We start from the raw sequence: 113,234 nt of genomic DNA on the forward strand, positions 1-113,234 counted from the left end.
GGGCTGGGTCACCGACAAGGATCCGGTCATGAACCCGGAAAATCACGACAACAACCGCATGCGCCTCATGCATCTCTTGCGTCTGAAGCCGGTCCAATAAGACCTAAGCAAGGGAAGCAGACATGCGTATTTCCAGCCGACGCCTGGGCGTCTATGCGGTGGCTTTGGCCTTCGCGATCGTCGTGAACTTCATTCTTCCCCGGCTCATGCCGGGGAGTCCCGTCGACGCCATGGTGGCCCAGCTCGGGCCGCGGGCAACGCCCGCCGCCGTCGAGGCAATCAAGGCGCGCTTCGGCGAGATCGATCAGCCGATCATGATGCAGTTCGTCGATTATCTCAAAGGCCTCGCGACGCTCGATCTTGGCGTTTCGGTCAAATACTATCCGCAGACCGTGGTGCAGGTGTTGAGCCGTGCCACGCTCTGGACGATCTTCCTGGTGGTGACGGCGATCATCTTTTCGCTGTGCGTCGGCGTCGTGCTCGGGGCGATCTCGGCCTGGCGCCGCGGCGGGCGGTTCGACACTGTCGTATCGCCTCTCGCCGTGATCATGTTCTCGATACCGCCCGTGATCATCGCCCTGACGATCCTCTTCGTCTTTGCGGTATCGCTGCGCTGGTTCCCCGTGGGGTACGCCTATGATCCCAATCTCGATCCGGGCTTCAACTTCACATTCGCCGGCAGCGTCTTCATGCATGCCATCCTGCCGGTCCTGACGCTCTCGCCATTCCTCATCGGCGAATTCCAGACGACCATGCGCTCCTCCATGATCGTTATACTGGGGGAGGACTATGTGACCATGGGGCGGGCGAAAGGGCTCAGCAATCTCGCAGTCATGTTCAGCTATGGCGCCCGCAACGCCCTTCTGCCCGTATTGACCAACCTGGCGCTGATGCTCGGTGCGGTCTTTGGCGGCTCGATCGTCACGGAGATCGTTTTCAATTATCCGGGCCTTGGCCTGACGCTGTTCACCGCCAGCGTGGCCCGCGATTATCCCGTCATTCAGGGCCAGTTGCTTCTGATGACAATGGCGACCCTCGCAGCGAACTTCCTGGTCGACATCATCTACGGCCTGGTCGATCCGAGATTGAGGGAGGGGACGTAATGGGCTTCGCGTTGAAATCAATCTTCAGCCAGAAGAAGGCCCTCTTTGGCTTCGTCATCATTGCCGTCTTGTGCCTGATGGCCATTTTTGCGCCGGTCATCGCGCCGGGCGAGCCTGGTGCACGCGTCGGCCGTTCGCATCAGGCGCCATCGGTCGAGCATGTCTTCGGCACCACCAAGATGGGTCGCGACGTCTACCGGCAGTTCGTCTGGGGTGCCAGGAGCTCGCTTTCGGTGGGCTTTGCGACCGGCATCGCCATTACCGTGATCGGGACTGCCATCGGGCTTATCGCCGGCTACGCCGGCGGCAAGACGGACGCGGTGCTCGATCTCGCGACCAACGCCGTGCTCGTCATACCCAATATGCCGTTGCTCATCCTGCTTGCCTCCTTTGCAGGCACGGTCGGGCCGATGACGATCATGACGATCATCGCCTTGACCTCATGGCCCTGGGGTGCGCGCATGACGAGGTCGCAGACGATGGCGCTGCGCAATCGCGATTTCGTCACTGCCGCCAAGATGATCGGCGAGCCGGCCTGGCGCATTATCTTCGTTGAAATCCTGCCCAATCTGACGCCGCTGATCGGCATCAACCTCGTCGGCAGCATCATCTATGCCATCGTTGCGCAGACGACGCTCGAATATCTCGGCTTCGGCGATCCGCTGAAGGTCACGTGGGGCACTATGCTCTACAATGCCCAGAATGCCTCGGCGATCATGGTTGGCGCATGGTGGGATATCGCCGTTCCCGCCGCCGGTATTGCGCTCACGGGCCTCGGCTTAGCGCTGATCAACTTCACCTTCGACGAAATCGCCAATCCGCAATTGCGCTCAGGCCCGGCATTGACCCGGTGGTTCCGCCTGACCCGAGCCCGCAACCGCATGATGAGGGCTGGCCAATGAGCGACAATCTGCTGGAAATTGAAAACCTCAATATCGACTATCTGGTCGACAAGGGTGACTTCCGGGCGGTGAAGAATGTTTCCTTCAACATCGGCCGCGGCGAGATTTTCGGTCTCGCAGGCGAATCCGGTTGCGGCAAGAGCACCATCGCCTATGCCATAACCAGGCTTTCCAAGGCGCCGGCCTGGGTCAGCGGTGGAAGTATCCGCCTGGATGGGCAGGATCTGCTGCGGATGCCGGAGATCGACCTGCAGAAGATCCGCTGGAAGCGGATCGGCATGGTCTTCCAGAGCGCCATGAACTCGCTCAACCCGCTGATGCGGGTAGAAGCACAGTTTCATGATGTCCTGCACCGCCATACTGGCTGCTCCCGTCAGGAATCCCGCGCCCGCGCCGAGGAAATGTTCAAGCTGGTCGGCATTCCCGCGCATCGCGTCGGCGATTATCCACATCAGTTTTCCGGAGGCATGCGCCAGCGCATCGTCATCGCCATATGCCTGGCGCTCAGACCCGAACTCATCATCATGGACGAGCCGACGACCGCACTCGATGTCGTCGTTCAGCGCGAAATTCTCGAGCAGGTCCTCGACCTCCAGCAGACCTATGGTTTCTCGGTGCTGTTCATCACCCACGATCTGCATCTGATGGCCCAGCTTTGCGGGCGCATCGGCGTCATGCTGAAGGGTGAGCTCGTCGAGGTCGGTGACGTCACGCAGGTCAGCCAGGCGCCCGCTCATGACTACACGCGCAAGCTCTGGAACGCCATTCCGCAGCTTCCAGGCAACGTCCACCTTTCGGGAGCTTTGGTATGAAACCGCAGACACAGGCATCGATTGCCGAACCCGTCATCCAGCTCGAGAACATTCAGCGCGATTTCGGTCCCGTGCAGGCGCTCAAGAGCGTATCCTTCTCGTTGTTTGCGGGGCGTGCATTGGCTCTGGTCGGTGAATCCGGTTGCGGCAAGACTACCTGCGCCCGGATCATCGCGCGGCTCGACAGGCCGACCGGCGGCAAGCTTTTCTTTCGGGGACAGGATCGCACCGCGCGCGGCTCCGGCAACGACGAGCGGCTGTACCGCAAGGATGTCCAGATGGTCTTCCAGGACCCGTTCTCCTCGCTCAACCCGGCCTTTACCGTCAATCATCATCTGTCGCGGCCGCTGCAACTGCACGGGCAGGACAAGCCGAAAGCCGGGCGCGGCGAAGACATAATGCGGCTTCTGGAAAGTGTCGGCCTCGATCCGGCGCTGACGCGACAGAAGTTTCCGCATGAGCTATCGGGTGGTCAGCGCCAGCGCGTCAATATCGCCCGCGCGCTGGCTGTTTCGCCGAGCATTCTGGTGGCCGATGAGCCGACTTCGATGCTTGACGTCTCGATCCGCAAGGACATCCTGGAACTGCTCGCGCGTGTGAAGCGGGAGAACGACCTCGCCATGCTCTACATTACCCACGACATCGCCACGGCCGCCCATGTCGCCGAGGAGATCGTCGTGATGTTTGCCGGTCAGATGGTGGAGTGGGGCGACACCGCTACGGTGCTCGCCGCTCCGAAGCATCCCTATACGCAGCTGCTGCTATCCGCGGTTCCGGACGGTGGCCGCCGGTTCGTGACCGGCGGCAGCGCCCGCTTCCTCGAGCAAGCGGAGAAAGTCCGCGCACTCAGCCGGCCGATCTCGACCGTGGTCGAGCAGGTCGGCACCAATCATTTCATGCGTGCGCTAGCCGCATCGAACTAGGGGGATTTCACCTTGGATTATCTGGTCAATCTATCGACCTTGCCGCCGGATACGCAGTCACCCGAGCGGATGGCGCAAGCCGGCATCACCATCCGGCGTGCCCTGCCGCCGGAACTGCGGCTGATCACCAGCTGGGTCGGCGACCATTTCAGTCAGGGTTGGGCGAGCGAGACGACCGTGGCGATGACGCGTCAGCCGCCGACCTGCTTCATTGCCACGCGCAATCAGGAGCTTGTCGGCTTTGCCTGCCACGAGGCGACGGCGCGCGGTTTCTTCGGCCCGACCGGTGTTGCGGAGGAGGTGCGGGGTCTCGGCATCGGCCGGGCGCTGCTGTTTGCCTCCCTCACCGACATGAAGGCCATGGGTTATGCCTATGCTGTTATCGGCGATGTCGGTCCATCGGAGTTCTACGAGAAAGCGGTCGGCGCGATGCCGATCCCCAACTCCGCGCCCGGCATTTATGCCGGCATGCTCAAGCTTTGAACGATTTTAGATAAAGAGAGAATGTTCATGTCGATACCGCGATCCCTGGCTCTGCGGCTGGAAACAACCTGGAACCCGCCGGCCGACGGCAAGGAATTTTCCTATGTTTTGCGGCTCAAGAACCTTTCATCCGAGCAGCTTTCGGGCTTCTCGCTCTGCGTCAGCGGCCCCGGCCGCGTCGATCCGGCTGGTATCGTCGAAGGTGCCACGGTCTCCAAGCGGCTGTCCAACTTCACCGAGTTCCAGCCGCCTGATGGTTTCGTGCTGGCCGCCGGCGATACATGGACCATCACGGTCCGTGCGCTGAGCTGGCAGTTTCGCCACTGGAACGATGGGGCCAATAGCGCCTATCTCGCATTGCCCGATGGCACCACGGTTTCACTTGGCACGGAGCCGACGCGAACATCGTCAAGCAATGCGCCGTTGAAGCGCGGTGCTGAAATCTACCCGGTGCCGGCCAATCCGCCGGTGCCGCTGTCGATCATTCCCTGGCCGAACCGCGTTGCCGTTTCCTCCCGCCGCCCGCTGCCGGCAGGCTTTGCCTTGAAGGCTATCGCTCCGGAAGCGCAGGCTGCCGCTGCAAGTTTCACAGCCCTTGTCGAGCATCTCTTCTCGGCCGAAGGTCTCATCCGCTCCGAGGCGGAGGGGGCAGTGCCGGTGGACCTGCACCAGGTTGAAGGTCTCGGCGCCGAGGGCTACAGGCTGGCGTTCTCGCCTGAGAGCATCACGGTCGAAGCGAGTACACAGACCGGCTTCGTCTATGGTCTGGTCACCATCGGCCAGATCTGGCGCGGTGCGCGTCTGCATCCACAGGCATTTTATTTCCCGGCGGGTGGCGAAATCGTCGACGAGCCGGCCATGGGATGGCGCGGGCTGCATCTGGATGTCGCACGCCAATTCTATGGCACCGCCGAGATCAAGAAGCTGATGGTGGTGCTTGCCTGGAACAAGCTCAATCGCTTCCATTGGCATTTGTCGGATGACGAATCCTGGCGTGTCGAAATCGATGCCTATCCGGCATTGACCGAGATCGGAGCGTGGCGTGGTCACGGCCTGCCGCTGCCGCCACTTCTCGGCTCCAGCCCGGCTCGCACCGGCGGTTACTATACCAAGGCAGCCGTGCGTGACATCGTCAGCTATGCCAAGGGTTTTGGCATCGAGGTCTTGCCCGAGATCGATATACCGGGCCATTGCTACGCCATGCTGCAGGCAATTCCCGAGCTTCGCGATCCCAATGAGGCTGGCAGCTATTATTCGGTTCAAGGTTTTCCGGATAACTGCATCAACCCGGCGCGCGAAAAGACCTATGAGGTGATCGAGACGATCCTCTCCGAACTGATCGAGCTCTTCCCGTTCAAGACGATCCATATCGGTGCCGACGAAGTGCCGCTGGGCGCCTGGTCCGGCTCGCCGGAGGCGCTGGCGCGGCTGCGCGAACTCGCTGGTGATGAAATTGCACAAGCACATGCCAAGCGATTGAACGTCATCACCAATACGCATGGAGCCGACGATATTCACGGCTCCGGCGCGGCCTTCCTGCAGGCGGAGTTCCTGGAGCGCATCCAGGCATTTCTGGCCTCAAAGGGCTGCGTGACGGGTGGTTGGGAAGAAGCTGCCCATGGCGACAGGATCGACAAGGACAAGAGCTATCTCTGCAGCTGGCGCAATGTCGAAGTCGCGGCCGAGCTTGCCGGTCGCGGATACGAGATCGTGGTTTGCCCGGGGCAGGTCTATTATCTCGACATGGCGATGCGCCCGGATTGGGACGAGCCCGGCGCAAGCTGGGCGGGCCATTCGGACCCGGAGAAACTCTACACCTTCGATCCCGTCGGTGGCTGGACGGACGCCCAGAAAGAAAAGCTTCGAGGCATTCAGGCCTGCATCTGGTCGGAGTCGATGACGGACCGAGCCATCTTCGACCGGTTGGTCTTCCCGCGTCTCTCGGCGCTTGCCGAAACAGGCTGGACAAAGCCATCGGCAAAATCCTGGGAGCGGTTCAAGGCGCTTGTCGGCACGATGCCGCTGCTATACGGCCTGCATCAATTCTGACAGCTTGATGCATGGCCCTCGGGCGCGGCACTTGTGCCGCGCCCGATTGCGTTTCAGTGATCTGCAAGCTCAACGGCCCTGACCGTTCGTCACAGTTGCTGGACAGTGCGGTGGATGATCGGCTTCTGCAGAACATCGAATTGCGGGTTCGTTTCCGAAAAGATCGGCAGGGCGGCGGCGCCGAGAATGGCGGTATCCTTGCCGGTCGCGCCGACCATCAGGCGAGGGATCGTGCGCTCTTCCTCGGGGTTCACGGGGATGTGCAGCGGTTCCAGACGCGCCGCAAGCCGTGTCATCAGGGTTGTCGGCGCACTGCCGCCAAGCACGATGGTCTGCGGATCGAAGGCAAGCTCGAGAAAATCGATCGTCTGGCGCAGCGGCCGCACCGCTTGTTCCAGCCAGACCTCGAGCCCTCGGCTATTGGCCGCGATCATCGCATCGAGATCGTCAGGCGAAAGCTCCTGGGGGTTTTCGATGCCAAGACATTCGTAGGCGACGGATGGCGATACATAGCGATCGAGGCAGCCGCGCTTGCCGCAGCTGCACAGCCTGCCGTGCGGCTCGACGATGATATGGCCGATTTCACCGGCATTGGCGCGGCTGCCCTTGTAGAGATGGCCGTCAAGGAACATGCCGGCGCCGATGCCGCCATCGCCTGCCAGAAAGAGATAGACGAAGCTCCCAAGGCCACGCGCAACACCATAAAGCCGTTCGCCGATCGCTGCGGCGGTCGCATCATTCTCGACAATGACAGGCACTTTGATATACCGCTGCAGTTCACGAGCGACCGGGAAATCCTGCCAACCCGGCAGGTTGAGCGGGCTGAGCGATGTAACGCCGCCATCCGCATAGCGTCCGGGCAAGGCAATGCCAGCGCCGAGCAATCGGTCACGATCAAAGGAAAAGGCGTCCAGCAGATCTCTAACGATGTCGGCAAGCACCGGCATTGCCTCGGTCGGGCCTGGTTTGTCGACATGGCGCTCGATGCGGGCGCGAACCGAGCCGGAAAGATCCGTCAGTACGCCGGCGGCCCGTTGGCGGCCGAGTTCAAGGCCGATGGAATAGGCCCCATTCGGGTTGATGGTATAGGGAATGATCGGCTGGCCGCGGGCAATTCTTTGCGCTTCCATCGGGATCAGCAGATGCGAACGCGCGAGTTCCTCGACGATGTTGGATACGGTTTGTGTCGTCAGCGCCGTGATGCGAGCAATGGCGGCGCGTGACATCGGCCCATTGGTGCGAATGGCCTCGATCACGACACGCCGGTTATGCGATTTGGCCTGTTCGAGATTCGTGCCTGAAATTGTCTTCATGAGATGATCGGGAATTTCTGGATCAGCGTTCGGATAGCGTTGTTGCTTGTCACGGGCTGCTGTTGCGTGACGGGGAGGGCGGGGCGTAATTTGCCGTTGCTCGCCCGGTATATAACCACTTTCCATTCTTTTATCGATTGGTTCAATACGAGATGGATCAATGGGCGAAAGGTTGGCTCCCACAGGAGGTTTTTTTGCTCCATCGGCGATCGGAGAAGCCTTTACTACAGCCGCCGTTAGGTTAGAGTCGGGTTACCTCAGCGTTCTGCAGAGGGTTGCCCCGGAGGACTTCGATGATCAGGCTGCTCGGACTTGCGATTTTTTCAACCTGCCTTGCCACCGGAGCGATGGCCGCCGATGCCACTTGCAAGGCACAGGCAGCCGACAAGAAGCTGGCGGGAGCAGCCTTGACCAGTTTCAGCAACAAGTGCGCGAAGGATGCGGCAAGTTCTTGCGATGCCCAAGCGGCTACCAAGAAACTAGCCGGCGCCGCCAAGACGAGCTTTGTCAAGAAGTGCACCGCCGATGCCGTCGGCGGTTGATCGCTGACATCAAGCTCTTGATCAGAGGTCCCCGGCCCGGTTGTTCTCTGGGCCGAGAGTGGATTGATGTTTGTGCACGACGATCTGATTGGTCACCCTTTCGACAGATGGCGGACCTGTTCTCCAGGTTCCGGCTGCCCCACCCTCCAAGAATGGATGGCTACAATCGTCCGGCTCGATATTGATCGACGAGGTTTCTGCAGGCCCGAATGGTCAATGCCATGACGGTCAGCGTGGTGCCGGCAATGCCGCTGCCCGGGAAGGCGGAGGCATCCGTCACGATCAGGTTGGGAACGTCCCAGCTTTGATTATGGGCATTGAGGACGGAATCCTTGCTTGAGGCACCCATACGCGCGCCGCCGGTCTCGTGGATGGCGGCTCCCATGCACATGGTCTTCCGGAACCATTGTCGGAACATGAAACGGCTGAACGGATCGGCATTGGGAAAGGCGCCGCGGCCCATTTCCCTAAGGCCGGTGGGCGAACCGATGAATTCCAGCTCGCCGCCGGCGCCGCGCACCATCTCGATCAGCACTTCTTCCTGCCGGCGCAGCAACGCATGCTCCTCCTCGCCCATGACGCAACGGATATGGGGAACCGGAATGCCCCAGGCATCCTTGCGCCTTGTATCGAGCGTGATGCGATTGTCGGCATAGGGCAGCATGCGGCCGAAGCCGAAGAAGGCGAGCCGTGCAGGCTCGTTATTCGGCGTCGGTGCCCGGCCGATGCTGCCCTGATAGTCGAAATCATCGCGGCCTGCATCGCCTTCCCCGAAGCGCGGCACGAAGATGCCGCCGGAGGGATTGTAGAATGGGTCCGTTGGGGCGGAGTCGTCGACTGCCCAGCCTTTTGCTTTCGAGAAGGAGCCGAAGGCCAGGCACGGCAGCTGGTCCATGAAAAAGCGTCCGAGCGTGCCCGAGCTATTCCCCAGTCCCTGGGGATGGCTGGCGGTCGCCGAATTGAGAAGCAGCCGCACGCTTTCGATCGGCGATGCCGAAAGCACCACGAGGGCCGCGCGCGCGGTCTCGACTTTGCCGGTGACACGATCGATGAATTCCGCACCCGTTGCCCGCTTGCCGCGATCATCGGTCGTGATGCGGCGCACGATGGCGTCGTGGCGGATGGTCAGCCGACCGGTTGCCAATGCCTCGCGCAGCGGCTTCGGCGTGCGCTCGGCATCAGGAGCAATATAGCGCCAGGAAACGACATGCCGCTTGGGCCAACGTCCCTCGACTTCCGTCTTGAAGGTCTCCTCGGCCGGTGTCAGCTTTGCCGGATGCGCGTAGACGCCGTCGGGCAGTGTCTTGACGCCGTCCGGATTGCCATAAAGCCCGAGGCTGGATTCGACCTCGGCATAATAGGGCGCGAGTTCTTCGTACGAAACCGGCCAGTCCTCACCCTTGCCGGTTTTTGAGCGGATCTTGAAGTCATCGTCCGTCCAGCGCAACAGCACGCGGCCGAAGCTGTGCAGGCGGCCGCCGCCCTGACGGCCACGTATCCACAGGAATGGCGCATCCTTCGGCGTCGTATAGGGGTTCTTGCGATCGTTGACGAAGAAATGGCTGAAGCGCTCGGTAAAGAAGGCTGCGCGCGCCTGAATGGGCTGGCCCTTGATCGTGGCGCGGGCTCGCTCCCAGATATTGATGCTGCTTGCGGGCGCCTTCTTGCGATTGGGATCGAAATCCTTCTGCGTCACGGCAGGACCGGCCTCCAGCAGCAATACCGACAGCCCTTGGGCGGTCAATTCCTTGGCGGCAAAGGAGCCGGCTGCGCCGGATCCGATCACCAGCGCGTCATAGACAGTCTGAGACATGAGTCATTTCCGTATGCTGTGAAAGCGGGTTCAGAGGCGGGCGCCATCGGCGTCGAAAAGGGAGGCTTTGGCGATATCGAGCCCGGGTGCGATCGCCGTGCCCGGCTGGAGCGCGGCATCGCCCATGATGCGATAGGAGAGGCTTTGGCCTGCCCAGTCGAACCACAGCACGGTGTCCGCTCCCATCGGTTCGACGACGGAGACGATGCCCGGAATGGTGGGCCAGCCGCTTGCCACATTATCCGGCGCGATATGTTCCGGCCGGATGCCGAGCGTGGCGGGACCCGCCTTGACGGCAGTCGAAAAGGGATAGCTGGCCAGATCAATGGTGAGGTCGTTGCTTTCGAAGACCGGCGTGCCTGACCCCAGAACAATCTCGCCCTTGATGAAGTTCATTGCCGGTGCGCCGATGAAGCCAGCGACGAAGAGGTTGACAGGGCGATGGTAGATTTCGGATGGGCTGGCAAGCTGCTGGATCACGCCATCCTTCATGATGGCGATACGGTCGGCGAGCGTGAGCGCTTCCACTTGATCATGCGTCACATAGATCATCGTGTTGCCCAGGCTCTGGTGCAGCTTCTTGATCTCGACGCGCAATTCGTTGCGTAGCTTGGCGTCGAGATTGGAAAGCGGCTCATCGAACAGGAAGACGTTCACTTCGCGCACCAGGGCACGGCCGATCGCGACGCGCTGGCGCTGGCCGCCCGACAGTTCCGAGGGTCGGCGGTCGAGCAATTTGTCGAGATGCAGAATCGAAGCCGTGCGGGCGATGCGCGCCTCGATCTCGGCCTTGGGAAGACCGGCCACACGCAAGCCGAAGGACAGGTTCTTGCGTACCGACATGCGGGGTTAGAGCGCATAGGACTGGAACACCATGCCGATGCCGCGATCCTTCGGTTCGGCCCAGGTGACGTTCTTGTCCGATATCCAGACCTCGCCATCGCTGATGTCCTGCAGCCCGGCGATGGAGTTGAGCAGGGTCGACTTTCCGCAGCCGGACGGCCCCAGCAGCACGAGAAATTCGCGCGGAGCGATGTCGATCGACAGTTTTTCGATGACGGTGTGATCGCCATAGGCGATTTTGAGGTCCTTGACTGACACGGCAGGCTGCATGGCGTTACCCCTTCACAGCTCCGGCGGCGACACCACGCAGAAACCAGCGGCCGGAGAAGAAATAGATGGCGAGCGGAACGACGGCGGTCAGGATGGTGGCAGCCATGTTCACGTTGTAGGCGCGCTCGCCCATGGTGGTGTTGACGATGTTGTTCAGCTGCACCGTCATCGGCAGATTGTCGCGCCCGGCAAAGACCAGGCCGATCAGGAAGTCGTTCCAAATGCCGGTGAACTGGAAGATGGAAGCGACGACGACCATCGGCACGGACATGGGCAGCATGATCTCGAAGAAGATTCGCCAGAAGCCGGCGCCATCGACGCGCGCGGCCTTGCAGAGCTCTTCGGGGATGGCGACGAAATAATTGCGGAACAACAGCGTCACCAGCGGCAGGCCGAAGATGACATGGACCAGAACGACGCCGGCCACTGAATTATAGAGGCTCAGATTGGCGAGCAGCCGAACCAGCGGATAAAGGAAGATCTGGTATGGGATGAGGCCGCCGGCCATCAGCACGCCGAACAGAAGGTTCGCCCCCCTCGGCCGCCAGAAGGAGAGGGCATAGCCGTTGATCGCGCCGATGAAGACGGAAATCGCCACGGCCGGCACGGTGATCTTCACCGAGTTCCAGAAGCCGATGCGCACGCCCAGACACTGCGTGCCCATGCAGGCTCCCGACCAGGCCGTCTTCCACGCATTGAAATCGACGGTATCCGGCAAGGCGAAGATGCGGCCCTGGCGGATCTCCTCCATCGTCTTCAACGAGGTGACGAGCATCGTATAGAGCGGCAGCAGGAAGAACAGCGCTGCCAGGATCAGGAAGGCATAGAGCCCGATCTGGCCGGACGACAGTCGCGAAGGCTTCGGACCGCGGGGATGAAGAGCTGCCATCAGTGTGCTCCCCTTCTTCTGGCACGCATGTAAAGCGCGTATCGAAACGGTGCGACGGCCATGACGACCGAGAGCACAAGCACGGTGGCGCCGGCGCTGGCGAGGCCGAGGTTCTGGCGCTCGAATAGATTGTCCATGATGAATTTCGCCGGCACCTCGGTCGAATAGCCGGGGCCGCCGCCGGTCTGCGCCACGATGAGGTCGTAGGTCTTGATGACGCCCATGGAGAGCAGCATGCCCGACGCGGCAAGCGCTGGCCCAAGTTGCGGCAGGATGATCGAGAGATAGATGCGCCAGACTGGAATGCCGTCGATCTGGGCTGCCTTCCATTGCTCTTCGCCGATGCCGCGCATGCCGGAGAGCGCGATAACCATGACAAGGCCCGCCCCTTGCCAGACGCCGGCGAAAACGACCGTGTAGATCGCCATGTCGCGATTGACGATCCAGTCGAAGACGAAGCTCTGCCAGCCGAGCGCCCTGACCGTCGCCTGGATGCCGAAGGTCGGGTTCAGCATCCATTGCCAGATCAGGCCGGTGACCACGAAGGACATGGCATAGGGATACAGGAAGATAGTGCGGAACACGCTTTCGAAGCGGACCTTACGGTCAAGTGCTGCCGCCAGCACGAAGCCGAGGGCGAGGCAACCTCCGACATAGAGCACGCCGAAAATCAGCACGTTTTCCAGGGACGCGAGCCATCTCGACGTCCGGAACAGCCTGGCATACTGGGCAAACCCGACATAGTTGGATGACGGAAAGATGGTCGAATCCGTAAAGGACAGGCGCACCGACCAGACCATCGTGCCGATGTAGATGAAGATCGCGGCTATCCACGTCGGCAGGAGGGCATAGGTCGCAGCAAGGGGACGTCTGCGCTTGGCTTGCATCAGCAAACCCTTTCAAAAGGAATGAGCAGAGCCGATCGGAGGGAAGCCTCCGATCGGCCCGTTGCGAGGCCCTATTCGAAGATCGCGAAGAACTTCTCGGCGCCGGAGGCGCTGTCCTCGGAAGGGTTGGTCCAGAACTCGTCGACGAAGTCGTTGAGCGCACCAGCCTGCTGCGGCGAGAGGATCAGGGCCTGGTCCGGCACGATCTTGCCCGCGCTCATCAGTTCCAGCCCCTTTTGCGCGCATATGTCGAGCTTCGACTTGTCGACATCGGTGCGCATCGGCACCGAGCCTTTCCTCAGGGAGAATTCGACCTGCACGGCCGGATCCATGGCGACCTCCGCGAGCAGCGTCTGGCCCTTCTGGGATGCCGCATCGGCGATCTTCGGGAAGGAGAAGGAGTCGGCGACATAGACCATCCCCGGCGATTGCGGGGCGAGCATGCAGCCATAGTCCTTGCCTGGCTGCTTGCCGGCCACAACGAATTCGCCCTTGGCCCAATCGCCCATAAATTGCACGCCGGCCTTGCCGGTGATGACCATGGCGGTCGCGTCGTTCCAGTTGCGTCCTGCAGCCCCTTCATCGACATAGGCGCGCAGCTTGCCGAGAATATCGAGCGTCTTCTTCACGCCTTCGACGGATGCATCGCCCTTTTCCTTGTCGACATAGATCTTGAGGAAGCCGTCGATGCCGACCTGGGTCAGCAGGATCATATTGAAAACCTTGGATTCCTGCCAGGATTGGCCACCCCAGGCGACCGGCAGCACACCGGCAGCCTTGAGCTTGTCGAGAGCGGCGAAGAATTCGTCCCAGCTCTTCGGCTCCTCGGTCACGCCGGCCTTGGCGAAGGCATCCTTGGAATAAAACACCCAGCTTTCGCCATGGGCATCGCTCGGCGAGAGATAGACCTTGCCGTTATAGGAGATGAGATCAAAAATCGATTTCGGCAGGACCTCTGCCCATTTGCCGGCTTTCGCCACGTCGTCGATGGAGTTCAGAAGGCCCTGATTGACGAAATCGGTATTGGCAAGGCCGATCACGGCCTGCTTGGCAGCCGGCGGATCGCCCGCGACCAGACGGTTCTGGAAGGCGGCGTCCGCCGCTCCGAAACCGGCAATGGAGGAATCCTTCCAGACACCGCCGCGCTTTTCGAATTCTTGGCTGATGACACTGAGGGCGGCGGCTTCGCTGCCGGAGGTCCATGAGGTCATCACCTCGGCCTTCGGCTTGTCTTCGGCATAGGTCGGGGTGGATGCCGCGACGAGGGCGGCTCCCACCAATAGCAGTTTCATTCTGTTTTTCATTGTTCCACCTCTTCAAGAAAGCCCTCTTGGCGGGGCCGTTTGGTCTTCAGATCATTGGCATCATCGATAGATCGGCAGAAGCGCCTGCTGTACGAGCGTCAACCCGTTTGCGATGTCGGCGACCGGATCGGGCGCAGCGTCGAGCTCGAGAATGGCCCAGCCTTGATATCCACGGTCGCGCAGGAGCCTGGCCCAGCCTGGCCAGTCGACGCGGCCAAGGCCGAAGCCGCAGAAATAGGGGCGATGGCGATCGTGGATATGCTCGTCGATCGGCGTGTCGGCGGGCATCGGCCCGAGCGCGTCCTTCCAGTGGGCGATGATGACGCGCTCATGGTGGCGGTCGACAAGCTGCAGCGGATCGGAGCCGGCAACGATGATATGCGCCGTGTCCGGGCAGATATGCACGTAGGCCGGATCCGTCAGCAGCATCAGCAGATCGACATCGCGCGCGGCTGCAAAGATCGAGTGCGCCTCGGTGTGGAGGGCCAGCCGCACGCCCTTGGTGTAAAGGGTGGCGCCGAGGCGGTTGAGGAAATCGGCAATCTTGCGCGCCTGCTCGAAATCGAAGAATCGTGTCGGCTGGGCGCCAAGCGTCTGGCGAAGCGGCGCGCCGATGACCATGATGTCGCTGCCGCAGGCCTTGAGGAACTCGGCGTATTTCTCGGCCTTGTCGATGATGGCGGCTTGCGCGGATGCTTCGGTAAAATCGCCTGCGGCCTCGAGCTCGGCGAAAAAACCGCTCGCCAGTGTCAGCCCACGCTTGGAAAGCTCGGCGGCGAAGGCTTCGACCGAGCCATAGGTCTTTGTCGCATCCTGCCAGTTGAACGGCGAGAAGGTAAGCTCCACGCCGGTGACGCCGGAGGCTTGCACGGCATCGAGAATCTTGTCCCAAAACGCGCGCGGCTCGCTGCGTGACAGGGCGATGATGCCGTCATAATCTCCAACGCCCCAAAATCCGGGGTGGAAGAAAGTGACAAGATCGACGCCAAAGCGAAGCCGTTCCGTTGAGGTCATGATGCTATCCGTTCCTAAGGCATGGAAGATCGTTCGCGGAGCTTTGCTCCACGGCAAATAATCCATAATGATTTCAATGCACTACAACTGGCAATCGTTTGCCGTGCCTAGATAGTAGACAAGTCGTTTTTATATGCAAGCAGTTTTTGGCAATCGTTTGCTAAACCTCTGGGATTGCCGTAGCATCCCGCGAAGCAGGCATCGGGAAGGACGTAAAAAAGTGAAAAATAACAAGGATCTGCCCGTGGAGGAGCATTCGGGACCTTTGATGGCGGATGTCGCCCGGCTGGCGGGGGTCGCCATCTCGACGGTCAGTCGGGCGCTGGCCAATCCGGGTCGTGTGAACGAGAAGACGCGCGCCAAGATCGATGCCGCTGCCAAGCAGCTCGGCTATACACCGAATGCCATGGCCCGAGGCCTTCGCGTCGGCAAATCCAACGTCGTCATGATTGTCCTGCCGGGTTCGCTCTACTATGGCGTCTCGCAGGTCATTCCGCAGGTCCTGCAGGGCATCAACCGGTCCCTGAGCCAGAATGGCTACCATCTGATGATCGCGAACCTCGATCGCGACGAGACCTCGGAGCGTCACATCCTCGATCTGGCCTTCGGCGGCACGGTTCGCGGCGCCATCATTCTCTCCTCCGATCTGCCCGTCGATGGCGGCCGGTCGCTCAAGGATTCGGCCCTGCCGATCGTCTCGCTCCTGTTCGACATGAGCCGCGCGGCCCTGCCGAGCGTGGTCACCAATGATCGGCAGTCCGTTCGGGATGCGACGAGCGAACTGATCGCTCTCGGCCATAGGCGGTTTCTTTATCTTGCCGGGCCGGTGGGCAACTATCACGACAACGAGCGTTATCTTGGCGTTCTCGAAGCGCTCGCCGAGGCAGGACTGTCCGAAAAGGCGGTCATCAGGTCCGGAGGCACCCTCGATTATCAGCACGGTTTCCAGATCGGCGTCGCTGCGGCCGCCGAATTTGCCGATCTCAAGCAGAAGCCGACCGCCGTCATTGCCACGAGCGACGACATGGCTATTTCATTCATGAGCTGCGTCCAACGAATGGGCTGGAAAATTCCGGCGGATCTTTCCATCGTGTCGTTCGATGGCGCACCGGTATGCGAATATTCCTCTCCTCCGCTTTCGACGATCGAGCAGCCGGTCGAGGAGATGGGGCAGCTGGCTGTGAGCTTGCTGATGGAACGGATCGATGCGCCGGAAAGGGGAGCGGCGACACGTCACGTCATCTCGAGTAAGCTCATTCGGCGCGAAAGCTTCGGTCCGGTGCGGCCGAGTACCTGACGGCCGCATCTCGCTCCCCACGGGTAAATCGCCGATATTTGAGGGGCGAGATATCGGAATCCAGCTTAGGACATTCTTTTACCATCAGGTCTTACAATCAGGTATAGATGCTAACTTCGAAAGGCCTGTACTGGATAAGATGCTGGGCGCGGAAATCGTCGCATTCCTTGAAGCCTGTCCGATGGCGGCACTTGTGATCGACACCACAGGTGCCATCGTCTCGGCGAATGCCGAAGCTCGTGATTTCTTTGGCCTTGGAGACCAGCCTTTCGCCGCCGTCATCTCGGATCTGCTGCCTGACTGGCCGTTGGCCGCCGCCCCAGCACAGCCGCTTGTCGTGGCCGGCAATCGCCATCGGCGAGACTGTCATGTCAAAGTCATCACCTGGCAATCGGCCTCTGACGTAATGACTGCGGTTCTTGTCGAACCGGAGAGCGAAGAGCGGCAGGCGGCTTTCGCGGCACGCGAGGCGAACCTGCGTCTTCGATACGTCATCGAGATGCTGCCGGAGGCTGTTTGCGTTTTCGACGCAAACGACCGTTACGTTCTCTGGAATGAGAGATATGCGGAACTCTACCCGGACATCGCGGATCATCTGAAACCCGGCGTCGCTTTCGAGGACATATTGAAGGTGAGCCTTGCGAGCAACCGAATGCGGGAGGTTGTCGAAGACAAGGATGCCTGGCTGCGACAGCGCATGCGGAAATTTCACCAGCCCGTTTCACAGGAAGAGCAGCAACTGCGCGACGGACGGTGGCTGCGGCATGACGATCGACGTACCCCCGATGGCGGCGCCATCGGCACGCGGGTAGACATCACCGATTTGAAACAGCGTGAGGAATGGCTGCGCCAGCTGTTCGACGCCAATCCGATGCCCATGCTCCTGTGCGACGGCAGCAGCCTTCAAATTCTGCAGGCGAACCGGGCCGCGCTGGATTTCTACGGCTTCGGGAAAGAGGCATTGCTTTCCTGGAAAGCATCCAACATGCATGTCGAAAGCGAGGCCGATCGATTTGCAAGAGCGCTTCTCGAACTCGGAGGCGACTGCGAGGCCAGAACGGTCTGGCGGCAGAGAATAGCTGATGGCACCGAGCGTCACGTGCTCATCTATGTTCGCGTGCTGCACGAAGGCAAGGAACGCCGTCTTCTGCTGACCATTGCCGATGTCAGCGACCGGATTCTCGCTGAAGCGGAAGCCAACCGTCTCGCCGCGCACGATATGCTGACTGGATTGCCAAACCGGATGTGCTTCTACAAGGCCCTTGGCGAAGCGTTGAGAGCGAATAATGGAAAGCGTGTCGCCGTTTTCTGCCTCGATCTCGATGGCTTCAAGCCGGTCAACGACACCTTCGGGCACGCCGCGGGTGACGATGTGCTCAAGATGGTCGCCGAGCGCCTGCGAGGGGCCGCGAGGGGTCATATGGTGGCGCGGCTGGGTGGCGACGAATTCGCCATCCTGATGGAGGCTGACGAGGGAGATGTAGCCGAGCTGGCACAGGGCTGCATAGCTGCCTTCAAGTCATCCTTCCTCATCGAAGGTGTCCCGGTGGATATCGGCATCAGTGTCGGTGTTTCGGCGGCACCTGCGGAGGGTCAGGATGGGCAAGCCCTCGTTCTGGAGGCCGACCACGCCCTCTACAGGGCGAAAGCCAATGGGCGGAATACCTGGCAGATGGCGTCCGACAGCTATCGACATCGCAATGTTCCGAGACGTCGAAGGTGAGGCTGGCGGCGCTTGCGCGCGGCTCTTGAACTTGGCCCGGCGACCCCTCATCTGATTATCAACTGTTTCAATCTGTCGAACTGACAGCCTCTCGCTTTTTCACAGTTGCTGCCGGTCCTCGTAGCGACGCGCGTCCGCGTCGCAGGAGTTTTTTATGGGATTCATTGATCGCGACATCCAGCCGTCATCTGATGCCGGGCTGCTGGATGCTTATTCTCAATCGGTATCGAGCGCCGTCGATGTCGTCGGACCGGCTGTCAGCCGGATCGAGCGGTTGGGCGGCCGCGCCGGGCATGGTTCCGGCTTCGCCATCTCGCCGGATGGTCTCGTCGTCACCAACAACCATGTCGTCGACGACGCGAAAGCCGTGCGCATCAAGACGCCCGAGGGCGCGACCATCGAGGGCAGGGTGCTTGGCCGCGATCCGGACACCGACCTTGCGCTGATCCGCGCCAATGACTGGCCCGGTGCATGGGCAAGGCTCGGCGATTCCAAGACGCTGAAGCGCGGTCATATCGCGATTGCCATCGGCAATCCGCTCGGCTTCGAATGGACCGTCACGGCCGGTATCGTGTCGGCGCTCGGCAGGTCGATGCGCGCGGCCAGTGGCCGGCTGATGGAAGACATCATCCAGACGGATGCAGCGCTCAATCCGGGTAATTCGGGCGGGCCGCTGGTGTCCTCGGCGGGCGAGGTGATCGGCGTCAACACCGCTGTCATCCAGGGCGCCCAGAGTATCGCCTTTTCGGTCGCCTCGAATACGGCGAAGCATGTCGTGTCCGAGATCCTGCGGTTCGGTCATGTCAGGCGCGCCTATATTGGCATTGCTGCCGACACGGTGGAACTGCATCGCCGTATTGCCCTGGAAGCCGGCGTCACGCACTCGACCGCCGTGCGCCTGCGCCGCGTCGAAAAGGACAGCCCGGCCGAAAAGGGTGGCTTGCAGGAGGGCGACTATCTGCTCGCCATCGATGACTATGCCGTGTCAGGCATAGATGATGTCGTCAGGCTGCTTGATGGCGATAAGATCGATACCGAGATCGAGGTTTTGATCTTCAGCGTCGGCGGCCAGATCGAGCGACGGCAAGTGAAGCCGTCGGCTCGCCCGGCAACGTAGTGTCGCCGATTGCTACCCTCTGCCGAGCAATGGCATTTTCGTCGCCATGACGGTCATCGAAAGCACGTTGGCATCCAGCGGCAAGGTGGCCATGTAGACAACGGCGCGCGCCACGTGCTCGGCCGAAATCGTCGGCTCTGCGGCGATTTCCCCATTCGCCTGCAGCACGCCGGCGCTCATTCGTGCCGTCATGTCGGTTGCGGCATTGCCGATATCGATCTGGCCGCAGGCGATGTCGAAAGGCCGGCCATCGAGCGCCGTCGATTTCGTCAGGCCGGTGATGGCGTGCTTCGTGGCCGTATAGGGTGCTGAAAGCGGGCGCGGCGTCGTCGCCGAAATCGAACCGTTGTTGATGATGCGGCCGCCGTGCGGCACCTGGTTCTTCATCAGCCGGAAGGCCTGCTGCGTGCAGAGGAATGCGCCGGTCAAATTCGCTCCGACGATGGCGTTCCACTGTTCGAAGGTCAGTTCCTCCATCGGAACTGCGGGCAGGCCCATGCCGGCATTGTTGACCAGAAGATCGAGGCGGCCGTATCGGCTGGAAATGGCATCGAAAAGGGCGCGGACGGATACCGGATCGCTGACATCGGCAGCAACCGCGAAAAATTCCGCGCCGGTCTCCTCCGTAAGCTCCTTGGCGGATTTTTCAAGAACATCCGTCCGCCGCCCGGAGATCACGACCTTGTAGCCGGCTGCACCGAGCGCTTTCGCCATGGCGCGCCCGAGACCCGTGCCGCCGCCGGTCACCAATGCTATTCCATTGTGTGTGCTGGATGAAACCTCGCTCATGCAAGCCTCCCGCCCAGTTCATCCTCGATATGCACCTGCAAGATCTCGTCGAAGCTCTGTTCCGCCTTGAAGCCGAGATCGCGAGCCCTTTGCGCATCGAACTGCGTTGCCCAGCCGGCGACGATCCGCTCGATCACCGGATCGGGTTCCCGCCGGATGAGGGCGACAGCCTTGTCGCCGGCCACCCGACGCAGCGCGTCGATTTCATCGGAAACGAGCGCCGATAACCCCGGCATGGTGAGATTGCGTCGCGGCCCGATCTTCGCAGTATCGAGCGTTGCGGCATGTACAAAGAAGCCGACTGCAGAGCGTGGGCTGGCAAACCAATGCCGCACCGTATCGCTAACCGGCAGAATGGCCTCCTTGCCGACCAGCGGCTCGCGCAGGATGTTCGAGAAGAAGCCTGAGGCGGCCTTGTTCGGGGCGCCGGGGCGGACACAGATGGTGGGCAGCCTGATGCCAATGCCGTCGAAAATGCCGCGCCTGGAATAGTCGGCGAGCAGCAGCTCGGCGATCGCCTTCTGCGTGCCGTAGCTTGTAAGCGGTGCCGTCAGGAATTCATCGCCGATAATTTCGGGGAAAGGCGTGCCGAATACGGCGATGGACGACGCAAAGATCACGCGCGGTGTGTACGCAGTCTTCAGTCCCTGCTGCCGGATGGCCTCGAACAGTGCCCGTGTGCCATCAAGGTTGACGGTGTAGCCCTTATCGAAGTCCGCTTCCGCTTCGCCCGAGACGATGGCGGCAAGATGGAAAATGACATCGGGACGGTCTTCGATGAGCTTGTCTGCGATGCCGGCATTCGCGAGATCCACCGTGACAGCCTTCGAAACGTCCTTGAGAGCCTCCGGCACCGGCGGCTGCACCGCATCCGCGAGCGTCAAGCGATCGATCGACTGTCCGAGAGTCTTCGGCTCGGCTGCGATCCTGTCGACAAGCTTGCGGCCGATCATGCCCGCAGCGCCCAATATCAATACATGCATTTCGGCTCTTCCTCCCAAGGACTGGCGTCGGTCTTCAAAGATAGTTGCCGCCTTCTCCTCGCCAATCCCCTTGCTTCGGCCCAATCGACGGCGGTCAAAACGGTTCAGATATGAATTGCTGCTCTCATCGATACGCCTGTAGCCAGGCTAGGCCAGCTTCCGTAGTGGTTGCCGGCCGATATTCGGCCCCGATGGGCCTGTCATAACCGAGCTTTTCGATAAAGCGCAGGATATAGCGGTAGTCGATTTCTCCGTGATCCGGTTCACGCCGGTCCGGGACGGCCGCGATCTGAATGTGGCCGATGGCGTCCAGATGCGCTTGCAGCCTATGCGTCAAGTCGCCCTGCATGATCTGGATATGATAGCAATCGAACATCAGCTTGATGTTCTGCGCTCCGACCGCGGAGATGATGCCGAGCGCCTGCTCCATCGTCTGCAGGAAGTATCCCGGTGCATCGCGGTGGTTCAGCGGCTCAATCAGCACGTTCGCTCCTACCTTGCCTGCACACTCGCAGGCATAGCGCAGATTGGCGATGAAGATGCTGCGCGCCTTTTCGCCATTGCTCTTTCCGGCCATCACATGCACGTTTCGCGTGCCGATGGCGGCGGCGTAGTCGAATGCCTGATCGATCGCCCGGCGTGCCTCCTCCTCACGCCCCGGCAAGGCCGCCAGCCCATTGTCGCCGTCCTCGACGCGTCCGCGTGTCGTGTTGAGACCAAGCATGGGAAGACCGGTTTCGGTGAGCGCCTGACGCACGGCTTCGGCCGAAACGTCATAGGGATAATGGCATTCCACAGCATCGAAGCCGGCTGCCTTGGCGGCTCGGATCGCGTCGGGAAGCGAAAGCTCCTGCCAAAGGAAGCCGAGATTGGCGGAAAAGCGCAGCATGTTCAGTCCCACTCCACATCATAGGTGCGAACCAGATCGGCAATTTGTGCGTCGGTCAGCAGGGAGGGATTGGCCCCTCGCGTCAGGATGGCAAGTTTTGCCGTCTCTTCCAACTCCTCGATGGCATAGATCGCCGCTTCCAGATCCTTTGCCGAGACGACCGGTCCGTGTGCCGCCAGCATCACGGCGCTGCGTTTGCCGGCAAGGCCACGGATCGCATCGCCCATGGCGGGATCACCCGGCATGAAATAAGGCAGGAGTTTCACCTTGCCGAGCTTCATGATCGAATAGGCCGTGAGTGGCGGCAGCATATTGTCGCCATCGATATCGGGCAGAACAGACAGCGCGACCGAATGGCTGGAATGGAGATGCACGACGGCACCTGTCTTCTCCGGTCTTGTCTCGTAGAAGGCGGCATGCAACGGCATTTCCTTCGTCGGCTTGTCTCCGCCGATCAGGCGTCCATTGGCGTCGAACAGAGACAAGCGTGAAGGATCCAAGCGGCCGAAGGAACTGCCTGTCGGCGTCACCAGCAGGCGCCCATCGCTGAGACGTGCGGAGATATTTCCGGACGAGCCCGCGGTCAGGCCCCTGTCGTAGAGCGATTTGGCCATCTGGCATATCTGCTCGCGCAGCTTGGCTTCCTCGCTCATGCCGTCTCCAGCCGGGTAAAGGCATCCGCAAAGAAGGTCTCGCCGCCGAAATTGCCCGATTTCAGCGCAAGTGCAATCGTCTCGCCCTCCACCTCCGCGAAGGTCCAGGGAACGCCGGGTGCTATTTCCGGGCCGATCGTCAGATGGGTAACTCCGAGCGCCTGGGTGATCGCACCTGATGTCTCACCGCCGGCAACGACGAAGCGGCGTGTGCCGAGGCGGAAGGCTTTTTGCGCGAGCTCTGAAAGCGCTTGTTCGACCACTTGGCCCGCCTTGTCTCGCCCCAATCGCTCCTGCGCCCGGCGCACGTCGTCGGGTTCGGCGGTGGCGTAGATGATTTTCGCAGCGTCAGCGGGTTGCTTCTGCAGCCACCGGCAGGCTGCCGCCGCACCTTGTTCCGCAAGGGCGAGAGGGTCAAGCCTCAGGCTGATACTGCGCCCCGCATAGTGGGCGACCTGTTTGCGTGTCATGGCAGAGCAGCTTCCCGACAGGACGATCTGGCCGCCCGCGACGTTTGGCAATGTTTGGCGGACCTTGGGTGGCGCCGCAAGGCCTTGCTCCATGTACAGCCGAGGAAGCTGGCCGGCGATCGCGCTGCCGCCCGTCAACAGGAGAAAATCGACCGTGGCGGTGGCGATCGTGCGCAGGTCATCGTCGCAAACGGCATCGACGATCACATGCTGTACACCGTCTTCCGTGAGCTTTTGCAGTCTCGCTTTCAGCGCCGCCGGCCCTTCGGAAACCGCGATGCGGTTGGCAAGACCGACCGTGCCGCGCACCTGTGGCGCCAGAAGCCGCACTAGGCTCGAATCGCGCATCGGCGTCAACGGATGGTCCTTCATTGAGCTTTCCGAAAGAAGCTGCTCGCCGACGAACAGATGGCCCATGAATATGCTGCGGCCGTTTTCGGGAAAGGCCGGGCAGTAGATCGTTTGCCGGGCGCCGATCTCTGCCATCAGCATTTCCGCGATCGGACCGATATTGCCCTCCGGGGTGCTGTCGAAGGTTGAGCAGTATTTCCAGAAGAATCGGGTCGCGCCCGCGTCTTTCAGCCATTCCAGCGCCTGTCGCGCTTGCTCCACGGCAGTCTGGACCGGCGCTGTCCGGCATTTCAGGGCGATGACTTCGATGACGGCTGCATCGGTGTCGTCGCGTTTCCTCTGCGGCACGCCGATCCGCAGCGACACCGGCAGCCCGCTGCGTGAGAGCAGCGCGGCAAGGTCCGTCGCCCCGGTAAAATCATCGGCGATGCAGCCGAGCAGGAGTGCCATCCTCTAGCCCTCCATGCCCGGCAGGATGGCGCCGCTCTTGCGGGCGAGGATCTTTGCGACGGCAGCGTCATCCTCGAGGCCGAGACCTGCTTCGGAAGCCTCAACGAAGAGGCTGAGTGCGGTTGCTGTAAGCGGCGTGAGGGCTCCCGCCCTTTCGGCTTCGGAGGCGACGATGCCAAGGTCCTTGACGAAGATGTTGACCGCCGAGCGTGGGGTGTAATCACCCGAAACGATGTGTTCGCCCCGGTTCTCGAACATCCATGACGAGCCCGCCGAAACGCGGATCACCTCATAAAGCGTCTTCAGGTCGATGCCCGCCTTGGCGGCAAGCGTCATGGCTTCGGCGGTTGCCGCAATGTGCACGCCTGCGAGAAGCTGATTGATCATTTTCACCTGGGAACCGGCGCCGGGCCGATCCCCCAGGCGGAACACCTTTGCCGAAATGGCGTCGAGGACGGCGGATGCCCGGTCGAAGGCCTCTTGCGGGCCGGAAGCCATGACGGTGATCTCGCCCGCCAGCGCGCGAACATGGCCTCCGGAAACCGGTGCATCGATGACCTGCATGCCGGCTGCTTCCAATCTTTCGGCAATGGCCGTCGTGGCGCTCGGTGCCATGGTCGTGCAAAGCAGAAAGACAGTCGAGGGGCGCGCGGTCTCCAGCGCACCGTTCTGCCCGAAGAGAACGTCTTCGACCTGCTTGCTGTTGATGACGTAGATGAGGACGACATCGACCGTGTCCACCGCCGAGGCCGGCGTGGTGCAGGCGTCCCCGCCCGCTTCCGTGAAGCGCGTGAGGACATCGCTGCGAACATCGCATCCATGGACAGCAAAACCTGCTTTGAGAAGCGATATCGCTGCGCCCCAACCCATCGATCCCAGCCCGATGACGGCTGTCTTCATTGCGTCCCGCACGGCGCTACCTCTGCAAATATCAATGATGTTACCGATACCGGTATCGATACCATGGCCAATTTCCTCTGTAATTGTCAATAGACGGCAGTTTGCATTTTGGTGGAAACATCCTATGAAGAAGAGCGGCGCCAGCCAAGGTGCGGCTTGTCATCGAGGGCTGCTTGGGAATGCGCAAACCTACTCTGGAAGAAGTCGCGATCGAGGCAGGCGTCAGCAAAATGACGGCGTCGCGCGCCCTTCGCGGTTCCGCCGATGTCTCCAAGGAAACCCGTGAGAGGGTCATCGAGGCGGCGACGCGGATGAGCTATGTGGGCAACCGGCTGGCGCTCTCGCTTTCCTCTCAGCGTACCAATCTGGTCGCCGTCGTCGTGCCCAGCATGTCGAACATCGTTTTTCCCGAAGTTCTGGCCGGCATTTCCGCCGGGCTGGATGGCTCCGGCATGCAGGCCGTGTTTGGCATATCCGACTATGACGTCGCCAAGGAGCGCGACATCATCCGCGACATGCTCTCCTGGCAGCCTTGCGCCATCATCGTGACCGGTCTGGATCAGCCGGAGGAGACGGTGAAATTGCTACAGCACGCGAATATTCCGGTCATCCAGCTCATGGATCTAGATGGCACGCCCATCGATCTCAATGTCGGGCTATCGCATGGCGGGGCGGGTGAGGACATGGCAAGGGCGCTCGTTGGGGCCGGCCGCAGACGGTTCGGCTATGTCGGCAGCGCACTCGAGAAGGATCTGCGCGCGGGCAAGCGCAAGGCCGGCTTCGAGCGGGTGTTGCATTCGTACGGCCTGCACTTCGTAAACCAGTCGGTCGATGACGCCTTTTCCTCGATCTCCTTGGGGAAGCGGCTGACGATCGCCATGCTCGCGGCCGTTCCCGATCTGGATTGCATTTATTATTCCAACGACGATATGGCGAGCGGCGGATTGTTCGCCTGCATGGAGCTGGGGGTTGCCGTACCCGAAAAGATCCTTATTGCAGGCTTCAACGGGCTGGATCTCGTCAACTCCCTGCCGGCGCCGATCGCGACCTCTCGTTCGCCAAGGCGCGCCATGGGTGAGATTGCGGCGCAGTTGGTCCGTCAGGCGGTGGCGGGCGCTCAGGATGCCCGCCAGAAAACGGTTGTGTTCAAGCCGGTGATTACAGGAATTGACGGCTACGATGATGCGCCGGACGAGCCGGAGACCGCGCGCTTGCGTTCATGACCAGCATCATGTGGGTCCGGCGCGGTTGTTGCTTCAGCCTTTGTTAGATCGATGGTGATATTGGCACTACGTGATCTTCTCAAACGGGGGATATTTGAGAATGCATCGCCCCCAACAATTGCTTTTTGCCCTTACCTTCACTGCCATGACAGCCGTTTCATCAAGCATATGGGCCGCCGGATTTGAGAACATTATCGTCTCGACGGAGAAAGATGCCGACACGACCCAGGATAGCTTTGCCCCGGATACACCGAAAATCTTTGTTTCGGCTGAACTCACCGAGGACGTCCCCGCCGGAAGCACGGTGAATATCGCCTGGATCTCCGTCGATTCCGCGTTGACCAAGCCGAACAGTGGCTGGCCGGTCGGGACATACAAGATCGAATTCTCTGTCGACGGCAAGCCGATGGAGTCGGTCGGTTTCGCCGTCAAATAGGGCCTGGGGTGTTTACGCCTGCAGTATATGCCTGCGCGTCAGCTCCTTGAGCATGTCCACGTCGCGTTTCTCTATCGCGTCGACCATCAGCTGATGTTCGTGGCCCGACTGCTCGATGCGGGCGCGGGTGCGCCATTGCGATACGGGCGCCGATGACGTCCGCTGCCGGATCTCCGTGATCAGCTCGACGAGTTCCTGATTGCCGGCGAGCGCCAGCAAATGCCGGTGAAAGGCAAGATTGGCTTCGTAGAGCTCAAGCATGGTGCCTGTCAGCACCAGCTCGTCGAAGCGCGAGGCGAGCGCCCGCAAATTCGCGACATCGTCCTCGCCGGCGTTTGCGACGATGCGGTCGCTGACCGCCGTTTCGAGGATGACGCGGATGTCGCTGACTTCCTGAGCGCGGCGCCCGTCCTGCTCGTGCACATGATAGCCGCGATTGGGAACATGCTCCACCAGCCGCTTCTGCACCAGCCTGTCGAGCGCGCGGCGCACTTCCGGCCGCGTACAGTTGTATCGTCGTTCGAGATCGATCTGCTTCAGCCATGTTCCGGGCGGAAGCCTGCCGGCGAGGATATCCTGGAGAATGAGCTCGGTCACATCCGGCGTCTCCGCCTCTTTTGCTCGCGCTGTCGCTTCAGCTTCCAGCGAATTCATGTAGCTCTCCCAAGCCTCCAGATTTCCGCGATGACTATCATAGGTTCCGGCTCATCAACAACGACGTGCCCGTTGTCCCTGCCGAAAAAATATTCATGCACATCTCTTGCGCACCCATTTCAATTGGCACATAAATTGGTGCCAATTTGATATCCATTACACGAGGCGGATGCAAGTCCATGCAAAATTCTGATGCGGTCTGGGAAATCGTCGAGAGAAAACGCGCGGCGTTCTTTGCGCTCAGCGATCGGATTTGGGATATCCCAGAGACGAACTATCTCGAATATCAATCCGCCGAAGAACATGCTCGCATGCTTGAGAGCGAGGGCTTCCGGGTGGAGCGCGGACTTGCCGGCTTGCCGACAGCAGTTATGGGAGAGGCAGGCGAGGGTGGACCTGTCATCGCGATATTGGGTGAATTCGACGCGCTGCCGGGATTGAGCCAGGAGGCCGGAATCGCCGAAGAGCGCCCCTTGATCAGCGGCGGCAATGGCCATGGTTGCGGTCATAACATGCTCGGCTCCGGATCGATGCTGGCGGCTGCCGCCGTCAAGGATTTTCTTGCCGAAAACGGTCTGAAGGGCCGGGTGCGCTATTACGGTTGCCCCGCGGAAGAGGGCGGTTCTTCCAAGGGCTTCATGGTGCGGGCCGGCGTCTTCGATGACGTAGATATCGCGATTTCCTGGCATCCGGCAGCCTTTGCCGGCGTCAACAATCCGATCTCGCTCGCCTGCAATGAAATCAATTTCCACTTCTCCGGCCGCGCCTCGCATGCCTCGGCCACACCTCATCTCGGTCGCAGCGCGCTCGATGCCGTCGAATTGATGAATGTCGGCGTCAACTACATGCGTGAGCACATGCCCTCGACGGCGCGTATTCATTACGCCATCACCGATGCGGGCGGTGCGGCGCCGAATGTCGTGCAGGCGCGGGCGACAGTCCGCTATCTGGTTCGCGCGCGGACCTTGCCGGAGCTTCTGGTGCTGGTCGCGCGGGTCAAGAAAGTAGCGGAGGGCGCCGCGCTGATGACCGAGACGACCGTTCGTAGCGAGATCATCAGCGGCGATGCCAATCTGGTCGGGAACACGCCGCTCGAGGAGTGCATGTTCTCTCACCTCGAACGTCTTGGGCCGCCGGTGTTTGATGACGAGGACCGGGAGACGGCGCGCAAATTCCAGCAGACCTTCAGTGCTGAGGATATCGCAGCCTCCTATGGTCGTTTCGCGCTGAAGCCGAAGAAGGGCCAAGCGCTTTGCGAGGAGATTTTTCCGCTGAATGCCGGTGATGGCACGCTGGTCGGCTCCACGGATGTCGGAACCGTCAGCTGGGTCGTCCCGACCGTCCAGATGCGCGGCGCCACTTATGCGATCGGCACGCCGGGGCATTCCTGGCAGCTTGTCGCCCAGGGTAAGTTGCCTGTGGCGCACAAGGGAACCGAGCATGCAGCCAAGGTGATGGCGAGCACGGCTACCGATCTCATCCGCAATCCGCAGCTCATCGAGGCCGCCAAGGCCGACCACAAGGCGCGGCTCGAGGGCACGCCTTTCGTCAATCCGATCCCGGACGACGTCAAGCCGCCGCTCCCGGAGACGGCCAATGGCTGAGCTGGCCCTGAAGCCCGATCGCGAGCGCCTGATGGCGCATATCACAGAGTTTGCCCGCCGGGTGAAGCTCTCGGGGACGCCTGAGGAGCTCGAAAGCTTCCGCTATCTTCAGGCGCAGATGGATAGCTATGGCTATCGCACGCAGCTCTTGTCGCACGACGCCTACATCAGTCTGCCTGGCGCGGCGAAAGTGGAGATCGACGGCAAGAGCCTCCGTTGCATCACGCATTCCATGTCGGTGCCGACATCCGCGGCCGGAGTAACCGGCGTTCTCGTCTATGTCGGCGAAGGTAGTAAGGCGGATTTCGCGGGCAAGGACGTCGCCGGGAAAATTCTTCTGGTGGATGGGATCGCGACCGAGGAAGTGGCAGCACTTGCAAGTGCTGCCGGTGCTCTCGGCCAGCTTCATGTCAGTCCGAACGAGCATCTCTACGAAATGTGCGTGTCGCCGGTCTGGGGCAGCCCGTCGCAGCATACACTGGTCAATCTGCCGACCACGGTCATCTGCACCATAGCCAAGGAAGACGGCGATCGCTTGCGCATGCGGCTTGCGAACGGCGAAAAAGTGCAGGCGACGCTGACGGCGGAGGTGGATACCGGGTGGCGCAAGACGCCGCTGCTGGTGGCCGAACTTCAGCCGACCGGCGAGGATGCGCCATTCGTCCTCTTTTCTGGGCATCACGACACCTGGCATTTCGGCGTCATGGACAATGGCGGCGCCAATGCGACGATGTTGGAAGCTGCCCGCCTGCTTGCCCTTCACGCGGCTGATTGGCGGCGAGGGCTGCGCATATGCTTCTGGTCCGGCCATTCGCATGGCCGTTATTCCGGCTCGGCCTGGTATGCGGACGAATATTTCGACGATCTCGATCGTCGTTGCGCGGTGCATGTAAATGTCGACTCCACCGGCGGCAAGGGGGCAACAGTGCTCACCAATTCCGGCGTGATCGACGAGTTGCGGCCCCTCGCTTCGGACGTGATCGAACGTGTCGCGGGGCAGAAGCATGCCGGCAGGAGGCATGGACGGGCTGCGGACCAATCCTTCTGGGGTGTCGGCATCCCCTCGATGTTCGGCAGCCTCAGCCATCAGTCGCCTGGTCCGGTCAAGATGCTGACGGCGCTCGGATGGTGGTGGCATACGCCGCATGACACGGCCGCACATATCGACCCCGATAATCTGATCCGCGACACACAAATCGTCCTCGAGGTCCTGTGGCGGCTCTTGGCGTCGCCCGTCCTGCCGCTGGATTACACCGTCTATGCCGCAGCGCTCGGTGAACAGATCGCGCGCCTGCAGACAGGGCTTGATGGCCGCATCGACATTTCCGTTTTGGTAAAGGCGGTTGATGAGCTGAACGCCAATGCGAAGGCCATTCTTGAGGCGGGCCATGTCTCCGTCGACAGGGCGGAGCACATCAATGCTTCGATGATGCGCGCCGCGCGCCATCTGGTGCCGCTGAATTATACGAGCGGCGAGCGCTTTCACCACGATTCCGCCCTGCCGCACCCTGCCTGGCCTTCACTGGAGGGGCTGCGTGCGCTGACCTCGTTGCCGAAGGGGGCGCCGGAGACGGCCTTCTATGCCGTTCATGCGCGCCAGGTCAGAAATCGTGTTGCTCACGCGCTGAGAGAGGCCAATGCGGCGCTCGGATCGGCGCTGAACGACTGATCGCGACAGGCCGCCAAATCTAACAACCGGCTGCGCAAAGTGGCTGTAAAAAAAGGGAACTGAAAATGAAGAACAAAAGCCTGCTTGCCGCCGTGTTCGGGGCTATTGTCGTTCTGGCTCCGCTTGCCGCCGGCGCCAAGGATTGGACGCATGTCAAAGTCGGCATCGAGGGCGCTTTTCCGCCCTGGAACCTGATGGACTCCAGCGGCAAGCTCGCCGGTTTCGATGTCGATCTGATCAACAATCTCTGCAGCCGCGCCAAGGTCGACTGCGAGCTGATCGCCGGCGAATGGAATGCGATGATCCCGAGCCTTAATGCTGGCAAGTTCGATCTTGTCATGACGCTCGGCATCAACGAGAAGCGCAAGCAGGTGGTCGATTTCACCGTTCCCTATGCCAGCGGCGTCGCGAGCTTTTTCCTCTTGAAGGATGGCCCGGTTTCCCCGCTGCCGATGACGGGCGAACGGCTGAACCTGAACGACAAGGCCAAGGCCGATCCGGTAATGGCTGAAATCGGCAAGTCCTTGAAGGGCAAGACGATCGGCGTGGTTCAGTCGACCAGCCAGGAACAGTTGATCACCGCCTATTTCGGTTCCGATGTCACCGTGCGTGCCTATAAGAGCTCCGGCGAGCGCGATCTCGACTTGAAGGCAGGACGTGTCGATGCCGGTTTTGACAGCGGCGTCTATGAGACCTCCGTTCTGGGCAAGCCGGGCAACGAGGACCTGATGATGTCGGGGCCGATGGTCAAGGGCGCGATGCTTGCGACGGAAGTGGCGCTCGGCATGCGCAAGGGCGAAACGGATCTGAAGGCCAAATTCGATGAGGCCATCAAGCAAGCCGCTAAGGATGGGACGATCAAGCAGCTCTCGGAAAAATGGAGCAAGATCGACCTTACGCCGACGTTCGACGCCAATTGAATGCCCTCGCGAGACATCGTCCCTAGCTGAGGCTTAGACAATGATACGATTTGCCAGAATCTGCTCCACTCGGGCAGCACCATGAACCAGCCAGGCATATTCGAACTTGCCGGCTTCGGCCCGGACGGCTGGGGGCATGCCCTTCTCGCCGGGGCGTGGATGACCATCCTTGTCGCGATTGCCGGCTATGCGGTCGGCGCCTTCATCGGGACCTTCGGTGCCTGGGCGAAGATTGCCGGCAATCGCTTTGCGCGCACGGTGGCCGATGCCTACACAACCGTATTGCGCGGCATTCCCGATCTGCTGGTCATTTACCTCTTCTATTTCGGCGGAAGCGCCGTCGTCACGGCGATCGGCAAGCTTTTCGGGGCGGAAGGCTTTCTTGGTTTTCCCGGATTTCTTGCCGGCGCGCTTGCCGTGGGCGTCACCTCGGGAGCCCAGTTCACGGAGGTGCTGCGGGGCGGGTTCAAGGCGGTGCATCCCGGTGAAATCGAGGCGGCTATTGCCTGCGGCATGTCGCGCGGCTTGCGCCTGCGCCGCATCATTGCGCCGCTGACGCTGCGGCATGCGCTTCCCGGCCTCGGGAATGTCTGGCAGGTCGTCCTGAAGGAATCGGCGCTGGTGTCGATCACCGGCGTCGCCGAATTGTTGCGCCAGGCCCAGGTCGGTGCCGGCTCGACCGGGCTTCCATTCGATTTCTACTTGATTGCCGGCGTCATCTACCTGATGATCTCGACCCTTTCGAGCCTCATCCTTCAACAGGCCGAGCGGCGTTTGTCGCGCGGTGTGAGGAGGCGCTGATGGATTGGCAATTCCTTGAAGAGACCTTCGTAAGTCTCATCGGCGCGCTCCCTCTGACGATCGAGCTTGCCGTGACATCGATCTGCCTCGGCGCCATCCTGGCGCTGCTGCTGGCGCTTGCGCGCCTTTCCGGCATCGCCGTCCTCGATTGGTTCGCGCGCCTCTATGTCTTCGTCTTCCGCGGTACGCCGCTGCTGGTTCAGATCTTCCTGATCTACTATGGCCTCGGCCAGTTTCCCGCCATACGCCATAGTATCTTCTGGCCATTCCTGCGCGAGCCCTATTGGTGCGCCGTCCTGGCCTTGACCTTGAACACCGCTGCCTATGCCAGTGAGATCATTCGCGGCGGCCTGCTCTCGGTACCGCACGGGCAGGTCGAGGCCGCTCGTGCCTGCGGCATGCATCGCATCATGCTGTTTCGCCGCATCGTGCTGCCGCTCGCCGTTCGTCAGGCCTTGCCGGGCTATGGCAACGAGATGATCTCGATGGTCAAGGCGACCTCGCTTGCCTCGATCATCACCCTGATGGAGGTGACCGGTGTTGCCGCCAAGATCATCTCGGAGACCTATCGCGCGATCGAAGTCTTCGTCGTCTCCGGCGCCATCTATCTTCTGATCAATTTCTTGCTGACGCGTCTCATCCAGCTTGCCGAATACAGGTTGAGCCCGCATCTGCGTCCCCCTCCCTCCAGTACCCGCTCCACCACCGAGGCAGTTGCCGCAGGAGATCCGCAATGATCGCCATACCAGTCGCACTCAGCGTGCGCGACATGCACAAGAGCTTCGGGCCGGTCGAAGTCCTGAAAGGCATTTCACTCGATGCTCTCGAGGGTGACGTCGTCTCCATTCTCGGCTCTTCCGGTTCGGGCAAATCCACCTTCCTGCGCTGCATCAACCTTCTGGAGACGCCCGATTCCGGCGAAGTGAGGGTGGCTGGCGAAACGATCCGCATGCAGCGCAACGCCCGCGGTGCGCATCGTCCGGCGGATGGCCGGCAGGTCGATCGCATTCGCTCCCAGCTTGGAATGGTGTTCCAGAGCTTCAATCTCTGGTCTCACAAGACCATCCTCGAAAATGTCATCGAGGCGCCGATTCACGTTCAGCGGCGCTCGCGGGCGGAGTGCGTCGAGGAAGCGGAAGCCTTGCTTGCCAAGGTCGGCATTGCCGACAAGCGCGACTTCTATCCGGCGCATCTTTCGGGTGGTCAGCAGCAGCGCGCCGCCATTGCGCGGGCGCTCGCCATGCGGCCGAAGGTCATGCTCTTTGACGAACCGACCTCTGCTCTCGATCCGGAGCTCGTCGGGGAAGTCCTGCGCGTGATGCGAGCGCTGGCCGAAGAGGGGCGCACCATGCTCGTCGTCACGCATGAGATGGGCTTTGCGCGTGATGTCTCCAGCCGCGTCATCTTCCTGCATAAGGGCGTCGTCGAGGAAGACGGCAGGCCACAGGATGTCTTTGCCGGCCCGTGCTCCGAGCGCTTCCGCCAGTTCATCAGCAAATGACCAGTCAAGCTCAATCAGAAAAGGGGAACTCGATAATGAAATACCTTACCGGAATTCTCGCGGCCGTGATGATGGTCGCCACACTTGCCGTCTCGACGGTCGTGCGCGCGGAGGAAAAGAAATGGACGCATGTGACGATTGCGACCGAAGGCGCTTTCCGGCCATGGAACTTCACCAAGGCCGACGGAAGCCTGGATGGCTATGAAATCGAGCTGATCAAATATTTCTGCGACCATATGAAGGTCGAATGCACGACCGTCATCCAGCCCTTCGACGGCATGATTCCCGCGCTCAATGCCGGCAAGTTCGATGCCATCATTTCGGGCATGTCGGCAACCGCCAAGCGCGAGGAAGTCATCGCCTTCAGCGATTCCTACGGCACGACCGGCCAGACTTTTGCGACGCTGAAAGATTCCCCGCTTGTCGGCCTGCCGCTGAAGGGCGAAGTCTTTTCACTGGCGACGGACGAGGCCGGAGCGGCTGCGGCGGTAAAGCAGCTCGAGCCGATGCTCAAGGGCAAGACGATCGGTGTGCAGACGGCATCGATCGCAGCGACCTTTCTCGACAAATACCTCAAGGGCGTGGCCGATATCCGCGAATACAAGACCACCGAGCAGCACGATCTCGATCTGAAGGCCGGTCGCGTCGATATCATCATGGCGTCGATGGCCTATCTCTCGACGGCGGCGGCAAAGCCGGGCAACGAGGACATGATCGTTGCCGGGCCGCGCTTCCAGGGCGGTCTTCTCGGCCGTGGCAGCTCCGTCGGCTTGCGCAAGGAGGATACGCAGCTGAAAGCGATGTTCAATGATGCGATCGCGGCTGCCAAGGCCGATGGCACGATCGCCAAGCTGTCGGCGAAATGGTTCGGCTTCGACGTCACGCCGAAGTGAGGCTTTCCATGGTGGGGTGAATGTGATGGACCTGACGGCCGGTTACCGCCGTCGGGCCGTTACTCCGGTGACCTTTTCAGCGATGTACCGGTTGCTCCGCCCTACATTCTGCAACAAGATTTCCCATAAATTTCACCGGTTAGAAACATTCGGAAACAATCGGAGCCAAATGATCGGATAATTACCCAGGCAGAGAAATCACCTTTGTTGCGGAGTCCGATCGCCGATGCTTCTTCTAAATCCATGGCGGCGAGAAAAGCTGAGCCATATCGTTGTGACGACCTTTCACGAGGAGGGTTATCGCGATTACGGCAAAAAATGCATAGAGACATTCCTCACTCACTGGCCGAAGGACATCTCCCTCGTTGTCTATGCCGAGAATGTCGTGATCGAGGAGAAGGATCGCCGCCTTCTGGTGTTCGACCACAATGAAACCTTGCCGCGGCTGCGTGATTTTCGCAAAGCCTACGGTGAAAATCCGCAAGCCAACGGACTGCGCCCCTCGGCCAATGGCTTGAAACGCGATTTTCGCTGGGACGCCGTTCGGTTTTCCAACAAGGTTTTTGCGGTCGCCGATGCCATCAGGCGCTATCATACCATGGTCGATCAACTGATATGGCTCGATGCCGATACGATCACCCATAGGGACATTCCAAGAAACTTCGTCGACAAGATCGCGCCGCGTGGAAACCAGCTTGCCGCCTATTTGAACCGGAGAATATATCCGGAGTGCGGATGGGTGGGGTACAATTTGCGCCATCGCGAGATATTGACCTTCGTCGAACGTTTCGAAGGCGCCTACACGTTGGGCTATTTTCTGACCCTGAAGGAAAGCCACGACAGCTTCGTCTTCTGGAAGGTGCTCCAGCAGATGGAGGGCGATGGGGAAGCTCGTTTCAAGCGGCTCGGCTCGAACCTGACGAAGACCCATGTCTTCATCAATAGCGTTCTGGGCAGCTATATGGATCACCTCAAGGGAGACAGGAAGCAGGCCGGAAAGAGCCGCAGGAGCGATCTGAAATGGAACCGGCGCGAGGCCTGGTGGCGATAATGACGGATAATCGCGCTAGCGACGGACTCCGCATCCGCATTTTGTAGGTAGCTACTGCATATAGGCGAGTTGTCATTATCTCGCGCAAGCGGCTAATCTGGATGGGACAAAGAATTCGGAGATTCATGTACGCCAATTCGATTCTGCCTGCAGATGTCGCCGTGGTGCTGGGGTTGATGTGGAACATCATCGCCTCGCTCGCCGCCTTTTGGGCCACGGGAAAATATCCACGCATGCGTTTGGTTTTTCATGGGCTCGCCTGCTTCGTTATCCTGCTCTCCCCCTTGACGGCGATGATCCTCGGTTTGCCCGGTCTGCTTCCCGAGGAGGAAGAAAGCCCAGGAGCGCGTTTTGTGTTTTTGCCGCTTATCTTTGAGGCGGCAATCGTCCTGCTGCTATATTGTTTGGCTGGAGCAATGCTGCTTCAAAATCGGTTCATTCGGCGATGGCGGACTGGCGCCGTAGCGATCAATCCCGTTAAGCCACCGCGGAAGTCATCGCGCGCATCTTCAAGCCCCGTCGCATGGTCGCGCCACCGGGGCAAGGGTCTCGGATAAAGCGAGTGCCTATTCTCGATGTGATTTGGGTTGGATCGGTTCTCTTGCCGCTCCGTCCGTTGTGTTGGCATGAGGGATCGTCAGAAAGGCCTCCAGCGTCTGTACGATGCTGGTCGACCTGTAAGATATCGAGTCGACCTCGGAGCTTTGCAGGATCAGCGAGCGGATACGATCCATGAGAGCGGCATCCGGTGGTTGGCCGTCACCCACCATTTCGACCTTGATATAGACTGAAGACATAGACCCCCCGTCGCTGTCTCATTGTTTATTTCCAGCCACTCGCAACGTGTCCATCAGGCGTGGACCGTTACCATATCAGCAATTTATCATATTGCGAATAGACCCCAGTATGCCATGGTACGGTGCGGCGATTAAGCGACGCTGAATTGCTACTCATGCCGGCGGCAATTCTGTCGAGATCGGTTGATGTGACGCTGGGGCCATGATGCGCCCCGTTTAAAACTCTGCACAGCCGCGATCGCGTTCAGGCAGAGTTCAGGCGAACCGTCGTATTGCTACCTGTGTCCAATAGATAGGAAATGGGGGTAAGGGAATGTTTGAACGTTTGGTACGACTCTCTCGCGTCGCCTTGGTAGGGCTGGCCGCGATGCAATTGATGACCTCGGTCGCAATGGCGCAATACTACGGCGGCGACGATGATTACGGACCGCCGCGATGGCAGCGTGACCAGGGCCGGGATTGGAATCGCCCGCCAAGAGGCTGGGATCGCGATCGCGAGCGGGGCGGCTGTGACCGCGGCGAACTCATGCGGGCCGCGCGTGCGGAAGGTTTTCGGCGCATCGATTCGGTCCAAAGCGACGGCCGACGCATAGTCGTTCGCGGCTGGAATGATGGCGGCCCCGACCGCATGGTCTTCGCCAATCGGCGCGGTTGCCCGTCTCTCAACTGATGCTCAAAGTGTGTTGTAAGCTGGAGCCGATGGTAAATCGGCTTCCGCTTACCTCCGCACATACACCCCTTCCATTGGCTGGAAGGATGGGCTTGGCCCTAGCTCTTCAGTTATGGTTGTTCGTGGCGCGGGCAAAGCTTAGGCAATGGCGAATTTTGTTTTCGCAGGGTCCGTGCTGGGGTCATGCCGGGATTTGACCGGCACGTCGATGCCGTCGGCCTGCCACTTGATCATGAAATGCCAAGAGACACCCCAGGCATCCCGCACCCGGCCGTATGGCTCCGTCGAACGGCCTTTGCTGAGCGCATCCCGTAGTCGGTCTGCTTCAGCCTGCGCCTCGCATTCGACGGTAATCTGGGAGTTGTGGTCGAAGCAATCGAATGGCCCCGCCTCTAAGCCCACATATGCTCGATCGCCGAGCGTAAAGCCTGCGAACTTGACGCTAAGGGCCGGTCCGTTTGGATCGCTGTCCAGAATGTTCGACACCCACCCGATCGATGAGCCAGGGATCAGCGACGTATAGAATGCGATCGCCGCTTCCATATCCTGCCGAAACCAGAGATGTTGTCATCGGAGGCTTCCTCCTTCGTGACCCGGCCTGGATTGGCACGCGGGCTGAGGGAAAGCGGTCGTTTAATTATAATTCATGCCGCCGACGGGCCGCTTTGTTGTTGGTTTTGTTGAGCGGCGGCGCCGGCGGCATGACAGAAGAGTTACCGGAACCCGTGCGCGCTCACCCCTGCGACGCGCGGACGGCTATGCAGAACTAATTTCCCGTAACTCTTCCAGCAAGCGCCATGACGTAGTCGTCTGCTATATCTGCCAAGGTCAGAGCGACCTCCGGCTCGTTCCAGCCTGCGGCAAGCACCACCTGCACGAAGTCTCGAAATGCTACTGCAAGGACTTCCTCCCGCTCGACAGCGCGGTAGGCGTCGGTGGTGGAATGTTGCGGCCTGCTGATCTGTATTGTCTGACGGGCGGATACCATTAATATGCTCCCCAAAGATCGTTTTACTGGACGCAGAGTACATTCGTCATGTACTCAGCCTTTTTAGCTGCACGGTTATTCTGCTTCTTTTTTAATGGGTTACGCGTAGCCTGTCGTTAGCCACGCATCCGGAAACTTGCAGCAGCGTACATTTTCGCAATCACTTAACTATGATCCGGAGGCTTTGGAGGGGAGCGGTCGTCAATGCATGCGCTCATGCCACGCGAAACATCGGCGCGTCCGGTGAATTGATGATCTATATGAGATGCCCGCAGCGTTCAGCGGCTGTGACCAAGCGTTCTCAGCCATTCTTCGAAAGAATGAGCCCCCTCGTCGTCTTGCGATAGCGGGAATGGGCGCCCGAGATAGGGCTGCGAGATAAGATTCCTGGCCTCACGCGGGCTGTAGCCGAACTCCTTGCTGAAGGCGCGGCTGAAATGTGCGGCGGACGAAAAGCCGACTGCATAGGCGATGTCGAGGATCTGTTGCCGATTGGAGGGGTCGCTGAGCGCGGCATGCGCGGATAGAAGGCGGCGCCGCTGAATATAGTGATGCACACCACCATCCTGTTCGAAGATCTGATACAGTCTGGTGCGGGACATGCCGAGCTCGCGGCATATCTGCTCCACCGTCAGATCGCTCGCGGCAAGATTGCGCTCGACGAACCGCCGCACCCGCTCCATCAGGGCAAGGGTGCTATGGTGTTCAGTGTCGGCAGACTGTGCCGCCGAAGCTGCAGCGCCGGCCCAAATTATCCCGCGCACGGTTTGGACAACATGGGGCAAATCCGTCGCTACAAAGTTTGGAAGATTGGCTACGATACTATCGAGATACTCGATCAGCAATCTGGTGAAGGTCCCCGAAAGGGCAGTATTGTTTTTGATCTCGACTGCGGCAGGGGCGTCGGACAGCAATGCACGCGGCAAAAAGAGCGACAGAGTTTCGGCGTCGGTGGAACGCCCCCGAAAGGGGTGTCCTAGCGATCGCAGTTCGACCTTGCCCGGCTCGCCTTCGCTGACATACCCATCCACCTCCGTCCATGTCCGGCCGCTGCGCAGCACGGAAACATGCCAGTGATCGATGAGATCCGCTTTTACCTTCGCTTGCGAGCGCATGTAGCTGTGGGCTGGCGCACTCTGCTCAACGATCAGCATGCCCCCCAAATTCCATGCCGTGTGGTCGGCGACAAATCCGGTTTCCCGCGGGGCGTTGTCTGGAAGCCGAGTGTCTACGAGGGGCGCCACATACGCCTGCCATGCAGCAAATTGTGTTTCCGGTTCAAGATCATGTGTGGAGAACAGCAACGGCTTCAGTATTGAAGGTGCTTGTGACTCTTCGCCGCCAACTTTCGGCGGACGCGGAAAGCGACGCCTATCGCGCGGCGAGGTCTTCGTCTCCTCGCTCCGCGCATCTTTCTTGGTTTCGACCACGGGAGATTCTTCTTCGCGTCGAAAGTCAGGCAATCTGGCCTCCCCAAATGGCGTCAGGACAGAACAGAATCGTCATCGTGAATCCGCATCCATTGTTAGCGCAAAATCGCACTCTGTTAAATCGGAGGTCGTCCAAGCCTGTTCCGGGTCGTCGTTTTCGCAGAGACAGCCTGCCGTAAGTTGTGCTGAGGCCTCGCATATTACGCCTCCCACACATTCATTTGTTGCGGACTTTGAAAAAAACAAGGCTGGAGGGAATGTTAGCCTATCGCTCCCACGGGAATTGCCCGAAGGTTTCGATAGGTCGGCCCGATTCGTTGCCGTCTGCCGCCAGCTAAAGAATACTAACATGTCGACCATATTGCCGCCAAACGGGAGTGATGCATTCACAGGCGCGCTTGTCGTTAAGGCCGACATGCCGGCTACCTCCACCTGACGCGAAGGCATCTGACATATGATGATAGATAGGCGCTCCTTCCTGATCGCAACAACCCTTGCGATGATGTCCACGAGGGTACGGGCGGCACCATCGGATACCAGCATCCCGCTATGGCCAGGCCTGCCTCCGGGCGGCGGCGGACCATCGGGACCTTTCGAAAGCGATGGCAAGGGCGCCTTCAGCAATATAGCTGTGCCAAGTCTTGAGGTTTTCTCGCCTGCGCAAGCGAACGGAGCCAGCATCCTCATTGCCGCCGGCGGCGGCTATAAGCGTATCGAGATGGAGAAGGAGGCTTATCCGGCTGCCCGCTGGCTGACGAACCGCGGCATCACCGCTTTTGTTCTGGCCTATCGCCTGCCGAGAGAAGGATGGAATGACGGCCCGCTGGCACCGCTTCAGGATGCACAACGCGCCCTGCGCATCATTCGAACCCAGGCGGAGCGCCGTCGGCTGGATCCCTCGCGTATAGGGGCTCTCGGTTTCTCGGCCGGCGGTCATCTGATCGGTCTGACGGCGGCGCGGTCGGCCTTCGCGTCCTACCAGCCGATCGACACGATCGATCGCCAATCCGCGCGTCCCGATCTGGCAACGCTGATCTATCCGGTCATCACGCTTGAGCCACCCTATGACCACACCTCCGCCCGCCGTTCAATGATCGGCAGTCATCCGGATGCGGAAGCCAGCGCGGAGTGGTCGGTCGAGACGCATGTCCGCTCCGGCTGTCCGCCAGTCTTCCTGGTGCAGGCCGAGGATGATCCGATCTCCGATCCGGCAAATACGCTGATCATGGCGGATGCCTGCCGAAAAGCGGGTGTTCCGGTCGAGCTGCATCGGCTTCCGCGCGGCGGCCACGGCTTCGGCATGGGAAAGCCGGGGACGCCAAGTGCCGGCTGGCCCGATTGGTGGGAGCAGTGGCTGCGCGCCAATCGTCTTCTGTCATGAGGAACCGCACGGACGGCGTTTGCGCTGTCGATATTTCTCGATGCAGCAAAGGGCGCCTTTCGCGGCCCTTTGCAAAGCCGGTCTGAAACTATTCCGTTTTTGTTGTGCCTTCGAGCGGGCTGTCGGAGTAAGGTCGCCATCATCTTCTTGAGGCATGGATGATGGACCACAAGCGCCACAGAATACGCGAGCTCGGTTTCGCGCCCGGTCATTTCGAACCCGGACCCCTGAACGCGATCACCGATGTTGCCGGCGTGCATGTCGGGCATGTCACATGCCGGGAAGGCGAGCGCACACGCACCGGAGCGACCGCGATCCTGCCGCATGGCGGCAATCTTTTCCAGGACAAGGTCCCTGCCGGACTTGCCGTCTTCAACGGCTTCGGAAAGTTTGCCGGCGTCACACAGATCATCGAACTCGGCGAGATCGAGACGCCGATCGTCCTGACCAACACGCTGGCCGTGGGGCGAGGCGTAGAGGCTATCATCCGCCACACCCTCGCGCAGCCGGGTAACGAAAAGGTCGTGTCGGTCAATGCGGTGGTCGGCGAGACCAACGATTCGCGTCTCAACGATATTCGCGCCGCTCGCCCGAGCGTCGATGAAGTTCTACTTGCGATCGATACCGCGACATCAGGGCCGGTAGAAGAGGGTGCGGTCGGTGCCGGAACCGGAACGGTCGCTTTCGGCCTGAAAGGCGGCATCGGAACGAGCTCGCGCCTCGTGCCTGTCGGCGCGGAGGCCTATCGACTGGGCGTGCTTGTCCAATCCAACTACGGCGGCCGCCTTATTGTCGCCGGACGTGATTATGCTGCGCTGGCGGAGCACGACAAGGACGGTTCCATCGTCATCGTGCTAGCGACCGACGCGCCGCTCTGTCCGCGCAATCTCGAAAGGCTGGCGCGCCGTTGTTTCGGCGGGCTTGCCCGCACCGGCGCGGCTTTGAGCAATGGCTCGGGCGACTACGCGCTCGCCTTTTCGACAGCAGAGGCGGTGCGGCGTACTCCCGAACGCCGCAAGGGCGTGAGTTTGATCCCCACATTGAGCAATGATGCTGTCTCGCCGCTGTTCGAAGCCGCGATCGAAGCTACCGAGGAAGCAATCCTCAACTCCCTCGCCATGGCGACGGAGACCAAAGGTTTCAACGCCGCGACCGGTAAAGGCTCGGTTGTCGGTACGATCAGCCTTCCCCATCCAGGTCATTGATGACCGTAATTTTCTGATTTCGCATCATACGGAGTTTTCATGTCTGCCGCGACGATCCGCACCGTCTATCTCAACGGTGCCTTCCTGCCCGAGAACGAGGCGCGTCTTTCCATCTTCGACCGGGGTTTCCTGTTCGGCGATGGCATTTACGAGGTCACTGCCGTGCTGGACGGCAAGCTGATCGACAGCGCCCTGCACATGGCGCGGCTCGAGCGCAGCGTAGGTGAGATCGGCGGCCGTCTGCCTATCACGACTGACGAGATCGTGGCGATCGAGAAGCGTCTCGTGGAAGAAAACCACCTCACTGAAGGGCTCGTCTATCTCCAGTACACGCGCGGTGCCGAAGACCGAAATTTCTTCTACTCCGAGGATCTGGAGCCGACGCTGGTGCTCTTCACGCAGGCAAAGACGCTCGAACATGTCGCAGCCGTCGAAAAGGGTCTCAAGGTGAAGTCCATGCCGGATCAGCGCTGGGCGCGGCGCGACATCAAGAGCGTCTGCCTGCTGCCGCAGGTGCTGGCCAAGCGCGCCGCCAAGGCGGAAGGCTTCGACGAGGCCTGGCTGGTCGAGGATGGCATGGTGACGGAGGGTGCGTCGTCGACGGCCTATATCGTGACGCGTGACGGTCGCATCGTGACGCGCGCCAACAGCCACGCGACTTTGCCCGGCTGCACCAGGCTTGCCGTGCTGGACCTCGCGCGCGAGGCGGGATTGGTGCTGGAGGAGCGGCCCTTCTCCGTCGAAGAGGCCAAGACAGCCGCTGAAGCCTGGCTGACGAGCGCCTCCAACTTCATCGTCTCGATCACCAATATCGATGGCGTTGCCGTCGGTGACGGGATGCCTGGCCCGATGTTCAAGCGCCTTCGCACGCTCTATATGGAAAACGCCCGGCGCACCGCGATCTAAGCCTGCCGCAAGGATCGTCCGATCGTCAGGGCTTGTCGAGCATCGACCAGACACGCCCGACGATCGGACGGCGGTTCTCGCGTGAGCGATAGAGGCGGATTTCCACCTCGATATTCCATTCGGGATCGGCGGCACGCACCAACCGGCCATCGGCAAGCTCGGTATTGACCAGGCTTTCCGGGATCCAGGCAAGCCCGAAGCCGGCTGCGGCCATGCCCTTCAGCCCCACGGACATGCTGCCGACATGTACCCGGTTTTCCGCAGGCAGCCGCTCCCCGAAGGCGCCGGCCACCAGTTGCCCGAAGAAGGACGTCTTCTGGTAGCTGACATGGCAGAAGCCGGGTTCCAGGCGATGCAGCGGCACCCCGTTGGCGCCTGCGGCGCTCACCGGCAGGATGGTTTCCCGGCCGAGCGTGTGATGTTCGAATTGTGGATCGAGCAGCATCGGCACATGCGGGTGCTGATAGGTGAGCAGGAAATCGCAGTCCCCGTCGATGAGGGAATTCAGATTCTCTTCCATGGTGCCGGAGTCCGGGCGCAGATGCGAGACCACGGGTCCGATGCGCGTGTTGAGCCGGCTTAGCCAATCAGGGAAGAAGGTGAAGGAGAGGGTATGCAGCGCGGTCAAGGTCACGGTACGCGCATCCGTGCCATCCTCGTGCTGAAGGTTGCGCCGCGCCTGATAGAGCGCCTGCAGCGTCTGCTCCGCCACGGGTACGAAACGCTCGCCTGCGGCCGTCAGCCGCGAAGGATAAGTGGCTCGATCGATCATGCTCGTCCCGACCCAGCCCTCCAGTTGCCGGATGCGGCGGCTGAAGGCGGATTGCGTCACATGGCGCTCGTCGGCCGCTTTGGAAAAGTTCAGCGTCCGCGCCAGCGCCAGAAAATCTTCAAGCCATTTGACTTCCACTCGAAGCTCCCAAAGAAACCGGCTGTCAAAGCCCGCATCTCCTTGGCCCGAAAGGGCCGCGAATGCAATCAGCCGGCGCGGCGATATTCAATCATTCGTGCTCGAGCAAGCACCAGTTCGAGCCTGTCCTCGCCTAGAACGTGGAGGCAGACCCGCTTGGTCCAAGGTCCATCCATCAGCGTGAACAGATAGCGTCCGGCACCCAGCGCGCGCAGCGGCATGCGCTGGCGCACCGGGCCGATGCCCATGACGACATTGCCGCCTTCGATCTCCAGACGCGCGCCCTCCGGCGAGTTCCAGACACCGGATAACGAGGCCGACACTTCCTGCTCTCCGACAGGCAGGAAGCAGCGCTGGGCATGTCCGATTTCCCCGACGATCGCGTCGCCCTCCATCATCAGGCGCATCGGCGACGAGGCCGAGCGGGAGGAAACCCAGGATCGCTCATCCTCGTAGACGGTTTCGTCGGCATCGAGATAGGTCACCGTGCTGCCGGCGACCTTGATCCACCATGGCCCGTTCTCCGTCACATAAGTGCCATCGCGAAGGGCGGTCGAGGTGCGCGGCAAGGCCTCACCCGTCAATGCCGCCATGGACTCCAGTGCGATCTTATAGCCGTTGGTATCCTCGCGGTTCGATACGACCGCAAAGCCGGCTTTCCGAACCGGATCGAGCAGGAAATAGCTTTTGTAGCCGGGATGGGAACCGCCATGGCCGATAAGAGAGCGGTTGCCGAGCATGGTGCGGCGCAGGCCGAGGCCGTATCCGCTCGGCCTGCCATCGGCGAGCTGCCGTGGTGCAGACAACTCGTCGAGTACTCCGGCAAAAGCCCCTTCGCCGCGAAGTAGTCCCATCAACCATTTGGCGAGGCTTTCGCCGCTGCCAGTCATGCTGCCGGAGGCGGAAATATGCAGGCCGGCCGCCGAAAGCTGCCAGCGCTCACCATCGCGCCAATAGCCTGGAACCAGGCCGGCAACGGGGTCGTTCCAGACATCCGGCGCGTCCAATACGGCATCCGCTTGCGCACCCAGCCGTCGAACGAAGTCTCGAAAGAATACACGCCGACGCTCGAATGCGGCTTCCACGAGCCGGTAGCCGGTATTGGAATAGGAGATCTCCGTGCCCGCCTCGTAGTTCAACCGCGTCTGGCGCGCCAGGAAATCGAGCAACGGGCCGGCTTTCGTCTCCGTATAGACAGACAGGCCAAGCAACGTCAGGCATTCGCGCGTGTCAGGCAAGCCTCCGCTCATGTCGAGAGCGCGGCCAACGGTGACATCGCGAAGGGGTGTCCGCAGTTCGGGCAGATGCTGTCCGAGCGGGTCGCCGAGACCGATCTTGTCGGAATGGGTGAGCACCATGGCGCAAAAGGCGTGCTTCGTCACCGAGGCATAGCGGACCACGCTTGCCGCGGTGAAGGGGGCGAGCGTCGAAAGGCTTTCCACGCCGCCATATTCGGCAAAGCGAATGCCGTGCGCATCGAAGCCGATGACGCCGCCGCCCGGCTCATCGCTTCCCCAATTTTGCGCGAATTGGGCTGCGCAGGACCGCGCCGCCTTCCAGTTTCCCGTTTCGGACATGCATGCCTCGCAAATGCAGATTAGACCGGTTCCGCTTCCTCGAACTCAATGCTCAGACGGCGCAGTTCCTGCGTATGGGGGTGGGTGACGTTACCGCGCCGCAAATCGTCGGCCGTGACCTGCTCCACCATCTGGCCATCGATCATAACGCCGACGTCGGTGCAGAGATGGGCGATCACGCCGAGATTGTGGCTGACCATCACATAGGTGAGCTTTCGCTCAGCGCGCAGATCGGACAGCAGGTTGAGGATCTCGGCCTGAACCGACACGTCGAGCGCGCTTATCGGCTCATCGAGCAACAGGATCCTGGGGTCGGCGATCAGCGCGCGGGCGATGGCGACACGCTGGCGCTGGCCGCCGGAGAGCTGGTGCGGATAGCGGAAGCGCGAGCTCTGCGGCAGCGCCACGTCCGAAAGCGCCCTGGCAATACGCTGGTCGACGTCGCCCATGCGGTGAACCAGCGGCAGCTCGCTCAGAATGCGGTCGATCGTTTGGCGCGGATGCAGGGAACCGTAGGGATCCTGGAAAACCATCTGCACCTTGCGGAAGAAATCCGGCGTGCGGTGTTGCGGAGCTGCTTCGTCATTGAAGGCGATGCGCCCCATCCAGCTGGTGTTCAGGCCGGCCATGGCGCGCAATACGGTCGATTTGCCGGAGCCGCTTTCGCCGACGATGCCGAAGCTGCCGCCTTCCTCAACCTTGAAGGAAACGCCCTTGACGACTTCACGCTCGCCGAAACGGATGCGCAGATTGTCGATCTCTATCGTCATTTCAACCACTCCGGGTCACGCCCGAGAATGGGCAGCCGCTCCTTCGGATGGGTGAGCGAGGGAATGCAGTTCAGCAGGCCGCGCGTATAGGGATGGGCGGCGGACAGGAGTTCGGATGCCTTCAACTCCTCGACAACGCGCCCGGAATACATGACCGCCACCCGGTCGCAGAAATGCGAGACGAGCGGCAGGTCATGACTGATCAGCATCAATCCCATCGAGCGCTCGGAGACAAGCTCCTCGATCAGCCGCAGGATTTCCGCCTGCACCGTCGCGTCCAGCGCGCTTGTGGGTTCGTCGGCGATCAACAGTTCCGGATCGGGAGCAAGCATCATGGCGATCATGACGCGCTGACCCATTCCGCCTGAGACTTCATGCGGATAGGAGGCGGCAACCGCCTTCGGATTGCGGATCTTGACCTGTTCCAGCAGATTGGCGGCCGCTTCTGCCGCCTCCCGGCGGCTGCCGCCCTTGTGCGTGCGCCATGACTCGGCAACCTGATTGCCAATGGTCTTAACGGGGTTTAGCGAGTATTTCGGGTCCTGCAGGATAAAGCCTGCCCGTTTGCCGCGGATGGTGCGCATCTGCTTTTCGCTGGCCGACACGATGTCGATGCCATCGAAGGAAAGTTTGTCGGCTTCGATGCGGGTTTGCCTTGGCAGGAGTTTCATCAGCGCGCGTGCCGTCAGGCTCTTGCCCGAGCCGCTTTCGCCGACGATGCCGAGCTTCTCGGCACTGAGGCGCAGCGACACACCCTTGACCGCAGGTGCGAAGCCCGTGCGCGTCTTGAAGCCGATGCGCAGATTGTCGATCTCGACCAGCATGTATCAGTTCCCCTTCGGATCGAGCACGTCGCGCAGCGCATCGCCAAGGAAATTGAAGGCGAGCGAAACGAGGAAGATGGCGACGCCGGGGATCGTTGCGACCCACCATTGCTCGAAGATGAAGCGCTTTGCGGTTGCGATCATCGCGCCCCATTCCGGCGACGGCGGCTGTGCACCCATGCCGAGGAAGCCGAGGCTTGCGGCCGTGATGATGATGGAGCTCATGTCGAGCGTGACGCGGACGATCAGGCTCGGCATGCACAACGGCGCGATATGCCGCATGATGATGCGCCAGGAAGAGGCGCCTGTCAGGCGATAGGCGGCGATAAAATCGGCGCCGCGCACGGTCAGGGTTTCGGCGCGCGCGAGCCGAGCATAGGGTGGCCAGGCGGTGAGCGCGATCGCCAGCACGGCACTTTCGACACCTGGCTTCAGGGCGGCAACGAAGGCAAGCGCCAGCACCAGTCGGGGAAAGGCGAGGAAGATGTCGGTCAGCCGCATCAGCGCCGTGTCGACCACGCCGCCGAAATAGCCGGCGATGCAGCCGATGGCGAGGCCGATCGGCGCCACGAGCACCACCACGGCGATGACCATGCCAAGCGTCACGCGGCCGCCAAAGAGCAGGCGCGAGTAGATGTCACGGCCGAGCTCGTCGGTGCCAAGCCAATGGGCCGCGCTCGGTTTGGCAAGTCGATTGGCGAGATCCTGGGTGGCCGGATCATGCGTGGCGAGCCATGGCGCGAAGAGCGCCAGCAGTATGAAAAGCAGGATGATCGACAGGCCGATCATGCCAAGAGCGTTGCCCTTCAGCCCCAGCCAGATGCGATAGCGATCGCCCCAGGCGGCTTGGCGCCGGGAAGTGGGGGACTCGTCGAGCGCCCAATTGCGGAAGGTTGCCAGCATCATCGCACCCTCGGGTCCAGCAGACGATAAAGGAGATCGGCAACGAGGTTGAGCCCCACATAGATAATGCCGATCAGGAGTGTGGTGCCGATGACCGGGTTCATGTCGCCGTTCATCAGGGAGGCGGTCAGATACTGGCCGATGCCGGGCCAGGAAAAGACCGTTTCGGTGACGACGGCGCCCTCCAGCAGGCCAGCATAGGTCAGCGCCAGCACGGTCACCAGCTGCACGGCGACGGTCGGGAAGGCATGTCCCCAGATCACCCTGCTGAGCGAGAGGCCCTTGGCGCGCGCGGTGATCACGAATTCGCCCTTCAGGGCATCGATCATGAAGGCGCGCGTCATGCGGGCAATATAGGCCATGCTGAAATAGGCGAGGATGCAGACCGGCTGCGCCATGTGGGCAAGCGCGTCCCGAAAGGCGTCGAGATCGCCGGCGAGCATCGTGTCCACGGAGAGCAGTCCCGTGACCGGCGCGATCATTCCGTCATAGATAATGTCCTGCCGCCCAGGCCCAGGCGCGATGCCGAGCGCCGAATAGAAGACGAGCAGCGAGATGAGGGACAGCATGAAAACCGGAATGGAATGGCCGGCGAGGCAGACGACGCGGATCGCCTGATCCGTGAGGGTCCCCTGCCGCACGGCTGCCCAGACGCCAAGCGGAATGCCGATGATCGCGGCGAGAATGAGCGCTGCGGTCGCCAGTTCGAAGGTCGCCGGAAAGAAGCGGGCAATATCCTGCGACACCGGGTTTTTCGTCAACACCGACATGCCGAGATCGCCATGCAGAAGCTGATTCAGGTAATGGAGAAACTGTACCGGAAGAGGCTGGTCGAGGCCCATTTCGGCCCGTACGCGAATGACCACCGCCTCCGGCGCATTGTCGCCGACGGCAGCAATGACCGGATCGACCGGCATGACGCGGCCGATGAGGAAGGTGACGACCGTCAGCCCGAGCAGCGTCAATACGATGCTGCTCAGGATGGCGGAGAAGGATTTGAGCCGTCGGGTCAAGCCTTGCTGGTCCCCTGATAGGAATTGGCTTCTGAGAGAGCGCCGAGCTGGAAGCCGGAGACGGCCTTGCTGCACGCCGCGGTTTTCATCCATTGGAACATGAAGATGAACGGGCTGTTCTGCATGTGCTCGCGCTGAAGCTCTTCATAGAGCGCGATGCGCTTAGCCGGATCCTTTTCGTCGCGAGCGGCTTCGGCCTTGGCGGCGAAATCGTCGTTCTTGTAGCGTGAACGCCACAGGAAGGGCTTGCTCTTGGCGTCGTCGGAATTGTCCTTGTTGATGGTGAAGACTTCGCCGTTGGAGTTCGGATCGAAATAATCGGTGCCCCATGCGGAAAGCGCCATCTCGTGCTGGCGGCCGCGCATCTTCGTCAGCACCTGCCGGTTTTCCGCCGATTGCAACTTCACGCGAATGCCGATCTCGGCAAGGTTCGCCTGGATGGCCTGGGCGAGGTCAGGATAGGGCTGTGCGGCGTAGTGATCCATCGTCACGTCGAAACCGTCGGCAAGCCCGGCTTCGGCCATCAGCGCCTTCGCCTTTGCCACATCCTTCTGGAACGGCGTGTCGCTGATCGCTGCCGGGAAACCTTCCGGCTCGAAGCTCTGGTGGACCTTATGGGTCAAGGGCACGATGTTTTCCTGCATGCCCTTGTAGTCGAGCGCCCATTTGACGGCCTGCCAGACCTGAGGCTTTGCCAGGTTCGGCACACCCTGATTAAGGGAGATGAGAACCAGCGAGGCGATGCTCTTGGTGACCAGCGTGAAGTCGGCGTCGTTCTGAATGGTGCGAAGCTGCTCGGAGGTCAGATCGCGGGCGATATCGGCATCACCCTTCTTCAGCATCAAAAGCTGCGAGGCGGGGTCGGTGACATGGCGCAGGATGACGCGCTTCAGATTGCCCTTGTAGGGGCCATGCGGGTTGAGCGTGAGCGACACGGATTCGCTCGCCTTCCAGGCCTGAAGCTGGAAACTGCCCGAGCCGGCGCTGTTCTTCTGCAGCCAGGCATTGCCCATGTCGCCATTTGCCTCATTGGCGAGCACGACCTTCTTTTCGACCACGGCGGCGATGTTGGCCGAGAGGCAATAAAGCAGGAAGGCGATCGCGGTGGGCTTCTCGGTCGTCAGGGTCAGCGTCTCGGCATCCTTGGCGACGATACGGCTTTCGACGTTCTCGGCGGTGAAGCCGAACTGATTGATGATGAAGGCTGCGCCCTTGTTCATCTTGATCGCGCGCTGCAGCGAGAAGGCGACATCCTCTGCCGTCACCGGCGCGCCGCTTGCAAAGCTTGCCTTGGCGAGCTTGAAGGTGAAGACCTTGCTGTCCGCATCGGCCTGCCAGGATTGAGCGAGCACAGGATCGACCTTGGAGGGATCATCGGTGTTGGGGCGCACCAGCTTCTGATACATGTTGCTGATCACTTCGCCGCCAACGGCCTCGAAGCTTTCATGAGGGTCGAGGCTCGTCATGTTGTCGAGCTGCTGGGCAACGACAAGCACATCTTTCGGCGTCGCGGCAAATGCGGTCTGTGCTAGATCGAGATAGGACAGGAAGGGCAGCGTACCGCTGCCGATGAGAAACTGGCGTCTGGAAACCATGCGAAATCCCCTTTCACTCTTTTGGCAACAGCTCTATGCCAAGCATGGCGAGACTTGGTACGGTTCTGTCGCTATCGTATTTTCGCCAGCTTCTCTAACAGCGCGTCTTGCGAGCGACTAATTCCGTTTTTCGCAGACCCTATGCGCGGTTTGCATTTGCCCACCCCTCCGAGCTTGCCTAGGCAGGCATCCACTACAATTTTTGGAATGAGACATGACAGAATCCTCGATAATTCCAGTATTCGACGGCCACAATGATGTGTTGCTGCGGCTGCGGCGCGATGGCCTCAATTCCGTCAACGCCTTTCTGAATGGCGAGGCTGCGGGGCATATCGATCTGCCGCGCGCGCGTCGCGGCGGGCTTGCAGGCGGGCTCTGCGCAGTGTTCATTCCGTCTCCGGATCAACCCCGCGATGGGAATGGTGACTTTCCGGCTCCCTCGCAGCCCCAGGCGCTGAACGAGACTTTGGCGATGTTTCGCCTTCTTCTCGCAATCGAGGCTCAGTCCGATGGCGCAGTAAAGGTTTGCCGGTCGGCCAACGACATCCGTAGTTCCATCGCCGATGGCCGGTTCGCCGCTGTTTTCCATATCGAAGGGGCAGAAGCGATCGCGGCCGATCTCGATGCGCTCCATGTCCTTCATCAAGCCGGGCTGCGTACGCTCGGTCCGGTGTGGAGCCGGCCGAACGTCTTCGCTTATGGCGTGCCTTTCCGCTTTCCCTCGACGCCGGATATCGGGCCCGGCCTGACCGATGCCGGCAAAGATCTGATCCGCGCCTGCAATGAACTGCGGATCATGATCGATCTCTCGCACATGAACGAGCAGGGCTTCTGGGATATCGCGAAATTGTCGAAGGCGCCGCTTGTCGCCTCGCATTCCAACGCACACGCGATTTCGCCCCACAGCCGCAATCTGACGGACAAGCAGCTCGATGCGATCCGCGATACCGGCGGTCTGGTCGGCATCAATTTCGGCGTGCTGTTCCTGCGTGACGATGGCGTCAGAAATGCCGATACGCCGATTGAGCTCCTCGTCCGTCATATCGCTTATATCGCCGAGCGGATCGGCATCGAGCATGTGGCGCTCGGATCCGATTTCGATGGCACGACCATCCCGCAGTCGCTTGGCGATGCCAGCGGCCTGCCGAAGCTCATCGACGCCCTGCGCGCCCATGGTTTTGACGATCAGGCGCTCGGGATGATTGCCCATGAAAACTGGATCCGCGTGCTCGAACGCACTTGGGGCGCCTGAAACCCGCGGCGGCGCCGCGCGTAGAGCTTTGAACTTGCGAGACGCTGCACCTTATCCAAGCGGGAGTAGCGCCTCGCCCTTCGGCTCAGTTCTGCTGGCTCGACATCAGCGCCTGATGGATCGGCGCCACCCATTTGTCGGCGGCGATATCGTAGGCGCCGAAGCTGCCTTCGAACTGCCAGTAGCTCCAGGCAAAATGGTTGCTTTCCGCTGCCCGCGCCACGCTTGCGGTCCATGCCGCCCGCGATGCGATATCGCCTTTGTCGTAGGCGCCGAACTCGCCGAGCAGGATCGGGCGATCATGGTCGCGCGACCACGCGGCGATCGTTGAAAAGTCTCGCACGATCTGTTCGTGCTCGGCTGGACTGCCCCATTTTACGCCGATCAGCTTTTCGCGGCTTGGATTTGTCCAGGTCGCACCCTGGTGCGTGAAGGCGAAGGGATCGTAATAGTGAACAGTCACGATGATATTGCGGTCGTCTTCGGGAAGCGACAACTTGTCGAGTGAATGGAAGTTGTTGGAATTTGCCGGTCCGATTACCACGCTGCGATCGGGATTCGTCTTGCGAATGACAGTGAGCGCTTCGCGCAGCAACCCGTTCCAGATATCCGGGGTTATCGCCTTGTTCGGCTCGTTCAAGATCTCGAAGAGAACGCTATCAGGTTCATCCTTATAGCGTGGTGCGATCTGGTTCCAGAAGGCAATCAGCTTCGATCTGCAATCCTCGGCGTTCTCGGCGCAGGCACGATAGTCGTGCTCGTCGAGGATGACTTTCAGACCCGCTCCGGTCGCCTGTTTCACCACGTCATCAAGCTTTGCGAGCCATTGCGCGTCGAGGTGGCCGGACTGATCCATATGCGAGAAGGCTTGCAGATTGACGCGGATGTTCTGAAAGCCGCTGTCATGCAGCATCTTGTAATAGGCGGGCTTGAAGCGAGCCTTCCCGGCATCGGTCCAGAGAGGGTCATAGCCGAGAACGTTGACGCCTCGGCCGAGTTTCGTGGCGGCCTGGCCTGCTTTTATCGAAGGTGCGGCAACGGCGGCGGTGATGGCAAGCAGCGTAAAAAGGCCAGACAGGAACAGGCGCATGCTCACCTCCATGACATCTGAAGCGAACTTCAGCCCGCCTTGTGTCCGAAATAGGGTGCTCCAGCGCCTATCGTTCGACCAGATGGATCGGCAAAGGGTGCATCGGCCGCAGCGTGACCTTCATGATCGGCTTTGGCGAAGGTTCGTTCGGGCCGGTGACGCGGAACCTTTGCAGCAGGACGGCAAGGATCGCAACGGCTTCCATCATGGCAAAGCCATTGCCGATGCAGACACGCGGGCCGGCACCGAACGGCATGAAGGCAAAGCGGTGGCGGCTCTTGGCGGTCTCGGGTTCGAAGCGCTCGGGGTCAAAAACCAGCGGGTCCTCCCAGATGGAGGCGTGACGATGCACGGCATAGATCGGCACATAGAGGATCGTTCCGGCCGGAATCGTATAGGCGCCAAGGGTAAATTCGCGCAGTGCCGCGCGCGAGATGATCGGGGCCGGCGGGTAGAGCCGCATGGCCTCGGAAAAGACCTGTCTGGCATAGGTGAGTTTGCCGACATGTTCGGCAAGAAGCGGGCCGCCATCTGTGGCAGTGGCGATCTCGTCGAATAACCTCGCCTGGCAGTCCGGACGACGGGCCAGGAGATGGAGCGTCCAGGCAAGGCCGAGCGCCGTCGTCTCGTGTCCGGCGGTGATGAAGGTCATCAGATTGTCGATGATCTCTTCGTCGTTCATCGTGCGACCCGTTTCCGGGTCGGCTGCACCAAGCAGCATGGACACGAGGTCGCTGCGCTCGATACCACTGCGCCGCCGTTCGGCAATCACTTTAGCAAGGGTCGCCCGCAGGAAGGTCACGGCCGCTTTTGCCTTTTCCTTGCCTGGATGCGGCATCCACTCCGGCGCGCCGAGCAGGCCCAGCGCAAATTTCCAGCCAGTCGGCTTCAGATAGTCGGTGATGTTACGCTCGACTCTGTCGACATCGATGCCTTCGCCGCCAGACATCATCGTCTCGACGATAATGTCGAAGGTGGTGCGCATCATTTCCTGGCAGAGGTCGAGAGCGCCGTCTTTATGCGTGAGCCAAAGATCGCGTCTGCGCTGGGCGGCTGCGATCATGGCTGGCTGAAGTTCGAGAAGCTTTTCGTGGCGAAAGGCACCGGCCACGGATTGACGCTGCCATTTCCAATGAGCGCCATCCGAGGTCAGGATGCCATCGCCGAGCGCTGGGCCGAGCAGGCGGCGAACATCCTCGCCCTTGCCGAGCGCATCGGAATTCCTCACGAGAGCCTGGTAGATAAGTTCTGGATCGGCGAGATAGACCCGTAATTTTCCGCCCAACCGCGTAAAGACAACTGGCTCATCGAAGATCTCGGGCGGCAGCGCATCAAGGGGATTGCGGATCAGTGAAAGGAGCACATGCGGCATCGACCGTGGCGTCAGGGGAAATGCGCCCGGCGATGGATCGGCCGTGTTTACGCGTGCATTCATCCTTCCGCCTCCTTGTTCAGCTCCACGAATGCCTGTAGATCAGGATTAAGGCATTTACCTTAGAACAGGTAAGGTGAATACCTTAGGCATTCAAGAGGAAAAAAGCGTGGCGGAAAACAAAGGCAAAAGAACGGAGCCGACAGCACGGCCCAGTACGCGCGAACGGATCCTTGTCTCGACATTATCGCTCTTCAACCAAAAAGGCCCCGAGGCAGTGACAACGGCGGAAATCGCAGAGGCTGTCCGTATCAATCAGGGCAATCTCTACTACCATTTCCGCACCAAGGAGTCCCTGGTAGTGGCCCTGTTTTCCCGGTTCGAGGCCGATGCGCTTGCGCTCGTCGCCGAGGCGGATGCCGTGCCCGCGCCCGACTCGAAAGCCTATGCCGGCTTTCTGCGCAAATGGTTCTCCCTCGTCTGGACCTATCGCTTCCTCTTTCGCGACCTTCCGGGCCTATTGGCGACCGCGCCGGGATTGAGGGGGCCGATTCTGGCTGTCAGTGCCGGCATGCGTCTTTCGGTCGATGTCATTTTTCAGCGCATGGAAACAGCCGGTCTTATCAGCGTCGCTGCGGATGACCGGAAGCCGCTATTGGCCAATGTCTGGATCGTCTCAACCTATTGGGCCGTTTATCTCGGGCTGCAGGAAGGCGTTCGCGACCTAAGCCCGCAGCACGTCCATTGGGGGCTGAGCCAGGTCGCGAGCCTCTTGCGTCCCTATCTTTCACCCCAGGCAAAGGCCGATCTCGAGGAGATGCTTTCAGAGCCCTTTGCCTGAACTCTGGATACCGGCATAGCTGGGTGGCCTCGCGAGGTTAAGATGCGCGCGCAACAGCATCGCGAAGATTGCGATAGCCTGTCGCCGGATGCGGTGCCACAAGCCGAGGCCCGTTGCCGCCGAGTTTTTCCCGCAGTGTTCCCGAGCGGTAGTTGGTCTTGTAGACGCCGCGCTTCTGCAGCTCGGGAACCAGAAGATCGACGGCATCCTCAAAGCTTTCGGGCGTCACGGCATAGGCCAGATTGAAGCCGTCGACATCGGTATCCTCTATCCATTCCTGCATCAGGTCGGCAACCGTTTGCGGCGAGCCGACAAAGACGGGGCCGAAACCGCCGATGCCGACCCAGTCGGCCATTTCGCGCACGGTCCACTCTTTGTTCGGATCGATCGTGGTGAAGGTCTCGACGGCGGACTGCACCGCGTTGGTATGGCGGTGGCGAAGCACCTCGTCAGGCGAGAACTGGCCGAAGTCGATGCCGGTCCAGCCTGATATCAGCGTCTGCGCGCCTTCGAAGGAGGCGTATTGCCGGTATTCGTTGAACTTGCGCTGCGCTTCCGCGTCGGTCTCGCCAAGGATCACGGTCTGGAGGTTGAAGGCAAGAATTTCGCGCGGGTTGCGCCCGACACGCTCGGCCGCTTCGCGAACATTGGCGACATAGCGCTTCAGCACCGGCTTGGAGGGCGCCGCCACGAAGATGCATTCGGCATGCGCGCCGGCGAAATCCTTGCCGCGGCTGGAGGCGCCTGCCTGATAAAGCACCGGTGTGCGCTGCGGCGACGGTTCGCTCAAATGAATGCCGGGAACGGTGAAATGCTTGCCGGAATGGCGGATGGGATGCACTTTCTCGGGCCGCGTGAAGATGCCTTTTTCCCGGTCGCGGATAACCGCATCGTCCTCCCAACTGCCTTCCCAGAGCTTGTAGCAGACTTCAAGATATTCTTCCGCCAAGCCGTAGCGGTCATCGTGCTGCGTCTGCGCAGACTGGCCTATATTCAGCGCGCCACTGTTCAAATACGAGGTGACGATGTTCCAGCCGACCCGCCCCTTGGTCAGGTGATCGAGCGTCGAGATGCGTCGCGCGAAGGTGTAGGGATGCTCGAAGGAGAGCGAGGCGGTCAGCCCGAAGCCAAGATGCTCCGTCTCATAGGCCATGGTCGGGATAAGCTGCAGCGGATCGTTGACCGGCACCTGCGCGGAGTGGCGCAGCGCCGCGTCGACATTGCCGTTCAGCACGTCATAGACGCCGAGCACATCGGCGATGAACAGCCCGTCGAACTTGCCGCGCTCCAGCGTCTTTGCCAGATGGACCCAATAATCCATATCCTTGTAGGTCCAGGACTTGTCGCGCGGATGCCGCCACAGGCCCGGTGACTGGTGTCCGACGCAGTTCATGTCGAAGGCGTTGAGCCTGATTTCACGGGTCATATTGTTATTCCTGCATGATATGGATCGGCCGCACTCAGGCGCCGACGGCTTTCTTGTTGACGAAGCTGAAGGCGAGCACCGCGAAGATCAGGAGACCGGTGCCGACCTGCTGCCAGTAGAAGTTTAGGCCTGTCAGCAGCAGGCCATTGGCGACGATGCTGAGCAGCAGCACGCCGAGCACCGTGCCGGCGACATTCGGCCGGCCGAGCGGCGAAAAGGTCGTGCCGATGAAGGTGGCGCCTATGGCGTTCAGCATGAAGCCGTTGCCGGAGGAGGGGATATAGACGGTCACCGTGGCCGTCAGGATCAGCCCGGCAAAGGCGGCGATAATGCCGGCGAGAATGAAGGTTGCGGCGACATAAGCTCGGAGCCCGATCCCAGAATAGCGCACCGTCCGCGGCTGGATGCCGATCGCCAGAACCACGCGCCCGAAGCGCATCCTGGCAAAGAGCAATGCGGCACCGGCGATGATGACGGCTGCGATCAGCAGCGGCACGGGGATATTGCCGAGCGTTCCATGGCCGATAAAACGAAATGCTTCGGGCACACCGGATGGCGGCAGATAAACCGGATTGCCGCCATCCGTCAGCAGCTGCTGGATGCTGCGGCCGATGAACAGCGTTCCAAGCGTTGCCAGGAATGGCGATACGCCGATTCCGGAAATCAGCACCGCGTTGAACGCCCCAACCAGTGCCCCGGCGCCAAGGCCGGCCAGAGCAGCCAAAGGCACAGGCACGCCAGCCAGAATGCTGGAAACGAAAGCAAAGCTCGCAAAGTCGACGGATGTCCCCACAGAAAGATCGATGCCACCGGCCGCAACGGCAAAGGTCATGGCGATCGAGACGATGGCGAGCAGCGTGAAATTGTTGACGAGAATGCTCTGCAGATTGCCGGCGCTGAGGAATGCCGGCGCGACCGTTGAGAAGAGCGAGAAGACGACGATGAGCGCGACGATGAGGCCATATCGGGCAACACCCGCGAACGGTCGTGCTGAAACAGCGGTAGCGGACATGATCAGATCTCCCGTTTGCGCAGCAGGGTTGTCGCCGAAACGACAATCAGGATCAGCAGCCCCTGAACACCGCTCACCAGCGTGCTCGGCAGGTTCAGAAGCTGGAAGCCGTTGATGAGGAAGCCGACGAACAGGGTTGAGATCAGCGTGCCGCCGATGGTCGGCACGAGCCGGCGCGAGAAGACCGAGCCAAGCAGGGCCGTTACGACGACCGGAAGCAGCATTTCGCCGGAACCGGTCGTGCTGCCGCTGAGATAGGATACCGATAGGATGCCGGCGATCCCGCCGCAAAGTCCGCTGGCGACGAAGGCGCCCGCGACCAGCTTTTTCAACGGCAGGCCGGCCGCGCGCGCGGCTTCGGGAAACTCGCCGATGGCGTAGAGCCGCAAGCCGAGCGGCGTATATTGCACGATGGCCGCGGCGATGATCGTAAAACCGATCAGGATATAGGCGAGAATCGGTATGCCGAAGCCATCCGAGGCCGAAAGGATTGTCAGAAAATCGGTCGCCGCCGGAAGAACTGTATTCTGGGTCAGAACCAGTTCCAGGCCGGCGACGACATTCATGACAGCCAGTGTTGCCAGCAAGGGCACGATGCCCGCCAGCACGATCGCCAGCGCGTTGACGGCCCCGATCGCCAATCCGGTGGCAAGTGCACCCGCGCCGGCAGTAAGATCATTGAAACCCAGCTGAATGAGCGTTGCATAGACCGCGGCGCTCAGGCCCATATTGGCCGCAAGCGAAAGGTCGATGCCGCCGGTGACGACGTTGGAGCCGCCAGCGATGAGGACGATCGTCAAGCCGATGGCGAGAACGCCCGAGATGGCCGATTGGCCGAGTACGTTGCCGATATTGCCGACGGTCAGGAAGTAGGGTGCCGTCAGCGCAAAGATCACCAGGATCGATAGGAAGGCGAGCAACGAGCCGAAGCGCAGGGTTGCAGCTGCAAGCTTGCTGCCCGATGGCAGCGATCGCCCGGCCGGAGCCGCGGGGAGGGAGGCAAATTGGACATTAGCCGACATGGCGCAATCCTTCCACGGCGCCGGTCGATGCCGACAGCACTTCATCCGTTGCGGTCTGTGAGGAAACGAGCTCGCGCGTCAGCCGGCCGCGGAACAGCACGAGGATCCTGTCGGTAATGCCCACGAGCTCGGGCAGGTCCGACGACAGCACGATCACGCCGGCGCCGCGTGCGGCAAGCTCGCCGATGAGCGAGTAGATCTCCACCTTGGAGCCGATATCGACACCGACGGTCGGCTCATCCAGCAGATAGATTTCCGACTGGCGGCTCAGCCATTTGGCGATCGCGACCTTCTGCTGGTTGCCGCCCGAGAGCGTGCGCACCAACGCTTCGCGGCCTGCCGTCTTGATCTGCAGGCGCTTGATTAGCTCGTCGGTATCGCTGCCCTCGCGTTTACGGTCGAGAAAGCCGAAGCGCGTGTAGCGGGAAAGGCTCGACAGCGTGATGTTCTCCCGCACGCTGAGATCGAGGCCGACGCCGTGGCCGCGACGATCCTCAGGCACCAGCGCCAGCTGATGGTTGACAGCCTCGACCGGGCTGCGCGGTTTGAGCGCCTTCGTCTCGATATCGATCTCTCCGCTCGTCGCCGCCTGCAGTCCGAAGAGGGTGCGCACCAGATCCTTCGCCCCGGAGCCGAGCAAACCGGTGATTCCGAGGATCTCGCCGCGGCGCAGGGTGAAACTGACATCGTGGAAGCGATTGGCTGCCGAGAGATGACGAACCTTGAGAATTTCTGCGCCGAATTCCACCTGCCGTTTCGGGAACATCTCTCCGATATCGCGCTCGACCATAAGGGTCGCGATCCCGTTGGCCGAGGTCTCGCTCATGGGCAGGGAGGCGACATCGACGCCGTTGCGGAGCACCGTGACATCGTCGCATAAAGCCTCGATCTCGTTAAGATAGTGCGAGATGTAGATGATGGTCACGCCTTCGCTGCGCAGGCGGCGGATCAGGCGAAAAAGGATGTCCGCCTCCTGCCGGACCAAAGCAGCGGTCGGCTCGTCGAAGACGAGAAGTTTCGGTTGGTGCAACAGCGCTCGCGTGATCTGAACGATCTGCTGCTCGGCCGTCGAGAGCTCGCTGATCAGCGCGTTCTTCGGCAAATCCACGCCGAAATAATTGGCAAGGATCTCCCGGGCGCGACGTTGCATCGCGCTACGGTCGATAAAGGGCGTGCCGCCGAGGCGCAGCTCCCTGCCGAGGAACAGCGTCTCGCCCACGGTGAAAGTCGGAACCAGCAGCCGGTCCTGGTGGATAAAGTGAATGCCGAGTTCTTCGCACAGATGTGGAGTCAGCCGATCATAGCCTCGGCCTTCGATTTCGATGCGGCCTTCATCCGCCTTGTGCAGGCCGGCAAGAAGCTTGATCAGTGTCGATTTGCCGGCGCCATTCTGCCCGACCAGCCCATGCACGGTACCGCGGCGTACGGTCAGCGACGCGCCGGCCAGTGCCTGCGCACCGCCGAAGCGCTTCACGACACGGTCAAAGCGGACGACATGGTCCCGGCTGTCGGCTGCAGGCGCTGGCTCGGTTGCTGTCATTGGAAAAGGCCCTCGAATTATGCGGGGCGATGCGGCGAAAGCCGCATCGCCGGTTCATATGTCAGCCGATGCCAAGCTTCTTGACGACGTCGGAGACGTTGCTCTTATTGGCCAGAAGAGCAGGCACGTAGGTTTCGCGCGGCAGGGTCTGCCCTGCCAGCAGCTTGGCGACGTTGCGGATGGCGGTGCGGCCGATTTCTGCCGGTTGCTGCGCCGCATCGGCGCCAGCAGGCGAGTTCGGATCGGCGACCAGCTGCAGCACTTCTGGGCTGCCGTCGACGCCATAGGTGCGGATTTCCGTGCGGCCTGCGGCGGCAAGAGCCTGCGTGGCGCCGAGCTGGGGAATATCCCAGGCGGACCAGATGGCCTTGATAGAACCCTTCTCCGGATACTTGTTGAGGATCGCGGTGATCTGGGCGAAGGCGTCCTGAACCGTGTTGGGAATGACGTCCCGTAGCTCGGGTTGAATGATCTTCACCTTCGGGAAATACTTGACGACATTCACAAGCTGATCATAGCGGATCGCGCAGGGCGTGACGCCATAGAAGCCGTTGAAAGCGATGATATTGCCTTCGCCGCCGATATCGGACACGAGCTGCAGCGCCAGATCCTTGCCGATGCCCCAGTTGTCGGATGTGGTGTTGTTGATCGAATTGGTGGAGCCGACATCGACGGTCAGGACGGGAATACCCGCGTCCCGGGCCTTCTTCAGCCAGGGATCGATGACGCTCAAGGTGCCGAGGATCTGGACGATCGCGTCCGGCCGCTGCGCGATCAGTGTCTGCAATTGCGACACCAGCTTGCCGTCGTTACGACCGGCATCGACGGCGATCGGCGTGCCGCCGAGCTTCTTCACTTCGTCGATCTGGGCATTATAGGCCTGCAGATCGAAATAGTGGTCGGTTCCCGTTGCGCTGATGGCGATACGCTTGCCTTTTAGAGACAACGAATCGTCGGCTGCTGCTGCCTTGCTTGAGATCAGCCCAGCGGTCGCCAGGGCTGCGCCGGCGGCGGTCAGTTTCAAAATGTCCCGGCGCCCAAGGCCGGTCGTTTGCTTATTGTCCATTAAAGAATCCTCTCGAGCAATAGAGCATAAACTAGATAGATTTAGTCGCATTATAGAGGAATGATTTTCCAAAACACGATCGGCGGGGGAAATTTCCGTGGGCCGCTTCCGGGACTCAGCGATCGGAGTTTCTGCCGAGCCCATAGGTTAGCGCCAGTGCACCTACGAGAACTGCGCCCTTGACGAAATCCTGGGTATAGTAAGGGGCATTCAGCATGGTGAGCCCGTTCAGCAATACGCCGACGAATACCGCTCCGACGATCGTGCCAAGCACGTTCGGGCGGCGCAGGTTGAGGACGGCGTAGCCGATCAACGCGGCCGCGACGGAATCCATCAGCAGGGAGCCCCCGGAGGAGACGTCGCCGCGCCCGACGCGGGCGGCAATGACGATACCCCCAAGGGCTGCGAGCACGCCGGAAATCACATAAGCAAATGTCTTCAGCCGCGTTGTCGAAGCGCCGGCGAGCCGGGTGGCGAGTTCGTTGCCGCCGGTGGCGAAGAGCAGCCGGCCGATGCGGGTCCGCTCGGTCAGTACGAAAAGCACGATGGCGACGACCGCCATCAACACGACGGCGACTGGCAGGATGGAAAAGAGATTGTAGCGGCCGATCAGAAGGAAGGATGGATCAAAGGCGCCCGTCGCCTTCGAGCCGTCCGGCAGCACCATGCCGGTCGAAATCGAGCGTCCAGCCGTCGGGATCAATTGCAGGCCCGAAAGAAGGAACATCACTGCGAGCGTGGCGAGCAGATCCGGCACGCGCAGGCGCACGATGAGGAAGGCGTTGACGAGGCCGATCACGGCGCCGAAGGTCAGCACCAGAGGCACGGTTGCGAGAGCGTCCAGGTGCCAGACGATCATGCCATAGCTTGCCGCCATGACGCTGGAGGCGGCAATCGCGCCGATGGACAGGTCGAAACCGCCGACGGCAAGGGTGACCGTGACGCCGGCGGCGAGGATCGCAACAACAGACACGGCCTGCAGGATACTCATGAGATTTGCGATCGTGATGAAGGCGGGCTGTGCCGCGGTAAAGCCGACCAGCATGGCCAGGAGCAGGAGGAACACTGCGCCCGCGCGGAGATGGTGGCCGACTACAGCAAGGCGGCCTTTGACGCCGCGGCCGTCCTGTGCGGCCGCAGCCGCAAATCTGTCGTCATCGATCGTTGTCATGCGGAAATGCCCTCAATGGCTGCGGAAATTGTTTTGTTGCCAGCGATGGGGCGCAGCACGTGGTGATCCATCGTGAGAATGCGATCGGCGACCTCGTAGGCTTCCTCCGGGTCGGAGGTGGCAATCAACGTCGCGCGGTCGCTGCGCGCACGGATCGCCTTTATGATGTCCTGCCGCGCGCCGACATCGACCCCCTGAAAGGGTTCGTCGAGCAGCAGGAGCGGGCATGGTTCCGCCTCCCAGCGCGCGATGACGGCCTTTTGCTGGTTGCCGCCGGACAAGGTCCAGATAGAGGCTTGCGGACCCGCTGCCTTGATGCCAAGGCGCGAAATCGCCTTTTCCGCCTCGCGCCGCTCACGGCCGCCGAGCAGGAAGCCATGGGGATACCATTTGTCGAGATGCGGCAGGCTGATCGTCGCCGCCAGGGAGGAGCCCGGCCAGGCATCCGGCATGAGCGAAGAGCGATGGCGATCCTCTCCTGCCATGGCGACGCCGGCTGCGACTGCCTCGCCAGGCGAGCGAGGCCGATAAGGTCGTCCGTTGAGCAGCATATCGCCCCCGGCCAACCGGGTGGTGCCGAAGATCGCCGCCAGCAACCGGCTTTTTCCGGCCCCGAGTACGCCGGTCACGGCAACCACTTCGCCGGCATGAAGGCTGAGGTCGAAGGCTTCGCTTTGCGGAAGTAGCCGCGTGCCGCGCATTTCAAAGACCGCCGGGCCCGTAGCTTGCCGCACATCGGGGCGCGCGCTATCCAGCCTGCGGCCGATCATCGCTTCGATAGCGGCAGAAAAGTCGATCGGCCTGGAAAAGCTGCCGACCACCCGTCCGCCGCGCATGACCAGCGTGCGATCGGCGATAGCTTCCAGATCCGCCGTCCGATGCGAGATATAGAGGATCGCCAGACCCTGAGCACGCAGCCGCAGGAGGACATCGAAGAGCCTCCGGCTTTCGGTTCCCGAGAGACTGGCTGTGGGTTCGTCGAGGATCAGCAGTTCCGCCTTGTTGGCCAAGGCGCGCGCGATTGCCACGAGCTGGCGGTCGGCTGCCGAGACATCGCCGAAATCACGATCGAGCGGCAGTGAGAAGCCGGCTGCGTCCAGCATTGCCTTGGCCTCGCGCCGAACGCTCTTGCGCGAGACGAAGAAGGGTGTTCCGCGCTCGGCGAACCGGTTGAGCAGCAGAACATCGGCGACGGTCAGTCCGGCAGGACCGACGAGATCCGTCGATTGATGGACGGTGACGACACCCGCCCGAGCCGCTTCAGAAGGGCTTCTGGGCAAGAACGGTTGCCCGTTGAGCCGGATCGTGCCGCCGTCTGCGGCAAACACGCCCGACAGAATCTTGACCAGCGTCGATTTTCCAGCGCCGTTGGCACCCATCAGCGCGACGATCTCTCCGCGCTCGATCGCAAAGCGCGCGGCATCGACGGCGCGTGTCGAGCCGAAGCTATGCGTAATATTGGAGACGTCAAGAAGCGCCATTCAGAGGGATCCGGGTTCCTGTTCGAGCGCTGATAGTGCGCAGCATGGCCACCGGATTTCCAGGCAAGCCCTTGCCCTGAAGGCCTGCCGAGGCGAACAAAGAATCTCAGAAGGCCGCGAAATTCGGATGATTTACTCTACTAAAAATATAGAGATTATATCTAATAATTTCATGCGTCGCAGGGTTGGCATTCCGTCAGACGACGCTTCCGATTGATCACGAGGATCGCGACGATGAAATCCCTTCCACGGCTCGCCCTGTCAGCCGCCATTCCGCTCTTTTTCACGCAAGCAGCAATGGCCGGCGGCGTGAACGGCGCTCCTGCCCCCTTCGACAAGGGCGGCGTCAAGATCGCTCTCATCAGCTATATTTCTGCCGGCGACTTCTTTCAGGCCTATCAGGCCGGCGCAGAAGCCCAGGCCAAGGCGCTCGACATCGATCTGCGCGTCTTCCCGGGACGTCAGGACGCCGCCGAACAGCGTGAGCAGATCCTGCAGGCGATCAACCTCGGTGTCTCGGGCATCGTCATCGATCACGGCCTGCCGGAATCGCTCGGTGACGTCGTGCAACAGGCGCTCGACAAGGGCATCAAGGTCGTCGCCTTCGACGTCAATCTCAACAATCCGAAGATCCCGCAGGTCGAGCAGAGCGACCACGAGCTTGCCGATCTCGCCTTGAAGCAGGTCGTCAAGGATAATGGCAGCAGCTTCAAGGCGGGCTATGTCTATGTCGCAGGCTTTGCGCCGCTCGACCGCCGCAATGAAGTCTGGGAGACGTTCAAGTCACAAAATACTGGTGTGGTCGAAAAGGCCCGCTTCGGCAATGTCAGCGATACGACGGCAACCTCCACGGCCGACCAGGCAAAGGCGGCGTTGACAGCAAATCCCGACATCACTGTCGTCTTCGCCCCCTATGACGAATTTGCCCGTGGCGTGAAGCTTGCGGCCAACGATCTCGGCATCGGGAGCAAGCTGAAGATCTATTCGGCTGACGTTTCCACCGCCGACATTCAGGAGATCATCGAGCCGGGCAGCCCCTGGGTTGCGACCGTCGCGACCAATCCGGCCGTTGTCGGCGCCGTCTCCATTCGCGCCGCCGCCCTGCAGGTCGCCGGTCAGGATGTTCCGCATCAGATCACCGTCAAGCCGACGCTCCTGACCCAGGAGGGACTGCGCACCGCCGGTGTCAAGACGATCGAGGAGCTGGCGCAGAAGGTTCCGGCGTTCAGCACGAGCGACGCGGTGACCGCCACCTGGATCCCGGACAAGCTTTTCTAAGCTGCCTGCCTCGATTTGCCGGCGGGATCACGAGACCCCGCCGGCTCATGTCATAGAATCGGAGTGATATCATGAGCCAGTCCAACGTCGTCTTCGCGAGCAATCGGAATACCACGCGAGAGGATCTCTTTGCCAGGGCCGAGGAAATTGCAGCTGACCTTTCGAAACGCGCCGCCGAGCTGGACCGTGAAGGCCAACCGCCGCTTGGCGAAATCGTCAAGCTCAAGAATGCGGGATTGCTGAATGCGCTGCATGCGCCGCAGATCGGCGGCGGTGGTCTCGATTGGGTTGATGGCCTGCGTTTGACCCGCATCCTCGCCCGCGGCGAAAGCTCCATCGGCCAGCTTCTCGGCTATCATTTCGTCAACAGCCAATATGTCTACTGGGCCTTCGACGAGGCGCGCGCACAGGAGCTCGGCAGCAAGACGGTGGCTAACAGCCTCTATTGGGGCGCGGCCGTCAATCCGCGCGATCCCGGCCTCGTGCTGACGCGGCGCGGCAACGGCTATGTCCTGAACGGCCGCAAATCCTTCTCCACGGCGGCGCACGTCTCCGACTATATCAACGCCAATGCCGCCCTCGACGACAAGATCGTCGGCTTTGCCGTTCCGACCAATCGCGCGGGTTACAAGGCCAATGACGATTGGGATAATTTCGGCCAGCGCCTTTCCGATAGCGGCAGCGTCGAATTCCATGATTTCCCTGTTTATGAGGAGGATCTGGACAAGGTCGCAACGACCGGCGATGCCGCTCCCGTCTTGGCTACGTTCAACACGCCGCTCATTCAGCTTGTTTTCGTGAACTTTTATCTCGGGACCGCCGAAGGCGCGTTGCGCGAGGCGGTCGATTATGTCCGCACGACGACGCGGCCTTGGGTGACCTCAGGCGTCGAGCGGGCGGCCGACGATCCTTATATCCTCGAGCGCGTTGGCGAGCTGACCGCCGCCTTGAAGGCGTCTGCGGCCCTAGCCGATAGCGCCGCCGCTGTCGTTCAGGCCAATCTTGCCAAGGGTCATAAGGCGACCGCGCGAGAACGCGGCGAGGCTGCGGCCGAAGCCTATGCGGCGAAGGTCCATGCCACGCATGTTTCTCTTGATGTGACTGCCCGCGTTTTCGAGCTCACCGGCGCGCGTTCGACAGCTGAGAAATATCGCTTCGACCGTTTCTGGCGCAATGTGCGGACCCACACGCTGCACGATCCGGTCTTCTACAAGGCAAGGGAAGTCGGAGAATTCGTTCTCAACGACACGATCCCCGAGGTCAGTCTCTACAGCTGAATACACATGGTTATGGGGTATTTCCCCGTGTGAGCGAAGCGCTGTTTACAGAGAGTTTTACAGTGCTTTGTTTGTTTCTCGCATATCTCTGATGCGGCCTGCTTACGTCGGCAGGCCTCATTCGGCTGGCGAATGGCTTCGCATGTGCCAGACCCGCGATTCCACCGTCGGACGATCTCCGATCCGATTCTCTCATGTCATCCAAATAGAGCCGAATTCGGCAAGTCAGGCCACGCGGCTACAGAGCCGCGAATGTGCTTGCTTTGAATCCGCGGGCTCTGTTGAGGATCAGTCCGATTCCGGATGAGATCGTGATATCGTTGACGTCCGCAACAACGTGACGAAAATCGTGGTAAGTGAGACAAGGACATGACTGACAGGCTAAAAGGCAAGATCGCGATTATTTCCGGAGGGGCGACCGGTATGGGAGGAGCGGCCTCCCGGCTGTTCGCACGGGAAGGCGCAAGGGTCGCAATCATCGACCGGAACGGCGATGCAGCGGCGCAAACCGTCAGCGATATTCGCGCTGCCGGAGGAACCGCCGAGCATTGGATCGCGGATGTCTCCGACGAGACGGCGGTTACAGACGCGGTGAAGGGCGTGGAAGCCCTATTCGGCGCGGTCACCGTGCTGTTCAACCATGCGGGAACGATCGTCATCAAGCCATTCCTGGAAACGACAGTTCAGGAGTGGGATTGGCTTCATGCCGTCAATGTCCGTTCCATGTTTCTAATGACCCGGGCAGTGCTGCCGGGCATGATCGCTGCGGGCGGTGGCTCGATCGTTTGCACATCGTCGATTTCTGCCGTAGCTGCAACGCCGATGGAAGTCCTGTATGACACCACGAAGGGTGCGGTTCATATGTTCGCCCGTGCGGTCGGCGTTGAATTTCGAGACCGAAACATTCGCTGCAATGCCGTATGCCCCGGATTCATCCGAACGCCGCATGGCCTGCGGGAGGTTTCCGAGTTGCAGGCTCTGGGTGTCGACGTGTCGGATGCCGCTATCGCCGCGCAGCAGGGCCGCATCGGCGAACCCGAGGATGTGGCCCAGGCCGCGCTTTATCTCGCCAGCGACGAATCGCGTTTTGTCAACGGCGCCCACTTGTTTGTCGACAACGGCTTCACCGCGATCTAATTGCGGAGAGGCTACGTGGCTGTCGAGCAGATCGATGGCTGAAAAATGGTTGGGGTAACATGCCCTTTTGAGGCGCTGTGCGTTCGAGCGGTGGATGCCTCATTTTTTCGACACGCCTGCGATGCCGTGTTCGACAACGGCACCATGAAACCTTTTGATTTTTAAGCCGTTATCGTGCTTATGACCCACGCTAAATTCAATCCGAAATCGGGCGGCGGTACCAAACCGCGCGGCCTTAAGAAGTCGCGCCAGGAAAAGGCGTCGACTGTCGAGGTCGCGCCGCCGCCAAATGTCATCGAGCCCGATCCAGAGTTGACGCCTGAGGAGGCCGAGCGGGCGCGCAAGAGGTATTTGCTGACGCGTTTCTGGATCAGTGCGCGCGGTTACTGGGGCAGCAGTGGCGACAGCCTCGCTTGGCCGTGCTCAATGGCACTATTGACCCTGATCGGCATCAATGTCGGCTTCCAGTATGGAATCAATATCTGGAATCGCGCGATTTTTGACGCCATAGAACAGCGTAATGCCAGCACCGTATATTTCCTAAGTGCCGTGTTCCTGCCACTCGTGCTCGGAAGCGTAGTCCTTGTCGCTGCCCAAGTCTCCCTTCGTATGGCGATCCAGCGCCGCTGGCGCTCCTGGCTCACTACCGCGGTGATCGCGCGCTGGCTCGCAAACGGCCGGTACTATCAACTGAATCTCATCGGCGGCGACCACAAGAACCCCGAAGCGCGCATCACGGAGGATTTGCGGATTGCCACTGAATCACCTGTTGATTTCACCGCTGGTGTCATTTCCGCATTTCTGTCGGCCTCGACCTTCATTGTGGTGCTCTGGACGATCGGCGGGGCCTTGACTCTGACGATCGGGGGTTCGAGCGTCACTGTTCCCGGCTTCCTCGTCATCACTGCGGTACTCTACGCCGCGATTACGTCCAGCTCGATGGCGCTTATCGGCCGCCATTTCGTCCACATCTCGGAGGTCAAAAATCAGGCGGAAGCCGAATTTCGCTACACGCTGACGCACGTGCGGGAAAACGGCGAGAGTATCGCATTGCTCGGCGGTGAAGAGGAGGAGCGTAACGACGTCGACAAGACGTTCGCCAATGTGCTCAGGCAATGGGCGCTTCTTGCACGCCAGCATATGCGCACCTCGCTTGTGTCGCAGGGGTCGAGCCTGTTTGCGCCAGTCGTACCGATTTTGCTTTGCGCTCCAAAGTTTCTCGAAGGCAGCATGACTCTTGGGCAGATAATGCAGGCTGCCTCCGCCTTCGCCATCGTTCAGAGCGCGTTCGGATGGCTGGTCGACAACTATCCCCGGCTTGCCGATTGGAACGCCTGTGCCCGGCGCATTGCTTCGCTGATGATGTCGCTCGACGGGCTCGAGCGCGCGGAACAGAGCAACGCCCTGGGACGCATCAAGCGCGGTGAAACTGAAGGCGATGCGATGCTCAGCCTGAACGATCTGTCGGTGTCGCTTGACGACGGCACCGCTGTGGTCAAGGAAACCCAGGTCGTGATCGAACCAGGCGAGCGGGTGCTCGTGGCCGGAGAATCCGGTTCAGGCAAGAGCACGCTGGTGCGGGCCATCGCAGGTCTTTGGCCGTGGGGCAACGGCAGCGTCAATTTCCACGCCGACAGACGATTGTTCATGTTACCGCAACGGCCTTATATCCCTTCCGGGACGCTTCGCCGTGCAGTCGCCTATCCGCGTGCCGCCGATGACTGGACGCTGGATACGATCAAGGCAGCCCTCGACAGGGTGGGGCTCGATTATTTGAACGATAAGATCGAGGAGGATGCGCCATGGGACCAGACGCTGTCGGGTGGCGAAAAGCAGCGGCTCGCGTTTGCGCGTCTCTTGCTGCACGATCCCGATATCATCGTGCTGGATGAAGCAACGTCAGCGCTCGACGAGAAGAGCCAGGACAAGATGATGGAGACGGTGATCCGTGAATTGCCGAAGGTCACGATCATAAGCGTAGCGCATCGAGCCGAGCTGGAAGCCTTCCATAGCCGCAAGATCACATTGGAGCGGCGCGAAGGCGGTGCAAAGCTTGTAAGTGATATTGATCTTGTCCACCGTAAGAGAAAGCGGAATTTGCTTTTGCGCCTTTTAGAGAACCGGCCCTCCGCGGAGCGGGACCGCGAGTGAAACGGCACCGCGAGTGAAACGGCACCGTCCCAGAATGGAAATTTAAGTCTGCCTGGTCGGCGTTCCCGGAGGCGCCTGGGCAAGCCTGCACTGTGGAGAGGGCTGTCGTATTGCGCCACCAAGTGGCTCAAAAAACTTCTTGGGCCCGCTATCACGAGGCGAACCATTCTATCCAGAGGAATTGAGCTTCCGCTCGGGCGCGGATCAGAACTCGAAAATGCGTATGCCTGAGTTCACAAACGCCATACGCACGAAGAACGCGCCATCGGCTGCCCGCCTCCCCGGTGGGAAGGGCCTTTGGAAAAGGCCCTTCCGGCAGCATTATTCCAGGATTTTCACAACCTTACGGGTCTTCGGCTGGACGATAACCCGCTCGTGGTTAACGTAGGCGTAGGCGTAGGTTGGATTGTCGGGGACCGGTGTGACAACAACGGTCTCAGGGAGCGGCTGGCCGACAACTATCCTATCTTGCACGACAGTCTCACGGGAAGGCATTGGCTGCTCTTCCACGTAGGTGACGACCTTCTGGGGCGGAGGGTCGATGGCCGTTCCGACGATAGCTCCGGTCACGCCGCCGACTGCCGCGCCCACAGGGCCGCCAACAACTGCTCCGGTAACCGCGCCACCCGCAGCCCCGGTAACTGTCGAGGATTGTGCGAAGGCTGAACCAGCAAGAAGGCCAAAGGCGGCCGCTGCTGAAACGATGACTTTCGTATTCATAGCATTTTCCTTTCCTTTTCCTTTCCTTTTTGGCTCGTACGAGCTTAAAGGGGAATGCCCGTCGCACCAGAATGTTCCTCCTCACAAGCTGCTTGGCGTCATCACGAGTTGCGCCGTAGCGACAAAATCCGTGAAGGGTGACGCGCACGACATAGGCTCAAGGTCTTGTCCCGATTGCCATATTCATCAGATCATTCAGCGCATGAGGCCGGCGGAACGAAGGGCATTTTCGATGACACCTCGGATACCGTCGGCGGACGCAGGTATTGGTCGTTCCGGCAGCGCGTCGTTTTGATGGGGCTCGGGATAGCTTCGTTTGCCAAAGGACGGCGTCAGGCCCCAGGATCGGGCGATATGCGCGGTTGAAGAGACGCCGACATCAAGCATGAACGGACCAGTAACGCCGAGACCGCTCTTGGTGTCGATCGGCGTTCCGTGACCCATACCGTCGATTCTATGGAGTTCGATCGAGACGAAACCGTCCTCCATTTCCCATCCGGTGATGCGATGGTTGGCTTCCGAAACCGAGGATGTGGGCGAAGAGGAAGACACGCCGTGAATGCTTCGCCATTGCTCGACGAGTCCACGGGCGTTCGCCTCGGCGACAATGTGGTCCCGGGTGCCCTGCCAGACAGAGACAATGGGCCACGGCCCTCGATGTGGTGATGCCTCGGTGATCTTGGCGGAAAGGATTGACGCGGATGGAAGGCCGTTACCGCGCATCCGCTCAAAGGCTTCCGGAACGGTAGAGGCGACGTTGTAGGGCAGGCCCGCGATGATTGCGCCGCCCGCGAATACTTCCGGATAGGTCGCGAGCATGACGTTGGCCATCGCGCCGCCGGCTGAAAGTCCGGTGATGAAAACCCGCTTGCGATCTATCTGCTGCTCACGGCATGCCATTTCAATCATCTGAACGATCGACATGGCCTCCCCTTCGCTGCGGCGCGTATCGCCCGGCTCGAACCAGTTGAAACAGAGATTGATATTGTTCTCCCGGCGCTGCTCCGGATAAAGAAGAATGAAGCCATGTTCGTCGGCAAGGCGGGACCACCCAGAACCATGATCGTAGATTTCAGCTGTTTGGGTACAACCGTGCAATACGACGACGAGGGCAGGGGGCTGCTCCGGCGAAGAAGGAACATATATCTTTGCGGCCAGTGCCCCAGGGTTTGAACCGAAGGCTCCGAGATCTCCGAGCCGAGACGTCGCAGCACCATTGCCGAAGTGTCCAGCTCGCTGCTCTGCGAGGCGTTTGATCGTATCGGAAAGGGATGTCATTGCATGCTCCAACTATCAAAGCCGGAATGGCAGTGACAAAAGCAAACGCGCTCGGCTCCATTTTGTTGCACTGCACAAAACGATTTACAGGATGAAGCAGGGTAGGGGGCGAGCTTTCCGGGAATACCCGGCAGTTTTGAAGCCGCCGACACTTGCGACAAACCGTTGCGATGGCCAGGGAAGGGGAGCTTGGAAACATTGATCACCAATTCCGTGACGATCGCTCCGAGGCCGGCAATAGCGGCGGGTGGGTGGTCATGGTTTGATGTCCTCAGGGGCCGCAGGCTTGCGATGCGAAAGCCTTCCCCGGTATGGACGTCGTCTCGCTCAAGGCAGGAAAGAGAATCCGTTATTCGGGCTCCTTATGAACCGGGTTTTTCACGCAATGTCATTGCGATAGGAAGGCAATTGCCGTTGTGCGGTTTGCCAGCCGCTCAATGGAACCACGTTGGCGGCCGAACGTTTCTCTATGGCTATATCGGGCACTGCTGACATTTCGTCAGGAACCCGAATGGGAGGAAAATATGAAAACGCTGCTGATCGCGATCGGCCTTTTAGCCGCAACAACTTTGCCGGCTCTGGCAGCCGAACCTGTCAAGATGGTCGACACCAAAATGGGCAAGGTCATGGCTACGGAAAAGGGCATGACCCTCTACACATTCGACAAGGATACCAAAGGTAAATCAAACTGCGACAAGGATTGCCTCAAGAAGTGGCCAGCCTTCCATGCTGCCGACAAAGCCAAGGCAGAGGGTGAGTGGTCGCTGGTCAAGGATGCCGACGGCAAGCAAATGTGGGCCTATGGCGGCAAGCCGCTTTATACCTTTACTGGAGATAAAAAGTCAGGCGACATGAACGGCGACGGCGTTGCCAACCTCTGGCACGTGGCTAAATAGCCGGATAGGCATGGAGTTGCAGAGGGCGGCCCTCGGATCGCCCTCTATTTCGTGCTGCAAATTCCCGTACAATGTCTTCGAGGTCCGAAACCTGAACGCAAAGCCCTGCCTTGCGGTTGATGTCGATATGGGGTCCGGCAAGAGAACACGACCCGTTAGCGCGATACGAATGTCGAGGAAATCCGGATACTTCATCGTCCTGGCGCCCAGGAAAAGGCGTCGCGGGCGCGCTGGCGACAGAGTTGTGGAATCCGCCCGCGAATTCTTGCCGACGGAAAATGAATACCCGTCAAGCTCCGCGGAACGCGAATCCCCCGGTTCATTCTATTCTAAGGTTAGCCAGCGCAGGCGCCTGCTTAGACCTACCAATGCCATCAGCGCGGTAGCGTAGGTCAAAGCGCCGGTAGTGATCTGAAGAAAAAGACCGACCCGCCAGGACATGTCTCCCGACAGATTGTGGACCACCATCACAGTCGCGATCATCATTATGCTCGCAGGCAGGATCAGCAGGATAACTCCTTTCGAAATCTCCACCCAATCCACCTTCGCAATCTTCGACTGCAGTCCGATGCAGGTCGCCAGCGCGAAAGCGGCCGTGAAGCATTGAACGATCGCCAACTCTCTTAGCCCAAACCGTGCAAACACAACGACGGCCGCAAGCGATACAGCAACGTTCAACACCGTAACGGGGAGCCGGTACCGGATTCGATCGATGACGGATAGCGACGCCTCGTTGATGTAGCCAGGTGAAAGCAGCAATTGGCGCACACAAAGAAAGGGTATTATGGAGGCTGCAGGCATCCATGCATCGCCAAGCAGAAGACGTACGACAGGTTCGCATACCTGCGCAAGACCGAGGTACATGGGCGCTGCAATGGCAAACAGAATGAGAAGGAATCTCACGCCGGCGTGGCCGATCGAGCGCGCCGATGCGCCAGGCTGCCCGTGCGCGCGCCGGAAAACCACCCAACTCAACGACCGCGCCGGCTCGCCCATCAATTCCGACACGACTGAGACGACACGCTCTGCCGCACGGTAGAATCCCGCATCCGCTACCCCTAGAAAACTCCCCACGACCAGGGTACCCGAATATGATCCGAGAAAGACGACCAAACGATTTCCGACGATCTGGCGCGAGAATGTTACGACTTCGACAAACACAGGTACCGTAAGCCGTAGACGCGGTAGCCGCATCGTAACGATCACGGATCCTGTCAGCAAAACAAACTGGCAAACTATTTTGGCCGCCGCCAGAGCCGATGCATGCGCATCAAGGTAGAGCAACGCCACTGCCGTGAGCAGGCCTACGACCTCTCCAACGACTCTGACGAGTGCACGTTGATGCAGACGACCGGAAGCGACCAACACGCCGTCGAAAGTGGCGGTTAGCGCCGCGGGCAACATCCAGCAACTTAGAAGAGCGAGAAGCCAACTTTGCGCGACGTTGGCTGCAAGGGCGTAGAAAACCGCGGTACCGATGAGGCCGACGATCGTAAATATCCCGCCGCTGCAAAGCGAGATAGTGGCGACTTGATCGAAGCAATCGCCGCTATCTCGCGATTTCATCATGAATTCCGCCCAGCCACCCTCCGCTATCACCACCAGCAGCATGGCAATAGCCGAAACGAAAGCGAAAAGCCCGAATTCGGCGGGGCTCAGCATGCGTGCCGCAAGGAAGAACATCGCGATTTGCGAAACCTGTGAAACGATCTTCGCTACGACGATCCAAACGCCACCGGACACGATCGCCTGTATAAACTGACGTCTTGTGCGTCCGTCCCAATGCGGTGCTTCGCTGTCCATGCGGGGTTCAGCGTCCTTGGTCGGTGAAAACATGTGAGCGTTCCAGATTGATAGATCACCGGTCGCCTCGCCTCGATTGACGATCTCGGCGGCCGGCGCAAATTCGCGAGTTAGTGGTCGTCACGGCGAAAGATGACCGAATATCGCCGAGCCCAATCAGCCTCGCTGCGATCGATCGGCTCACGGCCCCAGCGAAGCCACGGCCAGCCGGTTTTTAATCCCTCCGCTTCCCATATCTCTTCCTGGTTCATCAGCACGGGCCGAAACCCGAATTCCGTCAACACTCTCGTTTTAACGTCGAGATCGATCCCGTCGACGACCAGATATCCGTCGCGGGCGACAAGCCTTACCATGTTCCGTAGGCATCGTTCGGCCAAGTGGTCGTCCATCGGCCCCATGAAATTGTTTGCCAGCAGGAAATCCTGCGGCTCGAAAAGCTCCGGAAGCTTATCGTCAGTCGCATCGGCGGTCCGCCAGGTAACGCCTTCCCTCACCCAGTCCCTTACCCGCAACGATCCATCCGCAAGAGGCTCCAGGAGTTTGACGAGTGATGGCACATCAGCGCCGGCGACTTCCGCCCTGCCTGCAGCGTAAAGACCTCCCTCGGCAGCCGGAACATCGGGAAAGTAGACGCCTCGCCGTGCGGCCTCCACCACCGCATCCGATATGTCTGCGCCCTGCGCGGTAACATGCAAATCGCTCCGGAGGCTTTTGATCGTGTAGAGAACGGAATAGAGTTCGGCCCCGGTACTGCACCCAATAGACGCGATCTTTAGGTGGCTGCTACGCGGATAGTGGGACGCGAGTGTTGCGATAGTCGACAACAGCGGCGGGTTGCGCATGAACTGGGTATAGTGCGACTGAAACTTCCCGGTGTGACGGGTGAATTGGCGGTAGATGTATCGTCCGGCACGGAACATGGCCGGCGTTCGCCGGACTGGGTGCGGAAGTGTCTCCCAAAGAGCGCGACACAGGCGAAAGGGAGCCTGACGAAGGGAATTAAATCCAGTGATGGCGAGCGGCATTATATACTCCTTCTAACGTAGCGCCGATCCCAACGAGGATCAGGCAAACAACAGGGTTTCAAATCGGATTGGTGCAAACGCGCGCTAAGAAGCTTTCCTGCGCTATCATCGAAAGACAGGCCCGGAGATTGCCGACCCCATACCGAGGCAGGCCGGCAGGATGTGGCGTCCGGCTGCTATCGTACGCATGTCGGCTCACTTCGGAGTTCGCGTATCGCAGAAGCGAGACTATCTACCGGGAGCAGAAGTGCGCAGTCGTGTCGCGATAGAGCCTACGAGGGATACAGAAAACTCTGTTGCTCTGGAGGAAACAGTGGCAGCCCATGGGGCAAGAAGTATGCCCGGACAATCTCAGATACTGCAAAATAGAGCGAAGGGCAGATCACATCGAAGGTAGAATAAGCAGCGCTGTAGCGTTTACAGGCTTGCATCGACCGCTGGACTCGTTTGGTTCCAGCGGTGTGGCTGGACCAAATACAATCACGCGGAACGCGCGACGATCCAGCAGATAGCTCTATCCTGCCCAATTCCCGATGACCTTTTCCCGTGTGGAGATGCGGAATGTTTGCGGCAAGCGCAATCGCCGCCAAAATGCCGACGATCACGAGAAATCTTTGAGCCAAGGATATCTGAAGATTCTGCATACAGAGGTTTTAGGTCGGCCCATCACTCGCCTCAATTCGCCAAACCGGAGCGGGTCATCGTCAAAAAGGCGTAGCGCCAATTCGAGTACCTCCTCGGTTCAAGATGATGGTAGGGCAATGTAAACTTGACGCTGTGAAAACAAGATCTGGGAGTGAGATCTTGGTTCATGCGGCGTGAGGGCGCCTCTGACATCTGGAGAGAGCGCCATTGGACTATCTCTAGCGATGAGGCATATCTTTCGTCAGCTCATCAAAAGAAGGTGCTCGACGTTTTGCCTTCATGAGCAAATCGAGCTCAATCGCCGAGGGGCCAAACCGAAGGAAGAGGTCTTCGGCGGTGCCACCGTCCAGGCGGTACTTTTTCTGAAATTCCGCCAGTGAATAAGGAGCACCCCTTACGGGGCGTCGTCGTTGAAAAGTCCGTTGTGAATCCATGCCCGACTTCTCCTCGCTGTTTCGACGAAGCAAATCGATAGCGTGGCTGAAAGTTCCACTACGGCCAAAATATTGCAGAAAGGCACGTGAAAATAGATCAAGGAGGAATGCGGTGTCGCGGCGCGCGCTGTTTAGCTTTGACCGGTCACATTGGTTCGAACACATCATGCTTGGTTTATGATCTTCGGCCAGATGTTTGTCGTGCCTAAGAAAGTCGAAAGCAGCAGAGCTTTGCCGGTGGCTCGGATAGTATAAGTGAAACCCGGCGAACGGCTGACACCAGTCCTCTGGAGCGGTTCAGCGATTCATGGAATCGCCAAACCGCTCTATCTGTTATTTTTACGCAATTCCAGACGGAAAACCGCTGCGCACTTTTCCTGGAATTGCTCCAGCACGCGGCACAGTGATTTGTCGGCGGTGGTGCGCTGCTTTCCAAAACAAGGGCGATGCCATACCCTTTCAGCTGCGCATCGAAGTGACGGCTGCGAGCCTCTCCGACACGTCGCCCAGTGCCCGGCGCAATGTCTCAATCAACCGACGTATAGCCTGGCTGAGGGCCGATTGGGATATGCCGAGCCTGATGGCCGCCCGAGTGAAGCTTAAAATCGCTTGCACGGGATCTCAACGGGGTCATCGTGCAGAGCCGGTTCACACTTTTGGCTCCGCGGAAGCAGGTTTCCGCCAGGCTGCGCTTTCGGCGGAGAGTAGGTTATATCTATTTGGAGCGGGGAGCCGGCTTGGGCTTTTTAGCTGTGCTTATGCCTAGCTCGCGGTTCAGTTTCTTTTGTGCGAGCTTGCGCGCACGCCGTATTCCCTCAGCCGTTTCGCGGGCGCGCTTTTGGGAAGGCTTTTCATAATACTCGCGCAGCCGCATTTCCCGGAAAACACCCTCCTGCTGCAATTTCTTCTTCAGAAAGCGTAGCGCCTGATCGACGTTGTTGTCTCTAACAAGGACTTGCAAGCTTTTCTCCTGATATAACCGTGCTCATTGTTCGGGGAGAGTCCTTACGCCCAGAGCAGAGGGCTTGGCAATACTGCTTTGGGGGCAGCCATCAAGATGGAGGCATACGTGAATCAGTCGTTGATTGAGCGAACATTTTCGCTCTAGGCGTCTGCCTGGTTTTCGGTCTGTTGGCTGTCCATCGTGGTTGGGCGCAAGCTGTCAGTACCTCGTTCACGATCGATCCACCGCATTACCGGCGTGACTGCCACGCCGTGGACGATCACCGAAAAAAGGATGATTAGAAAAACCGTTGCCCAGATGACCTCGATCCCGTTGAACGAAGCTCTTCCGGAGGCGTAAGCCAAATAGTAAATCGACCCTAATCCTCTGATCCCGAAAATAGAAACGATGAGCTTCTCGGCACGCGGCTGTTGGCCGCCGATCAGGCTGATCCAGCCAGCCGCCGGTCTGACTATCGCAAGCGTCAGCACGGCCACAGTGACGACACGCCAGTCGACATGCGATATCAGCGATCCCTCCGCAAGCGCGGAGCCGAAGCCGACAAGTACGACCATCATCAGGAGTCGCTCGATCTGCTCGCCAAAATCATGGAGCTCTCCATGAAAGCTGCTCTGCCTTTCGACACTGCGCAGCGTCAGTGCTGTCACAAACACAGCGACAAAACCGTAACCATGGATCAGTTCGGTCGCGCCGTATGAAAGGCATGTGAAACCCAGTGCAGCAAGTCCGTCGCCGGTTTTAGCTATGCGACTGGACCTCGGAACCTTAAATGTCAGATATCCGAGTATGCGGCCGGTGACCCACCCCAAAGCGATACCTGCCGTCAGTCTCCAGACGACATCGAAGGCGAACCAATGAGCGATCCATCCATGATCATTGCTTCCTTGTGAGGTCACGGCGATAGCGGCCATGACGAAGGGGAAGCTGAGTCCGTCGTTGAGGCCGGCTTCCGAGGTCAGCGCGAATCTGATGTCGTCTTCTTCGCCGGTCTGCGGTGGTCCGACCTGGATATCACCCGCCAGTACGGGATCGGTAGGTGCGAGTGCCGCACCGAGCAGGAGCGCGGAGGCGGCCCCCAGCCCGAGAACACCCCAGCCGAGGAGGGCAATCATCCCGATCGAGATGGGCATGGCAATCCCGAGCAATCGCCAGGTCATCGCCCATCGCCGCCATCCCAGCGGCCGGTCAATCTTCAAGCCAGCGCCCATCAATGCCACGATCACGACGAATTCTGTTAGATGTTCCGTGAGTTCGCGACTGTCGAGCGGGTTTATCCGTGGAAGTGGGGCGAGTGGCGTCCACGTCAGAAGCATGCCGATCACCACACAGCAGATCGGCAGCGATAAGGGCATATGACGCAGAGCCAGCGGTAGCCACGCAGTCAGCAGCACGATCGCTCCAAAGATGAACAACGTGACCATATATGTGTTCATCCAGGCTACGTCTCCCGCACCTATTTGATAGCCAACCCTGCCGGTGCCCGCTGCGACGGCTCAGTAAAGCGCTCCCGCGTTGCAGGATTCTCCTCGCGGGCGACATGATTGGTGGCGAGGCTTGTAGTGATGAACGTTGTCGCTCCTGCATCGTTCCGACCGATAACTCTGTTTCCGATGCGCGAACTCGCAAGGCAATAGAGGACCAGCGCGTTCCCCACGCTCAGACGCCGTCTTTTCCTGCTCTTTGATATCGGTCTGACGATAGGACTATGGGCGAATATTTCCTTGTACTCGGAGCGCGGATTCGGTCGCTCGAATTTCACATCTCAGGTGGAACTTTTATTGCAGCTAAGGACTTTCGCTCTGGAGGAGTGTTGCAATGAGCAAAAATACCGACAACCCCCGCCCCGGCCTGAGAACGACGCCGGTTGATCGGCCGGCGTGGTCTCCTTGGATCGCCATTCTTGCGGCTGTTCTGGTCGCGGCTCTGGCCTGGAGCTTTTGGTCTATCATGGGTCCATCGGACTCTCGCGTTCCGCCTGCCCAGACGACGATCCAGCCATCAGCGGCTAATTCAACTCCACCGGCAACAACACCAACTCAGTAAAGGCGATAGGGCGAAGCTCCGACGGTAAAGCATTCCATCCTGCGTTCAGCGGCGAAAGTCTGCGACTGAAGTCGTCCTAAATACCCAGAACATGCTGGGGAGCCGCTGACCCAACTCAAATTATATAATGGAAGCAACGCCGCAACATCTGGGGCGCCCTCGGGTTGCTACTCCCAATGCCGTATTCCGGTGTTTTGCACTTGCTCCAACTTCGCACCGGAGACCGAGGAGAATGCATGTTCTGCGGCTTCCAATTGGAAATGATCGACGTTGGACCCGGGGAGCTTCGCGTCCGCCATGCGGGCTCCGGCCCGCCACTTCTTTTGCTGCGGTCATCCCGCACCCATATGACATGGGGGGCGGGTCGCAGATCTAGCATAGTTCCCAACGAGGCCATCACTTGCATCTGATCGCCCTGCACAAATGATGGTGTGTCAACGCGCCTAAAAATACTTCGCCGAAATCAATATCGAAATTCAGTCGGATAATGAACCCAAGCCTGATGAAAGCGTCGTCGTCCAAGGCCCCACCGCTCAATGCCGGCGTTCCGGAGGTTCGTCCTTCTCTTTGTGGTAGCTCTCAGTCACAGTGAGATTAATGGATGGGGAACAGATCCCAATCAGCGTCACGATGCCCCAGGATTTCGGAAGAGATGAGATCCGCCGCAATCTTGCTGAACGTTATGCCGTTGCCGCCGAAACCCATCGTCACGAAAACGTTCTTCATTCCCGGGAGGTTGCCAATCATTGGTAACCCGTTTGGCGTTACGCCGAACGCGGCCGACCACGTAAAGTCGGGCCTGCCGATCGATATGCCGGTCAGATCGCCCAGCTTCTCAACAAGAATTTTTGCCTTCTTCGCGACTTTTGACGAATCCTTATAGGCGCCGTCGCCATCTTCGTCTTCGCCGCCGACTATGACCCGACCATCCGGCGTTGTGCGGAAATAGAGATACGGATCCGAGCCCTCCCAGATGAGACAACGATCAAGCCATTCCGGTCGCTTCAGCCGCGGCCGGCTGGCAAGTGCCCAGGTCGAGATCAGCTTCTGGCTCTTGTTCGCAATCGATTCCAGAAATTCGTAACCCGTGCAGAACACGACATGGTTTGCCGTGATCATTTCTCCTTCGGACGTCGAGACGACGACCTCCTCATCGGTATTACGCACGTCCTTGATTTCGATGCCTGCAGCGATTTCGATACCATGGACCTTCGCGTTTCGAAGTAATGCTGCGGTAAGCTGTGCCGGATCGGCTGACGCTGAAATAGCGCTGTCGATCGCTGCGTGCCGATGAAGTCCATATCGTTCTCGAAGAGTAAAGGAATCGAGTAGTTCCGCTTTGATCCCAGCCTTCGCTCTGACATCGACCTCCATCTGAAGTGCTCGAGCGCCATACTCCTCACCCGACAGGAAGAGTGTGTGCTTCCGCTCAAAGGCACATTTCAATTCGAGGTCCCGGACAAGGCTGACGAGTTCCTCAACCGCACGCGCCGAGCGCTGCCAGACACGCTGTGCCTTCTTCTCGCCAACCATCTTCGCCAGCACATGCAGGGGTACATCAATCTCATGTTGTATCATCGCCGTGCTGGCTATGGTGCTGCCACGTACAGGCTGTCTGCGATCGACGACAAGGATTCTCAATGCCTTTCCCGCCAGCGCATGCGCCATGAGCGCACCGCTGATGCCCGCTCCAACGATGATGACATCGAACGATGTGGACGATGGCCTCTTCCTCGACGCCACCGAAATTCTCGGAGAAGCTGCCCACAGAGGTTGGTCGTGGCGCAGGTGCTGCTTATGGGTAAGGGGCACGGGATTGTCCAATGGAGAGGCCTAAACGAGAGGATGCGATGCAATCTGCCATCGCCTGGCGGTCGATCAACGGTGGTAATCGACCATCGTTCGATCTCGGATCTAATGAGCTCGACGGCGATCAACCGTTGCGGCTGGGGGCGTCCTTCGAGAACCATGACATCCAGCGAAAAGTTCGAGCCGAAGTCGCTCGGGCGTAGGGTCGCCTGCCTTACAGGCGACCCTATTTTCAAAGTGCTTTCATATCATCGCGTTCGCGACCACCGATGACTGCAGCGACGGCGGCAATGAATGCACCGATCAGCAGCGACAATGTCCCGAAAAGGGCGAGCTTGGCACCAGCCTTGCGAGCACTCTCTGCAGCCTGCTGAGCCTTTGCCTTGGCGTCGGCAGCATTCTTCAGAATCGTGTCGACCCGCGTTTTAGCGTCGGAGTCGGACAGGCCGGTCTTCGCAGCGACAAGCTGTGTCAGATACGTCTGGTCATCCGGGGAAATGCTGCCGGAAACCGCGCCATTGGCGAGGATTGTGGCGACCTGCGCCGCTGAGGTGTCGGTGACGTTCGCATTTGCCGGAAGCTTCCGCGGGTCGGCCGGCCGCAGCAGGCTGTCGACGAAGTAGGAGCTTCCTCCCACGCTGTCGCCGGCTTTGGAAACCGCCACGGTGGCCGCGCCAGATGTCACGGTGGAAGCGGCCTGGACCCCGGCGCCGACGATCGATGAAAGGGCTGAACCGAGGACGCCAACGACGACCAGCGTCGCCAATGCCCAGGTGAGTAGTCCGTGGGCGGTGTCCCGGAAATAGACCTCGTCCGTATGGACCGATACCCATTTCGTGCGAAGGCGGCCGGTTAGGTAGCCGCCAATACCAGCCGAAAGCCACTGGACGATGATGAGCCAGATAGCCGCTGAGATTGAAACGGTGGCGATCGCAGCGCTTTGCGAGGACCATGGCGACACCATAGTCAGGCCTAGTCCGGATCCTAGCAGTGTCAGGATCAGCGTCACACCGACAGCGGCGAGTGCTCCTGCGATGATAGGGGCCCAATTCACGCCGGAGGCGGAGGATTCAGGTGCAACAGTGCGCGCAGCATTTGCGTCGATTGTCGTCATGATGCGCTCCTATCGTACAAAGAGCATGATGAGGATGATAATCGGGATCGGAATGCCCAGGAACCAGAGAAGAATGCCGCGACCCATGAGAGCCTCCTGTGTTTAAGATAGATCGGTGAGAAAGGAGAGCCCTGACCTTGAGGCCAGAGCTCATTTCATCAGACGCCTGGCTGGCGATAGCGGGCCCGCTCTTCCTCGATGGCCGCCGGTTCGTACGGATCAAGGCTATCGTCGAACTTGGTCCAGCCTTGCTTGGTATAGGCGTTGCGACGCTCAACCGGATCGACCCAGTTCGACTGCTTGAGAATTGTCTGCGCATTGAGCGCGACTGCGTCCTCGACCTTCGCGGTGACGAGCGTCCCGCCGCGACGGACACCTTCGGCATAGACATGCGCGTCGGCTTCCGGAACGCCGGAATCAGTCAGGGCACCGATCAGGCCACCTGCAGCACCGCCGGCGACTGCGCCAGCGACGGCACCAACCGCGGTCGCCGCAAGCCAGCCGGCCGCTACAACTGGGCCCACGCCCGGAATTGCGATCATGCCCAGGCCCGTCAGTAGACCGCCCGCGCCACCAACGACAGCGCCAAGCCCCGCACCCGTACCGGCGCCATTGGCCGCACCCGAATGATCCTTGTCATGATCGTGAGCATTGTTCGAAACGATGCTTATCTGTTCTGAAGGCACACCAGATCTCTCAAGCGCCTCGACTGCGGTTTCGGCATCCTTGTAGTCGTCGAAAAGTCCGGAAACTGTTTTCATTTTAGTTCTCCTGAAATCGATAGATTCGGATGTGCGGCAATCACATCGCGACGATGTTGCCCTGGTAGTCGAGAGTGACCGACACGGACTTGCCGTCTTTGGTTGCTGTTGACTGCCACAGACCCTTGTCATCCAGCTTGAGCGCCGTGACGCCGCTATACCCCGCCTTCTCTATGCGTTCCTTGGCCTGTGCCTCGGTGAAGCTATTGTGGCCTGCGACGGGCGCCGTCGGGTTCTTGGTGTTGGGGGTAGCGACGGCCGGGGTATTGGCATCCGTCGACGGGGTCGCGGATGTCTGGGCGACAGCCGTCAGCGCTGACGCTCCAAGGAGCGCCGCGGCGAAAATCATCGTTTTCATTGTGTTTCCTCACATTGCCGGATCTTCTTCACGAGATCCGTAAGTCTACAACCATGTGCGCAGCAATTGGTTCCGGCCGGACTAGACGATTGGGTGAGGGGTTGCCTTTAATTGATGCCCGACTGCAAGCCGTGCCGGCGACGACTAAGTTTAGAACTACCTTGCGGTTCACGGGTTTTGCTGGCGAGATCGCAGGCCAACCGACATGAAAGAAAGGTATGGTGAGCATGGCTGTTTTTCGGTTTTCCCACCATGGTTAGCGAAACAGCACGCGGGCGTACTGCCTTTCCGTCCGCGATTTCCCCATCACCGCAAGAATGCTTTCGAGGCCTCCATCAGCGCCCTGGAAATTTCTGCGGGGAGGGCGTCCGCCATCGATCTACCGTTCTCCATGTCGTGTCTCCATGTCATGCGCGCGTGGAATAACCGCATAGGAGAAGAGGCGGTGATGCGGAGCCAACGTTTTTGGAGCCGGCTCTTTTTCAGTGCAACAGGTCAGAAGGAAGAGGGCCAGCGCGAAGCTGGCCCCAGCATTATTTCCTCAATTTGGAATAGTCGAGCTTCGGGGCCATCGAGAGATCCTGTTTCGAGGTGTCGACATAAGCCTTCCAGGTTCCGTTGTCCGGCGCCAGCGCGATCGACGATGGATCGAGAACCACGTAGGTTTCACCGATGCCGAGGAAGCCGCCGACACTTGCAACAACGCCAATCACCGACTTGCCCCCACCGATGACTACGTCGGATATTTTACCAATGGTTTCGTTCTGCTTGTTGTATATGCCGATGCCGACCAATTTCGACGTGACCAGATCATCGTCCTGGATGTTGACGTATTTTAAGGGGCCGCTCGCCGTCTTGCCCATTGTGATGCCGGGGCCAGCCATGGCGGCGTCTGCGCCGGTTGCAGCAGTCGTCTGAGCGAAGGCTGCGCCACTCATAAGTGTGAGCGCCAAGCCGGCAAGGATCGAACGAATTTTCATGAGATACTCCTGTAAAGTACGGCAGACGAAGGTGCATGCCATTACCGGGAGTTAACCCTTGCGAGCGAAAAACGTTCCCTAGTTCATTGATTTATATTGTTTTTCCTCTTTGTGCGACGACAGCCGTCGGTTGGGCTTTTATTCCGTGTGCGATCAAAGGGATGGAGTCTTATGGATAACTGGGGCATACAATCCTGAGGAGCATCTATCCTTCCGACCTTATAGGCAAGCAACAAAAGCTCAGCACAAACGTGGATGATGATCAGTGTCGCCCTCGCTCAGGCCGCCACCATTTCGCGTATCGCGCTGATAATTCTCTCGGGGTTGTAGGGCTTGTTGAAAAACCGCCCATCGATCGGGAGGTTCTCTTCCAGAATGGACCGGTGGCCGGATGTCACGATGATCTTGATGGGCGGCCAGCGATCTCGAACAGCGGCTGCAAGTTTCAGACCGTCCATGCTGCCGGGCATATCGATGTCGGTGAACAGGGCTTGTATTTCAGTATGTTGTTCGAGGACGACAATGGCTTCGTCGGCATTTGCAGCCTCAAAGACCAGAAACCCGCCATCCTCCAGAGCACTCACAATGTCTATCCTCGTTAGTGGTTCGTCCTCGACCACGAGAACGGCAATACGGGCATGGGTCATTGAAATATCAATTCTCTTGGGCCACCGCTCCTTTGAAAGTGGTGACAGCAGGTGTGAATTGGCGCGGTTCAAGGTCAGCATCAGTGGATATGTAACGCGGCTCGCCTCGAAATTGATCCGTGCCTTTCAATGTATATCGAAAGTAAGTACACAATGACCATAAAAGCGCCTGTTCCGGGCATAAGCGTTCGCAACGCTATGTTTCCGATCAAGCGTTTGAATATCTGGATGTGGTCGTGCACCGCGAGATACTGGCAGCTATTGGGCATTTCGTGAGTGGCACGGGTGATTTCGGCGCTCAAGCCGTTCTCAAGACCGTTCGAGCGGCGCGGACCACGGCGTCGGTCGTGATATCGAACTTCTTGTAGACGTCGTCGATCTTGCCCGATGCGCCGAACTCGTGCATGCCGACAAAACGGCCGTCGAGTCCCAGATAGCGATCCCAGGAATCCTGCACGGCTGCTTCAACGGCAACACGTGCCCGGGTTTCGCCGAGAACCTTGCGTTTGTAATCATCATCCTGCTCTTCGAATATCAGGCGGCAGGGCATGGAAACGACCGCAGTCGGAATCCCTTCGCCCTGTAAGACGGCTCGCGCTTGCGTCGCAAGATGCAGTTCGGACCCGGTTGCCATGATCGTGAGGCGTCGCTCTCCGCCTTCGGCGTCGAGCAGAATATAGCCGCCCCTAGCCGAGAGATTTTCGCCACCGGCATCACGCCGAAGAAAAGGCATCGGCTGCCGGGATAACGCGATCAGCGCCGCGCGTCTGGGTGCGTCGAGGATCGCTTCCCAGCATTCGGCAGTCTCGATAGGATCGCCCGGTCGATAGACGGCAAGCCGGGGAATGGCGCGCAGCGCACTCAGATGTTCGATCGGCTGGTGTGTTGGACCATCTTCGCCAAGACCTATGGAATCGTGCGTCATCACGAAGATGGTGCGAATTTCCATCATAGCGGCAAGGCGAATGGACGGTCGGCAATAGTCGGAAAACGTCAGGAATGTTCCGCCGTACGGAATGAGGCCGCCATGTAACGCAATGCCATTCATTGCGGCTGCCATGCCATGTTCGCGGACGCCATAGTGAACATAGGAGCCGGCATAGTGACCGGGTGTGATTTCGACCTGATTTTTCGCTTTTGTATTGTTGGATGGTGTCAGATCCGCCGAACCACCGAGCATTTCGGGAATGGCATCGAACAGATGATTGAGCACGATGCCGCTTGCCTGCCGCGTCGCCAAATCCTTCTCGCTGGCAAGCAGCTCGACCTTGGCCGATGCGATTGCCTGACGCCAGTGGGAAGGTAGTTCTCCTTTCATGCGCCGTTCGAAATTTTCCCGAAGCGATTCCGGCATCTCCTTCACACGATCGGCCCAGGCCATCCGTGCCTGTCGGCCCCTCGCGCCGATCTGGCGCCAGCTGTCGAGCAGCGGTTGCGGGATTTCAAATGGAGGGGCGGACCAAGCGAGGATCCGGCGGGCGCCGGCGATTTCCTCTTCTCCCGGCGCGTCGCTATGCGCCTTTTGCGTGCCGGCCTTTGTCGGAAAACCAAAGCCGATGATGGTTCGGCAAGAAATCATCGATGGCCTGTCGGTAACTTTCCGTGCCTCGATGATGGCGCTGCGAATAGCGTCCGTGTCGTGTCCGTCGATTTCCTGCACGTGCCAGTTCGAGGCACGGAAACGGTCGGCTTGATTGTCGGATTCGGCAAGGCTGGTGGCGCCGTCGATGGATATGGAATTGTTGTCGAAAAAGGCGATCAGTCTTCCGAGCTTCAGGTGGCCAGCGAGCGAAATCGCTTCGTGGCTGACGCCTTCCATCGTGCATCCGTCACCGAGGAAAACATAGGTGAAATGATCGACGAGATCGTCGCCAAAGGCGGAATTCATGATCCGTTCGGCCAAAGCAAAGCCAACCGAATTCGCCAGCCCCTGTCCCAAAGGCCCCGTGGTCGTCTCGATCCCGGGCGCGTGGTGATATTCCGGATGTCCGGGCGTCCTGCTATCGATCTGACGGAACCGTTGGATCTCTTCGATCGTCATGTCCTTGTAACCCGTCAGGTACATAAGACTGTAGAGCAGCATCGAGCCGTGGCCATTCGAGATCACGAAACGATCGCGGTCGAACCAATATGGATCGTCGGCATCGAACTTCATGAAGTCTGAAAACAGCACGGCTGCGATGTCCGCCATGCCCATCGGCATTCCCGGATGGCCGCTTTTTGCCTTTTCGACAGCATCCATGGACAGAAAGCGGATGCAATTGGCGAGCTCGCGCAGATGCTGATCTTTGGGAGCCGGTACGGCCTTGTCGGCCGCTTGAGATTGGTTTTGCATTTATTCCTCCAAGGACTTGTTGCCGTGTCATCTGACGCGCAGATGGTGATCCTGCGTAAACCGGGAACTGTTTTGGCTGGCGCCACGCCTGATTTCAGCAAGGAACCCAGAACGCCACTGGGTGGCTTTGGGTTCCTGTTTCGTGCTTCACCGGCTTTGGCGGTGCGAGCGACTAGGCATCCCTTACCCGCTTGCCTATGCCCCCGCCGCAGTCCTTGCCAAAAGGACGGAAATATCGCGGTTTGTGGGGTCTCAAGCATCCTTGTGGGCACCCCATTCCGGCAGGTAAGTCGCCTTCAACCAATGGCGGAGATCTTCCCCATACGGCCGTCGCCGCTCCTGCTAAATTTGATAGGCGCGCTGTCTGAGGTAATTCTCTTTCTGCGCCGCCATGTCGATCCTTGCCTCAGCAGAGAGAGAATAGCGCGTCACGCGTTCATTCAAGGATGCCGCACCTGATCGTGATCGCCAAGTCGTCCAAATTCTGAAAACCCGGCAGAGAACAGTCATGCTTTCGATATCGGTATCGGCGCGTCCCATAAGATCTCCGGCACCGTCTCGGTCGGGGTTAACCTGGGGTCGAATTTCTCACTGACCGGATCGCCGGCGTCGCATCGCGCACCCATAAAATGGACCTATGCGACGAAAAAAGACAATTTCTACTAATCGTTATAGTATTTTTCGATCTACAATCCCTACTCCTGCCGCCTTAATAGTTCCATCTACGAGGCCGCCCGAGTGTACTTCAATTGCGGGTGAAGAAGACCTGTCTTCGGCTTTATTACTGCGGCCATACTATCTGCGCATGAGGTCGCGGTTTTAAGCATTGCCGGGAAACGGAGTGTACGCGATGAACCATCTGTCGATTGCTGAGAATGATGTGATCACCGAGTCCTCCGAAATTTTTGCTAAAGGTGGATCGCAACCAAATTCGCTTTATCATCCGCTGGCGCTTCAGGATGTTCTCGAGGCATTGCCGGAAGCCGTCTATACGACGGATGCCGTCGGTAGGATCACGTTCTACAACAAAGCAGCAGCTGTGATGTGGGGTGTCAGCCCCGAGCTTGGAGCGAGCGAATTTTTCGGCTCATGGAAGCTCTATCGGCCCGATGGGACACCTCTCCCGCACGACGAATGTCCCATGGCGATCGCGCTGAAAGAGCGCCGCGCCGTCAGAGGGCTGGAAGCGGTTGCCGAGCGGCCGGATGGTACACGTGTGGCTTTCCTTGCACTTCCAACTCCGATATTCGACGCCGCCGGAAATCTTAGCGGCGCAGTCAATATGCTCGTCGATCTGACCGAACTGACCGTTGCGGAAGAGGCGGCCCAAAGGTTTGCTGCAATCGTTGAATCGTCCGACGACGCGATCCTCGCCAAGGATTTGAACGGCACAATCGTCAACTGGAACCGTGGCGCCGAGCGTCTGTTCGGTTACACGGCGGAGGAAGCAATCGGCCAGCCTGTTCTCATGCTTATTCCTCTGGATCGACAGAACGAGGAGCCAGAGATCCTGGCGCGCATCCGCCGTGGCGAACGCATCGACCACTATGAAACGATCCGGCGCCGGAAGGACGGCAGGCTCGTCGAAATATCATTGTCGGTCTCGCCGATCAAAAATCGCGAAGGCCGCGTAGTCGGTGCGTCCAAGATCGCTCGCGATATAACCGAGCGCCGGCGCGCGGAAGAGCAGCAACATCTGTTGATCAGGGAGATGGACCACCGCGTCAAAAATCTGTTCAGTCTTGCAAGCAGCGTTGTGTCCTTAAGCGCGCGAGCCGCGACGACACCGGGCGAGCTCGCATCCGCTGTTTCGGCCCGATTGAACGCATTGGCGCTTGCGCATGCCTTGACGGTTCCCCGCACGTCTGACGCAGCCAGTCGCAACGAGCAGACAACCATGCTGCACGCCTTGATCCAGACGATTGTGGCGCCCTACGATGTCAGCACCGACAACCGGCGATCGCGGGCCATCATTACTGGCCCCGATGTCACGATTAGCGGCAGCGCGGTCACGAGCTTTGCATTGCTGCTGCATGAATTTGCAACCAACGCCGCGAAATACGGAGCTCTTTCCACCTCGGACGGACGCGTCGATATAACATGCGTCGAGGATGGGGAGCACTTTATGCTGACGTGGACTGAGATCGGCGGGCCGCGGGTCGAGCGGCAATCCGATGGTGATGGATTTGGCAGCATCCTCGCCAAGGCGACGGTCCGCAGCCAGCTCGGCGGCGAGATTTCTCGGGAATGGAGACCCGAGGGTTTGTCGATCCGCCTCACGGTTAGGGCAGACCGTCTCGTTGCGTAATCGCAGTCCCTGTTTCGGTCGCGGATCCAATCGACCGTTCCGCAATATTGCCGCGCCATGCCGACCGAATACTTGCCTTCTTGATCCACTCCTTAAATAACGCAATCGAAATGGTACGCGTGAGGCGGTGTTGCTGCCCGAGGCGGGCTCCCACCAGATGAGCGCTCGCAGGTGAGCCAATGGTGGATTTCAACTTTGGCGCAACACAAGGTCAAGGTTTTGACCCCGACCTGGCATTGTTCTGCGAAGTGCCAGAACTATGTCATGATTTCTTCGCGTGATCGTCAGTCGTGCGGGTGGATTGGGACGAATACTCTTTGCCGTCTCGATAAAAGAGAGCGAAAGCGTCTCGCCCCGCCGAGAGCCGGCAAGAACGGCAACGGTGCCCATACTCTCGTGAAACGAGCCAAAATAGCGCCTCGTCCCTGCGTCATATCGGATACTGATGCGCATCGATATGCCAAATATGATCGCTGTCGTGCAGCGCCCGTCAAAGACGGCCTGCCGCCCCACGCTATTGCCTTTGAATTCGCACGTCAGCGCGTGGTCTGAGCCATTGGCACGCTCCAACCTGCCAGTTCCGGTAAACTGTCCGTCAAAAGCGCGAAGAAAGTCCGCATCCTGGCTGAGGGCACTGGGTGCTGACTGTGCCCATGTTGTCGTTGTGATTGCGACCAGAAGTAAGACCGTCGTAAATGCCTTGAGCATTGGAACGATGAGGCACCGGTCATTCCTCCACGCATCGTCATTTGGATACGTGTTCCGGTTTACCCTTTATCTTGGTCGATGCGAACTCCTCCAGTTGCCGCTCGCTCATGGATCTCTCCATTTCTTTCGAGACTCCCTTCAATTCGCTTTTCGGAGTCTCGCCACGCTTTGCGGACAGCGCTACGCCGGCAGCCCTTTGTTGAGCTTTGGATTTCGCGGGCATTTCGATCTCCTTTGAAGATTGCCGCTTTCATGGACGGTAATTCTATAACTTCGGAAGACATTGAACGTTCCAAAATGCCAACCGAAAACCCCTTCGAGACGCATGCTGCAACCGCAACAACAGAGCCTCGCACCTACCAGGTTGCGAACAGGCCGATAGCGGCGGCAACCATGATAAACGTTGCCAGCCATCCGACGATCTTCAATCCGATATGCAACCGAAATTCGCCCATTGCCGGACGATGGCTCGAAAGATGCATCATCAACGCCATGACGGGAACTGCGACGACGCCGTTGATTACCGCACTCCAGAACAGCGCCTTGATTGGATCTATCGGACTGAAATTCAGGCCAATTCCGAGGAACGTTGCGATAGCGATAGCTCCGTAGAAAGCCTTTGCCCTTCCGGCCGTGCGTGAGAGCCCCACGGGCCATCCAAAGGTCTCTCCAAGCGCATAGGCGGATGAGCCGGCGAGCACGGGCAGGGCGAGCAGCCCGGTTCCGATGATGCCGAGAGCAAAGATGAAAAACGCAAAGGGCCCCGCTATCGGCCGGAGCGCCTCGGCTGCCTGCGAAGATGTCTGGATATCGGTGACGCCGTGCGCGTTCAACGTTGCTGCGGTCGTCAAAATTATAAACAGTGCCACCACGTTCGAGATGAGCATACCGATATAAGTATCCCATTGGATACGCTGAAACTCCGGCTTCGCTTGCTCGGGCGCGCGTTTAAGCGGTTTTGCCTGCGGGCGTTCTTTGACCTCCTCAACTTCTTCTTCAGCCTGCCAGAAGAACAGGTAGGGGCTGATTGTCGTCCCGAGCACGGCAACAACCGCTGTGATGTAGGGCCCATCGAAGGTGATGTGCGGCACGACCAGATTATAGCCAACGGTGCCCCATGGAATATGCACCACGAAGGCGACGCCGACATAAGCAAAGAGCGAGAGGGTGAGCCACTTTAAAACTGAAACATACCGCGAATATTGCGAAAACACTTCCAGCAGCACCGACGCAAGGCCGAACAAGGCAACATAGATCAACGCCGGGCCGCCGATCAGCAGCTTGAGTGCCGCCCCCATCGCGCCGAGGTCAGCCCCAATGTTGATGACATTGGCGACCACCAGCAATGACACGACGCTGTATACGACGCCAACGGGGTAGTGTCTCTTCAGATTGCCGGCGATGCCTTGACCTGTTACGCGCCCGATCCGGGCGCTGATTTCCTGAATGGCGCACATCAAGGGCCAGCTGAAAAGCATGACCCAGCCCATGCTGTATCCGAATTGAGCACCGACTTGCGAATAGGTCGCAATGCCGCTCGGATCATCGTCGGACGCCCCGGTGATCAGCCCGGGACCAAGGATCTTTAACAGATTCGGACGCTCTGACTGTTTGCTCGCCGCCTGAGGCGATGGCTCGGTAGAATTGGCGTCCATCGAAAATGTCTCACCTCTTGATCGTGCGGCGTCGAACAGCGCTCATACGCTAACGATCAAGGCGACCATTGGTTTCAGCCCATGCCAGCTATTTATTGTTTGGGTTGAGGAGTGTCATGCTGACTTGGTGACTATGGCAGTCATCCGCGTGACAGACCTCGTGCCCAGCAAAAGATCGTTCAAATCCAAACTCGCGCTAACGCGGTTTCTGAAAGATATGCTAGGTGATTTGAGCATCGGTTGTGGGTCGTTACCCAGAGTGCCAGGGAAAAGAAACGCGATGATCCGCAAATATCTCACCAGCCATGAGCATCCGTTGCAGTCGGCCGATTTGGATATCTGTCAGCGGGCTTTCGATGCTCTTCTGATCGAGTTGGACATCGCCAAAGACACAGAAGAAGCCGAGCGCGTGGCTGCCGTTATCATCGAGTTGTATCAACAAGGGGTTCATGATGAACACCAGCTACTCGTTCTCGCTGGTGGAGCCCGCGGTAAGATCTGAACGGGTGTGGGTATAGACAAGTGAATGCGGTGGATTTGCGTCGGTAGTGAGCGGGAAAACTGCCGCGTCAGCCGGCGGGTTCAGCTCGCGATTGGTCGCCTGGCGAATGCGCGCGAGGAGTTCGATCGTATCCCCCGGCTGCGGTTTCTTTGACGGATCGAAATGCTTTGTAAAGCTGGATCGTGTTCATGCTGACTGCTCCAACCACCGAAGCACTGCGAGTTCATCTTCGTCCAACCATCTCAGCATGTTGCTGGATCTCGTCTTCACCTTCACTTGCGTAATTTCGGCTAGGGCGCCGTTCTCGAAGTCTCCAAATACACGCGGGTGGATGTAGGATGCTCGGCACACAGCGCGCGTGTTCACCAGTTTCGCCGCAACGGCATCGATGACTTCGTTCACTTGTCTTGCTCGCGCTGCGGCTGTGTCGGCAGGTTGGATAGCCGCCAGCGTGGAGGCCGCCATACGGGTGGCGCCCCAGGTGCGGAATTGCCGCGAGCTGAAGTCGCCGGCCGCCGCGTCACGAATATAAGCATTAACGTCCTGCGAGCGTATCGAATGACGAACGCCATCATCGTCCACATATTGGAACAGCTGCTGGCCAGGCAACTCCTGCAGCATTCGTATGGCGCGGATGATGCGGCGATCGCTGTAGCTCAGTCGCCATTCCTTGCCGGATTTCCCCTTGAATCGAAATTGGACGCGTGATCCCACCACTTTGACGTGGCGGCTGCGCAAGGTCGTCAAGCCATAGGAGTGGTTTTCCATCGCATAGGCCTCGTTGCCGATGCGGATGAAGAGCTTGTCCATCAGCCAGACGACGGTAGCGAGCGCCTTTGCTAGTCCGGGCTTCCTTCGGCGAAGGTCGATATCGATCCGCTTGCGGATTTTAGGCAATGCTCGGGCGAACTCCGTCAGTTGCGCGAATTTCTCCCGGCCGCGCTCTGCGATCCAATCCGGATGATAGCGATATTGTTTCCGTCCCCTGACATCGCGGCCGACGGCCTGCAGGTGCGATCGCGGATCCGGTGAAATGATCACGTCGATGTATGCGGGAGGAATGGCCAGGGCGGAAAAGCGGTCGAGCTCAACCTTGTCGACGATGCGGTTTCCGCTCTGATCGTAATAGAGAAAGTCTTTTCGGCCCTTTTTGCGGGTAACGCCGCCGTCCAGTGTGGCGAGATAGAAACATCCGGAACCATGGTCACCTTTCGGCGCTGCCGGGTCAACAGCTGCGCGTCCGCGTCCCTCTACGACCTCGGCCGCGGCTGGTCTGGCGGCGCTGTCGCTGCCGCCGCCATTTAGTCCCGATCCCAAACGCGCATTGCCCTCAGTCGCGGCTCTCTTGCTCGGGCGCATTTGAGATCTTGGGTCCGCGCGGGTGTTTGATGTTTTCTGCATCGCGCGCAGCTTACGCAAGCATACGGATGTGGGGCTCGCGATCCCAATAACGCTTGCCGGCTGCACCGACAAAAGCGGAGAGACCGACCACACCTGCGTCAGGTTGAATGCCGGCTTTGTCGAGCAGAGGCTTGGCCGGCTCATCATAACCGATGGCCTTCAGATGGCCGAAGGCATCCATCACCCATTGCACGGCAGCCCCTTCCTTGACGAGCATTGCCGCGCCCTCCTTCGACAGGATGACCGCCACGGCGTCGAAGAGTTGTGACGGCGAACCGAGGAGTTGCCCGTCGGCCTGGATCGTATTGCCATCTGAAAGTTTCGTTCCCCCCACCTTCGGCGCGACGATGAAGGGTGTGGCGCCGGCGGCGGTCAGAGAGTCGATAAGATCAGAGATTGCCTTGGCGTCGCTGCCCGCGGCGATCATGATGCCGATCTGCCGACCTTCGATCGTGTCCAGCATGTTGCGATGTATGGACAGGGACGGCGAAGGATCGAGATCGATCGGTTTACGGGCAGGCGGATTCTTGTTGGGCAGGACGATGCCGAGACCGGCGGCGACGCGGTTTGCCAGATCGGCGTCGACATTCATGAGGTTGCCCACCATGCGTGGCGGCACCTGCTCGAGCTGCACCTTCGATAGCTCGAACACGAAGGCGGAGGCGATGTGAGCCTGTTCCGACGGCGTTTGCGATTTCCAGAACAGGCGTGCCTGACTGTAGTGATCGGCAAAGAGTTCGCCGCGTGCCCGCAATTTGTCACCTTGCTCTTCTTCCCCGGCCTGGTGGGCGAAGGTTCGAAAGCCGGTGACCGGACATTCACGCGGCCCGCCAGGCTCGCCGCTTGCGGCAAGGCTGTTGGGTTCGTAATTGGCGCGGCCCTTGGGTACGTTCATCTGCATCTGGCCGTCGCGCTGGAAGTTCATCACCGGACATTTCGGCGCGTTGATCGGCAATTGATGGAAATTCGCGGTGCCGAGCCGTGATTTCTGTGTGTCGAGATAGCTGAACAGACGCCCCTGCAGCAGCGGATCGTTGGTGAAATCGACCCCCGGCACGATATTGGCCGGACAGAAGGCGACCTGCTCGGTCTCGGCAAAGAAATTGTCCGGATTGCGATCAAGCACCATCCGTCCCACGATCTTGAGTGGCAGGATCTCCTCAGGAATGAGCTTGGTGGAATCGAGGACATCATAGGGAAGGCTTTCGGCGAATTTGTCGTCGAAGAGCTGTAGGCCGAGCTCCCATTCCGGAAAATGGCCGGCGGCGATCGTCTCGAACAGATCGCGGCGATGATAGTCGTTATCGGCTGCCTGTAGTTTCAACGCTTCGTCCCACACCAGCGACTGCATGCCGAGTTTCGGCCGCCAATGGAATTTCACGAAGGTGGATTTACCGGCCTCGTTGACGAGGCGGAAAGTGTGGATGCCGAAGCCCTGCATCATGCGGAGCGAGCGAGGAATGGCGCGATCCGACATCGCCCACATCAGCATATGGGTCGCTTCCGGCATCAGGGATGCCCAATCCCAGAAGGTATCGTGGGCACTGCCGGCTTGCGGATAGGCCCTGTCCGCCTCCATTTTGACGGCATGGACGAGATCCGGAAACTTGATCGCATCCTGGATGAAGAAGACGGGGATGTTGTTGCCGACGAGATCCCAGTTACCTTGCTTGGTGTAGAATTTCACCGCGAAGCCGCGCACATCGCGCGGCGTATCGACGGAGCCTGCGCCGCCGGCAACGGTGGAGAAGCGGACGAAGACCGGGGTCTTTTCGCCCTTGCGCTGGAACAGATCGGCCTTGGTGATGTCGGGAAGCGGCTCATAGAGTTCGAAAAACCCATGCGCGCCCGAACCGCGGGCATGCACGATCCGCTCGGGGATGCGTTCGTGATCGAAATGAAAGATCTTTTCGCGCAGCACGAAATCTTCAAGAAGGGTCGGCCCGCGCACGCCCGATTTCAAGCTGTTCTGGTTGTCGGAGACAGGGATGCCCTGGTCTGTCGTCAAATGATCGACGCCCCCATGCGGCCCCTTGGCCGGCACCTGCTGATGCGTCTCGCCGCCTTCGCCGCGCGAGGTCTCGAAATTCGTGTCCGTTGCCATTGGGGGTCCTCCTTCGGATGTCATTCTGCGGACCTAACGCCCGCTATTCCCGGTTGTTCCGAGCGACCTGCGTTCGTCGCTCATGGGCCGTTCAGGGGGCAATGAGCCCAATGCCAAGATCGTGTTGGTGGCGACGGTAAAGGTGGGCAGGTGCTTCGACGATCGTCGCCTCCAATGTCGGATGCACGATGCCGTCAGGGAAATGGCCGCCGAGCACAGGGGGGCAAACAAGCGTAAAACCAGGAATGGTTTTCCGATCATGGATTTCGCGCGACGCGCTATACCCCGACCCTCAGCGGCGTCATTTCCTTGTGGGCGATGTGGTGATTGCCTTTAGAAGACGCTGATCGAAGCCGGGCAATGCCGATGGGAAATTCAGTTCCTCGGCATTTTCCGAAATCGCAAAGCCCGCCCGGCTTCTCAGCCGGGCTGCGTCACAGGCGTTGTCCGTTCCTACGGCCGCCGCACGACCCGCATAACCAGCGAGATGACCAGCAAAACCAAGAAGATGAAGAACAGAACTTGTGCGATCGAAGCAGAAGCGCCCGCGATTCCTCCGAATCCGAGAACCCCCGCAATCAGCGCCACAACAAAAAACACCAGAGCATAATAAAGCATGGTGATCTCCTTTTCGGTGTATGAGGAGACAACGGAACTCATCAAAATTGGTTCCAAAAGATCCATAATCTTATTGCATTTGATCTCTCGCGCTTGGCTGCGGGCATTGATCTGCTCAAGCGAGGCAACAATGGAGGTCGGCAATGAAGGCGTCCCATGGCATCTGCTTGTACATCAGCCGAACCCAACGGCGCGTTGAAATAATCTATCGTCCTCATCGGGTTCGGGTGGTTCGGCTGCCTGAAGATAGAATTTTGCAGGAACTGTCAGAACAAACCAAAGACTTGCCCCCAGTAAGAAAAACATCCCCGTCGGGTCGGCTGTTCCTGCGAAAAACGGGAGGCTTGCGGACACGAACAGGACGGTCATTCTCACGGACCATTCTGCCTCCCGTTTTGTGAAGGCGCGCGTCCTGTGGAGTGCATATTCTCGTCGGCTGTAGATATTGGCTACTCTGAACGAGGAAACCAATTTCCAAACGGAAGGGAGCGCGAGCATGGCGACAGCTGAAGCGCAGAGGACAAGCCCAGAGTCGCGAAGAAAATGTGCGGCGGCGATCAAGAGAAGCGAGAGCACAGCGAGATGCCATGTCGGCTCAAGCCGCTCGGGATGTTGTCCGAAACGAATATGCCAGGCTCGCAAGCCGCTAGCTGCGCCGTCTAGCAACGGTCGATCGATGTAGCTGTTAATCCATTCCATCCGCGGGTCCTCATAATCAGACCTGAACGGAACATCATTTTATTGGGTCATCATCGTGGCAACGCCACTGCCAAGTGTCGATCCGACATCACAACGGTTGGCGCGCGTCGAGTTGTGTTCAGGGCAGAGTGGAAAGGTGTGATTTCGATTTTGACTTAACGGCCAACTCTTCCGCGGGCGCATTCCAAGGATTCGGATGGGAACCATACAGCTGCCCACATTTATCTCATTGGGATTGGTCGAGTGCATGCGGAGACGCTGTTCCGGGTCGCTCTCCAGAGCGATCTCGGGAGATGATCACACCAGCAACTATGATGAATGCGAGAATTGCTGCCGTCACAATGGAGACCATCAATGACCGGTATTTTCTTGGCTCGGAATATGGCATCGCCGTATCCTTCTATTGCCGAGGACAGGAGTGCATTCCTCAACACTCCGGGGTCTTAAATGTTCCGAGTGGCCACTGCGAGCCTCCCCGTGCGCGACAAACATCCTCCGCCTCGTTGCAGCCGTCAGGGAACTAAGCATGCCGAAGTCCGTTCCACTTCCGCGACGGAGGAAAATCCATGGCGCCACGCTCGTTCTGGAAGGGCTATTTGAAACTATCACTCGTGACCTGTCCCGTCGCGATGGCACCGGCGACGACCGAAAACGAGAAGGTGCGATTCCATACCCTCAACAGGAAGACCGGGAACCGCATCGTTAGCCGCTATGTCGATTCCGTGACCGGCAAGGCCGTGGACGAGGATGACGAGGTCAAGGGATACGAGCGTGGCGAGAACGAATTTGTCATCCTTGAAGATGAGGAGCTCGACGCGGTGGCGCTGGAAAGCACCCGCACGATCGACATTGAGATGTTCGTGCCGCGCGACAGCATCGAGTGGATCTGGTTCGATACGCCGCATTATCTGACGCCGGATGATCCCGTCGGTGAAGAAGCTTACTGCGTGATCCGTGACGCCATGGTCGCCACTGGCATGGTTGGCATCTCGCGACTGGTCATGTACCGCCGCGAGCGTGCCGTCATGCTCGAACCGCGCGGACGAGGGATCGTTCTGTGGACGTTACGGTTTGGCGATGAAGTGCGAGATGAGCAGGATTACTTCGGTGATATCGAGAGGCAATCGACTGAACCCACGCTGATGACGCTTATGGAGAAGCTGATAGACAAGCAGAAGAAGCCGTGGAGCCCGAGCATGGTGACCGATCCGATCCAGCAAAAGCTGCTCGATATCATCGCTTCCAAGAAAAAGGGCCGGAAGCGTCCCGCCAAGGCAAAGGTGGAAGAAGAGGCTGCGCCCAGCAACGTCATCAATATCATGGACGCGCTCAGGAAGAGTATTTCGCAGGAAACGAGAACCAAAAAGCGATAGCGGCGCGGTCGTTCGAGTGTTTTAGGCCACACGCTTTCTCTTCCGCGGTGACCGGCACAGCGGTTCGGCCGCCGCCTTGAAGTCCGCCCACGGGTCCGAGCGCAAAGCCGCCAGCCGTGTCGGCACATTCAGCACCGTAAAATAGTTCGGCCCTATGGGAGGCGTTAGTTCCTCCCATGATAGTGGCATGGAAACCGCCGCTCCTGGGCGGGCTCGGGTCGAGTAGGGGGCAACGGCCGTCATGCCCCGCTGATTGCGCAGGGCCGTCCCGACCGGTAGGTCTTTGAATGCGGCGACGATATCCCAAACGAGGACGGTTCCGCCGCCATATTCGCCTTTCGGGATTGTGCCTTCGAAACCTCCGTATTCCAGCGGGTGGTCCTCCGGGTGGACGGCTAGCCGTTTGTTGCCGGCAACCAGGCTGGGGCCTTTGACGACCGCCCAACTTTTAAGAACGCCATCCATCCCCAGGCGAAAATCATAATGCAGCCGGCGGGCGGCATGTTTTTGAATGACGAAGCTATTGTCCGAACCCTTGCGTTTTCTCGCAGCCATGCCTTTCGGCTCGGCTGTTTTCGAGAAGTCGCGTTTGCTGTTATAGGTTTCGAGCGCCATGGTCAGCCCGCCTTGCGCCGTGGTGGCGAGGATGCACCGGTGCGCGATTTCGTCGTCCGGCGCCGCGCTGAGCCGGTTTTGTCCGCCGCCTGCTTCGGCCCTGCTTTATCGCCATCCATGCCGGCGCTCTGGCGCAGTGCTTCCATAAGGTCGGTGACCTTCGCGACCTTCGGGGCCTTGCGTTTCGCAATGGCCTTACCTTCGACTTTCGCCTTCACCAATTCGATGAGCGCTGCTTCGTAGCGATCATCGAATTCGCCGGGCACGAACGTGCCGTGCTTGGTATTGATGATGTGTTCGGCAAGGTCGAGCATCTCGCCTTTGATCTTCATCTCGGGCACGTCGTCAAAGGCCTCTTCGGCGGCGCGGACCTCATAATCGAAATTCAGTGTCGTCGCGATCAGTCCCTTGCCATGGGCGCGGATCAGCATGGTGCGCATACGACGAAACAGGACCGCCTGCGCAATGGCCACGACCTGTCTCTTGCGCATGCCTTCGCGGATCAGCGCAAAGGCTTCCTCGCTGGCGCGGGTGGCGGGGGCAAGATAGTAGGAGCGGTCGAAATAGACGTCGTCAATATCAGAGCAGGCGAGAAAGGCCTTAACGCGCAGGACCTTGTCGCTCTCCGGCACTGCGGCGGTGATCTCTTCGGGCTCCAGCGTGATATAGTCATCCTTGTTGATCTCATAGCCCTTGATCTGGTCCTCGCGCGGCACGGGCTTGCCGGTTTCGCTATCGATGAATTCGCGCTTTACGCGATTGCCCGTTGTGCGATTGAGTGTGTGGAAGGAAATCCGATCGGACGTGGAGGTCGCAGTGTAGAGTGCCACCGGGCAACTTACCTCGCCGAATTTGAGAAATCCCTTCCATTGCGCGCGCGGGGCCATGCTTCATGCTCCATTTCCACGTTAGGGTTCAACGGCATTGGATCGGCATTGTTCCGTGCTGTCGGATGTCGTCCCCGGATTGCAAGATCACCTCTCGAATTCATCCTCTTCGCCAGCGCAGAGTAGTTCTACCAGTTCGGCCACCTTGCCACTCGGCAAGGTCCTGCCCTCACTGATCAGAGCCTCGTCGCTGTTGACCCAGGCCCAGGCCTCCGCGAGCTCTTTGGGCGTTGCGCTTATCGCCGCGATATCAGCCATCAGGGTTTCATCGACCGGGCCAAGAACCGAGACGACGTCTTTTGCCGTTATGGTCATGTCTTTTCTCCCGAAAATACGGGGAGGCGGGCCATTGGAGTGCCTCCCTCTTCCAGTGGGCGGAACGAAATCTCTCCGGCTTTGTTCCAGAATTTAAGATCTGCCGTGAAACGAGTGGGCGGAGGCCGCTATGCCAACGATGATCGAGTTCATGCCCCTAAACCCTTCATGGGTTGATATCATCGTGCGTCTGCTGTTGGTGATTGCCAGCGGCGCGCTGATTGGCGTCAACCGCGAGGTCGGCGGACATGCCGCCGGGTTCCGGACGACGATCCTCGTCGGCCTGGCGGCGTGCCTAGCCATGATCCAGGCCAACCTGCTGCTTTCCACGATCGGCAAGACATCGCAATCGTTCGTCTCCATGGACGTCCTGCGCTTTCCGCTTGGCGTGCTGACGGGCGTCGGCTTCATTGGCGGCGGCGCCATTCTCAAACGCGGCGATCTCGTCACGGGCGTCACGACCGCGGCTACGCTGTGGATCATGACGGCGATCGGCCTTTGCATCGGGGGCGGACAATTGGTGGTCGGATCAATTGGCGCCATTGCGGCCTTTATCGTGCTGTCGCCGTTCAAATGGTTCGATGAATTGATACCGCATCAGCACAAGGCGCGTATGGAGATCGAACTCGCAGACGTTGCCGAGATCGCAAAGATCCAGGCAATATTCGAGCCGCTCGGCTACACTTTCCTCTTCATCGCTAAAAGGGAAGATGAGGCCGATGCCACCGTCCATGTAACCTATCAGGTGCGCTGGAAACACTCTGGCGTCGGCGGCGCCGCGCTGGAACTGCTTACCGCCGTTGAGGAGCGCTACAAGGTCCTCTCCTTCGAGATGGTGACGACGACCGCGTGATTGGCCGATGCCCGTTGCGGAACATTCTTCATCGGCGTTGGTTTGCCTCTCGGAGCGAAAGGAGAATACTATGGTCAAATTCAAGAACGCTGGGACTAAAGACACATCCTCGCCTTCCAGCGATGTTCGCACCCAACAGGCGCTTGATCAGGCTGCCGGCGGCTCCGGAGACATCGAGTCGATCGCACCGGAGCCAATTCCGGGCTACGCGGAACCTGGCACCGATGATGCCCGATCGGCGGATACGTTGGTTCGCGAGAGGCAGCGTAGCCAAGCGCTGGACAAGGCCCGGGGCCGGATTGCGGAGGCGGTGTTAGCCTCGCAGCCGCGTAAACGCTATGCGACGCGAGGTGTAGCGTTCTTTGCGATCGGCGGCCTCGCCGGATTCCTGCTGCACAGCGTTATCGCAAGCCGATAAGCCGATGATGAAGGCTGCAAGCGAGGAGGGCGTCATGCAAGACCCGCACTAGGAACATGGCGTTTCGCAGCGGCGATCGGATGCCGAGATACGTCAGGAAATCCATAAGAGATTGAACGAGGACCCGTTGCTGGATGCCGGCGGTATCTTCGTTTCCGTCAGCCGGGGCCATGTCCTCGTCGAGGGATCGGTCGAAGCCCCTCGGTGTGTCTTTGACCTCGATGAGATCGTTGATGGCGACCGGAATGCCGTGCGACGCCCCGAGGTCGTGACCTGAGCGAAGATCTACCGCGTGACGTTCGGCATCCTGCATGGCGGTAGCGACGAAATAGGAGACGGCATTCAGTTTCGGCGCGAGGCGTTCCATGCGTTCGATTGCCTGTCTCGTCGCCTCGACCGGTGATAGCGTGCCATCGCGCTAAAGTCGCCCGAATTCCCACACGCCAAGAAAAGCAGTCTCGCTCATGTGGAGTTTCTCACTCTCACCCAGTTGATAAGACGCCGCCACCCGAGGGGTGGCGGAGATCATCGCAGCTATAGGATCAGTTCTTGACCGTGTCTTCCAGGAAGAAGCGGCCGAGCGGATTCTGGTAGAAGTTCTCGATATTCTTGCGAGAAACGTTGATGTAGGGACTGTAGTAAAGGTCGATCCAGTTGACGTCGTCCTTCGCCATCTTCTGCAGGTCGATATACATCTGCTCGCGCTTCTTCGGATCCAGCTCCAGACGAGCCGCAGCCACCAGTTCCTTCACCTTCTCGTTCTTATAGTTGGTCGAGTAGTTGTTGTTGGAATCGTGGCCGAGGACGAAGGTGGTCTTCTGGTCCGGGTCGAGGATGTCGTTCGTCCAGTAGTTGACCGAGATGTCGTAATCGCCGGCAACCGTCATGTCCCATTCCTGGCTCGGATCGACCTTCTGCAGGGTGGCGGTGATACCGACCTTCTGCAATTGCTGCTGCACCAGCACGGCCGTCTGCTCGTCGACCTCGTCGCCTGCACGCAGAAGATAGGTCAGCGTCAGGTTGGAAACGCCGGCTTCGGCCAGCATCTTCTTGGCCTTTTCCGGATCGTAGGGGCGCTGCAGGTTGTCGGCGTAGTGATAAAGCGCGCCCTTCGGAATGTAGGAATTGGCGACCGTGCCCTGGCCGAAGGTGACGGCATCGACGATCGCTTTCTTGTCGATGGCGAGGTCGAGGGCCTGGCGGACTTCCTTCTTGCCGAGCTCACCATGCGCGTGGTTGATCAGGAGATGATCCTCGCGCGTCGAGGCATCGATGTCGACATTGAGGTTCGGATCCTTCTTCAGCTCCGCCACGCGGGAGAAGGGAACGAAGATCGCCGTATCGAGCTGACCGGCCTGGACGTTCAGCATGCGGGTGTTGTCATCCGGCACGGAGATCCATTCGACGCCATCGAGCTTCACCCGGTCGGCCTGCCAGAAGTAAGGGTTCTTCTTGAGGATAATGCGGTCGCCGCGCCGCCATTCCGAGACGGAGAAAGCGCCGGAGCCGATCGGCTTTTCGGCATAGGCGTCGGGGCCGAGCGTCTCCATGCCCTTCTTGGAAATGACGGAGGCATTCGGCAGCGCCAGCGTCGACAGGAACGGCGCGGAGGGATGCTTGAGCTTGATGGTTAGCGTATGGGCGTCGGTCGCGACGGCCGTGTCGATCACCTTGTAAGAGTCGCTCCAGAGCGAGGCCGCATCGTCACGGATGCGCAGGAGACTGAAGGCCGCATCCTCGGCCGTCAGCGGCGAGCCGTCGGAGAATTTCGCATCGCGGATCTTGAAGACGTAGGTGAGGCCGTCATCGGATGTGGTCCAGCTTTCGGCAAGGCCGGGCTCCAGCTTGGTGCCGGTCTTGTCGACGCGGATCAGCACGTCGTAGACGTTCGAGAACACCCAGTTGTCGATGTTCTGGGCTGTCTTGATCGGATCGAACGTCGTCGAATCCTCGCGGCGGCCGATGGTCAGCACGCCAGCTGCTTCGGCATAGGTTGCGGTGAGGGTGAGGCCGGCGACGATAGCCGCGAGCCCGATTGATTTCCATCTGCTGGTCATAAGATCGTTCCCTTGGTTGTTATGGCATGCGTTTGAAAGGCAGGATTTCAGCGACGTTGTTTTCACCGCGAAGATCGGTGTCGGCAAAGAGTTGCTTGTTCGGATCGATGTCCGGAATGGCTGCGATGAGAGAGGCCGTATAGGGGTGTTTCGGTCGCACGAAGACCTCCTCGGACGGGCCTTCCTCGACGATCTCGCCGCGATACATCACGACGGTGCGTTCGCAGAGATTGCGAACGATGGCGAGGTCGTGGGCGATGAAGAGCAGGGTCAGGTTCATCTTGCGCGTTAGCTCGCGGAAAAGCTCGATGATCTGCGCCTGGATGGTGACGTCGAGGGCGGCAACGCATTCGTCGGCAATGATGAGCTGAGGATCGACCGCGAGCGCGCGGGCAATGCCGGCGCGCTGGCACTGCCCGCCGCTCATGCTGCGCGGCCTGCGCTTGGCGAATTCGCGCTCCAGCCCGACGAGATCCAGCAGTTCACCGACACGGGCGGGGATATTGGCGGACGCGACCTTGCCCTGCACCTTGAGCACTTCGGTGAGCATGTCGCCGATCGTCAGTCGTGGATTGAGTGCGTTATAGGGATCCTGAAACACCATAGCCGCCTCGCGCCGGAGCTTGGCGAGGCCCGCCGTTCTCTGCTGGGCGAGGTCGATGCCGCCGAAGGTGATATGGCCGGAGGAGAGTGGCGTCAGGCCGAGGATGGCGCGGGCAAGCGTGCTCTTGCCGCTGCCGGATTCGCCGACAATCCCGACGGTCTCGCCGGGCATGATCCGCAGGCTGACGCCCGAGACGGCGTTGACCGTTCTGGCGCCGCTACCCTTGAGGAAGCCGCCGCCGACGTGGAAGCGGACGTGCAGGTCGTCGATTTCGAGAAGCGGCTTGAGCGGGGTGTCGGCCTTTATGGCTTCCGCGATGGATGCCGTCTCGTCCGGCATCGACGGATGGCTCTTGATCAGGTCGATCGTGTAGGGGTGGCGCGGCTGCGACAGAAGCGTCCGCTTCGGACCTTGTTCCAGTAGCTTGCCGCCGCGCATCACGGCGATGCGGTCGCAGGTCTGGGCGACGATGCCAAGGTCGTGGGTGATGAGGATGATCGAAAGGCCCCGCTTGTCGCGAACGTCCATCAGGAGCTTGAGGATCTGCGCCTGGATGGTGACGTCGAGCGCGGTCGTTGGTTCGTCGGCGATCAGGATTTTTGGATTGCAGGACAGGGCGACGCCGATCATCGCGCGCTGGCGCATACCGCCGGAGAATTCGTGCGGATAGCTTTCATATTGCCTAATGGGATCGGGAAAGCCGACCTGACCGAGGATTTCGATGGCAGCAGTGCGTGCCTCCTGCGCATTGAGGCCCTGATGATAGCGAATACCCTCGGCGATCTGGTTGCCGATCCGCATGACCGGATCGAGATGGCTGGTCGGGTTCTGGAAGATCATGCCGATCTCGCCGCCGCGCACCTTCAGCATGTCGCCGTCGCTGATTGTCGTCAGGTCGCGGCCCTCGAGCAGAACACTGCCGCCTTCGATCTTCAGAAGTGAGGAGGGAAGGAGGCGAATCAGCGAGCGGCAGAGCAGGCTCTTGCCGGAGCCGCTTTCGCCGACGAGGCCGAGGATTTCTCCCTTGGCGAGATCCAGCGACACGGCATCGAGCAGCGTGCGCTCGCCACTGTCGAGATGCGCCTTGACGGTGAGATCACGGACGGAAAGGACAGAGGCGCTCATTCGTGCACCCCCAGCAATTCGCCGAGCGCATCGCCCAGCATACTGAAACCAAAGGCGAGACAGACGATGGAGAGGCCGGGAAACAGCGTGATCCACCAGGCCGTGGTGATGAAGCTCTGGCCTTCGGCGACCATGACGCCCCATTCGGCCAGCGGCGGCTGCACGCCAAGACCGAGATAGCTGACGGCGGCACCGCTCAGCAGCACGAGCACAGCATCCGACATCGAAAAGACGATCGAGCCGGCGATGGCATTCGGCAACAGGTGGCGGAACATGATGCGGAAGCGACTGAAGCCGAGGCTGACAGCGGCAACAGCATAGTCGCTGTTCTTCAACACCAGCATCTGCGCGCGGATGAGGCGGGCATAGGAGACCCAGCCGACCAGCGCCATGGCGATATAGAAGCTGCTCAACCCCGGCCCGAGAATGGCGATGATCGACAGCATCAGCACGAGGAAGGGGAAGGCGAGGATGATGTCGACGACCCGCATGAAGACTGCATCGATCACGCCGCCGAAGAAGCCGGCGATGGTGCCGATGGTCGTGCCGATGAGGAAGGGAAAGACCACGCCGATCACGGCGATCTGCAGGTCGATGCGCGTGCCCCATAGGACGCGCGAGAGTATATCGCGGCCGAAATTGTCGGTGCCGAAGGGGTGAAGCAAAGACGGCGCCTGCAGGCGGACATCGGCATTCTGCAGGATCGGGTCGTAGGGTGCGATCAGTGGAGCGCCGAGCGCCACCAGCAGAAAGAACAGGAGAATGCCGCCACCAATGACGAGGGTTAGCCGCTTGCCGAGCAGATGGCGCCAGGCGACGGAAGCAGGAATAGTTGCCTGAAGGCTCATATGGTCACCCTCGGATCGGCGGCGACGGTGACGATGTCGGCGAGGAAGTTGACGAGCACGGTGGCGCAGGCGAAGACCATGGCGACACCCTGGACCACCATGTAATCGCGCGAGAATATGGCGCGCACCAGAAGCTGGCCGATACCGGGGAGCGCAAAGACGCTTTCGACGACGACGGTGCCGCCGATCAGCCAGCCGATATTGACCGCCAGCAGATTGATGGTCGGCACCAGCGAGTTCGGCACCACATGCCGCCAGAAAACGATGCTCTCCGGCATGCCGCGCGCGCGCGCCGCCGTCGCCACGTCAGATTTCAGGGATTCGATCATCGCCGCGCGCAGGCTGCGGGTCAGCACCGTCGATAGCGACAATGCGATGGTGAGGCTCGGCAGGATAAGATGCAAAAGCTTGTCGCCGAGCGTCTCGCCGTAGCCGGAGACCGGAAGCACGCCGAGATCGACGCTGAAGAGGATAATCAGCATCAGGCCGAGCCAGAAGGGCGGAAAGCCGATGCCGAAGGTGGAGACGATGCGGACGACATGGTCCGCGGCACGGCCATTGTTGCGGGCGGCAATCGCCGCCATCGGCACGGCGATGAGGATCGACAGGATGACGCTGGCAACGACGAGTGCCACCGTCGGCTCGATACGCGTGGAAATCAGCTTCAGCACGTCGATCTTGTAGAGGATGGACTTGCCCATCTCGCCATTGGCGAGGTTTTTCAGGAAATAGAAGTATTGCAGCCAGATCGGCTGATCGAGGCCGTATTGGGCGCGGATATTGGCCAGCGCCGTCGGCGTCGCGCGCGTGCCGAGGATGTTGCGGGCGGGATCGCCGGGAATGAGACGCACCAGGACGAAGGTTATAACGCTGATACCGAAAATGACGGGCAGGAATTGCAGCGGGCGGCTGAGAACGAACCTATAGCGATGCATGGTGACGCTCGCTCCCTTGCCTTCTTCCGTCGTTGAACGCTTCCTGTTGCATCATGCCTGCCTGTGCCTCGCCAGAAAATCGAGAAGCGCTGGATAATAGTCGCCGGGGTTTTCATAGAAGGGCATGTGGCTTGCGCTCGTAAACACCTTCAACTCCGCGTTCGGAATGGCGAGCTTCATGCGCAGCGCGCAGGCGGGCGTCAGTTCATCGTGCTCGCCGACGGTGATCAGTGTCGGCACGGTCATGCGCGGCAGATCCGGGATGCGGTTCCAGTCCCTGAGGTTGCCGATATAGAGGAATTCGTTGGGCCCCTGCATTGTCGTGTAAGGTCCCATATTCCAGTCATCGAGCGAACGGCGCACGGGTGCCGGCCATTCCTGCAGGCGGCAAACATGGCGGTAATTGAGGATCGTCACGGCGGCCATGTATTCCGGATGATCGTAGGTGCCTTGCGCCTCGTGCTTCTGCATCATCGCCACCGTTTCCGGGCCAAGCGCCGCACGCAGCCGCTCCAGTTCCGAGATCAGGTGCGGCATGTCGGCGACGGTGTCCTCGAGGATCAGCGTCCGGAGGTTCTCCGGATAGGTGAGCGCATAGTCGATTGCGAGCCAGCCGCCCCAGGAGTGGCCGAGCATATGAACCTTGCCGAGGCCGAGCACCTTGCGAACGGTTTCGGTTTCCTCGACATAGCGGCCGATGGTCCAGAGCGCCGGGTCCGTCGGGCGGTCGGAGGCGCCGGTTCCGAGCTGGTCGAAGGCGACAACGCGGTAACCCTTATCGACGAGGCAGGAATGCGCCTCGCGCAGATAGTCGCAGGGAAGACCGGGGCCACCGTTCAGGCAGAAGACGGTCTCCGCGCCGGAGCCGAAGCTATAGGCAATCACCTTGTGCCCGTCGACTTCGACCTCCATGCGTTCATCCGGGTGCATTTCGCGCCACATCAGCTTACTCCGGCAAAGATTCTTCTTGCTCAACATTTGGGCATGATTAAATTTTTACCGTAAACCGCGATCCACACCAGCTATAAGAAGTGATAGGGTCGGAGTTTGGATGTAAGCCGGAGTTCTCCATGCTTGACGAAATCGGAACGATCAGACGCAAGTTTACCGCGCATGATACGCTGGACGGACGGATCGACCAGGCTTTCGAGGCGATGCAACAGCTCGGTTTCGAAGCTCTGGTCTACGACTATACGCCGGTGCCCTTCGATCTCGACGGCGAGATCATGGTTCCGTCGTTTCTGAAGCTGCGCAATATTTCCGATGACATGCTCGAATACTGGCTCGACCGAGGCTATTTCCGCATCGATCCGGTGCAGCAGGTGGCGCTGCGCACCTCGGCGCCATTCTTCTGGAACTACAATGTCGAGGCCGATACGGCGATTAACCGCTATCTCGGAGAAAATACCGAACCGGTCGCCCGCTACCTCAATGAGCGCGACATGTCCACCGGCGTCACCGTGCCGGTGCACATGCCGCGCGGCGACTATGCGACGGTAACCGGCATCCGATTCGGCGCGAACAAGGATTTTGAGCGCAACGCGCTGCGCTACATCGCCGATTTCGGCCTGCTCGCACATGTCTTCCACGAGACGGCCTATGCGCTGTTCGATTCCAGTGCGCGTAGCGTGGGCAAGATGCGGCTGACGGAGCGGGAGCGGGAGTGCCTGCGTCATTCGGCGGAAGGGCTTTCGGCCAAGGAGATTTCCCGCGTCATCAACCGCTCGGTGCCGACCGTCGTCATGCACCTCAATGCTGCCGCCAAGAAACTCGGCGCCAAGAACCGCACGCAGGCGGTGGTGCGGGCCACGCATTACCGGCTGCTGGAAAGCGAGCCATCCTATAACTTCTGATAGCTGCCGCCGGCCTTGAGGCCGCGTTATGCTTTTTCCGTCCTTGTCAAAAAGATGGAGAAACCCGTGGCCGCCGTCGCATCGAAAGAAGCCTTCCTGCCCTTTCGCGAATACCAGACCTGGTATCGCATCACCGGATCGCTCGATAGCGGCAAGCTGCCTCTCGTCGTCGCCCATGGCGGCCCCGGCTGCACGCATGATTATGTCGATTCCTTCAAGGGTATCACCGAGATCGACGGTCGCGCCATCATCCATTACGACCAGCTCGGCAATGGCAACTCGACGCGCCTGCCGGAAAAAGGGCCCGATTTCTGGACGCCGGCGCTGTTTCTCGAAGAGCTGGATGCGCTGCTGAAGCATCTCGGCATCCAGGATCGCTATGCTTTCCTCGGCCAGTCCTGGGGCGGCATGCTGGGTGCCGAACATGCTGTGCGCCAGCCGAAGGGACTGAAGGCGCTCGTCATCGCGAACTCGCCGGCGAACATGCACACTTGGGTTTCTGAAGCCAACCGGCTGCGTCGCGAGCTGCCGCAGGATGTGCAGGACACACTTCTGAGACATGAAGAGGCTGGCACGATAACCCATCCGGAATATATCGCCGCTTCCCGCGTCTTCTACGACCGGCATGTCTGCCGCGTCGTCCCCTGGCCGCCCGAAGTGGCGCGCACTTTCGCGATTATGGACGAGGACAACACGGTCTATCGCAACATGAACGGCCCGACCGAATTCCACGTCATCGGCACGATGAAGGACTGGACGATCGAGGATCGTCTGTCCTTGATCGAGGCGCCGACGCTGCTGATCTCCGGAAAATACGACGAGGCGACGCCCGATGTGGTCAAACCCTATGTCGATCGCGTCGCCGGTTGCAGATGGGTGCTCTTTGAACATTCCAGCCATATGCCGCATGTCGAGGAGAAGGAGCTTTGCCTCGCCACCGTCGCCGCCTTTCTGTCGCAGCATGATTGAAAATGCGTATCGTCTCGCCTCATGATTGGCCCGGGTGGCCCGATGACGATGAGCTTAGGGGCCGTTCCGGATCGACTGGCCAGCTGTAGAGACAATCGTCGAGCGGCAGAAGGGTATGCCGGCGGAAAGCAATGATAATCGCCTCCTCGTCACCGGACAGGACCGTGGACTTCGGTTCGCTTGGACCGGTCGGCAGATCGGCGACTTCGGTTCGCTTCTTCCATTTGGCTACGGTCTTCTGGTTTATGCCATAGCGCTTGGCAAGCGATCTCAGGCTCTCTTGACTATCTTGTATCGCTCGACCGATTGCCTCTGTCGTCGTGGCGCTGCCGTGAAGAATCTGGGCCATAGCGCTTCCCTCCATTCAATGGATAAGATTGCACCATCAAAGTCCGGGATCAAACAGCTAGGCTGGAAGATCTCAGGCGGAAATCACCTGTTTCCCGTCACGCGGCCAAAACCTTAACAGGGATTTTTGCAGAAATTCCGATCTTGTCGTCATTGGACGCGATGCCCTTTCAGGTAGCCGCAAGCTTGCCGTGCTCAATGGGTTTCACATCAAAATGGGAGGGGTAAGTCATCTCCGGGCGGGTGGATGTCCGCCCCGAGTGTTCCGTTTGTTTCACTTCGAGAAGTTGACATGACTGATCATCCCGTTGCCGTAGCGCCGTCCCGTTTTCAGGATGGCTATGACATCATTACGATATTCTTCCATTGGCTGACCGCTTTGCTGGTCGTCAGCCTTTTTGCGAGCATCGAACTGCGCGGATTTCTTGTGCAAGGCACCTGGATCCGCAGCGAGATGCAACCCTTGCACATCTCTCTCGGCATCTTGTTATTGCCGACCATTCTTCTGCGCAGTCTCTGGCGTGTCTTCTCGCGGGGAGATCGTCCTGCGCCGAACAGTGGACTTATGGATATAGCCGCCAAGCTTGCGCATTTCGGACTTTATGCACTGCTCATTGCACAGGTTGTGCTCGGCTTCGCCGCGACTTGGGCGCGGGAGGGAATTTTCACGTTTTTCGGACTGTTTCCACTACCGCGGCTGATCAATGTCGATCCCTCGCTGCGCCACACAATCACCGACGTGCATCAGGTCGTGGCCTGGGCAATCATCCTCCTCGCCGCATTGCATGCGCTTGCTGCGCTCGTTCATCACTATGTACTCAGAGATGATGTTCTGGCGCGAATGTTGCCTGCAGCCCGCCGGCCAACCGATAGGCGGAAGTGATCCGCCGCGGTAATGTTCCGACCAGTCGGTTCCATCATGCTTCAAAACGTTTTCGACTGGCCGACCCCTTGCCTGCAGGGCCCGGTTCGTCGTTGGCGGTGGTAAGCCAAGCCGCGTCGCCCAGGGCGACCGTGGGGGTACTGCGCAAATGACTCGTCGGTTACGGCTACCCGAACTTAAGCGGGGCAGCTGCGACAATGGCTACATGGTCGATAGCTGCGCCCGAATATCATCTGCGATCGGATGCAGGGATTTCGCATCAGTCGCACCCATGAGACTAAAACCCATCCCGCCATTAGCCCAAGTCCAACCGCTGACCTTTCCATCGGCATGCTCGACCATCGGTCGGTTCTGATCAACGATCATGTGCCTGGCCAACATTACCAGCCGGTCCCCCTTGTCGTCGTTATACATCAACATGAACCCAGGCCCGTGAACGGTGGAAACGATGCGTCCGCCCATGAGACGATAGCCTGACCGGGACAGATCCGGCAGCACCGTCTTGGTGCCCAGCGTTCTCGAAGCGATGTCCGCTAAGCCGGAAAGATCGTCTGCCTTGAATTCGACGGGCTGGACAGCGCTGCCGGCAAATGTCGTATAACTCGCAGACGCTTCCTGAGCGAGCGCTGCCACGCCTTCCGAGGGCGGCAGCGAATAGCCGCGAACCGCCCAGCCACCGGTTGCGCCGACAACGATGAGAACCATGGCCGCGGCGGCCATTCTCCAGGCAGGCAGCTTTTCGGACTGCCGTCGCGCAGCGATCTGCGCCAGGTTCAAACGCATTGGAATGGGCTCCTGGGCGACTGGATCCAGCGCGGCCCGCAGAGTTGCGGCATCTGCCTTGAGGGCGGCGGCTCGCGAAGCTTCATCCGGGTTTGCGGCCAGGTAGGCCTCGACTTCGTCGTGTCGCTCCGGCTGGAGCGCGCAGTCGACGTAACCCTGGATATCCTCTTCTGTAATTGGTCGTTTCATCACTTTACAATCCTGAGCTGGGGTTGCCCTGCTATGACATTTGCGCGTGGCGACTCAAGTATGGCCCGCAATTGTTCTCTTGCTCTCGAAAGCCTGGACATCACGGTTCCCGCCGGAATCCCAAGAACCTTTGCTGCCTCTGCGTAAGACAAGTCCTCAACGGAGATCAACAGGATAACGCTTCGATGATCGGGCGGCAGTCGCTCTATGGCCAGGAGAACCTCCTTGCCATAGATGGTCTCTTCCTGTGTGGCCGCAATTGCATTTGTTGCTTCAGGCATGTCCTCGATCGGTACGGCGTATCCGCGTCGTGTCTTCTGCCGCAACCTATTGATGGCAAGGTTATGAAGAATGGCGAACATCCATGTTCGGGGATCATCGTTACGGCGACGGTGCCAGTTGGCGACAACTTTCTCCAGGCAATCCTGGACCGTATCATCTGCCGCTTCAACGTCACGCAGAAGGCCGCGTGCATAACGCCGCAGTGTCGGGATGAGCGGTTCCACAAGAGAAAGCATGTCGTCCACTGGTCACCTTTGTCGTTGAGGGGCCTGCCTCGACGAGGCGGACCTGCACGTTCAATCGGCTTGCACCTGGACAACACTATCCGGCTTACCATCCAGCGCGGTGGCGACGACCAGATAACGACGTTCATCCTTGTGCTTGGCCTCGACGATCTGTCGGATCGGGCCCACGGTGTTGACGATAGCGGAACCCGCCGGGTTCGTCATAAAAGATGCAAGGCCTTCGAGCGGGCCGCTGCCAT

At 59.8% G+C, this 113,234-nt stretch carries 106 protein-coding genes and 7 pseudogenes (2 of these 113 cut by a window edge); 43 read left to right on the forward strand and 70 right to left on the reverse strand.

What is annotated here, in order from left to right:
* The 7 genes in view from FHT28_RS07555 to FHT28_RS07585 are tightly spaced (at most 27 nt apart) and all read left to right on the forward strand, a layout consistent with a single transcriptional unit that may run on beyond the window.
* On the forward strand, positions 1-100 hold the end of the coding sequence (locus FHT28_RS07555) for an ABC transporter substrate-binding protein (protein WP_168595891.1). The gene continues 1,595 nt to the left of window position 1, outside the view; 100 of the gene's 1,695 nt are visible here — the last part of the coding sequence; its start codon lies off the left edge, out of view; the stop codon is at positions 98-100.
* 22 nt (positions 101-122) lie between these two features.
* Positions 123-1,103, forward strand: coding sequence for an ABC transporter permease (locus FHT28_RS07560; protein WP_037191631.1), 981 nt, complete (start codon positions 123-125; stop codon positions 1,101-1,103).
* The gene (locus tag FHT28_RS07565; RefSeq protein WP_047555486.1) at positions 1,103-2,005 is read left to right on the forward strand and encodes an ABC transporter permease; all 903 of its coding nucleotides are present in this window, start codon (positions 1,103-1,105) and stop codon (positions 2,003-2,005) included. The genes FHT28_RS07560 and FHT28_RS07565 overlap by 1 nt, the downstream gene beginning before the upstream one ends.
* Positions 2,002-2,817 (forward strand): ABC transporter ATP-binding protein, encoded by an 816-nt coding sequence (locus tag FHT28_RS07570; RefSeq protein ID WP_037191624.1) that lies wholly within the window; start codon positions 2,002-2,004, stop codon positions 2,815-2,817. Before FHT28_RS07565 ends, FHT28_RS07570 begins: the two co-directional genes overlap by 4 nt.
* The gene (locus FHT28_RS07575) at positions 2,814-3,740 is read left to right on the forward strand and encodes an ABC transporter ATP-binding protein (RefSeq protein ID WP_168595892.1); all 927 of its coding nucleotides are present in this window, start codon (positions 2,814-2,816) and stop codon (positions 3,738-3,740) included. The genes FHT28_RS07570 and FHT28_RS07575 overlap by 4 nt, the downstream gene beginning before the upstream one ends.
* Positions 3,741-3,752: 12 nt before the next feature.
* Positions 3,753-4,223, forward strand: coding sequence for a GNAT family N-acetyltransferase (locus FHT28_RS07580; protein WP_047639702.1), 471 nt, complete (start codon positions 3,753-3,755; stop codon positions 4,221-4,223).
* Positions 4,224-4,250: 27 nt separating this feature from the next.
* Positions 4,251-6,272 carry a beta-N-acetylhexosaminidase gene (locus FHT28_RS07585; RefSeq protein ID WP_168595893.1) on the forward strand — a complete coding sequence of 674 codons (2,022 nt, stop codon included), beginning with the start codon at positions 4,251-4,253 and terminating at the stop codon, positions 6,270-6,272.
* Positions 6,273-6,361: 89 nt separating this feature from the next.
* On the opposite strand, the gene FHT28_RS07590 is transcribed toward FHT28_RS07585, so the two are convergent.
* Positions 6,362-7,585, reverse strand: coding sequence for an ROK family transcriptional regulator (locus tag FHT28_RS07590; RefSeq protein WP_168595894.1), 1,224 nt, complete (start codon positions 7,583-7,585; stop codon positions 6,362-6,364).
* Between the two features lie 293 nt (positions 7,586-7,878).
* On the opposite strand from FHT28_RS07590, the gene FHT28_RS07595 reads away from it, so the two are divergent.
* A complete protein-coding gene (locus FHT28_RS07595; protein ID WP_037191599.1) occupies positions 7,879-8,127 on the forward strand; it encodes a hypothetical protein in 249 nt (82 codons plus the stop codon).
* A gap of 160 nt (positions 8,128-8,287) precedes the next feature.
* On the opposite strand, the gene FHT28_RS07600 is transcribed toward FHT28_RS07595, so the two are convergent.
* From FHT28_RS07600 to FHT28_RS07625, 6 genes and pseudogenes are all read right to left on the reverse strand, one after another.
* On the reverse strand, positions 8,288-9,940 hold the full coding sequence (locus FHT28_RS07600; RefSeq protein ID WP_168595895.1) for a GMC family oxidoreductase: 1,653 nt from the start codon (positions 9,938-9,940) through the stop codon (positions 8,288-8,290).
* Between the two features lie 30 nt (positions 9,941-9,970).
* Positions 9,971-11,053: pseudogene (locus FHT28_RS07605) on the reverse strand (ATP-binding cassette domain-containing protein).
* A gap of 4 nt (positions 11,054-11,057) precedes the next feature.
* The gene (locus FHT28_RS07610) at positions 11,058-11,942 is read right to left on the reverse strand and encodes a carbohydrate ABC transporter permease (RefSeq protein ID WP_168595896.1); all 885 of its coding nucleotides are present in this window, start codon (positions 11,940-11,942) and stop codon (positions 11,058-11,060) included.
* On the reverse strand, positions 11,942-12,829 hold the full coding sequence (locus FHT28_RS07615) for a sugar ABC transporter permease (RefSeq protein WP_113108367.1): 888 nt from the start codon (positions 12,827-12,829) through the stop codon (positions 11,942-11,944). Before FHT28_RS07615 ends, FHT28_RS07610 begins: the two co-directional genes overlap by 1 nt.
* Positions 12,830-12,900: 71 nt before the next feature.
* Positions 12,901-14,133, reverse strand: coding sequence for an ABC transporter substrate-binding protein (locus tag FHT28_RS07620; protein WP_168595897.1), 1,233 nt, complete (start codon positions 14,131-14,133; stop codon positions 12,901-12,903).
* A 60-nt stretch (positions 14,134-14,193) separates the two neighbouring features.
* Entirely contained in the window at positions 14,194-15,147 is a 954-nt protein-coding gene (locus FHT28_RS07625; RefSeq protein WP_168595898.1) for a sugar phosphate isomerase/epimerase, read from the reverse strand.
* 220 nt (positions 15,148-15,367) lie between these two features.
* On the opposite strand from FHT28_RS07625, the gene FHT28_RS07630 reads away from it, so the two are divergent.
* The 3 genes from FHT28_RS07630 (at position 15,368) to FHT28_RS07640 (ending at position 19,284) form a co-directional block, all read left to right on the forward strand.
* Complete coding sequence (locus FHT28_RS07630; RefSeq protein WP_168595899.1) at positions 15,368-16,444, forward strand: LacI family DNA-binding transcriptional regulator; 1,077 nt, start codon at positions 15,368-15,370, stop codon at positions 16,442-16,444.
* Positions 16,445-16,583: 139 nt separating this feature from the next.
* Positions 16,584-18,167: a diguanylate cyclase gene (locus FHT28_RS07635; protein ID WP_348644972.1), complete on the forward strand. Its 1,584-nt coding sequence runs from the start codon at positions 16,584-16,586 to the stop codon at positions 18,165-18,167.
* 154 nt (positions 18,168-18,321) lie between these two features.
* Complete coding sequence (locus tag FHT28_RS07640; protein WP_168595901.1) at positions 18,322-19,284, forward strand: trypsin-like peptidase domain-containing protein; 963 nt, start codon at positions 18,322-18,324, stop codon at positions 19,282-19,284.
* Between the two features lie 12 nt (positions 19,285-19,296).
* On the opposite strand, the gene FHT28_RS07645 is transcribed toward FHT28_RS07640, so the two are convergent.
* The 6 genes from FHT28_RS07645 to ltnD form a co-directional block, all read right to left on the reverse strand.
* Complete coding sequence (locus FHT28_RS07645; protein WP_168595902.1) at positions 19,297-20,073, reverse strand: SDR family oxidoreductase; 777 nt, start codon at positions 20,071-20,073, stop codon at positions 19,297-19,299.
* Positions 20,070-21,056, reverse strand: coding sequence for a D-erythronate dehydrogenase (gene denD, locus FHT28_RS07650; RefSeq protein ID WP_168595903.1), 987 nt, complete (start codon positions 21,054-21,056; stop codon positions 20,070-20,072). Before denD ends, FHT28_RS07645 begins: the two co-directional genes overlap by 4 nt.
* Positions 21,057-21,180: 124 nt before the next feature.
* Positions 21,181-21,945, reverse strand: coding sequence for a TIM barrel protein (locus tag FHT28_RS07655; RefSeq protein ID WP_168595904.1), 765 nt, complete (start codon positions 21,943-21,945; stop codon positions 21,181-21,183).
* Between the two features lie 2 nt (positions 21,946-21,947).
* On the reverse strand, positions 21,948-22,598 hold the full coding sequence (otnC, locus tag FHT28_RS07660; RefSeq protein WP_113108358.1) for a 3-oxo-tetronate 4-phosphate decarboxylase: 651 nt from the start codon (positions 22,596-22,598) through the stop codon (positions 21,948-21,950).
* On the reverse strand, positions 22,595-23,869 hold the full coding sequence (gene otnK, locus FHT28_RS07665) for a 3-oxo-tetronate kinase (protein ID WP_168595905.1): 1,275 nt from the start codon (positions 23,867-23,869) through the stop codon (positions 22,595-22,597). Before otnK ends, otnC begins: the two co-directional genes overlap by 4 nt.
* A 3-nt stretch (positions 23,870-23,872) precedes the next feature.
* Complete coding sequence (ltnD, locus tag FHT28_RS07670; protein WP_168595906.1) at positions 23,873-24,769, reverse strand: L-threonate dehydrogenase; 897 nt, start codon at positions 24,767-24,769, stop codon at positions 23,873-23,875.
* 179 nt (positions 24,770-24,948) lie between these two features.
* Between ltnD and FHT28_RS07675 the strand changes: the two genes are divergently transcribed.
* Entirely contained in the window at positions 24,949-25,992 is a 1,044-nt protein-coding gene (locus FHT28_RS07675; protein WP_168595907.1) for a LacI family DNA-binding transcriptional regulator, read from the forward strand.
* 100 nt (positions 25,993-26,092) lie between these two features.
* Entirely contained in the window at positions 26,093-26,428 is a 336-nt protein-coding gene (locus FHT28_RS07680; RefSeq protein ID WP_168595908.1) for a hypothetical protein, read from the forward strand.
* 12 nt (positions 26,429-26,440) lie between these two features.
* Here FHT28_RS07680 and FHT28_RS07685 read toward each other — a convergent pair whose 3' ends face one another.
* On the reverse strand, positions 26,441-27,082 hold the full coding sequence (locus FHT28_RS07685; protein ID WP_037191551.1) for a GntR family transcriptional regulator: 642 nt from the start codon (positions 27,080-27,082) through the stop codon (positions 26,441-26,443).
* 179 nt (positions 27,083-27,261) lie between these two features.
* Here FHT28_RS07685 and FHT28_RS07690 point away from each other — a divergent pair, with 179 nt between their 5' ends.
* The 9 genes from FHT28_RS07690 (at position 27,262) to FHT28_RS07730 (ending at position 36,078) form a co-directional block, all read left to right on the forward strand.
* Entirely contained in the window at positions 27,262-28,686 is a 1,425-nt protein-coding gene (locus tag FHT28_RS07690; RefSeq protein WP_037191549.1) for a M20 family metallopeptidase, read from the forward strand.
* A complete protein-coding gene (locus tag FHT28_RS07695) occupies positions 28,679-30,355 on the forward strand; it encodes a M28 family peptidase (protein ID WP_168595909.1) in 1,677 nt (558 codons plus the stop codon). Before FHT28_RS07690 ends, FHT28_RS07695 begins: the two co-directional genes overlap by 8 nt.
* 65 nt (positions 30,356-30,420) lie before the next feature.
* Positions 30,421-31,275, forward strand: a complete 855-nt coding sequence (locus FHT28_RS07700) for a transporter substrate-binding domain-containing protein (RefSeq protein ID WP_168595910.1) — start codon at positions 30,421-30,423, stop codon at positions 31,273-31,275.
* A gap of 81 nt (positions 31,276-31,356) precedes the next feature.
* Positions 31,357-32,076, forward strand: coding sequence for an ABC transporter permease subunit (locus FHT28_RS07705; protein ID WP_168595911.1), 720 nt, complete (start codon positions 31,357-31,359; stop codon positions 32,074-32,076).
* The gene (locus FHT28_RS07710) at positions 32,076-32,813 is read left to right on the forward strand and encodes an ABC transporter permease (protein ID WP_168595912.1); all 738 of its coding nucleotides are present in this window, start codon (positions 32,076-32,078) and stop codon (positions 32,811-32,813) included. The genes FHT28_RS07705 and FHT28_RS07710 overlap by 1 nt, the downstream gene beginning before the upstream one ends.
* The gene (locus tag FHT28_RS07715; protein ID WP_168595913.1) at positions 32,810-33,577 is read left to right on the forward strand and encodes an ATP-binding cassette domain-containing protein; all 768 of its coding nucleotides are present in this window, start codon (positions 32,810-32,812) and stop codon (positions 33,575-33,577) included. Before FHT28_RS07710 ends, FHT28_RS07715 begins: the two co-directional genes overlap by 4 nt.
* A gap of 35 nt (positions 33,578-33,612) precedes the next feature.
* Entirely contained in the window at positions 33,613-34,470 is an 858-nt protein-coding gene (locus FHT28_RS07720) for a transporter substrate-binding domain-containing protein (RefSeq protein WP_113118579.1), read from the forward strand.
* A 226-nt stretch (positions 34,471-34,696) separates the two neighbouring features.
* Positions 34,697-35,521, forward strand: coding sequence for a hypothetical protein (locus tag FHT28_RS07725; protein ID WP_037191520.1), 825 nt, complete (start codon positions 34,697-34,699; stop codon positions 35,519-35,521).
* 125 nt (positions 35,522-35,646) lie between these two features.
* Positions 35,647-36,078 carry a hypothetical protein gene (locus FHT28_RS07730; protein ID WP_037191517.1) on the forward strand — a complete coding sequence of 144 codons (432 nt, stop codon included), beginning with the start codon at positions 35,647-35,649 and terminating at the stop codon, positions 36,076-36,078.
* 9 nt (positions 36,079-36,087) lie between these two features.
* Here FHT28_RS07730 and FHT28_RS07735 read toward each other — a convergent pair whose 3' ends face one another.
* A complete protein-coding gene (locus FHT28_RS07735) occupies positions 36,088-36,318 on the reverse strand; it encodes a hypothetical protein (RefSeq protein ID WP_168595914.1) in 231 nt (76 codons plus the stop codon).
* 313 nt (positions 36,319-36,631) lie between these two features.
* Here FHT28_RS07735 and FHT28_RS07740 point away from each other — a divergent pair, with 313 nt between their 5' ends.
* On the forward strand, positions 36,632-36,988 hold the full coding sequence (locus FHT28_RS07740; RefSeq protein ID WP_047555513.1) for a hypothetical protein: 357 nt from the start codon (positions 36,632-36,634) through the stop codon (positions 36,986-36,988).
* Between the two features lie 138 nt (positions 36,989-37,126).
* On the opposite strand, the pseudogene FHT28_RS07745 reads toward FHT28_RS07740, so the two are convergent.
* The 3 genes and pseudogenes from FHT28_RS07745 to FHT28_RS07755 form a co-directional block, all read right to left on the reverse strand.
* Positions 37,127-37,540 (reverse strand): annotated as a pseudogene (locus tag FHT28_RS07745) (VOC family protein); the annotation flags it as partial.
* A 214-nt stretch (positions 37,541-37,754) separates the two neighbouring features.
* Positions 37,755-37,976 (reverse strand): hypothetical protein, encoded by a 222-nt coding sequence (locus tag FHT28_RS07750; RefSeq protein ID WP_037191508.1) that lies wholly within the window; start codon positions 37,974-37,976, stop codon positions 37,755-37,757.
* 278 nt (positions 37,977-38,254) lie between these two features.
* Positions 38,255-39,406: an AraC family transcriptional regulator gene (locus FHT28_RS07755; protein WP_037191506.1), complete on the reverse strand. Its 1,152-nt coding sequence runs from the start codon at positions 39,404-39,406 to the stop codon at positions 38,255-38,257.
* 499 nt (positions 39,407-39,905) lie between these two features.
* Here FHT28_RS07755 and FHT28_RS07760 point away from each other — a divergent pair, with 499 nt between their 5' ends.
* The 3 genes from FHT28_RS07760 (at position 39,906) to FHT28_RS07770 (ending at position 42,898) form a co-directional block, all read left to right on the forward strand.
* Positions 39,906-40,787 carry an alpha/beta hydrolase gene (locus tag FHT28_RS07760; protein WP_246704826.1) on the forward strand — a complete coding sequence of 294 codons (882 nt, stop codon included), beginning with the start codon at positions 39,906-39,908 and terminating at the stop codon, positions 40,785-40,787.
* Between the two features lie 161 nt (positions 40,788-40,948).
* Positions 40,949-41,992 (forward strand): P1 family peptidase, encoded by a 1,044-nt coding sequence (locus FHT28_RS07765; RefSeq protein WP_168596113.1) that lies wholly within the window; start codon positions 40,949-40,951, stop codon positions 41,990-41,992.
* 39 nt (positions 41,993-42,031) lie between these two features.
* Complete coding sequence (locus FHT28_RS07770) at positions 42,032-42,898, forward strand: D-amino-acid transaminase (protein ID WP_047555515.1); 867 nt, start codon at positions 42,032-42,034, stop codon at positions 42,896-42,898.
* A gap of 25 nt (positions 42,899-42,923) precedes the next feature.
* Here the strand turns inward: FHT28_RS07770 and FHT28_RS07775 are convergent, their stop codons facing one another.
* From FHT28_RS07775 to FHT28_RS07805, 7 genes are all read right to left on the reverse strand, one after another.
* Positions 42,924-43,808: a LysR substrate-binding domain-containing protein gene (locus FHT28_RS07775; RefSeq protein ID WP_047639726.1), complete on the reverse strand. Its 885-nt coding sequence runs from the start codon at positions 43,806-43,808 to the stop codon at positions 42,924-42,926.
* Positions 43,809-43,876: 68 nt separating this feature from the next.
* The gene (locus tag FHT28_RS07780) at positions 43,877-45,385 is read right to left on the reverse strand and encodes a serine hydrolase domain-containing protein (protein ID WP_168595916.1); all 1,509 of its coding nucleotides are present in this window, start codon (positions 45,383-45,385) and stop codon (positions 43,877-43,879) included.
* A gap of 20 nt (positions 45,386-45,405) precedes the next feature.
* Positions 45,406-46,155: an ABC transporter ATP-binding protein gene (locus FHT28_RS07785; protein ID WP_168595917.1), complete on the reverse strand. Its 750-nt coding sequence runs from the start codon at positions 46,153-46,155 to the stop codon at positions 45,406-45,408.
* On the reverse strand, positions 46,152-46,979 hold the full coding sequence (locus FHT28_RS07790; RefSeq protein WP_168595918.1) for an ABC transporter ATP-binding protein: 828 nt from the start codon (positions 46,977-46,979) through the stop codon (positions 46,152-46,154). The genes FHT28_RS07785 and FHT28_RS07790 overlap by 4 nt, the downstream gene beginning before the upstream one ends.
* 3 nt (positions 46,980-46,982) lie before the next feature.
* A complete protein-coding gene (nikC, locus tag FHT28_RS07795; protein ID WP_168595919.1) occupies positions 46,983-47,885 on the reverse strand; it encodes a nickel transporter permease in 903 nt (300 codons plus the stop codon).
* Positions 47,882-48,895, reverse strand: a complete 1,014-nt coding sequence (locus FHT28_RS07800; RefSeq protein WP_168595920.1) for an ABC transporter permease — start codon at positions 48,893-48,895, stop codon at positions 47,882-47,884. The genes nikC and FHT28_RS07800 overlap by 4 nt, the downstream gene beginning before the upstream one ends.
* Entirely contained in the window at positions 48,892-50,490 is a 1,599-nt protein-coding gene (locus FHT28_RS07805) for an ABC transporter substrate-binding protein (RefSeq protein WP_047555520.1), read from the reverse strand. The genes FHT28_RS07800 and FHT28_RS07805 overlap by 4 nt, the downstream gene beginning before the upstream one ends.
* A gap of 214 nt (positions 50,491-50,704) precedes the next feature.
* Here FHT28_RS07805 and FHT28_RS07810 point away from each other — a divergent pair, with 214 nt between their 5' ends.
* Complete coding sequence (locus tag FHT28_RS07810) at positions 50,705-51,742, forward strand: dipeptidase (RefSeq protein ID WP_092574296.1); 1,038 nt, start codon at positions 50,705-50,707, stop codon at positions 51,740-51,742.
* A gap of 85 nt (positions 51,743-51,827) precedes the next feature.
* Here FHT28_RS07810 and FHT28_RS07815 read toward each other — a convergent pair whose 3' ends face one another.
* Together FHT28_RS07815 and FHT28_RS07820 are read right to left on the reverse strand one after the other, a co-directional pair.
* Positions 51,828-52,832 carry a glycoside hydrolase family 5 protein gene (locus FHT28_RS07815; RefSeq protein WP_168595921.1) on the reverse strand — a complete coding sequence of 335 codons (1,005 nt, stop codon included), beginning with the start codon at positions 52,830-52,832 and terminating at the stop codon, positions 51,828-51,830.
* 67 nt (positions 52,833-52,899) lie between these two features.
* On the reverse strand, positions 52,900-54,267 hold the full coding sequence (locus tag FHT28_RS07820) for a cytochrome P450 (RefSeq protein ID WP_168595922.1): 1,368 nt from the start codon (positions 54,265-54,267) through the stop codon (positions 52,900-52,902).
* A 106-nt stretch (positions 54,268-54,373) separates the two neighbouring features.
* Between FHT28_RS07820 and FHT28_RS07825 the strand changes: the two genes are divergently transcribed.
* Positions 54,374-55,045, forward strand: coding sequence for a TetR/AcrR family transcriptional regulator (locus FHT28_RS07825; RefSeq protein ID WP_113108343.1), 672 nt, complete (start codon positions 54,374-54,376; stop codon positions 55,043-55,045).
* Positions 55,046-55,082: 37 nt separating this feature from the next.
* Here the strand turns inward: FHT28_RS07825 and FHT28_RS07830 are convergent, their stop codons facing one another.
* The 7 genes from FHT28_RS07830 to FHT28_RS07860 all read right to left on the reverse strand — a co-directional run bounded on the left by FHT28_RS07830 (position 55,083) and on the right by FHT28_RS07860 (position 63,763).
* The gene (locus FHT28_RS07830; protein ID WP_168595923.1) at positions 55,083-56,471 is read right to left on the reverse strand and encodes an LLM class flavin-dependent oxidoreductase; all 1,389 of its coding nucleotides are present in this window, start codon (positions 56,469-56,471) and stop codon (positions 55,083-55,085) included.
* Between the two features lie 34 nt (positions 56,472-56,505).
* The gene (locus tag FHT28_RS07835) at positions 56,506-57,483 is read right to left on the reverse strand and encodes an ABC transporter permease (RefSeq protein ID WP_168595924.1); all 978 of its coding nucleotides are present in this window, start codon (positions 57,481-57,483) and stop codon (positions 56,506-56,508) included.
* A 2-nt stretch (positions 57,484-57,485) separates the two neighbouring features.
* A complete protein-coding gene (locus FHT28_RS07840; RefSeq protein WP_168595925.1) occupies positions 57,486-58,505 on the reverse strand; it encodes an ABC transporter permease in 1,020 nt (339 codons plus the stop codon).
* Positions 58,495-60,045, reverse strand: a complete 1,551-nt coding sequence (locus FHT28_RS07845; protein ID WP_168595926.1) for a sugar ABC transporter ATP-binding protein — start codon at positions 60,043-60,045, stop codon at positions 58,495-58,497. The genes FHT28_RS07840 and FHT28_RS07845 overlap by 11 nt, the downstream gene beginning before the upstream one ends.
* Before the next feature lie 61 nt (positions 60,046-60,106).
* Positions 60,107-61,111, reverse strand: a complete 1,005-nt coding sequence (locus FHT28_RS07850) for a sugar ABC transporter substrate-binding protein (RefSeq protein ID WP_047555526.1) — start codon at positions 61,109-61,111, stop codon at positions 60,107-60,109.
* Positions 61,112-61,226: 115 nt separating this feature from the next.
* Positions 61,227-62,282, reverse strand: coding sequence for an ABC transporter permease (locus FHT28_RS07855; protein ID WP_168595927.1), 1,056 nt, complete (start codon positions 62,280-62,282; stop codon positions 61,227-61,229).
* Positions 62,279-63,763 (reverse strand): sugar ABC transporter ATP-binding protein, encoded by a 1,485-nt coding sequence (locus FHT28_RS07860; protein ID WP_168595928.1) that lies wholly within the window; start codon positions 63,761-63,763, stop codon positions 62,279-62,281. Before FHT28_RS07860 ends, FHT28_RS07855 begins: the two co-directional genes overlap by 4 nt.
* A gap of 234 nt (positions 63,764-63,997) precedes the next feature.
* Between FHT28_RS07860 and FHT28_RS07865 the strand changes: the two genes are divergently transcribed.
* From FHT28_RS07865 to FHT28_RS07880, 4 genes are all read left to right on the forward strand, one after another.
* Positions 63,998-65,041 (forward strand): substrate-binding domain-containing protein, encoded by a 1,044-nt coding sequence (locus tag FHT28_RS07865; RefSeq protein WP_113102146.1) that lies wholly within the window; start codon positions 63,998-64,000, stop codon positions 65,039-65,041.
* A 71-nt stretch (positions 65,042-65,112) separates the two neighbouring features.
* Complete coding sequence (locus tag FHT28_RS07870; RefSeq protein WP_047639731.1) at positions 65,113-66,318, forward strand: acyl-CoA dehydrogenase family protein; 1,206 nt, start codon at positions 65,113-65,115, stop codon at positions 66,316-66,318.
* A gap of 369 nt (positions 66,319-66,687) precedes the next feature.
* Positions 66,688-67,455, forward strand: a complete 768-nt coding sequence (locus tag FHT28_RS07875) for an SDR family oxidoreductase (RefSeq protein WP_037191433.1) — start codon at positions 66,688-66,690, stop codon at positions 67,453-67,455.
* Positions 67,456-67,635: 180 nt separating this feature from the next.
* The gene (locus FHT28_RS07880; protein WP_047639732.1) at positions 67,636-69,606 is read left to right on the forward strand and encodes an ABC transporter ATP-binding protein/permease; all 1,971 of its coding nucleotides are present in this window, start codon (positions 67,636-67,638) and stop codon (positions 69,604-69,606) included.
* Positions 69,607-69,927: 321 nt separating this feature from the next.
* Here FHT28_RS07880 and FHT28_RS07885 read toward each other — a convergent pair whose 3' ends face one another.
* Complete coding sequence (locus tag FHT28_RS07885) at positions 69,928-70,326, reverse strand: DUF1236 domain-containing protein (RefSeq protein WP_047639733.1); 399 nt, start codon at positions 70,324-70,326, stop codon at positions 69,928-69,930.
* A gap of 195 nt (positions 70,327-70,521) precedes the next feature.
* Complete coding sequence (locus tag FHT28_RS07890) at positions 70,522-71,604, reverse strand: PHB depolymerase family esterase (RefSeq protein ID WP_168595929.1); 1,083 nt, start codon at positions 71,602-71,604, stop codon at positions 70,522-70,524.
* A 524-nt stretch (positions 71,605-72,128) separates the two neighbouring features.
* Here FHT28_RS07890 and FHT28_RS07895 point away from each other — a divergent pair.
* Positions 72,129-72,500, forward strand: a complete 372-nt coding sequence (locus FHT28_RS07895) for a lipoprotein (protein ID WP_037191418.1) — start codon at positions 72,129-72,131, stop codon at positions 72,498-72,500.
* 324 nt (positions 72,501-72,824) lie between these two features.
* On the opposite strand, the gene FHT28_RS07900 is transcribed toward FHT28_RS07895, so the two are convergent.
* From FHT28_RS07900 to FHT28_RS07910, 3 genes are all read right to left on the reverse strand, one after another.
* Positions 72,825-74,336 carry an oligosaccharide flippase family protein gene (locus tag FHT28_RS07900; RefSeq protein ID WP_168595930.1) on the reverse strand — a complete coding sequence of 504 codons (1,512 nt, stop codon included), beginning with the start codon at positions 74,334-74,336 and terminating at the stop codon, positions 72,825-72,827.
* Positions 74,337-74,413: 77 nt separating this feature from the next.
* Positions 74,414-75,223 carry a CheR family methyltransferase gene (locus FHT28_RS07905; RefSeq protein WP_051963237.1) on the reverse strand — a complete coding sequence of 270 codons (810 nt, stop codon included), beginning with the start codon at positions 75,221-75,223 and terminating at the stop codon, positions 74,414-74,416.
* A 968-nt stretch (positions 75,224-76,191) separates the two neighbouring features.
* Entirely contained in the window at positions 76,192-76,407 is a 216-nt protein-coding gene (locus FHT28_RS07910) for a hypothetical protein (RefSeq protein ID WP_081938682.1), read from the reverse strand.
* Between the two features lie 95 nt (positions 76,408-76,502).
* Between FHT28_RS07910 and FHT28_RS36045 the strand changes: the two are divergent.
* Positions 76,503-76,616, forward strand: a pseudogene (locus FHT28_RS36045) (YkgJ family cysteine cluster protein); the annotation flags it as partial.
* Between the two features lie 250 nt (positions 76,617-76,866).
* On the opposite strand, the gene FHT28_RS07920 reads toward FHT28_RS36045, so the two are convergent.
* The 3 genes from FHT28_RS07920 to FHT28_RS07930 all read right to left on the reverse strand — a co-directional run bounded on the left by FHT28_RS07920 (position 76,867) and on the right by FHT28_RS07930 (position 78,804).
* Complete coding sequence (locus FHT28_RS07920) at positions 76,867-77,022, reverse strand: LysR family transcriptional regulator (RefSeq protein ID WP_081938671.1); 156 nt, start codon at positions 77,020-77,022, stop codon at positions 76,867-76,869.
* A gap of 100 nt (positions 77,023-77,122) precedes the next feature.
* Positions 77,123-77,368, reverse strand: a complete 246-nt coding sequence (gene rpsU / locus FHT28_RS07925; protein ID WP_037191410.1) for a 30S ribosomal protein S21 — start codon at positions 77,366-77,368, stop codon at positions 77,123-77,125.
* Between the two features lie 143 nt (positions 77,369-77,511).
* Complete coding sequence (locus tag FHT28_RS07930) at positions 77,512-78,804, reverse strand: cation:proton antiporter (protein WP_168595931.1); 1,293 nt, start codon at positions 78,802-78,804, stop codon at positions 77,512-77,514.
* Between the two features lie 846 nt (positions 78,805-79,650).
* Here FHT28_RS07930 and FHT28_RS36050 point away from each other — a divergent pair.
* Positions 79,651-79,773, forward strand: a pseudogene (locus FHT28_RS36050) (alpha/beta hydrolase); the annotation flags it as partial.
* A gap of 235 nt (positions 79,774-80,008) precedes the next feature.
* On the opposite strand, the gene FHT28_RS07935 reads toward FHT28_RS36050, so the two are convergent.
* From FHT28_RS07935 to FHT28_RS07970, 8 genes are all read right to left on the reverse strand, one after another.
* On the reverse strand, positions 80,009-81,163 hold the full coding sequence (locus FHT28_RS07935) for an FAD-binding oxidoreductase (RefSeq protein ID WP_348644980.1): 1,155 nt from the start codon (positions 81,161-81,163) through the stop codon (positions 80,009-80,011).
* 292 nt (positions 81,164-81,455) lie between these two features.
* Positions 81,456-82,337, reverse strand: a complete 882-nt coding sequence (locus tag FHT28_RS07940; protein ID WP_168595933.1) for a hypothetical protein — start codon at positions 82,335-82,337, stop codon at positions 81,456-81,458.
* Between the two features lie 158 nt (positions 82,338-82,495).
* Positions 82,496-83,098, reverse strand: coding sequence for a general stress protein (locus FHT28_RS07945; RefSeq protein WP_047555538.1), 603 nt, complete (start codon positions 83,096-83,098; stop codon positions 82,496-82,498).
* Between the two features lie 40 nt (positions 83,099-83,138).
* A complete protein-coding gene (locus FHT28_RS07950; RefSeq protein WP_037191400.1) occupies positions 83,139-83,456 on the reverse strand; it encodes a PepSY domain-containing protein in 318 nt (105 codons plus the stop codon).
* A gap of 533 nt (positions 83,457-83,989) precedes the next feature.
* Positions 83,990-84,436 carry a PRC-barrel domain-containing protein gene (locus FHT28_RS07955; RefSeq protein WP_037191397.1) on the reverse strand — a complete coding sequence of 149 codons (447 nt, stop codon included), beginning with the start codon at positions 84,434-84,436 and terminating at the stop codon, positions 83,990-83,992.
* A 278-nt stretch (positions 84,437-84,714) separates the two neighbouring features.
* On the reverse strand, positions 84,715-85,083 hold the full coding sequence (locus FHT28_RS07960) for a response regulator (RefSeq protein ID WP_168596114.1): 369 nt from the start codon (positions 85,081-85,083) through the stop codon (positions 84,715-84,717).
* 298 nt (positions 85,084-85,381) lie between these two features.
* Positions 85,382-87,418, reverse strand: coding sequence for a transketolase (gene tkt, locus FHT28_RS07965; protein ID WP_168595934.1), 2,037 nt, complete (start codon positions 87,416-87,418; stop codon positions 85,382-85,384).
* 342 nt (positions 87,419-87,760) lie between these two features.
* On the reverse strand, positions 87,761-87,958 hold the full coding sequence (locus tag FHT28_RS07970) for a hypothetical protein (protein ID WP_168595935.1): 198 nt from the start codon (positions 87,956-87,958) through the stop codon (positions 87,761-87,763).
* A gap of 310 nt (positions 87,959-88,268) precedes the next feature.
* Between FHT28_RS07970 and FHT28_RS07975 the strand changes: the two genes are divergently transcribed.
* Complete coding sequence (locus FHT28_RS07975) at positions 88,269-89,726, forward strand: PAS domain S-box protein (protein ID WP_092574332.1); 1,458 nt, start codon at positions 88,269-88,271, stop codon at positions 89,724-89,726.
* Between the two features lie 745 nt (positions 89,727-90,471).
* Here the strand turns inward: FHT28_RS07975 and FHT28_RS07980 are convergent.
* Both FHT28_RS07980 and FHT28_RS07985 read right to left on the reverse strand, forming a co-directional pair.
* Entirely contained in the window at positions 90,472-90,657 is a 186-nt protein-coding gene (locus FHT28_RS07980) for a DUF3008 family protein (RefSeq protein ID WP_168595936.1), read from the reverse strand.
* A 133-nt stretch (positions 90,658-90,790) separates the two neighbouring features.
* Positions 90,791-92,089: a divalent metal cation transporter gene (locus tag FHT28_RS07985; RefSeq protein WP_168595937.1), complete on the reverse strand. Its 1,299-nt coding sequence runs from the start codon at positions 92,087-92,089 to the stop codon at positions 90,791-90,793.
* Between FHT28_RS07985 and FHT28_RS36810 the strand changes: the two genes are divergently transcribed.
* Positions 92,079-92,591, forward strand: coding sequence for a hypothetical protein (locus FHT28_RS36810; RefSeq protein WP_348644888.1), 513 nt, complete (start codon positions 92,079-92,081; stop codon positions 92,589-92,591). The genes FHT28_RS07985 and FHT28_RS36810 overlap by 11 nt on opposite strands.
* 186 nt (positions 92,592-92,777) lie before the next feature.
* On the opposite strand, the gene FHT28_RS07995 is transcribed toward FHT28_RS36810, so the two are convergent.
* The 4 genes from FHT28_RS07995 to FHT28_RS08010 form a co-directional block, all read right to left on the reverse strand.
* Entirely contained in the window at positions 92,778-93,950 is a 1,173-nt protein-coding gene (locus FHT28_RS07995) for a DNA topoisomerase IB (RefSeq protein WP_168595938.1), read from the reverse strand.
* Between the two features lie 52 nt (positions 93,951-94,002).
* Positions 94,003-96,096, reverse strand: coding sequence for a catalase (locus FHT28_RS08000; protein WP_168595939.1), 2,094 nt, complete (start codon positions 96,094-96,096; stop codon positions 94,003-94,005).
* Between the two features lie 453 nt (positions 96,097-96,549).
* Entirely contained in the window at positions 96,550-96,714 is a 165-nt protein-coding gene (locus FHT28_RS08005) for a DUF1328 domain-containing protein (protein WP_037192009.1), read from the reverse strand.
* A gap of 174 nt (positions 96,715-96,888) precedes the next feature.
* Positions 96,889-97,413, reverse strand: coding sequence for a hypothetical protein (locus tag FHT28_RS08010; RefSeq protein WP_168595940.1), 525 nt, complete (start codon positions 97,411-97,413; stop codon positions 96,889-96,891).
* 566 nt (positions 97,414-97,979) lie between these two features.
* On the opposite strand from FHT28_RS08010, the gene FHT28_RS08015 reads away from it, so the two are divergent.
* Positions 97,980-98,786, forward strand: a complete 807-nt coding sequence (locus tag FHT28_RS08015) for a Ku protein (RefSeq protein WP_168595941.1) — start codon at positions 97,980-97,982, stop codon at positions 98,784-98,786.
* 21 nt (positions 98,787-98,807) lie between these two features.
* On the opposite strand, the gene FHT28_RS36815 is transcribed toward FHT28_RS08015, so the two are convergent.
* The 4 genes and pseudogenes from FHT28_RS36815 to FHT28_RS08030 all read right to left on the reverse strand — a co-directional run bounded on the left by FHT28_RS36815 (position 98,808) and on the right by FHT28_RS08030 (position 100,603).
* Positions 98,808-99,086, reverse strand: a complete 279-nt coding sequence (locus FHT28_RS36815; RefSeq protein WP_348644981.1) for a hypothetical protein — start codon at positions 99,084-99,086, stop codon at positions 98,808-98,810.
* Positions 99,087-99,401: pseudogene (locus FHT28_RS36055) on the reverse strand (DNA polymerase ligase N-terminal domain-containing protein); the annotation flags it as partial.
* 2 nt (positions 99,402-99,403) lie between these two features.
* A complete protein-coding gene (locus FHT28_RS08025) occupies positions 99,404-100,288 on the reverse strand; it encodes a Ku protein (RefSeq protein WP_168595943.1) in 885 nt (294 codons plus the stop codon).
* Positions 100,289-100,375: 87 nt separating this feature from the next.
* A complete protein-coding gene (locus FHT28_RS08030; RefSeq protein ID WP_112441876.1) occupies positions 100,376-100,603 on the reverse strand; it encodes a hypothetical protein in 228 nt (75 codons plus the stop codon).
* A gap of 130 nt (positions 100,604-100,733) precedes the next feature.
* Between FHT28_RS08030 and FHT28_RS08035 the strand changes: the two genes are divergently transcribed.
* Both FHT28_RS08035 and FHT28_RS08040 read left to right on the forward strand, forming a co-directional pair.
* Positions 100,734-101,456 carry an MgtC/SapB family protein gene (locus tag FHT28_RS08035; protein WP_168595944.1) on the forward strand — a complete coding sequence of 241 codons (723 nt, stop codon included), beginning with the start codon at positions 100,734-100,736 and terminating at the stop codon, positions 101,454-101,456.
* A 70-nt stretch (positions 101,457-101,526) separates the two neighbouring features.
* The gene (locus tag FHT28_RS08040; RefSeq protein WP_168595945.1) at positions 101,527-101,874 is read left to right on the forward strand and encodes a hypothetical protein; all 348 of its coding nucleotides are present in this window, start codon (positions 101,527-101,529) and stop codon (positions 101,872-101,874) included.
* Here FHT28_RS08040 and FHT28_RS08045 read toward each other — a convergent pair.
* The 6 genes and pseudogenes from FHT28_RS08045 to FHT28_RS08070 form a co-directional block, all read right to left on the reverse strand.
* A pseudogene (locus FHT28_RS08045) lies at positions 101,858-102,256 on the reverse strand (hypothetical protein); the annotation flags it as partial. The gene FHT28_RS08040 and the pseudogene FHT28_RS08045 overlap by 17 nt on opposite strands.
* Before the next feature lie 160 nt (positions 102,257-102,416).
* On the reverse strand, positions 102,417-103,931 hold the full coding sequence (locus FHT28_RS08050) for an ABC transporter substrate-binding protein (RefSeq protein ID WP_047555550.1): 1,515 nt from the start codon (positions 103,929-103,931) through the stop codon (positions 102,417-102,419).
* A gap of 19 nt (positions 103,932-103,950) precedes the next feature.
* Entirely contained in the window at positions 103,951-105,660 is a 1,710-nt protein-coding gene (locus FHT28_RS08055; protein WP_168595947.1) for an ABC transporter ATP-binding protein, read from the reverse strand.
* Positions 105,657-106,508 (reverse strand): ABC transporter permease, encoded by an 852-nt coding sequence (locus FHT28_RS08060; RefSeq protein WP_047555552.1) that lies wholly within the window; start codon positions 106,506-106,508, stop codon positions 105,657-105,659. The genes FHT28_RS08055 and FHT28_RS08060 overlap by 4 nt, the downstream gene beginning before the upstream one ends.
* The gene (locus tag FHT28_RS08065) at positions 106,505-107,443 is read right to left on the reverse strand and encodes an ABC transporter permease (protein WP_047555553.1); all 939 of its coding nucleotides are present in this window, start codon (positions 107,441-107,443) and stop codon (positions 106,505-106,507) included. The genes FHT28_RS08060 and FHT28_RS08065 overlap by 4 nt, the downstream gene beginning before the upstream one ends.
* Positions 107,444-107,494: 51 nt before the next feature.
* Positions 107,495-108,385 carry a proline iminopeptidase-family hydrolase gene (locus tag FHT28_RS08070; protein WP_168595948.1) on the reverse strand — a complete coding sequence of 297 codons (891 nt, stop codon included), beginning with the start codon at positions 108,383-108,385 and terminating at the stop codon, positions 107,495-107,497.
* A gap of 128 nt (positions 108,386-108,513) precedes the next feature.
* Here FHT28_RS08070 and FHT28_RS08075 point away from each other — a divergent pair, with 128 nt between their 5' ends.
* The gene (locus tag FHT28_RS08075; protein WP_037191331.1) at positions 108,514-109,296 is read left to right on the forward strand and encodes a LuxR family transcriptional regulator; all 783 of its coding nucleotides are present in this window, start codon (positions 108,514-108,516) and stop codon (positions 109,294-109,296) included.
* 54 nt (positions 109,297-109,350) lie between these two features.
* Entirely contained in the window at positions 109,351-110,265 is a 915-nt protein-coding gene (locus FHT28_RS08080; RefSeq protein WP_168595949.1) for a proline iminopeptidase-family hydrolase, read from the forward strand.
* Positions 110,266-110,347: 82 nt separating this feature from the next.
* Here FHT28_RS08080 and FHT28_RS08085 read toward each other — a convergent pair.
* Positions 110,348-110,614, reverse strand: a pseudogene (locus FHT28_RS08085) (IS481 family transposase); the annotation flags it as partial.
* 291 nt (positions 110,615-110,905) lie between these two features.
* On the opposite strand from FHT28_RS08085, the gene FHT28_RS08090 reads away from it, so the two are divergent.
* A complete protein-coding gene (locus tag FHT28_RS08090) occupies positions 110,906-111,496 on the forward strand; it encodes a cytochrome b/b6 domain-containing protein (protein ID WP_168595950.1) in 591 nt (196 codons plus the stop codon).
* Positions 111,497-111,697: 201 nt separating this feature from the next.
* On the opposite strand, the gene FHT28_RS08095 is transcribed toward FHT28_RS08090, so the two are convergent.
* The 3 genes in view from FHT28_RS08095 to FHT28_RS08105 are tightly spaced (at most 51 nt apart) and all read right to left on the reverse strand, a layout consistent with a single transcriptional unit that may run on beyond the window.
* Positions 111,698-112,468, reverse strand: a complete 771-nt coding sequence (locus tag FHT28_RS08095) for an anti-sigma factor (protein ID WP_037191322.1) — start codon at positions 112,466-112,468, stop codon at positions 111,698-111,700.
* On the reverse strand, positions 112,468-112,995 hold the full coding sequence (locus tag FHT28_RS08100; protein ID WP_168595951.1) for an RNA polymerase sigma factor: 528 nt from the start codon (positions 112,993-112,995) through the stop codon (positions 112,468-112,470). Before FHT28_RS08100 ends, FHT28_RS08095 begins: the two co-directional genes overlap by 1 nt.
* 51 nt (positions 112,996-113,046) lie before the next feature.
* Positions 113,047-113,234 carry the final stretch of a YncE family protein gene (locus FHT28_RS08105; RefSeq protein ID WP_246704811.1) on the reverse strand. Its footprint extends 1,282 nt past the window's final position, so the window shows 188 of its 1,470 coding nt (coding positions 1,283-1,470); the start codon falls outside the window, past its right edge; it ends in the stop codon at positions 113,047-113,049.

Origin of the sequence: Rhizobium sp. SG570, assembly GCF_012275345.1 — a bacterium.
GTDB classification, from domain to species: domain Bacteria; phylum Pseudomonadota; class Alphaproteobacteria; order Rhizobiales; family Rhizobiaceae; genus Rhizobium; species Rhizobium lusitanum.

Bases quoted from the DNA above. Each gene is read 5' to 3' on its own strand.
- FHT28_RS07865 (WP_113102146.1), top strand. From the start codon at position 63,998: ATGAAATCCCTTCCACGGCTCGCCCTGTCAGCCGCCATTCCGCTCTTT.
- ltnD (WP_168595906.1), bottom strand. From the start codon at position 24,769: ATGAAGACAGCCGTCATCGGGCTGGGATCGATGGGTTGGGGCGCAGCG.
- FHT28_RS07995 (WP_168595938.1), bottom strand. From the start codon at position 93,950: ATGCGCCCGAGCAAGAGAGCCGCGACTGAGGGCAATGCGCGTTTGGGA.
- FHT28_RS07985 (WP_168595937.1), bottom strand. From the start codon at position 92,089: ATGGACGCCAATTCTACCGAGCCATCGCCTCAGGCGGCGAGCAAACAG.
- FHT28_RS07770 (WP_047555515.1), top strand. From the start codon at position 42,032: ATGTCTGCCGCGACGATCCGCACCGTCTATCTCAACGGTGCCTTCCTG.
- FHT28_RS07695 (WP_168595909.1), top strand. From the start codon at position 28,679: ATGGCTGAGCTGGCCCTGAAGCCCGATCGCGAGCGCCTGATGGCGCAT.
- FHT28_RS07980 (WP_168595936.1), bottom strand. From the start codon at position 90,657: ATGCCCGCGAAATCCAAAGCTCAACAAAGGGCTGCCGGCGTAGCGCTG.
- FHT28_RS07815 (WP_168595921.1), bottom strand. From the start codon at position 52,832: ATGCGCCTGTTCCTGTCTGGCCTTTTTACGCTGCTTGCCATCACCGCC.
- FHT28_RS07640 (WP_168595901.1), top strand. From the start codon at position 18,322: ATGGGATTCATTGATCGCGACATCCAGCCGTCATCTGATGCCGGGCTG.
- FHT28_RS08065 (WP_047555553.1), bottom strand. From the start codon at position 107,443: ATGCATCGCTATAGGTTCGTTCTCAGCCGCCCGCTGCAATTCCTGCCC.
- FHT28_RS08060 (WP_047555552.1), bottom strand. From the start codon at position 106,508: ATGAGCCTTCAGGCAACTATTCCTGCTTCCGTCGCCTGGCGCCATCTG.
- FHT28_RS08005 (WP_037192009.1), bottom strand. From the start codon at position 96,714: ATGCTTTATTATGCTCTGGTGTTTTTTGTTGTGGCGCTGATTGCGGGG.
- FHT28_RS07880 (WP_047639732.1), top strand. From the start codon at position 67,636: ATGACCCACGCTAAATTCAATCCGAAATCGGGCGGCGGTACCAAACCG.
- FHT28_RS07845 (WP_168595926.1), bottom strand. From the start codon at position 60,045: ATGACAGCAACCGAGCCAGCGCCTGCAGCCGACAGCCGGGACCATGTC.
- FHT28_RS07690 (WP_037191549.1), top strand. From the start codon at position 27,262: ATGCAAAATTCTGATGCGGTCTGGGAAATCGTCGAGAGAAAACGCGCG.
- FHT28_RS08035 (WP_168595944.1), top strand. From the start codon at position 100,734: ATGCCAACGATGATCGAGTTCATGCCCCTAAACCCTTCATGGGTTGAT.
- FHT28_RS07805 (WP_047555520.1), bottom strand. From the start codon at position 50,490: ATGGTTTCCAGACGCCAGTTTCTCATCGGCAGCGGTACGCTGCCCTTC.
- FHT28_RS08090 (WP_168595950.1), top strand. From the start codon at position 110,906: ATGACTGATCATCCCGTTGCCGTAGCGCCGTCCCGTTTTCAGGATGGC.
- FHT28_RS08025 (WP_168595943.1), bottom strand. From the start codon at position 100,288: ATGGCCCCGCGCGCGCAATGGAAGGGATTTCTCAAATTCGGCGAGGTA.
- FHT28_RS07720 (WP_113118579.1), top strand. From the start codon at position 33,613: ATGAAATACCTTACCGGAATTCTCGCGGCCGTGATGATGGTCGCCACA.
- FHT28_RS07910 (WP_081938682.1), bottom strand. From the start codon at position 76,407: ATGGATTCACAACGGACTTTTCAACGACGACGCCCCGTAAGGGGTGCT.
- FHT28_RS07785 (WP_168595917.1), bottom strand. From the start codon at position 46,155: ATGACGATAGAGATCGACAATCTGCGCATCCGTTTCGGCGAGCGTGAA.
- FHT28_RS07760 (WP_246704826.1), top strand. From the start codon at position 39,906: ATGATGTCCACGAGGGTACGGGCGGCACCATCGGATACCAGCATCCCG.
- FHT28_RS08040 (WP_168595945.1), top strand. From the start codon at position 101,527: ATGGTCAAATTCAAGAACGCTGGGACTAAAGACACATCCTCGCCTTCC.
- FHT28_RS07735 (WP_168595914.1), bottom strand. From the start codon at position 36,318: ATGTCTTCAGTCTATATCAAGGTCGAAATGGTGGGTGACGGCCAACCA.
- FHT28_RS07975 (WP_092574332.1), top strand. From the start codon at position 88,269: ATGAACCATCTGTCGATTGCTGAGAATGATGTGATCACCGAGTCCTCC.
- FHT28_RS07700 (WP_168595910.1), top strand. From the start codon at position 30,421: ATGAAGAACAAAAGCCTGCTTGCCGCCGTGTTCGGGGCTATTGTCGTT.
- FHT28_RS08000 (WP_168595939.1), bottom strand. From the start codon at position 96,096: ATGGCAACGGACACGAATTTCGAGACCTCGCGCGGCGAAGGCGGCGAG.
- FHT28_RS07685 (WP_037191551.1), bottom strand. From the start codon at position 27,082: ATGAATTCGCTGGAAGCTGAAGCGACAGCGCGAGCAAAAGAGGCGGAG.
- FHT28_RS07705 (WP_168595911.1), top strand. From the start codon at position 31,357: ATGAACCAGCCAGGCATATTCGAACTTGCCGGCTTCGGCCCGGACGGC.
- FHT28_RS07895 (WP_037191418.1), top strand. From the start codon at position 72,129: ATGAAAACGCTGCTGATCGCGATCGGCCTTTTAGCCGCAACAACTTTG.
- FHT28_RS07765 (WP_168596113.1), top strand. From the start codon at position 40,949: ATGGACCACAAGCGCCACAGAATACGCGAGCTCGGTTTCGCGCCCGGT.
- FHT28_RS07905 (WP_051963237.1), bottom strand. From the start codon at position 75,223: ATGTTCCGTGCCGGACGATACATCTACCGCCAATTCACCCGTCACACC.
- FHT28_RS07675 (WP_168595907.1), top strand. From the start codon at position 24,949: ATGCGCAAACCTACTCTGGAAGAAGTCGCGATCGAGGCAGGCGTCAGC.
- FHT28_RS07850 (WP_047555526.1), bottom strand. From the start codon at position 61,111: ATGGACAATAAGCAAACGACCGGCCTTGGGCGCCGGGACATTTTGAAA.
- FHT28_RS07610 (WP_168595896.1), bottom strand. From the start codon at position 11,942: ATGGCAGCTCTTCATCCCCGCGGTCCGAAGCCTTCGCGACTGTCGTCC.
- FHT28_RS08075 (WP_037191331.1), top strand. From the start codon at position 108,514: ATGCTTGACGAAATCGGAACGATCAGACGCAAGTTTACCGCGCATGAT.
- FHT28_RS07810 (WP_092574296.1), top strand. From the start codon at position 50,705: ATGACAGAATCCTCGATAATTCCAGTATTCGACGGCCACAATGATGTG.
- FHT28_RS07875 (WP_037191433.1), top strand. From the start codon at position 66,688: ATGACTGACAGGCTAAAAGGCAAGATCGCGATTATTTCCGGAGGGGCG.
- FHT28_RS07615 (WP_113108367.1), bottom strand. From the start codon at position 12,829: ATGCAAGCCAAGCGCAGACGTCCCCTTGCTGCGACCTATGCCCTCCTG.
- tkt (WP_168595934.1), bottom strand. From the start codon at position 87,418: ATGCAAAACCAATCTCAAGCGGCCGACAAGGCCGTACCGGCTCCCAAA.
- FHT28_RS07625 (WP_168595898.1), bottom strand. From the start codon at position 15,147: ATGACCTCAACGGAACGGCTTCGCTTTGGCGTCGATCTTGTCACTTTC.
- FHT28_RS07565 (WP_047555486.1), top strand. From the start codon at position 1,103: ATGGGCTTCGCGTTGAAATCAATCTTCAGCCAGAAGAAGGCCCTCTTT.
- FHT28_RS07750 (WP_037191508.1), bottom strand. From the start codon at position 37,976: ATGGTATCCGCCCGTCAGACAATACAGATCAGCAGGCCGCAACATTCC.
- FHT28_RS07835 (WP_168595924.1), bottom strand. From the start codon at position 57,483: ATGTCCGCTACCGCTGTTTCAGCACGACCGTTCGCGGGTGTTGCCCGA.
- FHT28_RS08055 (WP_168595947.1), bottom strand. From the start codon at position 105,660: ATGAGCGCCTCTGTCCTTTCCGTCCGTGATCTCACCGTCAAGGCGCAT.
- otnK (WP_168595905.1), bottom strand. From the start codon at position 23,869: ATGGCACTCCTGCTCGGCTGCATCGCCGATGATTTTACCGGGGCGACG.
- FHT28_RS07780 (WP_168595916.1), bottom strand. From the start codon at position 45,385: ATGTCCGAAACGGGAAACTGGAAGGCGGCGCGGTCCTGCGCAGCCCAA.
- FHT28_RS07710 (WP_168595912.1), top strand. From the start codon at position 32,076: ATGGATTGGCAATTCCTTGAAGAGACCTTCGTAAGTCTCATCGGCGCG.
- FHT28_RS08070 (WP_168595948.1), bottom strand. From the start codon at position 108,385: ATGTGGCGCGAAATGCACCCGGATGAACGCATGGAGGTCGAAGTCGAC.
- FHT28_RS07590 (WP_168595894.1), bottom strand. From the start codon at position 7,585: ATGAAGACAATTTCAGGCACGAATCTCGAACAGGCCAAATCGCATAAC.
- otnC (WP_113108358.1), bottom strand. From the start codon at position 22,598: ATGAGCGAGGAAGCCAAGCTGCGCGAGCAGATATGCCAGATGGCCAAA.
- FHT28_RS07885 (WP_047639733.1), bottom strand. From the start codon at position 70,326: ATGAATACGAAAGTCATCGTTTCAGCAGCGGCCGCCTTTGGCCTTCTT.
- FHT28_RS07940 (WP_168595933.1), bottom strand. From the start codon at position 82,337: ATGACGACAATCGACGCAAATGCTGCGCGCACTGTTGCACCTGAATCC.
- FHT28_RS07560 (WP_037191631.1), top strand. From the start codon at position 123: ATGCGTATTTCCAGCCGACGCCTGGGCGTCTATGCGGTGGCTTTGGCC.
- FHT28_RS07620 (WP_168595897.1), bottom strand. From the start codon at position 14,133: ATGAAAAACAGAATGAAACTGCTATTGGTGGGAGCCGCCCTCGTCGCG.
- FHT28_RS08030 (WP_112441876.1), bottom strand. From the start codon at position 100,603: ATGACCATAACGGCAAAAGACGTCGTCTCGGTTCTTGGCCCGGTCGAT.
- FHT28_RS07890 (WP_168595929.1), bottom strand. From the start codon at position 71,604: ATGACATCCCTTTCCGATACGATCAAACGCCTCGCAGAGCAGCGAGCT.
- FHT28_RS07970 (WP_168595935.1), bottom strand. From the start codon at position 87,958: ATGGGACGCGCCGATACCGATATCGAAAGCATGACTGTTCTCTGCCGG.
- FHT28_RS07575 (WP_168595892.1), top strand. From the start codon at position 2,814: ATGAAACCGCAGACACAGGCATCGATTGCCGAACCCGTCATCCAGCTC.
- FHT28_RS07740 (WP_047555513.1), top strand. From the start codon at position 36,632: ATGTTTGAACGTTTGGTACGACTCTCTCGCGTCGCCTTGGTAGGGCTG.
- FHT28_RS07955 (WP_037191397.1), bottom strand. From the start codon at position 84,436: ATGAAAATTCGTTCGATCCTTGCCGGCTTGGCGCTCACACTTATGAGT.
- FHT28_RS07655 (WP_168595904.1), bottom strand. From the start codon at position 21,945: ATGCTGCGCTTTTCCGCCAATCTCGGCTTCCTTTGGCAGGAGCTTTCG.
- FHT28_RS07960 (WP_168596114.1), bottom strand. From the start codon at position 85,083: ATGACCCATGCCCGTATTGCCGTTCTCGTGGTCGAGGACGAACCACTA.
- FHT28_RS07570 (WP_037191624.1), top strand. From the start codon at position 2,002: ATGAGCGACAATCTGCTGGAAATTGAAAACCTCAATATCGACTATCTG.
- FHT28_RS08080 (WP_168595949.1), top strand. From the start codon at position 109,351: ATGGAGAAACCCGTGGCCGCCGTCGCATCGAAAGAAGCCTTCCTGCCC.
- FHT28_RS07790 (WP_168595918.1), bottom strand. From the start codon at position 46,979: ATGCTGGTCGAGATCGACAATCTGCGCATCGGCTTCAAGACGCGCACG.
- FHT28_RS07715 (WP_168595913.1), top strand. From the start codon at position 32,810: ATGATCGCCATACCAGTCGCACTCAGCGTGCGCGACATGCACAAGAGC.
- FHT28_RS07870 (WP_047639731.1), top strand. From the start codon at position 65,113: ATGAGCCAGTCCAACGTCGTCTTCGCGAGCAATCGGAATACCACGCGA.
- FHT28_RS08050 (WP_047555550.1), bottom strand. From the start codon at position 103,931: ATGACCAGCAGATGGAAATCAATCGGGCTCGCGGCTATCGTCGCCGGC.
- FHT28_RS07930 (WP_168595931.1), bottom strand. From the start codon at position 78,804: ATGAACACATATATGGTCACGTTGTTCATCTTTGGAGCGATCGTGCTG.
- FHT28_RS08015 (WP_168595941.1), top strand. From the start codon at position 97,980: ATGGCGCCACGCTCGTTCTGGAAGGGCTATTTGAAACTATCACTCGTG.
- nikC (WP_168595919.1), bottom strand. From the start codon at position 47,885: ATGATGCTGGCAACCTTCCGCAATTGGGCGCTCGACGAGTCCCCCACT.
- FHT28_RS07840 (WP_168595925.1), bottom strand. From the start codon at position 58,505: ATGTCGGCTAATGTCCAATTTGCCTCCCTCCCCGCGGCTCCGGCCGGG.
- FHT28_RS07945 (WP_047555538.1), bottom strand. From the start codon at position 83,098: ATGAAAACAGTTTCCGGACTTTTCGACGACTACAAGGATGCCGAAACC.
- FHT28_RS07600 (WP_168595895.1), bottom strand. From the start codon at position 9,940: ATGTCTCAGACTGTCTATGACGCGCTGGTGATCGGATCCGGCGCAGCC.
- FHT28_RS07820 (WP_168595922.1), bottom strand. From the start codon at position 54,267: ATGAATGCACGCGTAAACACGGCCGATCCATCGCCGGGCGCATTTCCC.
- FHT28_RS07730 (WP_037191517.1), top strand. From the start codon at position 35,647: ATGTACGCCAATTCGATTCTGCCTGCAGATGTCGCCGTGGTGCTGGGG.
- FHT28_RS08095 (WP_037191322.1), bottom strand. From the start codon at position 112,468: ATGAAACGACCAATTACAGAAGAGGATATCCAGGGTTACGTCGACTGC.
- FHT28_RS07725 (WP_037191520.1), top strand. From the start codon at position 34,697: ATGCTTCTTCTAAATCCATGGCGGCGAGAAAAGCTGAGCCATATCGTT.
- FHT28_RS08010 (WP_168595940.1), bottom strand. From the start codon at position 97,413: ATGGAATGGATTAACAGCTACATCGATCGACCGTTGCTAGACGGCGCA.
- FHT28_RS07860 (WP_168595928.1), bottom strand. From the start codon at position 63,763: ATGGCGCTTCTTGACGTCTCCAATATTACGCATAGCTTCGGCTCGACA.
- FHT28_RS07635 (WP_348644972.1), top strand. From the start codon at position 16,584: ATGCTGGGCGCGGAAATCGTCGCATTCCTTGAAGCCTGTCCGATGGCG.
- denD (WP_168595903.1), bottom strand. From the start codon at position 21,056: ATGCATGTATTGATATTGGGCGCTGCGGGCATGATCGGCCGCAAGCTT.
- FHT28_RS07950 (WP_037191400.1), bottom strand. From the start codon at position 83,456: ATGAAAACGATGATTTTCGCCGCGGCGCTCCTTGGAGCGTCAGCGCTG.
- FHT28_RS07595 (WP_037191599.1), top strand. From the start codon at position 7,879: ATGATCAGGCTGCTCGGACTTGCGATTTTTTCAACCTGCCTTGCCACC.
- FHT28_RS07645 (WP_168595902.1), bottom strand. From the start codon at position 20,073: ATGAGCGAGGTTTCATCCAGCACACACAATGGAATAGCATTGGTGACC.
- FHT28_RS07855 (WP_168595927.1), bottom strand. From the start codon at position 62,282: ATGACAACGATCGATGACGACAGATTTGCGGCTGCGGCCGCACAGGAC.
- FHT28_RS07830 (WP_168595923.1), bottom strand. From the start codon at position 56,471: ATGACCCGTGAAATCAGGCTCAACGCCTTCGACATGAACTGCGTCGGA.
- FHT28_RS07585 (WP_168595893.1), top strand. From the start codon at position 4,251: ATGTCGATACCGCGATCCCTGGCTCTGCGGCTGGAAACAACCTGGAAC.
- FHT28_RS07680 (WP_168595908.1), top strand. From the start codon at position 26,093: ATGCATCGCCCCCAACAATTGCTTTTTGCCCTTACCTTCACTGCCATG.
- FHT28_RS07900 (WP_168595930.1), bottom strand. From the start codon at position 74,336: ATGTTTTCACCGACCAAGGACGCTGAACCCCGCATGGACAGCGAAGCA.